Annotated in this window: 114 protein-coding genes and 1 other RNA gene (1 of these 115 running past the window's edge); 52 read left to right on the top strand and 63 right to left on the bottom strand. The window is 64.0% G+C overall.

All coding sequences use genetic code 11. The features are described from left to right. Window positions 1–58 carry the 5' portion of a DUF6894 family protein gene (locus OCW50_RS12585; protein ID WP_262267700.1) on the bottom strand. Its footprint begins 203 nt before the window's first position, so only the first 58 of its 261 coding nucleotides appear in the window; it begins with the start codon at window positions 56–58; its stop codon lies beyond the left edge, outside the window. Between the two features lie 475 nt (window positions 59–533). On the opposite strand from OCW50_RS12585, the gene OCW50_RS12580 reads away from it, so the two are divergent. Continuing rightward, window positions 534–1,247, top strand: coding sequence for a Crp/Fnr family transcriptional regulator (locus OCW50_RS12580; protein WP_262297753.1), 714 nt, complete (start codon window positions 534–536; stop codon window positions 1,245–1,247). A gap of 256 nt (window positions 1,248–1,503) precedes the next feature. Here the strand turns inward: OCW50_RS12580 and OCW50_RS12575 are convergent, their stop codons facing one another. The 5 genes from OCW50_RS12575 to OCW50_RS12555 form a co-directional block, all read right to left on the bottom strand. Continuing rightward, on the bottom strand, window positions 1,504–1,650 hold the full coding sequence (locus OCW50_RS12575) for a hypothetical protein (protein ID WP_262267703.1): 147 nt from the start codon (window positions 1,648–1,650) through the stop codon (window positions 1,504–1,506). Window positions 1,651–1,690: 40 nt separating this feature from the next. Next, on the bottom strand, window positions 1,691–1,996 hold the full coding sequence (locus tag OCW50_RS12570; RefSeq protein ID WP_262267704.1) for a hypothetical protein: 306 nt from the start codon (window positions 1,994–1,996) through the stop codon (window positions 1,691–1,693). A gap of 381 nt (window positions 1,997–2,377) precedes the next feature. Continuing rightward, a complete protein-coding gene (locus OCW50_RS12565; RefSeq protein ID WP_262267705.1) occupies window positions 2,378–2,578 on the bottom strand; it encodes a hypothetical protein in 201 nt (66 codons plus the stop codon). Window positions 2,579–2,734: 156 nt separating this feature from the next. Next, complete coding sequence (locus OCW50_RS12560) at window positions 2,735–2,944, bottom strand: cold-shock protein (protein WP_262297752.1); 210 nt, start codon at window positions 2,942–2,944, stop codon at window positions 2,735–2,737. A 646-nt stretch (window positions 2,945–3,590) separates the two neighbouring features. Further along, window positions 3,591–4,721, bottom strand: a complete 1,131-nt coding sequence (locus tag OCW50_RS12555; RefSeq protein ID WP_262267707.1) for a sensor histidine kinase — start codon at window positions 4,719–4,721, stop codon at window positions 3,591–3,593. A gap of 1,185 nt (window positions 4,722–5,906) precedes the next feature. Between OCW50_RS12555 and OCW50_RS33200 the strand changes: the two genes are divergently transcribed. The 4 genes from OCW50_RS33200 (at window position 5,907) to OCW50_RS12535 (ending at window position 8,937) form a co-directional block, all read left to right on the top strand. Continuing rightward, window positions 5,907–6,029, top strand: coding sequence for a hypothetical protein (locus tag OCW50_RS33200; RefSeq protein WP_315974425.1), 123 nt, complete (start codon window positions 5,907–5,909; stop codon window positions 6,027–6,029). A gap of 709 nt (window positions 6,030–6,738) precedes the next feature. Beyond that, window positions 6,739–7,311, top strand: coding sequence for a CarD family transcriptional regulator (locus OCW50_RS12545; protein ID WP_262267709.1), 573 nt, complete (start codon window positions 6,739–6,741; stop codon window positions 7,309–7,311). 416 nt (window positions 7,312–7,727) lie between these two features. Then, window positions 7,728–8,111: a transfer-messenger RNA gene (gene ssrA, locus OCW50_RS12540) on the top strand. Window positions 8,112–8,187: 76 nt separating this feature from the next. Continuing rightward, complete coding sequence (locus OCW50_RS12535) at window positions 8,188–8,937, top strand: hypothetical protein (RefSeq protein WP_262297751.1); 750 nt, start codon at window positions 8,188–8,190, stop codon at window positions 8,935–8,937. Window positions 8,938–9,021: 84 nt separating this feature from the next. Here OCW50_RS12535 and OCW50_RS12530 read toward each other — a convergent pair whose 3' ends face one another. From OCW50_RS12530 to OCW50_RS12475, 12 genes are all read right to left on the bottom strand, one after another. Beyond that, entirely contained in the window at window positions 9,022–9,741 is a 720-nt protein-coding gene (locus OCW50_RS12530) for a lysophospholipid acyltransferase family protein (RefSeq protein WP_262297750.1), read from the bottom strand. Between the two features lie 11 nt (window positions 9,742–9,752). Further along, a complete protein-coding gene (locus OCW50_RS12525) occupies window positions 9,753–9,992 on the bottom strand; it encodes a hypothetical protein (RefSeq protein ID WP_262297749.1) in 240 nt (79 codons plus the stop codon). 16 nt (window positions 9,993–10,008) lie between these two features. Beyond that, window positions 10,009–10,272: a hypothetical protein gene (locus tag OCW50_RS12520; RefSeq protein ID WP_262267713.1), complete on the bottom strand. Its 264-nt coding sequence runs from the start codon at window positions 10,270–10,272 to the stop codon at window positions 10,009–10,011. A 32-nt stretch (window positions 10,273–10,304) separates the two neighbouring features. Beyond that, window positions 10,305–10,583 carry a translation initiation factor IF-1 gene (gene infA, locus OCW50_RS12515; protein ID WP_262267714.1) on the bottom strand — a complete coding sequence of 93 codons (279 nt, stop codon included), beginning with the start codon at window positions 10,581–10,583 and terminating at the stop codon, window positions 10,305–10,307. A 770-nt stretch (window positions 10,584–11,353) separates the two neighbouring features. Further along, complete coding sequence (gene rpsU, locus OCW50_RS12510) at window positions 11,354–11,656, bottom strand: 30S ribosomal protein S21 (RefSeq protein WP_262267800.1); 303 nt, start codon at window positions 11,654–11,656, stop codon at window positions 11,354–11,356. Window positions 11,657–11,735: 79 nt separating this feature from the next. Further along, window positions 11,736–11,930, bottom strand: coding sequence for a hypothetical protein (locus OCW50_RS12505; protein ID WP_262267716.1), 195 nt, complete (start codon window positions 11,928–11,930; stop codon window positions 11,736–11,738). A 70-nt stretch (window positions 11,931–12,000) separates the two neighbouring features. Then, window positions 12,001–12,369 carry a DUF6481 family protein gene (locus OCW50_RS12500; RefSeq protein ID WP_315974424.1) on the bottom strand — a complete coding sequence of 123 codons (369 nt, stop codon included), beginning with the start codon at window positions 12,367–12,369 and terminating at the stop codon, window positions 12,001–12,003. A gap of 45 nt (window positions 12,370–12,414) precedes the next feature. Beyond that, on the bottom strand, window positions 12,415–12,570 hold the full coding sequence (locus tag OCW50_RS12495; RefSeq protein WP_262297748.1) for a hypothetical protein: 156 nt from the start codon (window positions 12,568–12,570) through the stop codon (window positions 12,415–12,417). Between the two features lie 152 nt (window positions 12,571–12,722). Continuing rightward, window positions 12,723–12,932, bottom strand: coding sequence for a cold-shock protein (locus OCW50_RS12490; protein WP_210805829.1), 210 nt, complete (start codon window positions 12,930–12,932; stop codon window positions 12,723–12,725). A 344-nt stretch (window positions 12,933–13,276) separates the two neighbouring features. Then, window positions 13,277–13,504, bottom strand: a complete 228-nt coding sequence (locus OCW50_RS12485) for a hypothetical protein (protein WP_247654193.1) — start codon at window positions 13,502–13,504, stop codon at window positions 13,277–13,279. Window positions 13,505–13,616: 112 nt separating this feature from the next. Then, window positions 13,617–13,826, bottom strand: coding sequence for a cold-shock protein (locus OCW50_RS12480; protein WP_262267719.1), 210 nt, complete (start codon window positions 13,824–13,826; stop codon window positions 13,617–13,619). Between the two features lie 400 nt (window positions 13,827–14,226). Next, window positions 14,227–14,475: a ParB N-terminal domain-containing protein gene (locus tag OCW50_RS12475; RefSeq protein ID WP_262297747.1), complete on the bottom strand. Its 249-nt coding sequence runs from the start codon at window positions 14,473–14,475 to the stop codon at window positions 14,227–14,229. A 430-nt stretch (window positions 14,476–14,905) separates the two neighbouring features. On the opposite strand from OCW50_RS12475, the gene OCW50_RS12470 reads away from it, so the two are divergent. Then, a complete protein-coding gene (locus tag OCW50_RS12470) occupies window positions 14,906–15,202 on the top strand; it encodes a hypothetical protein (protein ID WP_262297746.1) in 297 nt (98 codons plus the stop codon). Window positions 15,203–15,283: 81 nt separating this feature from the next. Here OCW50_RS12470 and OCW50_RS12465 read toward each other — a convergent pair whose 3' ends face one another. Together OCW50_RS12465 and otsA are read right to left on the bottom strand one after the other, a co-directional pair. After that, window positions 15,284–15,556, bottom strand: coding sequence for an SWIB/MDM2 domain-containing protein (locus tag OCW50_RS12465; protein ID WP_262267722.1), 273 nt, complete (start codon window positions 15,554–15,556; stop codon window positions 15,284–15,286). Window positions 15,557–15,636: 80 nt separating this feature from the next. After that, on the bottom strand, window positions 15,637–17,046 hold the full coding sequence (gene otsA, locus OCW50_RS12460; RefSeq protein ID WP_262297745.1) for an alpha,alpha-trehalose-phosphate synthase (UDP-forming): 1,410 nt from the start codon (window positions 17,044–17,046) through the stop codon (window positions 15,637–15,639). Between the two features lie 547 nt (window positions 17,047–17,593). Between otsA and OCW50_RS12455 the strand changes: the two genes are divergently transcribed. Together OCW50_RS12455 and OCW50_RS12450 are read left to right on the top strand one after the other, a co-directional pair. Next, entirely contained in the window at window positions 17,594–19,006 is a 1,413-nt protein-coding gene (locus tag OCW50_RS12455; protein WP_262297744.1) for a DUF1254 domain-containing protein, read from the top strand. A 17-nt stretch (window positions 19,007–19,023) separates the two neighbouring features. Beyond that, window positions 19,024–20,049: a DUF1254 domain-containing protein gene (locus OCW50_RS12450; protein ID WP_262297743.1), complete on the top strand. Its 1,026-nt coding sequence runs from the start codon at window positions 19,024–19,026 to the stop codon at window positions 20,047–20,049. A 218-nt stretch (window positions 20,050–20,267) separates the two neighbouring features. Here the strand turns inward: OCW50_RS12450 and OCW50_RS12445 are convergent, their stop codons facing one another. Continuing rightward, on the bottom strand, window positions 20,268–20,519 hold the full coding sequence (locus OCW50_RS12445; protein ID WP_262297742.1) for a hypothetical protein: 252 nt from the start codon (window positions 20,517–20,519) through the stop codon (window positions 20,268–20,270). Window positions 20,520–21,207: 688 nt separating this feature from the next. Here OCW50_RS12445 and OCW50_RS12440 point away from each other — a divergent pair. From OCW50_RS12440 to OCW50_RS12410, 7 genes are all read left to right on the top strand, one after another. Then, window positions 21,208–22,263, top strand: a complete 1,056-nt coding sequence (locus OCW50_RS12440; RefSeq protein ID WP_262297741.1) for an HAD family hydrolase — start codon at window positions 21,208–21,210, stop codon at window positions 22,261–22,263. Window positions 22,264–22,335: 72 nt separating this feature from the next. Then, window positions 22,336–23,859, top strand: coding sequence for an arylsulfatase (locus tag OCW50_RS12435; protein ID WP_262297740.1), 1,524 nt, complete (start codon window positions 22,336–22,338; stop codon window positions 23,857–23,859). Window positions 23,860–23,869: 10 nt separating this feature from the next. Beyond that, on the top strand, window positions 23,870–24,901 hold the full coding sequence (locus tag OCW50_RS12430; RefSeq protein WP_262297739.1) for a SphA family protein: 1,032 nt from the start codon (window positions 23,870–23,872) through the stop codon (window positions 24,899–24,901). Window positions 24,902–24,990: 89 nt separating this feature from the next. Next, the gene (locus OCW50_RS12425) at window positions 24,991–25,404 is read left to right on the top strand and encodes a hypothetical protein (protein ID WP_262297738.1); all 414 of its coding nucleotides are present in this window, start codon (window positions 24,991–24,993) and stop codon (window positions 25,402–25,404) included. A gap of 233 nt (window positions 25,405–25,637) precedes the next feature. Beyond that, window positions 25,638–26,498, top strand: a complete 861-nt coding sequence (locus tag OCW50_RS12420; RefSeq protein ID WP_262297737.1) for an NAD-dependent epimerase/dehydratase family protein — start codon at window positions 25,638–25,640, stop codon at window positions 26,496–26,498. Between the two features lie 189 nt (window positions 26,499–26,687). Next, the gene (locus tag OCW50_RS12415) at window positions 26,688–26,933 is read left to right on the top strand and encodes a helix-turn-helix domain-containing protein (RefSeq protein WP_262297736.1); all 246 of its coding nucleotides are present in this window, start codon (window positions 26,688–26,690) and stop codon (window positions 26,931–26,933) included. 55 nt (window positions 26,934–26,988) lie between these two features. After that, the gene (locus OCW50_RS12410) at window positions 26,989–27,351 is read left to right on the top strand and encodes a hypothetical protein (RefSeq protein WP_262267730.1); all 363 of its coding nucleotides are present in this window, start codon (window positions 26,989–26,991) and stop codon (window positions 27,349–27,351) included. 108 nt (window positions 27,352–27,459) lie between these two features. Here the strand turns inward: OCW50_RS12410 and OCW50_RS12405 are convergent, their stop codons facing one another. Then, a complete protein-coding gene (locus OCW50_RS12405; protein WP_262297735.1) occupies window positions 27,460–28,464 on the bottom strand; it encodes an AraC family transcriptional regulator in 1,005 nt (334 codons plus the stop codon). A gap of 260 nt (window positions 28,465–28,724) precedes the next feature. Here OCW50_RS12405 and OCW50_RS12400 point away from each other — a divergent pair, with 260 nt between their 5' ends. Beyond that, complete coding sequence (locus OCW50_RS12400; RefSeq protein WP_262297734.1) at window positions 28,725–29,075, top strand: hypothetical protein; 351 nt, start codon at window positions 28,725–28,727, stop codon at window positions 29,073–29,075. Window positions 29,076–29,179: 104 nt separating this feature from the next. Further along, complete coding sequence (locus OCW50_RS12395) at window positions 29,180–31,603, top strand: PAS domain-containing protein (protein ID WP_262297733.1); 2,424 nt, start codon at window positions 29,180–29,182, stop codon at window positions 31,601–31,603. 67 nt (window positions 31,604–31,670) lie between these two features. Here the strand turns inward: OCW50_RS12395 and OCW50_RS12390 are convergent, their stop codons facing one another. From OCW50_RS12390 to OCW50_RS12380, 3 genes are all read right to left on the bottom strand, one after another. Continuing rightward, window positions 31,671–31,889 carry a hypothetical protein gene (locus tag OCW50_RS12390; protein WP_262297732.1) on the bottom strand — a complete coding sequence of 73 codons (219 nt, stop codon included), beginning with the start codon at window positions 31,887–31,889 and terminating at the stop codon, window positions 31,671–31,673. Window positions 31,890–31,898: 9 nt separating this feature from the next. Continuing rightward, window positions 31,899–32,105, bottom strand: coding sequence for a hypothetical protein (locus OCW50_RS12385; protein WP_262297731.1), 207 nt, complete (start codon window positions 32,103–32,105; stop codon window positions 31,899–31,901). Between the two features lie 406 nt (window positions 32,106–32,511). After that, on the bottom strand, window positions 32,512–32,979 hold the full coding sequence (locus tag OCW50_RS12380; protein ID WP_262297730.1) for a GNAT family N-acetyltransferase: 468 nt from the start codon (window positions 32,977–32,979) through the stop codon (window positions 32,512–32,514). 120 nt (window positions 32,980–33,099) lie between these two features. Between OCW50_RS12380 and OCW50_RS12375 the strand changes: the two genes are divergently transcribed. Beyond that, the gene (locus tag OCW50_RS12375; RefSeq protein WP_262297729.1) at window positions 33,100–33,504 is read left to right on the top strand and encodes a nuclear transport factor 2 family protein; all 405 of its coding nucleotides are present in this window, start codon (window positions 33,100–33,102) and stop codon (window positions 33,502–33,504) included. Between the two features lie 194 nt (window positions 33,505–33,698). Here the strand turns inward: OCW50_RS12375 and OCW50_RS12370 are convergent, their stop codons facing one another. After that, the gene (locus tag OCW50_RS12370) at window positions 33,699–34,361 is read right to left on the bottom strand and encodes a DUF4286 family protein (RefSeq protein WP_262297728.1); all 663 of its coding nucleotides are present in this window, start codon (window positions 34,359–34,361) and stop codon (window positions 33,699–33,701) included. An 85-nt stretch (window positions 34,362–34,446) separates the two neighbouring features. Here OCW50_RS12370 and OCW50_RS12365 point away from each other — a divergent pair, with 85 nt between their 5' ends. After that, window positions 34,447–36,225 (top strand): adenylate/guanylate cyclase domain-containing protein, encoded by a 1,779-nt coding sequence (locus OCW50_RS12365; protein ID WP_262297727.1) that lies wholly within the window; start codon window positions 34,447–34,449, stop codon window positions 36,223–36,225. A gap of 282 nt (window positions 36,226–36,507) precedes the next feature. Here OCW50_RS12365 and OCW50_RS12360 read toward each other — a convergent pair whose 3' ends face one another. From OCW50_RS12360 to OCW50_RS12335, 6 genes are all read right to left on the bottom strand, one after another. Next, the gene (locus OCW50_RS12360; protein WP_262297726.1) at window positions 36,508–37,269 is read right to left on the bottom strand and encodes a DeoR/GlpR family DNA-binding transcription regulator; all 762 of its coding nucleotides are present in this window, start codon (window positions 37,267–37,269) and stop codon (window positions 36,508–36,510) included. A gap of 119 nt (window positions 37,270–37,388) precedes the next feature. Then, on the bottom strand, window positions 37,389–38,393 hold the full coding sequence (gene pdxA, locus OCW50_RS12355; RefSeq protein WP_262297725.1) for a 4-hydroxythreonine-4-phosphate dehydrogenase PdxA: 1,005 nt from the start codon (window positions 38,391–38,393) through the stop codon (window positions 37,389–37,391). Continuing rightward, window positions 38,390–39,652 (bottom strand): four-carbon acid sugar kinase family protein, encoded by a 1,263-nt coding sequence (locus tag OCW50_RS12350; RefSeq protein ID WP_262297724.1) that lies wholly within the window; start codon window positions 39,650–39,652, stop codon window positions 38,390–38,392. The genes pdxA and OCW50_RS12350 overlap by 4 nt, the downstream gene beginning before the upstream one ends. Window position 39,653: 1 nt before the next feature. Next, on the bottom strand, window positions 39,654–40,682 hold the full coding sequence (locus tag OCW50_RS12345; protein ID WP_315974423.1) for a 2-keto-3-deoxygluconate permease: 1,029 nt from the start codon (window positions 40,680–40,682) through the stop codon (window positions 39,654–39,656). Window positions 40,683–41,118: 436 nt separating this feature from the next. Then, window positions 41,119–41,577, bottom strand: a complete 459-nt coding sequence (gloA2, locus tag OCW50_RS12340; RefSeq protein ID WP_315974422.1) for an SMU1112c/YaeR family gloxylase I-like metalloprotein — start codon at window positions 41,575–41,577, stop codon at window positions 41,119–41,121. A 30-nt stretch (window positions 41,578–41,607) separates the two neighbouring features. Continuing rightward, the gene (locus tag OCW50_RS12335; protein WP_262297723.1) at window positions 41,608–42,735 is read right to left on the bottom strand and encodes a LacI family DNA-binding transcriptional regulator; all 1,128 of its coding nucleotides are present in this window, start codon (window positions 42,733–42,735) and stop codon (window positions 41,608–41,610) included. Between the two features lie 361 nt (window positions 42,736–43,096). On the opposite strand from OCW50_RS12335, the gene OCW50_RS12330 reads away from it, so the two are divergent. The 6 genes from OCW50_RS12330 (at window position 43,097) to OCW50_RS12305 (ending at window position 48,741) form a co-directional block, all read left to right on the top strand. Further along, complete coding sequence (locus OCW50_RS12330; protein ID WP_262297722.1) at window positions 43,097–44,104, top strand: Gfo/Idh/MocA family protein; 1,008 nt, start codon at window positions 43,097–43,099, stop codon at window positions 44,102–44,104. 85 nt (window positions 44,105–44,189) lie between these two features. Then, window positions 44,190–45,314 (top strand): NAD(P)/FAD-dependent oxidoreductase, encoded by a 1,125-nt coding sequence (locus OCW50_RS12325; protein ID WP_262297721.1) that lies wholly within the window; start codon window positions 44,190–44,192, stop codon window positions 45,312–45,314. An 88-nt stretch (window positions 45,315–45,402) separates the two neighbouring features. After that, on the top strand, window positions 45,403–46,173 hold the full coding sequence (locus OCW50_RS12320; RefSeq protein WP_262297720.1) for an amino acid ABC transporter ATP-binding protein: 771 nt from the start codon (window positions 45,403–45,405) through the stop codon (window positions 46,171–46,173). Window positions 46,174–46,390: 217 nt separating this feature from the next. Further along, complete coding sequence (locus OCW50_RS12315; protein ID WP_262267744.1) at window positions 46,391–47,245, top strand: transporter substrate-binding domain-containing protein; 855 nt, start codon at window positions 46,391–46,393, stop codon at window positions 47,243–47,245. Window positions 47,246–47,337: 92 nt separating this feature from the next. After that, window positions 47,338–47,997, top strand: coding sequence for an amino acid ABC transporter permease (locus OCW50_RS12310; RefSeq protein ID WP_262297719.1), 660 nt, complete (start codon window positions 47,338–47,340; stop codon window positions 47,995–47,997). 3 nt (window positions 47,998–48,000) lie between these two features. Continuing rightward, window positions 48,001–48,741, top strand: a complete 741-nt coding sequence (locus OCW50_RS12305) for an amino acid ABC transporter permease (protein WP_262297718.1) — start codon at window positions 48,001–48,003, stop codon at window positions 48,739–48,741. Here the strand turns inward: OCW50_RS12305 and OCW50_RS12300 are convergent. After that, entirely contained in the window at window positions 48,731–49,669 is a 939-nt protein-coding gene (locus tag OCW50_RS12300) for a bestrophin family protein (protein WP_444547392.1), read from the bottom strand. The genes OCW50_RS12305 and OCW50_RS12300 overlap by 11 nt on opposite strands. 196 nt (window positions 49,670–49,865) lie before the next feature. After that, window positions 49,866–50,255: a response regulator gene (locus tag OCW50_RS12295; RefSeq protein ID WP_262297717.1), complete on the bottom strand. Its 390-nt coding sequence runs from the start codon at window positions 50,253–50,255 to the stop codon at window positions 49,866–49,868. 133 nt (window positions 50,256–50,388) lie between these two features. Here OCW50_RS12295 and OCW50_RS12290 point away from each other — a divergent pair, with 133 nt between their 5' ends. The 6 genes from OCW50_RS12290 (at window position 50,389) to OCW50_RS12265 (ending at window position 56,677) form a co-directional block, all read left to right on the top strand. Further along, on the top strand, window positions 50,389–51,147 hold the full coding sequence (locus tag OCW50_RS12290; RefSeq protein ID WP_262297716.1) for a Crp/Fnr family transcriptional regulator: 759 nt from the start codon (window positions 50,389–50,391) through the stop codon (window positions 51,145–51,147). 64 nt (window positions 51,148–51,211) lie between these two features. Further along, window positions 51,212–52,489, top strand: coding sequence for a sensor histidine kinase (locus OCW50_RS12285; RefSeq protein ID WP_262297715.1), 1,278 nt, complete (start codon window positions 51,212–51,214; stop codon window positions 52,487–52,489). Window positions 52,490–52,839: 350 nt separating this feature from the next. After that, window positions 52,840–54,168: a DUF1214 domain-containing protein gene (locus tag OCW50_RS12280; RefSeq protein WP_262297714.1), complete on the top strand. Its 1,329-nt coding sequence runs from the start codon at window positions 52,840–52,842 to the stop codon at window positions 54,166–54,168. 66 nt (window positions 54,169–54,234) lie between these two features. Next, on the top strand, window positions 54,235–55,650 hold the full coding sequence (locus OCW50_RS12275) for a DUF1254 domain-containing protein (RefSeq protein ID WP_262297713.1): 1,416 nt from the start codon (window positions 54,235–54,237) through the stop codon (window positions 55,648–55,650). Window positions 55,651–55,833: 183 nt separating this feature from the next. Next, window positions 55,834–56,190: an ArsR/SmtB family transcription factor gene (locus tag OCW50_RS12270; RefSeq protein ID WP_262297712.1), complete on the top strand. Its 357-nt coding sequence runs from the start codon at window positions 55,834–55,836 to the stop codon at window positions 56,188–56,190. Further along, the gene (locus OCW50_RS12265; RefSeq protein WP_262297711.1) at window positions 56,174–56,677 is read left to right on the top strand and encodes an SRPBCC family protein; all 504 of its coding nucleotides are present in this window, start codon (window positions 56,174–56,176) and stop codon (window positions 56,675–56,677) included. The genes OCW50_RS12270 and OCW50_RS12265 overlap by 17 nt, the downstream gene beginning before the upstream one ends. 498 nt (window positions 56,678–57,175) lie before the next feature. Here the strand turns inward: OCW50_RS12265 and OCW50_RS12260 are convergent, their stop codons facing one another. Genes OCW50_RS12260 through OCW50_RS12230 form a run of 7 tightly spaced genes read right to left on the bottom strand, consistent with a single transcriptional unit; the run spans window position 57,176 to window position 65,027 of the window. Further along, a complete protein-coding gene (locus OCW50_RS12260) occupies window positions 57,176–58,594 on the bottom strand; it encodes a M20 family metallopeptidase (RefSeq protein ID WP_262297710.1) in 1,419 nt (472 codons plus the stop codon). Window positions 58,595–58,641: 47 nt separating this feature from the next. Continuing rightward, a complete protein-coding gene (locus OCW50_RS12255; protein WP_262297709.1) occupies window positions 58,642–59,514 on the bottom strand; it encodes an alpha/beta hydrolase family protein in 873 nt (290 codons plus the stop codon). After that, window positions 59,511–60,515, bottom strand: coding sequence for an ABC transporter ATP-binding protein (locus tag OCW50_RS12250; RefSeq protein WP_262267749.1), 1,005 nt, complete (start codon window positions 60,513–60,515; stop codon window positions 59,511–59,513). The genes OCW50_RS12255 and OCW50_RS12250 overlap by 4 nt, the downstream gene beginning before the upstream one ends. Beyond that, window positions 60,512–61,495, bottom strand: a complete 984-nt coding sequence (locus OCW50_RS12245; RefSeq protein WP_262297708.1) for an ABC transporter ATP-binding protein — start codon at window positions 61,493–61,495, stop codon at window positions 60,512–60,514. Before OCW50_RS12245 ends, OCW50_RS12250 begins: the two co-directional genes overlap by 4 nt. Next, window positions 61,492–62,400 (bottom strand): ABC transporter permease, encoded by a 909-nt coding sequence (locus tag OCW50_RS12240; protein ID WP_262267751.1) that lies wholly within the window; start codon window positions 62,398–62,400, stop codon window positions 61,492–61,494. Before OCW50_RS12240 ends, OCW50_RS12245 begins: the two co-directional genes overlap by 4 nt. Next, entirely contained in the window at window positions 62,397–63,374 is a 978-nt protein-coding gene (locus OCW50_RS12235) for an ABC transporter permease (RefSeq protein ID WP_262297707.1), read from the bottom strand. The genes OCW50_RS12240 and OCW50_RS12235 overlap by 4 nt, the downstream gene beginning before the upstream one ends. A gap of 42 nt (window positions 63,375–63,416) precedes the next feature. Further along, window positions 63,417–65,027, bottom strand: a complete 1,611-nt coding sequence (locus OCW50_RS12230) for an ABC transporter substrate-binding protein (protein ID WP_262297706.1) — start codon at window positions 65,025–65,027, stop codon at window positions 63,417–63,419. Window positions 65,028–65,130: 103 nt separating this feature from the next. On the opposite strand from OCW50_RS12230, the gene OCW50_RS12225 reads away from it, so the two are divergent. Beyond that, on the top strand, window positions 65,131–66,003 hold the full coding sequence (locus tag OCW50_RS12225) for a MurR/RpiR family transcriptional regulator (RefSeq protein WP_262267754.1): 873 nt from the start codon (window positions 65,131–65,133) through the stop codon (window positions 66,001–66,003). Between the two features lie 256 nt (window positions 66,004–66,259). Here OCW50_RS12225 and OCW50_RS12220 read toward each other — a convergent pair whose 3' ends face one another. After that, window positions 66,260–66,649: a cupin domain-containing protein gene (locus OCW50_RS12220; protein WP_262297705.1), complete on the bottom strand. Its 390-nt coding sequence runs from the start codon at window positions 66,647–66,649 to the stop codon at window positions 66,260–66,262. Window positions 66,650–66,725: 76 nt separating this feature from the next. After that, on the bottom strand, window positions 66,726–67,094 hold the full coding sequence (locus OCW50_RS12215) for a hypothetical protein (RefSeq protein WP_262297704.1): 369 nt from the start codon (window positions 67,092–67,094) through the stop codon (window positions 66,726–66,728). 411 nt (window positions 67,095–67,505) lie between these two features. On the opposite strand from OCW50_RS12215, the gene OCW50_RS12210 reads away from it, so the two are divergent. Then, window positions 67,506–69,773: a penicillin acylase family protein gene (locus tag OCW50_RS12210; protein WP_262297703.1), complete on the top strand. Its 2,268-nt coding sequence runs from the start codon at window positions 67,506–67,508 to the stop codon at window positions 69,771–69,773. A gap of 167 nt (window positions 69,774–69,940) precedes the next feature. On the opposite strand, the gene OCW50_RS12205 is transcribed toward OCW50_RS12210, so the two are convergent. The 5 genes from OCW50_RS12205 to OCW50_RS12185 all read right to left on the bottom strand — a co-directional run bounded on the left by OCW50_RS12205 (window position 69,941) and on the right by OCW50_RS12185 (window position 74,795). Next, window positions 69,941–70,519: a L,D-transpeptidase gene (locus OCW50_RS12205; RefSeq protein WP_262297702.1), complete on the bottom strand. Its 579-nt coding sequence runs from the start codon at window positions 70,517–70,519 to the stop codon at window positions 69,941–69,943. 201 nt (window positions 70,520–70,720) lie between these two features. Beyond that, complete coding sequence (locus OCW50_RS12200) at window positions 70,721–71,983, bottom strand: patatin-like phospholipase family protein (protein WP_262297701.1); 1,263 nt, start codon at window positions 71,981–71,983, stop codon at window positions 70,721–70,723. A 10-nt stretch (window positions 71,984–71,993) separates the two neighbouring features. Beyond that, the gene (locus OCW50_RS12195) at window positions 71,994–72,818 is read right to left on the bottom strand and encodes a 3-hydroxybutyrate dehydrogenase (RefSeq protein WP_262297700.1); all 825 of its coding nucleotides are present in this window, start codon (window positions 72,816–72,818) and stop codon (window positions 71,994–71,996) included. A 140-nt stretch (window positions 72,819–72,958) separates the two neighbouring features. Further along, the gene (locus OCW50_RS12190) at window positions 72,959–74,221 is read right to left on the bottom strand and encodes an MFS transporter (RefSeq protein ID WP_262297699.1); all 1,263 of its coding nucleotides are present in this window, start codon (window positions 74,219–74,221) and stop codon (window positions 72,959–72,961) included. Window positions 74,222–74,297: 76 nt separating this feature from the next. Then, complete coding sequence (locus OCW50_RS12185) at window positions 74,298–74,795, bottom strand: cupin domain-containing protein (RefSeq protein WP_262297698.1); 498 nt, start codon at window positions 74,793–74,795, stop codon at window positions 74,298–74,300. Between the two features lie 228 nt (window positions 74,796–75,023). Between OCW50_RS12185 and OCW50_RS12180 the strand changes: the two genes are divergently transcribed. Continuing rightward, complete coding sequence (locus tag OCW50_RS12180; RefSeq protein ID WP_262267763.1) at window positions 75,024–75,980, top strand: LysR family transcriptional regulator; 957 nt, start codon at window positions 75,024–75,026, stop codon at window positions 75,978–75,980. A gap of 3 nt (window positions 75,981–75,983) precedes the next feature. Here OCW50_RS12180 and OCW50_RS12175 read toward each other — a convergent pair whose 3' ends face one another. The 3 genes from OCW50_RS12175 to OCW50_RS12165 form a co-directional block, all read right to left on the bottom strand. Then, window positions 75,984–77,306 (bottom strand): NAD(P)/FAD-dependent oxidoreductase, encoded by a 1,323-nt coding sequence (locus OCW50_RS12175; RefSeq protein WP_262297697.1) that lies wholly within the window; start codon window positions 77,304–77,306, stop codon window positions 75,984–75,986. Window positions 77,307–77,350: 44 nt separating this feature from the next. Beyond that, window positions 77,351–77,806 (bottom strand): DoxX family protein, encoded by a 456-nt coding sequence (locus OCW50_RS12170; RefSeq protein WP_262297696.1) that lies wholly within the window; start codon window positions 77,804–77,806, stop codon window positions 77,351–77,353. A gap of 137 nt (window positions 77,807–77,943) precedes the next feature. Continuing rightward, window positions 77,944–78,468 (bottom strand): NADPH-dependent FMN reductase, encoded by a 525-nt coding sequence (locus tag OCW50_RS12165; protein WP_262297836.1) that lies wholly within the window; start codon window positions 78,466–78,468, stop codon window positions 77,944–77,946. A 596-nt stretch (window positions 78,469–79,064) separates the two neighbouring features. On the opposite strand from OCW50_RS12165, the gene OCW50_RS12160 reads away from it, so the two are divergent. Further along, window positions 79,065–79,481 (top strand): response regulator, encoded by a 417-nt coding sequence (locus OCW50_RS12160; protein WP_262297695.1) that lies wholly within the window; start codon window positions 79,065–79,067, stop codon window positions 79,479–79,481. Between the two features lie 145 nt (window positions 79,482–79,626). Here OCW50_RS12160 and OCW50_RS12155 read toward each other — a convergent pair whose 3' ends face one another. From OCW50_RS12155 to OCW50_RS12145, 3 genes are all read right to left on the bottom strand, one after another. After that, window positions 79,627–80,394, bottom strand: coding sequence for an HvfC/BufC N-terminal domain-containing protein (locus tag OCW50_RS12155; RefSeq protein WP_262297835.1), 768 nt, complete (start codon window positions 80,392–80,394; stop codon window positions 79,627–79,629). Window positions 80,395–80,406: 12 nt separating this feature from the next. After that, on the bottom strand, window positions 80,407–81,303 hold the full coding sequence (bufB, locus tag OCW50_RS12150; RefSeq protein ID WP_262297694.1) for an MNIO family bufferin maturase: 897 nt from the start codon (window positions 81,301–81,303) through the stop codon (window positions 80,407–80,409). Window positions 81,304–81,408: 105 nt separating this feature from the next. Continuing rightward, window positions 81,409–81,714: a BufA1 family periplasmic bufferin-type metallophore gene (locus tag OCW50_RS12145; RefSeq protein ID WP_262267770.1), complete on the bottom strand. Its 306-nt coding sequence runs from the start codon at window positions 81,712–81,714 to the stop codon at window positions 81,409–81,411. 295 nt (window positions 81,715–82,009) lie between these two features. Here OCW50_RS12145 and OCW50_RS12140 point away from each other — a divergent pair, with 295 nt between their 5' ends. Next, window positions 82,010–82,504, top strand: coding sequence for a DUF302 domain-containing protein (locus OCW50_RS12140; protein WP_262297693.1), 495 nt, complete (start codon window positions 82,010–82,012; stop codon window positions 82,502–82,504). Between the two features lie 144 nt (window positions 82,505–82,648). Here the strand turns inward: OCW50_RS12140 and OCW50_RS12135 are convergent, their stop codons facing one another. The 3 genes from OCW50_RS12135 to OCW50_RS12125 all read right to left on the bottom strand — a co-directional run bounded on the left by OCW50_RS12135 (window position 82,649) and on the right by OCW50_RS12125 (window position 84,862). Next, window positions 82,649–82,957, bottom strand: a complete 309-nt coding sequence (locus tag OCW50_RS12135) for a hypothetical protein (RefSeq protein ID WP_262297692.1) — start codon at window positions 82,955–82,957, stop codon at window positions 82,649–82,651. A gap of 541 nt (window positions 82,958–83,498) precedes the next feature. Next, window positions 83,499–83,906 carry a response regulator gene (locus OCW50_RS12130; protein ID WP_262297691.1) on the bottom strand — a complete coding sequence of 136 codons (408 nt, stop codon included), beginning with the start codon at window positions 83,904–83,906 and terminating at the stop codon, window positions 83,499–83,501. Then, window positions 83,882–84,862: a sensor histidine kinase gene (locus OCW50_RS12125; protein WP_262297690.1), complete on the bottom strand. Its 981-nt coding sequence runs from the start codon at window positions 84,860–84,862 to the stop codon at window positions 83,882–83,884. The genes OCW50_RS12130 and OCW50_RS12125 overlap by 25 nt, the downstream gene beginning before the upstream one ends. 72 nt (window positions 84,863–84,934) lie before the next feature. Here OCW50_RS12125 and OCW50_RS12120 point away from each other — a divergent pair, with 72 nt between their 5' ends. The 3 genes from OCW50_RS12120 to OCW50_RS12110 all read left to right on the top strand — a co-directional run bounded on the left by OCW50_RS12120 (window position 84,935) and on the right by OCW50_RS12110 (window position 89,099). Further along, window positions 84,935–86,410, top strand: a complete 1,476-nt coding sequence (locus OCW50_RS12120; protein WP_262297689.1) for a sensor histidine kinase — start codon at window positions 84,935–84,937, stop codon at window positions 86,408–86,410. Then, complete coding sequence (locus tag OCW50_RS12115) at window positions 86,407–86,844, top strand: response regulator (RefSeq protein WP_262297688.1); 438 nt, start codon at window positions 86,407–86,409, stop codon at window positions 86,842–86,844. The genes OCW50_RS12120 and OCW50_RS12115 overlap by 4 nt, the downstream gene beginning before the upstream one ends. A 176-nt stretch (window positions 86,845–87,020) precedes the next feature. Then, on the top strand, window positions 87,021–89,099 hold the full coding sequence (locus OCW50_RS12110) for a sensor histidine kinase (RefSeq protein ID WP_262297687.1): 2,079 nt from the start codon (window positions 87,021–87,023) through the stop codon (window positions 89,097–89,099). A gap of 270 nt (window positions 89,100–89,369) precedes the next feature. Here the strand turns inward: OCW50_RS12110 and OCW50_RS12105 are convergent, their stop codons facing one another. Continuing rightward, window positions 89,370–89,585 carry a DUF1059 domain-containing protein gene (locus OCW50_RS12105; protein WP_262297686.1) on the bottom strand — a complete coding sequence of 72 codons (216 nt, stop codon included), beginning with the start codon at window positions 89,583–89,585 and terminating at the stop codon, window positions 89,370–89,372. Between the two features lie 354 nt (window positions 89,586–89,939). Here OCW50_RS12105 and OCW50_RS12100 point away from each other — a divergent pair, with 354 nt between their 5' ends. The 4 genes from OCW50_RS12100 (at window position 89,940) to OCW50_RS12085 (ending at window position 95,149) form a co-directional block, all read left to right on the top strand. After that, entirely contained in the window at window positions 89,940–91,697 is a 1,758-nt protein-coding gene (locus tag OCW50_RS12100; protein WP_262297685.1) for a histidine kinase famiy protein, read from the top strand. Between the two features lie 131 nt (window positions 91,698–91,828). Beyond that, complete coding sequence (locus tag OCW50_RS12095; RefSeq protein WP_262297684.1) at window positions 91,829–93,223, top strand: sensor histidine kinase; 1,395 nt, start codon at window positions 91,829–91,831, stop codon at window positions 93,221–93,223. 736 nt (window positions 93,224–93,959) lie between these two features. Further along, on the top strand, window positions 93,960–94,340 hold the full coding sequence (locus tag OCW50_RS12090) for a MarR family winged helix-turn-helix transcriptional regulator (protein ID WP_262267782.1): 381 nt from the start codon (window positions 93,960–93,962) through the stop codon (window positions 94,338–94,340). Continuing rightward, a complete protein-coding gene (locus OCW50_RS12085; protein WP_262297683.1) occupies window positions 94,337–95,149 on the top strand; it encodes an NAD-dependent epimerase/dehydratase family protein in 813 nt (270 codons plus the stop codon). Before OCW50_RS12090 ends, OCW50_RS12085 begins: the two co-directional genes overlap by 4 nt. A gap of 256 nt (window positions 95,150–95,405) precedes the next feature. Here OCW50_RS12085 and OCW50_RS12080 read toward each other — a convergent pair whose 3' ends face one another. Further along, a complete protein-coding gene (locus OCW50_RS12080) occupies window positions 95,406–96,191 on the bottom strand; it encodes a PhzF family phenazine biosynthesis protein (RefSeq protein WP_262297682.1) in 786 nt (261 codons plus the stop codon). Between the two features lie 493 nt (window positions 96,192–96,684). On the opposite strand from OCW50_RS12080, the gene OCW50_RS12075 reads away from it, so the two are divergent. From OCW50_RS12075 to OCW50_RS12060, 4 genes are all read left to right on the top strand, one after another. Beyond that, window positions 96,685–98,703 carry a sensor histidine kinase gene (locus OCW50_RS12075; RefSeq protein WP_262297681.1) on the top strand — a complete coding sequence of 673 codons (2,019 nt, stop codon included), beginning with the start codon at window positions 96,685–96,687 and terminating at the stop codon, window positions 98,701–98,703. Window positions 98,704–99,048: 345 nt separating this feature from the next. After that, on the top strand, window positions 99,049–99,195 hold the full coding sequence (locus tag OCW50_RS12070; protein ID WP_262297680.1) for a hypothetical protein: 147 nt from the start codon (window positions 99,049–99,051) through the stop codon (window positions 99,193–99,195). A 64-nt stretch (window positions 99,196–99,259) separates the two neighbouring features. Then, on the top strand, window positions 99,260–99,478 hold the full coding sequence (locus tag OCW50_RS12065; protein ID WP_262267787.1) for a hypothetical protein: 219 nt from the start codon (window positions 99,260–99,262) through the stop codon (window positions 99,476–99,478). A 771-nt stretch (window positions 99,479–100,249) separates the two neighbouring features. After that, on the top strand, window positions 100,250–101,398 hold the full coding sequence (locus tag OCW50_RS12060; protein ID WP_315974421.1) for a sensor histidine kinase: 1,149 nt from the start codon (window positions 100,250–100,252) through the stop codon (window positions 101,396–101,398). Between the two features lie 537 nt (window positions 101,399–101,935). Here the strand turns inward: OCW50_RS12060 and OCW50_RS12055 are convergent. Further along, window positions 101,936–102,907, bottom strand: a complete 972-nt coding sequence (locus tag OCW50_RS12055) for an aldo/keto reductase (protein ID WP_315974426.1) — start codon at window positions 102,905–102,907, stop codon at window positions 101,936–101,938. A gap of 131 nt (window positions 102,908–103,038) precedes the next feature. Between OCW50_RS12055 and OCW50_RS12050 the strand changes: the two genes are divergently transcribed. Further along, window positions 103,039–104,223 (top strand): multidrug effflux MFS transporter, encoded by a 1,185-nt coding sequence (locus OCW50_RS12050; protein WP_262297678.1) that lies wholly within the window; start codon window positions 103,039–103,041, stop codon window positions 104,221–104,223. Window positions 104,224–104,340: 117 nt separating this feature from the next. On the opposite strand, the gene OCW50_RS12045 is transcribed toward OCW50_RS12050, so the two are convergent. The 3 genes from OCW50_RS12045 to OCW50_RS12035 are packed head-to-tail and all read right to left on the bottom strand — an operon-like array spanning window position 104,341 to window position 107,366. Next, window positions 104,341–104,982 (bottom strand): ThuA domain-containing protein, encoded by a 642-nt coding sequence (locus OCW50_RS12045; protein WP_262297677.1) that lies wholly within the window; start codon window positions 104,980–104,982, stop codon window positions 104,341–104,343. A gap of 29 nt (window positions 104,983–105,011) precedes the next feature. Continuing rightward, window positions 105,012–106,109, bottom strand: a complete 1,098-nt coding sequence (locus OCW50_RS12040) for a Gfo/Idh/MocA family protein (protein ID WP_262297676.1) — start codon at window positions 106,107–106,109, stop codon at window positions 105,012–105,014. Between the two features lie 30 nt (window positions 106,110–106,139). Beyond that, window positions 106,140–107,366, bottom strand: a complete 1,227-nt coding sequence (locus OCW50_RS12035; protein WP_262267807.1) for an ROK family transcriptional regulator — start codon at window positions 107,364–107,366, stop codon at window positions 106,140–106,142. A 217-nt stretch (window positions 107,367–107,583) separates the two neighbouring features. On the opposite strand from OCW50_RS12035, the gene OCW50_RS12030 reads away from it, so the two are divergent. The 4 genes from OCW50_RS12030 to OCW50_RS12015 all read left to right on the top strand — a co-directional run. Beyond that, the gene (locus OCW50_RS12030) at window positions 107,584–108,855 is read left to right on the top strand and encodes an ABC transporter substrate-binding protein (protein WP_262267792.1); all 1,272 of its coding nucleotides are present in this window, start codon (window positions 107,584–107,586) and stop codon (window positions 108,853–108,855) included. 64 nt (window positions 108,856–108,919) lie between these two features. Continuing rightward, window positions 108,920–109,858, top strand: coding sequence for a carbohydrate ABC transporter permease (locus tag OCW50_RS12025; protein WP_262267793.1), 939 nt, complete (start codon window positions 108,920–108,922; stop codon window positions 109,856–109,858). Beyond that, window positions 109,851–110,702: a carbohydrate ABC transporter permease gene (locus OCW50_RS12020; protein ID WP_262267794.1), complete on the top strand. Its 852-nt coding sequence runs from the start codon at window positions 109,851–109,853 to the stop codon at window positions 110,700–110,702. The genes OCW50_RS12025 and OCW50_RS12020 overlap by 8 nt, the downstream gene beginning before the upstream one ends. A 47-nt stretch (window positions 110,703–110,749) precedes the next feature. Continuing rightward, window positions 110,750–111,101, top strand: a 352-nt coding sequence (locus OCW50_RS12015) for an ABC transporter ATP-binding protein (RefSeq protein ID WP_262297675.1), incomplete at its 3' end; no start/stop codon positions are given.

The following is a 111,101-nucleotide window of genomic DNA, read 5'->3' as shown; positions in this document are numbered from 1 at the left end:
CCACGTCGTCGGGGACGAGGACATCCCCGTCGTACGTGTCGAAGAAATAGCGAGGCACAGGCACTCCAAGGCTTGGGATCGTAGCCGTCAACGCTTGGCTTCGCGCCTTGTTCGCTGTTCCAACGTAGGGACCACGCATGTGGTTGGGGCTCCGGTGGGGAAGCTGCATGCTGGACCTTGCGCTCCTCTTCCTCCGCCAACATTCCGAGATGCTTGGCCTCATTCACATTGATCTGTAGGGCTCTTTATCGGAGATGCGGATCGTCCTTTCCTGGGTTTCGAAATAAAGCTGAAGCGTCGATTTCTGCTGGAAGAACAAAGATGAACTCAGACTTGTCGACTAACACGATATCAACACAATGTTGTTCCGCAAAAAGTAACCTAGATCAGAGGCGGACACTGATTTATGTGCTACAAGACAATCATTATCAGCAAGCGATCCTAGGCGCTGATACCTGAGAGATACGTGTGCTCCCGCCTGCAAACAGGAGGAGCTCCCCATGCACGCTTCTTTCCATCCCGATTACAATCCGATGATCCGCAAGCTGGAGAGCATCTTCACGCTCACGGATGACGAGCGGCAGGCGCTTGAGACCCTGCCGATGCAGCCTGCCACGCTCAAAGACCATCAGGACATCGTGCGCGAAGGCGACCGTCCCTCCCGTTCCTGTCTGATCCTGAGCGGCTTCACCGCTACCTACAAAGTCACCACAGTCGGCAAGCGCCAGATTGTGTCCTTCGGCATTGCCGGTGACATTCCCGATTTGCAGAGCCTGCACCTGAAGGTTCTGGACGTTAGCATCGCCACCCTTACCCAGTGCCGGGTGGGGTTCATCAAACATGAAGACCTGCGGGACATCTGCACCCGCCATCCGCGCATCGCTGCTGCCTTCTGGCGCGAGACCCTGATCGAGGGGGCCATCTTCCGGGAATGGGTGACCAATGTCGGCCGCCGCGAGGCCTACAATCGTCTGGCCCATGTGCTGTGCGAGTTGCTGGTGCGCCTCAGGGCGGTCGGCCTGGTCGAGGGTCATGCCTGTGACCTGCCCATCACTCAGGGTGAGTTCGCGGATGCGCTCGGCATCACTCCGGTCCACGTCAACCGGGTGCTTCAGCAGATGCGGGCCGAGGGTCTGATCGAACTGAAGGGCGACCGGCTGAACATTCCTGACTGGGAGAAGTTGAAGCAGGTGGGCGAGTTTGACCCCAACTACCTGCATCTGGAGAGCGATCGGGCCGCCGCATGACCCCCCTTCAGCCCATCCGCGGGCGACGGGATTTGACGAAGACGGCATGATGGTCCTCGTTGAGGAGCAGCGGCTGTTGGCGGTTTCGGATGGTCGTGATGTCGGTGACCACCATGAGCATGCGGATGCCCTCCACTGCGGCGACGAACGGGCCGCCGTCGCGCCGAAGGCACCCACCCGCTCTTCGGCTCGTTCTTGAAGGATGTCAGCGGGTGTTGGATCAAGCCTCAGTGGCTTCGTTCCCGTCGTGGCCCAGCTACGATGCGCGCTTGCCGCCGGATGGTTTAGGCGGGGTGCTGCCCTTGCCTTGGGTCACGACGGGAGAGACCGGGATTGGGTTCTTGGGTTTGTCCTGCTTCGGCTTCTTTGCCTCGCGGTTGCCGCGCTTTTCGCCTCTGGCCATGGGGTATCTCCATTGTCAGTTGGGTTCTGGAAAATTCGTCTCAGTCGTGGGGTGACTTGTCGAGCAGATGATCGAAGTCGGCCAGAACCCGGTCGATCAGCCTGCGCCGACGCAGGTCGGCGGCGTCCAAGTTCTGCGCGAGCAGACCCAGCAGATAGCGCGCCTTCTCGACAGCCTCCGGCCAGTCGGTGGCGGGTGCGGCCGCAAGCAGATCTTCGAGTTCCGCTTGTCTTGCGTGAAGTGCTGCCTGGTCGGCCTCGACCTCGGAGCGCAGACGTCGAAGGTCGGTGGCTTTCTGGGCTGCCATGCCGCGATGGGCATCAAGATTGGTTGGTTGATCGACCATGGTGAGCCTCCTGGGGGTGAGAGGCAGAAGCGTTGCGAGCGGTGTGTCCTCATCCATGCATTCACCTCTGTATTGATGATCGTCAGGTTCGCTCCGCGAGCAACCGCGCCAGTGTCTTGGCTTGCTGAGCACTCCCGCCGATCGGCTCGGGCGTCACGAGGTGCCACGCGTGTGCTCGAAGAGCCCAACCCACATCCGAGAGACTACCAAGCGGCTCGTGTGGCCACGCAGGCTCACCTGTTGGCGTGAGGATCATGAACTGTCGGGACGCCTTCCGGCCGACCCGAGCAACGTACAAGGCCTCATCGCCCTGTCGAAGCACGGCGATAGGATCGTAGATCTGCGATCCGTGAAAGAAGGCGTCTGCGCTGGTCAAATGATTCACGCCTGCGCCGTAATCTCGCTCTCGCGCACAGCACGCTCGCCGAAGCCGGACGACTTGATGCGATAGGAGACCTCGCCAGTCTGATCGGCCGGCATGAGGCGGGTCACCTCGTAGATGCCGCTTGTCGTTGCGCGCTTGTCGGAGAAATTCGGATGGGTGATGCGGACGAGCTGACGAAGTTTATACTTGTGAGACATTCATTGCTCCTGGAGCCCGACGGCTGTCAGGCAGGGCAGGGATGGGCGGACAACCGCTGCCGGGTGATTGCGAGCGCAAACAATAAAGCCGCCCCACAAGGGAGCGGCTTCAGGACCGAGCGGCACAGGCCTATGTCCTGAGCCGATCATCACCAGTTACGCTGTTTCGATGTTGTTGACGGCAATCTTGCCGGAGCGACGGTCCTCGGCTGTGTCGAAGGAGACCTTCTGACCTTCGACCAGGCTGCGCATGCCAGCGCGCTCAAGGGCGGTGGCATGAACGAAAACGTCCTTGCTGCCATCGTTCGGCTGGATGAAGCCGAAGCCCTTCGTATCGTTGTAGAATTTTACTGTGCCCGTAATCATTGGTGTAACCTTTCGCGATTGCTGTGGATGCACGTGAGGGAAGGCGCGCCAAAGAGCGGCCTCAACTCAGTTCGTCGATGTAATGGTAAGAAAGTCCGAACGTGCGCCTGACAGTGTCAAAAGCGAAACGACCCGATTGTCCGGCCAAAATCCGATAAAAACTATATAGACTCTTTATTAGTTGATAACAAGTGCTGTGTGTCTTCCTACATGATTTAGATGAATCTTGTCTGCTTTCGACCACATTCGAAGACAGAATTGTGCGTAGCAGGGCAGGGGCCGCTTCAGTATTGATCAGGCTCATCCGATGCACATTCACCCGCTGCCGAACGTCTAGAGCATCGGACGGAAAAGTGGACCCGGTTTTCCGTTCTGACCGATGCTCTCATTCAAGAAGGAAGCATCGGATGGATCCCAAAAGTGCAAGTCCACTTTTGGGTCCGATGCTTTAAGAGGCTGGGCGAACGTCAACGGTTTGCGGCGGGTGCTAGCGCATCGTGCGGAAATGTGGACCCGGTTTTCGCTTGCGCGGCCCGCTGGGTCCGCGAAGAACGATGCGCCATTTAAGGAATTGAGCATCGGATCGATCCCAAAAGTGGGTCCACTTTTGGGATCGATCCGATGCTCTAAGGGTGGGCGCGACTGTCTATTGGACTGAGGCAGACATGCGACATGGAAGCGGTACCCTTAGGTGCGCTCGCAGTCCTTCCGGTTCGTAGGAGACCATAGCGTGCGCACCGATCTGATTGCTCAGCACACGTTCCAGGAGCTGGGAGCCAAAGCCCCTCCGGGTCGGCGGGCCGATAGCCGGACCGTTTCGCTCAACCCACTCGATGGTGAGTTCGGGATGGTCCGGCTCGTCCATAAGCGTCCATGAGACCGCCACGGACCCGCCCAGGACAGACAGGGCACCATGTTTGACCGCGTTCGTCGTCAGTTCATGAATGGCCATTCCCAATGGAATGGCGGTGGCCGACGGCAGATCAACGGCAGGACCGTCGAGGAGCACCCGGCCCGGGGAGCCGTCATCGTAGGGCTCGAGCTCATGGCACAGAAGGTTTCGGAGGGAGATGGCCTGCCACTCGTCTTCTGCGAGGCTCGAATGAGTTCGGGCCAATGCCATGATCCTGCCCGTGAACGCCTGCTGGAACTCCTCAATCGTCGTTGAGGCACGCGCGGTCGAGCCCATGATGGCCTGAACGGTCGCCAGCATGTTCTTGACCCGATGATGCAGCTCGCGAACCAGCAGCGCCTGCTGATCCTCCGCGCGCTTTCTGTCGGTAATGTCCACCAGCATGTTCACCGCACCGACCAGCGTGCCTGATGCATCGTGCAGTGGGGTTGGGAACGGGATGAACGGGACCCGGATGCCATCCGGGCGCTCGGCAATGGCTTCGGCACCCCTGATCGCACGGTTCTCCTTGAGGGCAACCGCCATCGGACACTGATCGTGTGGCAGAGGCGTTCCGTCTGGCCAGAACAGCCGCCAGGACCCGCACCACTCGCTCTTGCCGAGTTCGGGCCGACAGCCCCATAACTCAGCGGCAGCTTCGTTGTAGAAGGTGATGCGCCCGGCTGCGTCCGTTGTGTACACCGCCGCCGGCAGGGCATCGAGCAGTTGGCGGAAGCGGCGGTCGCGTGTGCGATCCCGAAGCCGAGCCTCGCCCGGACTGTTGCTCTTACGAGCCGATTCACCACGTGATCCGGTTGAGTGCTCGTCAAGGACCCGGCTGAATTCCGACTCAAGGAGTGTGAGATGGAGATCCTGGTTTGACATGGAAGCCCCTGGCATCAGCCGGGGCCTCACCGGGCTGCTGAACAACTGCTGTTAACAAACTGGCGCTGGGAAAGTTCCGGGTTCCCGACCTGTCACGGTTCTGGAGGCCAGGCAAACCATGAAGCTCATTGGATGAGATCTAGTCCTCGGCACTCGCAGCGCCGGAACTGAATGGGGCATGGGTGTACTCTGGTGATCCAACGCTGTGGTTGATCATCCAAAGGCAAAGTCCAAGACTTATAACGAAGGCACTCCAGTTCAGTGTTCCTGTAAGCCAGCCGGCTGACGTTTCCTGAGTTTCTGGCGCCTTCTTGGGAGTTGGAGGCATATCGACAGGCATGGCAGTCCTTTGCGCAACGATCTCAAGGGCGGTCTGGCGGCCAAGATTAGGACAAAGGTGACTTTGTCGGACCCAGAGGCGGCGTGCAGGAGCCAATCATCCTCTCGTTATGCCAGAGTTGCACGCGGCTCGTGTTGGCAAGACTGCACGCCCACTCACGAGCTTGCATTTCGTTATCCCAAACCAAGGTTTCGATGGTGGCGAGGCCGGTCGACGGGTCTACGATGACAGCTTGATAGGGCTGACTTGATCTCGATGATTTGTTCATAACACACCCCAGAGCCTACGGCACTTCGAGGTGCGGGAGTGCGCCCAAAAGGACAGCGGTCGACTGAGGAGCCGCTGATCTATTCTATATGGTGGGCTACTCGCGCTTTGAAAGGGCCACTGCTGTGAAAGAATCCTAGGTGGCCGCTTGCAAAAAGCGTTCGACCTTAATCGCAAAAGCAGCGGTCACTCTTAAGTGACTGGTTAGCGGCGCAATAACCAAGTCTTGTTTGGCAGGCGTGTGCTACGCTTCAACAATCAAATTCTCTGCGGAGGCGACCGATGCGCGTTCTGATGGCCCTTTTCATGTTGGTTCCTGCTCTTGCCCCTCAGGTTGCTCAGGCGCAGGCAGCTAAGGAAGGGTCGAAGGCAACGACCGAAAGAGTCTATAACTCAGAAGAAAGCGCGGCAATGGCTGCCGCTGTCCGCAAAAAGGCCGAAGCCGCAGAGCGTGCGAGGGATGCCCGGCTGAGAAGAGCTACAAGGGGCATCTGCATTGGCTGCTGAGCGGGCCCCAACTTCTTCGACGAAGAAAGCATGGCAAGCCTAATGATGAGTGTTGTCTACGATAACCTGCCATGATCGCCGATCAGCCCGCACTTGTTGTCGCCGCTGTGTTCTCGGGAGCGGCCCTCTCCATCGACATGGCCGAGCAGCCGGCCCGTCTCGGGCTTGACGATCGATCCCTGCTCGCCGAGTGAAAGTACTCCTAAAAGCGTGGACTGACCATGCAGGCACCGTTGGCCGTTGGAGGACTCCTGCCCGGTCTCGCGGCTTGGTGGCCGACCGGCCACATCGCATGGCTGCTGGGCGCGCTCATCATGATAGCCAACTGGCCTTTGATGTACTTGGCCATCATGCCTGCAAACTACTGGCTCATGGCGACTGATCCGGCAGCGGCTGGTCCCGAGGGCCGAACCATGATACAGCGGTCGGGCTCGCTCCACCCGATGCGAACAGTTGTTGGCCTTGCAGCCTGTATTGCGTTCCTGTGGGCGTCGCTCGTCTGAACAGGACGTCGTAGGGCGAACCTTGATCTCACAGCGGGGCGTTCGATGAACAGCCTTCTGCAAAACTGGTGCATAGAACCGGAATGTCTCTTCCTGGCACATTTTGCGAAGTAGGCCGGATGTCTGCTGACGAAGGGGACAACAGACATTTCCGAGGTGTTCGCAATGTCCTCGGATCACCGAGAGCCGATGATCCGCCCGATTCCGGGGTGTGGCGCGCACTCTATCCAGACGCTGCTGGATCTACCGAATGGAGCGTAGCCGTTCCATGGGAACCGCGTAAGATGCTTCGAGTTCTGCAAACCTGGGGTGCATTGACGCGACGGTCGCGAGCCCGGCATCTACGACACAGGCTCTGTCGACTGAAGCCTCGCCTCTGCCTAACGGAGATCATGTCTGAATGACCAAGAAGAACAATGCCCTTTCCTTCGAGATCGGTGAAACGGTTGTGTACCCGGCCCATGGTGTGGGTGTGATCACTGCGATTGAGGAGCAGGAGATTGCCGGGTTCAAGCTCGAGCTCTTTGTGATCACCTTCGATAAGGATCGCCTCACCCTTCGGGTTCCCCTGGCAAAAGCCAAGAGCAGCGGCCTGAGAAAACTCTCCGACCATGCGGTGGTGAAGCAGGCACTCGACCTCCTGAGCGGAAAGGCAATGGCCAAGCGCGGCGTGTGGAGCCGGCGCTCCAACGAGCTTCAGGAGCGTATCGGGACTGGGCAATTGACAGCTATTGCTGAAGTTCTGCGGGATCTCAACCGCGGCTCAGAGCAGCAGGAGGCTTCCTACAGCGAGCAGCAGATCTTCGAAGGTGCCCTGGACTTCATGATCAGGGAGGTGGCAGCATCCAGCCAGCTGACCCAGACCGAGGCTCGCAAGTTGATCGAACAGAGCTTGGCCAAAGCTCCTCACCTCAACAAGGCTAAGAGCCTGGCCGAAGAACCGGAGGGGCCCGATGATGAAGCGGCTGCATAGGGAACGGCCCCTCCCGTGGAACGAGAGGGCGGTTAACGTTGAGTGCTGCTCCATCTTAGCTCAAGGCATTATTGGTATCATCGTGCTTCTACGGTAGCGTTGCCCCGTCGATCTATTGGTACATCGGAATACTCGGAGCGGGTGCATGGTAGCGCGAACTGCCCGTTTAAAGGATTTCACAACCGACGGGTATCCGGGCTGTGGGCTGCCGGTGCAGGGTCTGGCAGAGGATCACGTCGGCACATACGTCCTTCCATTCCCGTGTGAGCGCATGAACGGGGAGTGGCGGAATGGGACGACCGGGGAGGCAGTCCAGGCCAGCATCATCGCATGGCGTGAGTTTGGGGTGAAGAGCAGAGAGCCACGACGTCGCTAAGCATCCCTTGCTTCTTCGACGGACGCGATTGTAGATCTTGTGCCTAGCAATCAGGTTGGCAAACCCCTATATCGGATATGTCAGGTTCGCCTGACTATGATCGTAGAGGCAGAGTGGAATAGGCGTTTAGGACGCGGGTTCGATTCCCGCCGCCTCCACCACAAGCACACCGGCCGCCCAAGTGCCGCAAGACGGATTTTGGGCGACTGGCCTTCCTTGAGGGCGGGCCGCTGCCCCGGTGTGTTTGTGATGGGGGCGACATGGGTTCGACTGGGCGCAATAAAGGCTAGGTTGCGATTAGGCTGAGCTACGGCCTTGATAGTGCACATTCATAAATGCCAACGACAACGTTGACATGGGTGCAGTGCGCCTCGCGGCGTAACCATCCGGGGCTCGGGACAGCCTAGCAACAGAAACGGCACCTTCGGGTGCCGTTCCCATTTCTAGCCCTTGGATTTCTCGGCCTCCGCTGAGCCCCATAACAGAGAGACGAAGAACAGATGTCGGAGATTCAGGTTGGCGGCTACATCCGCGTTTCCAAGGGAACCATGGTCTTCCCGACCGGCGACGGCGTCGAGGCGCCAGCCACGCGCGATCAGGTCGTGAAGGTCACCGATATCTTCGACGTGGACGTGAAGAGCGACAACTTCTACCTGCTCCTGCCGGACGAGATGCGGTTGCGATACTTCGAGGCCAGTGGTGGCAAACGTCCCATCGACCAGGATATCCTGGAATTCACCGATCGGCTGACGCGTGGCGACTATCGGGCCGTGATGTGGTCAGGCAAATGGGCATTGATCGCCAATGTTCAGCCTGCGGAGGCTCCCGCCAACGCAAAAACGGCCCGGAAACCGGAGAAAACGGTGAAGCCAGGCAAGACGCCGCTCACCAAGCAACAGCAGATGGTGATCGGGTCGGTCTGGCGCTTCATCCAGGACGCAGAGCTTCGCTATAAGGTTCGCAACCCTGCATACGCCGCCATGCGCTCTGACCTCGACAGAGGTCTCCACGAGTTGTCCCAACATGCTCGGAACCAGACCTTGGACGCGAAGCTGAACGAGCTTGGCATCATGGATCACATCGATGAGCCCTGGGGGCAGGTGACCGCCGGCGAGACCTTCACGGTTCGTGGCAAGCTGACCTCCAGCATTGGAGGCGGGGCCGACGTGCCGATGCTGTTCCGGGGCGAGAAGTTCACATTGCCCTATGCCAGCCTGGAGCCCGTCGTCGAGCTGGTGACTGAACGATAAGGCCAGCGCCAGCTCAGTCAGCCGGATTGTCCCGGCGGGTGACATCCTGAATTCGGCGAGACGGTGGATCGCCGGATTTCGGAATCAAGCTGCCTGGGGCCAGGAGGACCGTCTCTCGGCCTCAAGAACTTGCTCTGCCTGGCGCGTGAATTCGCGGGCGGCAAGACCAGGCGGAATCGGATCGAGATAAGTGACCGAGATTGTCCCCGCTCTTTTATACGAGCGGCCGGGTCCCCAGAAATGGCCGGAGTTCAGTGCGACGGGAAGGACCGGTCGCCCAAGCTTTGCATAGAGGAACTCCACCCCACGCTTGAACGTGATGGGCTCGGAAGCTGGCCTTCGGGTCCCCTCCGGGAAGATCAGCACCGAACGGCCCTGGGCCAGCGCCTCCTGGCTTTCCTCCACCATCTTCCGGATTGCTTTCGAGCCGCTCTCCCGGTCAATCAGGATCATTGGTGATTTGCGCAGGAACCAGGAGAAGACAGGGATCGTCAGCAGTTCCTGCTTGGCGACAATGGCCACATCCGGGAACAGGACAAGGAACGCCAGCGTTTCCCACGTCGATTGGTGATTGGCGATGATCAGGCAGGGTTCGTCAGGGATGTTGTGTTGACCCTGCTCGGTATAGGTCAATCCAACGAGCCACCTCAAGTTGACGAGAATGCCGCGGGCCCACAACCGCGACGCCAGCCGAACACCAAGCTCCGGGGAACCGCACAGCCAAAGGATCGCCAAGACGGGCACGAACAGCCCTGTCCAGACGACGAGCAGAAGATCGAACAGAGTTGAGCGGATACGCGGCACGGTCGGTGACCTTAGAATGAATCAGCGGTCCGCGGCTGCGGATGCCTGCGCGACAGATCCCCAGCAGCGGGGCGAATCTGGGACTCGCCTGCAGCGCGCTCGGTCCCACTCGCCGTATTCTTGATTCTATAGCTGAATTCGCCATTGCTCTCGGGCATCAGACGAACGACTTCATAGATGCCGCTGGTGCGGTCGGCAAAGTGCGTCCCAGCAGCATGAACCAACTGGCCAACAGAATACTTGTGGCTCATGAAAGCCTCCTGCACATCAATTGAGAGACATCGACCGGGGAGCCGTATGGGTTCGGATCGGCAGAACATGCTCCACCTCGGCGTCGCACTGCTGATCGATGATTTCAGCCAGAACCATCGTGTCGTCATCACTCATAGAAGTGGCCGGGTAGATCAGGTACTCGCTGTTGCTCTCGACGACGACAGCGTCGCGGTCAAACCACAGCACGCAATTGATTTGACGCATGAGCCAGTCGGGTACGCGGTCGCCAGCCTCAAAAGTCCAAGTCTTTTCAAGCATCGTGATTGTTCCTCGGAGCTCCGTGGCACACCTTACCGGCGGCGGAACTGCGGACGGCGCGGAGCTCCCGGACGGGGAGCGCCAGCTCCAGCATCCTTGTGGCGAAAGATCAGCCGGCCCTTGTCGAGATCGTAAGGCGACATCTCGACGGTCACACGGTCGCCGGCGAGCGTCTTGATACGGTTCTTCTTCATCTTGCCGGCTGTATAGGCGACGATCTCGTGTCCGCTCTCAAGCTTCACCCGAAAGCGGGCATCCGGCAAAATCTCCACGACTTCACCCTCGAAGGTGATCAGTTCCTCTTTTGCCATTCGATAATCCTTTTCTGTAAACCAAAGGCCGTCCCCGAAGGTCGGCGTTACGAGGCGGCGGACAGGAATGTCATGCCGCCGTTCGCTGGCGCAAGCACACGTGACCGGAGGGTGCGAGAGCGCGAACTCACATTCGGTTGGTTGATGTTTGGGAAGAGTGCCTGAACGTGCGCCCGGCGGGGTACCAGGGCAGAACGGACTGTATGTCCGGCCAAAATCGATAGGGTCTATCTAGTGCCGACTTACGGCGAATACAAGGCACACCGCCGTAAAGGAGCTTGTCGCCCTCGCGATGGTTTCGATCTTGCCAAAGACCAAGTTGTTGTCCATCTTGAGCCAATCAACCGCCATGTACGGCCTGCTCTCCCTTGCTTGTGATCGAGCGCCGAGCCTGCTTTCCGTTCCAATCGATTGCTACACTCGAGTCTGCCCAAGCGGACTGACAGGTCGTTTCTTCGCATTCGACAATCTCAAACACGAAAGGCTGCTCGGAACATGATCCGATCAGCGACAGGAATTCCATGTTGACTTCAACACGACCCCAGCTTCCCAAGCACAAGCCGCAACCATCGAAAGACACCCTGCGGATCAAGGAAGCCGCCAAACCACAACCGTCTGCCCTCTCACGCGAGGAGATCCGCCACATCATCGAGATGATCGGCTGACTTCTCCAGGTTCGTCTCTGATGAATGGGATCCCAAGTGGCACAGGAGACTCCGTGCGCCACTTGCAGAGCCTGAGCTCGAGACGAGCCTCTACCTCAAAACAGGCTAAACCTTCGACTCTGCCGTCGGAGGAGGGGATCCGGCGCCGGGAGCAGTCATAGGTCGACGCGGTCCAGAAAAACGGGGTTTGGGTTTGGGAGCAGCGATCAGCCCCTCCCGGATCGCCTGCTTGCGCGCCAGTTTGCGACTCCGCCGCACAGCTTCCGCCTTCTCGCGCGTTTTGCGCTCAGAGGGCTTCTCGTAAGATTTCCGCGCTTTCATTTCGCGGAATATTCCTTCGCGCTGCATCTTCTTCTTGAGCACCCTGAGTGCCTGATCGACATTGTTGTCGCGTACCAAGACCTGCAATGGATATCCTTTCTGCTCGTTGCGTTCGAGCCGTCCCAGCATGTGGCTGCTCGACAATAGGCGATAAGTTCAGGAGACACTACGTGCTGCGAATTTCGCTCTCGCGAACGGCTCTTTCGATCGAACCTGCTTTGATCCGGTACGAAACCTCGCCCGTCTGATCGGCCGGCATCAGCCGCACGACTTCGTAAACAGCCGCGGAGGTCGTCTGGGCGTCAGAAGACCCGGGCTGATTCAGCCGGGCCAGTGGCCGGACTTTGAACTTGTGTGACATCGGTCAATCTCCTCATTCCTGAGCGAACTGGATCGGACGCAACCATCAGGATGTGACTTGAAAGGGGTCGCTACTTCCGAGCTTTGCGGGCCGCGTAGCGGGCATCGCGGGCGGCCTTGCGCTCGGCCTCCAACATGACCTCGTTCGCGGCCTTCTCGGCGGCTGCGCGTTTCTCCTGCTCGGCTTGCTCGGCAGCAAGCGCCTCCCGCTCCGCGGCAAGGCGGGCCTCGTCGGCCGCGCGCCGGGCGTTCTCGGCGTGGCGCTGGGCTTCCCGCTCGGCGAGACGGACATCCCGCGCGGCACTCACGGCGGCACGGGCGGCACGGCGTTCTGCAACCGCTGGGTCATCAGAGCCGGGCCGCTGACGAAACTTGGCGGCCATGGCCTGCTTTGCGTCTCTGGCGGTGCTCAGCCGCTCGCTAAAATCTTTCTGCTTCATTCCACTCATCGATCTCAATTCGTCCCGTCAGCTAACCGGCGCCACCTATCGGACACGTCTGATGCTGGTGATGGTACCTTCCGGCAGGGAGCCTTGCTCCTGCTGGGCTTGGGCAATCACGCCGATAGCCCAGGTATCGTTCGCCTTGGCTGGATCATCGATCCACAGATAGGCCGTGCGACCATCGTCATAGTTCACCATGAACATGACCGACTTGGCAGGAGGGGGTCTTCGAAACGTGTACATCGTTTCCTCACGCGTTGGACCATCGAATGATGGAGGGCTGCAAAGAAAAAGCCGCCCCACCCGGGAGCGGCTTCGGAGAGGCGCTTATGATGTGCGCCCGATCATCCTCAGGCGTTCTGAATGTTGTTGACGGCGATCTTGCCGCTGCGGCGATCCTCGGCGGTGTCGAAGAAGACCTTCTGGCCCTCGACGAGGTTGCGCATGCCGGCACGCTCGAGCGCGGTGGCGTGGACGAACACGTCCTTGCTGCCGTCGTCGGGCTGGATGAAGCCGAAGCCCTTCATGTCGTTGTAGAATTTCACGGTGCCCATGATCATGGGGATAACCTTTCGCGGTTGATGCGGATGCACGTGAGCGAAGGCACACGGAAGTGCGGCCTCAGCTCGGTTCGTCGATGGTTTGGAGAGAGTCTGAACGTGCGCCTGGCAGGGCCAACAGCGAAACGGCCCGATTGTCCGGCCAAAGTCGATAATAGAGATATAGGGGCTAATCAGATTTTGACAAGAGGCCGCTTGGAAACTGTGACAGAATGGGAAGCCTGGCAAGATTTGCTTCCACAACTCACTAAAGAACAATCCTGATGGGAGTTCGAAATATGACGACCTCACCAGAAACGACTATGATCACGGCTATAAAGTTCTATGCGGGAGCCAGGTTCACGCTAGGTGGGTGAACGCGTCATCTTCTTAATCGGGACACGGGGCCGGCCGGCCTTCTCGGCAATGGCGTTGTCCTGCTCCTCGATAGCCCTACGGGCGGGCTCGTCGCCGTCGAGCCCACCCAGAAGAGAGCGCGGAACACGGCGGTTCGAGCTTCGGGAGCCGTCCTCATACAGAACGTCGAAGAGGGCATAACCGCTCTCAACGGGCTTTGACTTCTTGCGTGACAATGTTCGTGTTCCTTTCCTTGGCTCGGCGCACCAGGCGATGTTGCGTGCAAAAAGCAGAGGCCGCCTCATTTGAGGCGGCCTCTGTTCCAAAATCTGGGACCAGAGAGCTTGATCAGGCCGTCTTCAGGTTTGAGGCTGACTCCTTGCCGGTGCGGCGATCCGACTCGACCTCATAGGAGACCTTCTGACCTTCAGCTAAGCCACGCAGGCCAGCACGCTCCAACGCCGATGCATGAACGAAGACGTCCTTGCCACCCGCATCAGGCTGGATGAAGCCATAGCCCTTTGTTTCATTGTACCATTTCACGGTGCCGGTTGCCATGACGAGTTCCTTTCCCTGTTCATGATCAGGTGAGGCCAAGATGCATCAGCGCCTTGGCTTGATGAGTATCGATGCTTGGGGAGGTCGTCCGTGCAGGTGCACGGTCAAGCGCAGCAGCTCCGTCGTCGGCCAATCTCGATGCCGGAAACGATAGGCCGGCATGACACCCGTTACAAGGCTCTACTTCAAGGGATGAGAGGCGGGAGGATAGGATCAGATGAGCAAGCAGCCCATTGCCTGTGAGCGACCCCTCCGCTCCTGTCGCCCCCCAAGCTCTTCAGGGCCGAGCGCCGGGCCAGTCGCAAAGGGCCGCGGCTTCGGTTCGAGCGTTCCGCCCCGACCTTGTCGGCTCCGTCCGGAGGCCCGTGACAGAGCTTTTCCGATCCCGCTCCAGCGCCGATCAATGCTTCCGCGCCTGCACCAAGTAAGCCGGAATGATGGTCTCTCCGAGAGCCTTGCAGGCTTCCAGTCGATGCAGGCCCTCGACCAGAACAAACCGTTGGCCGTCTGGCCGCACGAGAATTGGCACTTCCTGCCCTTTTTCCATCATGCTCTCTGCCAGGGCTAGAACCTTCTGCGGATCCAGGGTTTGCCGCCGCTGTACCGGCACATAGATGTCGTCGATTGCCAAGGTCTGTCTCTTCATCATCGCGGTCGCTCCAGCCCCTGTCATGGTCTCTCGAAGCTTATCCGCACAGGGGGAGTTTGCCTAGGAACACGCCCGATCACGATGCATTCGCTATGGCAGACAGCTTGGCAAGCGGCCTCTCGGGACGATCACCGAAGCCTCTCCGTCGCTGTTCGTCGTTAATGCAACCCGCGCCTCCAGGCTGTCTGGAATGGGAACTGCCAACTCCCCCTCTCTCGATGACGCAATGACGGCGATCGCGCCGCATGAAGGGTGAGTGTCAGCCGTCCAGCGGTGATGCATAGCGCGATACAACGGCTTGGGCCGGGAGGAAGTGCTACCGTGCTGGCAGCGCTTCAGAGGCGTTTTTTGAGGAGCCGAGGGGATGGCGCATCGTTGTCTAGCAAGCGCTCCTGCTGACGGGCTCAGTGCTGGGTTGTCTGTGTCGCCCATGGTCGCGGCCGAGATGATCGCGGCCAACGGCGCAGAGAGATGCGGAGGGCTGCGGAAGCTCTATGCCATTGAGTTCTTGGCCCCGGAAGATGCCGACCTCCAGGCCAATACGAAGAGGATGGTCGACGGGCGCGACGGCATTGACAGCACTCCGCCCGTGTTCTTGCTCGATGGCAAGCTGTGCTCGGACGGGCGCTGTGCGTTTCGAGCCGCCAAGGAGCAACTCTACAAGCTTGCCAGCAAGAACTCGGGCCCGCAGCTGGGCCGGCTTTGCATCTTTGTCACCCAACCATGAGATGATCATAAGGTGCTTGGGTGAGAATCACAGTGCGATCTCAATCACCGCATCTTTCCACGCCTCCTACGACCATGAGTATTACTTCAGGTGCTGGGCCAGGTGCTTGTTCATCTCGAACATGCTCACCTTGTTCTTGCCCCCGAACACTGCCTGAAGCTTCTCGTCGGCCATAATCTCCCGCTTGTTCTGCGGGTTCTGAAGCTTGTGCTTCTTGATGTACTCCCAGACCTTGCTCACCACCTCCGGACGTGGCAGGGGGGCTGCGCCCACGATGGCAGCCAGCTCCTGCGACGGCTGGAGCGGCTTCATCAGAGTTGCATTCGGCTTCCGAGTGTCTTTGGGCTCCGACATCGTGGAACTCCTTTGTTACGCCCGCTTGGCACCGACAAGGGCAATATGGGCCTGCACGTCGATACGCTTCGGCCTTTGTCCTAGACCGGCGCTGGGCTCCGCGCCTTTCTGCTTCTCCTCTGGCCCGCGAGCTCTTTCAGGAAGGCATCGGTCCACCAGGAGATGTCATAGCGCCGGAGCACATCCATCATCCGCCGCCAGCGGGCGATCCGCTCCACCCGGTCCATATGAAGGGCCTGGCTCATGGCCTCGGCCACCTCGACCTTGTCGTTGGGGTTGACGATGAGTGCGCCGCCAAGCTGCTCGGCCGCGCCGGCGAACTTGGACAGCACCAGCACGCCGGGATCCTCCGGATCCTGCGCGGCCACGTACTCCTTGGCCACGAGATTCATGCCGTCGCGCATCGGCGTGACGAGGCCCACCCGTGCGATCCGGTAGAGCCCTGCCAATACATTGCGTGGGTATGCGCTCGTCACGTAGTGGATCGGCACCCAGCCGGGTTCGCCATGCGCCCCGTTGATCCGGCCGAGCGTCTCGCTCACGGTCCGGCTGAGCGAGGCATATTCGGGAACCTCGCTGCGGCTCGTGGGAGCGATCTGGAGATAAGTCACGCGGCCACGCTGACCGGGGTTGCTGATGAGAAAACGCTCGAAGGCCTCCATGCGCTCTGGGATGCCCTTGGAGTAGTCCAGGCGATCAACTCCGATGATGAGGCTGCGTGAGCCGAGGCTGGCAACGGTCTGCTTGAGCAGGCGATGGGTGGCGGGGCGGTGGGCTGCCTGCTCGAAGCCGCCCACGTCAATGGCAATGGGAAACCCCTTCACGCGTGTCTGGCGGCCATCGAGGACGATCACGTCAGCTGTGCGCTGGGTGGCTTCGAACTCCTGGAGGATGCCACGCCGGAGGTTGTCCGCATCCCGCTCGGTCTGCACGCCGATGAGATCGTAGTCCGTGATCGCACGTAGCAAGTCCTGGCTTCCGGGCAACGTTCCGATCACCTCCGGAGCCGGCCAAGGGATATGGTGAAAATAGCCGATCCGGTTGGCCACGCCCAGCGCCCGCAGCTCAGAGGCCAGCGGGATCAGGTGGTAGTCGTGCACCCAGACGAGATCGTCAGGCCGGATCAGCCGGGCCAGCGCTCCCGCGAAAGTTCGATTGACCCGCAGATACCCGGCGTAGTCTGCCCGGGAGAACTCCGACAAGCCAATGCGGTAATGCATCACGGGCCAGAGCGCCCGATTGGCAAACCCACTGTAATATTCCTGGCGGTCGGTGGCGGTCAGGTCCATCAGGGCATAACGTACATTGCCCTTGTCGGTCATCTTGGGCTCGGCGGAGGGATTGGCCGCAACTTTACCGCTCCAGCCGAACCATAAACCGTCCCGGGCCTGAAAGGCCTCGCGCAGGGCAACCGCCAAACCGCCGGCGGACCCCTTGCCAGTGGGATCGGGGATTGCGACCCGATTGGACACGACGACGAGGCGAGGCACAAAGCTCTCCTGATTGTTCCGCGACAGGCACCGGGAAGGTGCTCGATCCCAAATAGGGCAATCCTGCGCGATGACAGTCTCGGCAGCCAGATCGTCTTCCGCAGCGCCGGAGCAGCCGGGCCTGTCGGGGCAAGCGGAGGCCCGTCGCCGCGCCGGTTCGTGCCACAGCGTTCGCACACCGCCGGTTCGAGATCGGAGACCATAAGGAATCGTGGGGCAGCGGTGTCTCACGGCTTACTGAACGGCCTCTGACCGGGCGTACCCACCATTCTGAAGGGCCCTTCCCACTCGCCGCCCCACAGAACCTCATGCTCTCCAGCAGGAGGGGGAGGGCAGGTCAGGAACGGAAAGCGGAGCTTCATACAGCCGCGCTGAAGGGCAGTCCGTGACCCGCAACGGACCTTCCTGCTGCCTGGCGCGGAAGTTTGCCCTGTTTTCAGGGTTTCACCTGATAGGCATCTCGGGCCGTTTGACTAAACTCTGCCGTCACTGGCCCGAGGATGAAGGAGGCGCTCCATCCTTGGCCTATCACTCCTGAGGCCGAGTCATGAAGCGGATCGTTCTTGCAGCCCTCGGGCTCACGGCCTTGGTGACCCCGTCATCGGCACAGGGGTTCTCTCCGCAGGAGCTGGAGCAGCGGGCCATTCATCGGCGCGCAGTCGAGGCCGTGATCTGGGGCATGCCGGCGGTCAACTATGACCTGATGGTCCAAGCCTTCTTCAAGGCCGGCGGCGGGTGGAACCAGGTGGTCTACCGGTCGCACCCGTCCGACTGGAAGAACCAGACACTGACACCCAATCCCGACACGATCTACCTCATGCCGTTCTTCAACACCAAGGATGCCGGGCCGGTCGTCCTGGAGATCCCGCCCGCTGACGAGGGCTCCATCACCGGCAGCGTGGATGACGCATGGCAGACCGCGCTCGGCGACGTGGGACCGGCCGGTGCCGACAAGGGCAAGGGCGGCAAGTATCTCATCCTGCCGCCGGGCTACAAAGACCCTGTTCCGGAAGGCTATGTCCCACTGCTGTCCAGCACCTACCAGAGCTACGCCCTGCTGCGCTCGAACTTCAGCGGCCGCAGCGACGCCGAGATCGCGAGGGCGGTCGCCTATGGCAAGCGGGTCAAGGTGTATCCCCTCTCGCAGGCCGGCGATCCGCCGGCCACCACGTTCGTCGACGTGGCCGACCGCGTCTATGACGCAACGATCCCGACAGACCTGAGCTTCTTCGAGTCCCTCGACCGGATCGTCCAGGCCGAACCATGGCTGGAGCGAGACAGGGTGATGATCGACATGCTCAAGACGGTCGGGATCGAGAAGGGCAAGCCGTTCGCTCCCGACGCAAGCAAGAGACCTGTCCTGAACAATGCCATCGGCGAGGCCCGGGCCTGGATCGATGCCAAGTACGAGTCGATGTTCGTCCCACCGTTCTTCGAAGGTCGGCAATGGGCCGTGCCGGTTGCACCCGACCTGGTCGCAGGCTTACAGAGCAACTACGCGAAGCCTGCGTTCTACCCGGTCGATTCACGGGGCACGATGTATGCGATGGCGTTTTTCAGTGCCAAGCAGCTCGGGGCGGGGCAGTTCTATCTCCTCACGATCAGGGACAAGGACGGTCAGCCGCTCGACGGCGCCAACTCCTACGTGCTGCGCGTGCCAGCGAATGCCCCCGTCGACCTGTATTGGTCAGTCACCGCCTATGACCGGCAGACGCATGCGCTGATCCGGAACATGCCGCGCGCGAGCGTCGCGTCCAATGCCGCCGGCGTGCGCGAGAACCCTGACGGCTCGGTGGACATCTCCTTCGGCCCCAAGGCGCCGGCCAGAGAAGAGGCAAACTGGGTGCCGACCGATCCGCAGCGCGGCTTCGAGCTGATGCTTCGGGTCTACGGACCGCGGAAGGAGTTCTTCGACAAGGCCTGGGTGCTGCCGGACGTGGAACGCGTCGCGGCGCAATGACGGAAGCAGGAGTTGCCATGAAAGTCGCCACTGCATGTGTCTCGACCGTCATTGCGGTCGCGACGGCGAGCGGAGCACTCGCCCAGGGCGCCATCCCGGTCACGGCCGATAACTTCGTCCGGGCGGAGACAGACCTCTACTTCGCCACCCCGGTCGAGCAGGCAGGGGGGACCGGCAAGTTCTTCCATTACCGCGAGCCGATGCAGATCGATCACCAGACCGTCGTGCGGGCCAACCGCGACACGCTGTATTCGGCGGCGCTGATCGATCTCGATGCCGGCCCGGTGACGATCACCCTGCCCGATGCAGGCCAGCGTTTCATGTCCATGATTGTGATCGACCAGGATCATTACGTGGTCGGCGATGTCGCATATCGACCCGGCAGCTACACCTACGACAAGGAGCGGGCCGGCACCCGCTATGTGATGGTCGGCCTGCGCACGCTCGTGGATCCTGAGGATCCGAAGGACGTCGATCAGGTGCATGCCCTGCAGGACTCAGTCAGGATCGGCCAAGCCAACGCCGGCCGCTTTGAGGTCCCGAAGTGGGATCAGGCCAGCCAGAAGAAGGTCCGTGACGCACTGCTGGTGCTTGCCTCGACCTTGCCTGACTTCAAGCGGGCGTTCGGCACCAAGGATCAGGTCGATCCCGTCCGGCACCTGATCGGCACGGCCGCAGCCTGGGGCGGCAACCCTGACAAGGATGCCACGTACCTCAACATCACGCCGGACCGGAACGACGGCACCACCGTCTACCGGCTGACAGCGAAGGACATCCCGGTCGACGCCTTCTGGTCGATCAGCGTCTACAATGCGGACGGCTACTTCCAGCCAAATCCGCAGAAGGCCTATTCGCTCAACAACCTGACTGCAACGAAAGCTGCCGATGGCTCGGTTGCGGTCCAATTCGGCGGTTGCGACGGAAAGGTTCCGAACTGTCTGCCTGTCGTGAAGGGCTGGAACTACACGGTGCGCCTCTACCGCCCGCGGGCGGAGGTTCTGAACGGTTCCTGGAAGTTTCCTGAGGCTCGGCCTGTGGAATGAGTCCCACTCGTCGGTAAACGTCGGCTGTTGGCACACCTGAGACCTAAGCTCGAAGGCAGCAATCCACATCGAACCGGTCGTTCCGACAGGACAGGGAATCTTGGTTCCGGACCCACTCCGGACCTTCCCTGACGAGCCCCCCGCGGGGACCTGCTTTCAATAGCCCCCGTTATCGGATGTTCGGGGTCTGTTGGGGATCCCACATCCGATCTCACAATTTATAGCCGACGAGATTTGAGCTGCGCCCGGAAACCATGTGCGAACTCCACCCAGAACTCGCTCAGCTTGAGAAGAACATCCCCGGTCCGCAAGGTTCTGCACGCCCCTGCGGCCGGATTGTGTGGTCTGTCGGGAAAGGCGTCGAACAGGTACAAACCAACAAGATCGTCCAAGTTCCTCCCGACCGCAGCAAGGTGCGCCGCATTGGCGCCGACGATGTGGAGGTCTGGCGTCGGGACCAGCATGTTCAAGGGTGAACGCTCGAAGAGCAGCCGAGCGGCATCCTGGGCCTGTTGCACCAGTGCCGGGACCGAGCGGAAGTCGGGTTAGTCGATGGCCCTGGTCATTGCTCGCGGTCGTCGATCCGATTGCCTGACCTTTCCTCACGGCTAGCGCATCGTGCGGACCTAGAGGGTCACGTCCGATGCTCTAACGGCGGAACCTGACCGGAGTTGCGGGTGGCACGTCATCTTTCGCGTGCGCACGAAAGTGGCTTGGCCGTATGATTATTCCTGAACATCGCCACAGAGCCGCTCCTCCGCAGGAGGCCGTGTGTGGTCCAAAACGTCTCAAATCGCCACATCCCGGAAGTCCATTGAACTTCGGTACTCACAAGACAGGCCGACGTTCATAAGGCTATGCTCAACAGTTCAGTTTGACCCGGAGCCGACCATCGGGGCGCCGCGCCTCTTTTCCGGTAATCCTGAGGCGCTTTATGGGAAACCCTATGGCAACTCGCGGGAAACACCTGATGGTCCGTGGACCAGCAAGGTGAGAAAGTAGCCCCGATCTGCCGAGCTGGGACCGTTGGCGGGTCCGCCGGGGCGCCCGCCCATGTGGCGCCTTCGATGAGGCGAATGGTGTCCCGACCGTGGCTTCCATGAGGGGCAAGTTGCGCATGCTCGCCTTGGCGCCTAGGGCCCTGCTGAGGAGCTGAAGATGCATCCGAACACGCCTTCCGGCATCACCCGTCGCGTCATGCTCTCGTCGCTGGCGCTGGTTCCGGCCCTGTCGGGGCTCTCCCGCCCGATCCCGGCGACCGCGCAGGCGACCGGGGGCGACCCGCTGCCGTCGTGGAACAACGGCACGGCCAAGCAGGCGATCCTCGACTTTGTGCGCGCCACCACCGATCCATCGAGCCCAAGCCATGTCACTCCCGAGGATCGCATCGCCGCCTTCGACCAGGACGGCACGCTGTGGGTGGAGCATCCGGTGTACACCCAGGTGGTCTACTGCCTGGACCGTGTTCCGGCGGTCGTGGCGAAGCGGCCCGAACTCCGGACGGTCGAGCCGTTCAAGACCGTGCTCTCGGGCAATCGCGAGGCCATGGCGAAGCTCCCGATGAAGGACCTCGAGAAGATCCTCGCCGCGACCCTGACCGGCATGTCGGTCGAGGATTTCCAGGCCGAGGCAAGCAAATGGCTCGCAACGGCCCGGGACCCGCGCTGGAAACGCCCCTATACCGAGCTCGTCTACCAGCCCATGCTCGAAGTGCTGCGCTACCTGCGCGACAGCGGCTACCGGACCTACATCGTCACCGGCGGCGGCCAGGATTTCGTGCGCGTCTATGCGCAACAGGTCTATGGCATCCCGCCCGAGCAGGTGGTCGGCACCGCGGGCGGAACGAAGTTCGGCTACGCCAAGGATGGCAAGCCGTTCCTGACCAAGGAGCCGAAGCTGCTCCTGAACAACAACGACGCCGGCAAGCCGGAAGGGATTCACCTGATGATCGGCCGGAGGCCCAAAGCCGCCTTCGGCAACTCGGTCGGCGACCGGGAGATGCTGGAATGGGTCGGCGCCGGAGATGGGCCAGGGCTGAAGATGCTGGTGCTGCACGACGACGCCACGCGGGAATACGCCTACGGGCCGGCCCAGGGCCTGCCCGACAGCAGGGTCGGTACCTTCACCGCCGCACTCCAAGAGGAGGCGAAGAAAAATGGTTGGCCGGTGATCAGCATGAAGAACGACTGGAAGCGCATCTTCCCGTTCGAGTAGCCGCGACTGGATCGCGGCATCGGGCTGCGGTCAGGCGGGAGGGGATACCTGATCGTCTCAAGGGAGGATACCATGTCCCGATCCATACGCCATGCGCTGGCCGCACTGGCATTCAGCTCCTGCCTGGCGGGCCTGACCGTGTCAGGCACCTCAGTCCTGGCCCAGCCCGCGAAGCCGAATGTCGTGTTCATCCTCGCCGACAACGTCGGCTACGGCGATCTCGGCTGCTATGGCGGCGGCGAGCTGCGCGGAGCACCGACGCCGCGTCTTGACCAGATGGCCCGCGAGGGCCTGCGCCTCACCCAGTTCCTGGTCGAGCCGGCCTGCACCCCATCGCGGGCGGCGCTGATGACGGGCCAGTACTCGATCCGCAACGGCCTGTCGCTCATCGCCATCCCGGGCTCCCCCTACACCCTGTCCGCGCGCGCCTTCACCATGGGCGAGCTGTTCAAGGACGCGGGCTACGCCACGGCGATCTACGGCAAGTGGCATCTCGGCAGCGAACCGCAGAGCCTGCCGACCGCGCACGGCTTCGACGAGTTCTACGGCATCCCGCCGGACATCTCCTGGGATGCGGCCACCTATGTCGACACCATCGAACTGACCCGCTCCATGGCGGCGCCGCACGCCGCGCTCCTGGCCGGCGGGCCGCAAGTCGTCGAGGCGACAGCCGGCGGGCCGTTGCGGAATGTCAAGCCATTCACCCAGGAGATGCGCGCCAGCATCGACAACGAGCTAGTGGACAAGTCGATTGCGTTCATGCGGCAGCAGAAGGCGGCCGGCAAGCCGTTCTTCCTCTACCTGCCGTTCTCGATGGGGCATGCGCCGAACCTGCCCTCAGTGCAATTCAAGGGCCGGTCGCGGGTCGGCAACTACGGCGACAAGGTCATGGAAGGCGATTACCACGTCGGCCAGATCCTCGACACGCTCAAGGAGCTCGGCGTCGACGACAGCACCCTCGTGGTGTTCGCCTCCGACAACGGGCCCTACGGCGAGGCCGCGCGGGAATTCGGCAACCAGGGCACGCCGGACATGGGCAGCTCCGGCCCGTTCCGCGGCGAGCTCGGCGAAGCGACCGAGGGAGCGATCCGCACCGCCGCCATCATCCGCTGGCCCGGCCAGGTCAAGGCCGACACCACGTCCTACGCGATGTTCTCGATCATGGACTTCCTGCCGACCTTCGCGCACATTGTCGGCGGCAAGCTGCCGGAGGACCGGGCGATCGACGGCGTGAACCAGACCGACGTCCTGCTCGGCACCAGCGCGACGGGGCACCGCGAGAGCCTGCTGAGCTTCATCGGCGGCGATCTCGTCGCCGCGCGCTGGAAGCAGTGGCGCATGTACTTCACCGACATCCATCCGACCGGCACGGGGCCGCAGCGGCAGCCCGGGATCTTCTCGGCCAGCGCGCCGATGGCCGGCTATCCCAAGGCGTACAACATCGAGATGGATCCGCACGAGGACCTGGTGGTCGCGGGCCTGTTCGGCTGGGTCAGCGAACCCGCGCTCAAGGTGGTCGAGGAGTACCTGGCGTCGGTCAGGAAGTACCCGAACCCGCCTGCGCCGGACATCACGCGCTTCGGGCGCGGCGGCTGAGAGGGCTTGCATGCGCGAGCCTTCCGACGGAAACATTCATGCTTCCAATGCCCGGAGGGGCGACGTCGTGACGAGATGGTACGGCAGGATCCTTGGCGCGGGGCTTGCGCTCGCCGCCTCTCAGGCTGGCTCCGCGTTCGCGGACGAAGGAGGCAAGAGTTTCTGGTTGCCGGGCCAGTACGGCAGCTTCGCGGCGGTCGCGCCCACGCCCGGCTGGTCGCTGCCGCTGGTGTTCTACGGCTACCAGGGCTCGGTCGGGGCCGGGCGCGTGCTGCCGCGCGGACGATTGCTATCGTCGGGGCTGGATTCGTCGTTCGACGCGCTCTTCGTCACGCCGACCTATACCCCGGACACCATGATCCTCGGCGCGCGCGCCAGCGTCTCGCTGTCCTTCGCGCCAGGCTACGACGCGACGTCGGGAACGGTCGCGGTCGGGCCTCGGTCCGTCTCGCGCTCAGACTCGGTGTTCGGCGGCAGCGATCTCATCCCCACGGCGCAACTGTTCTGGAATGCGGGCCACCACAATGTCATGGCCTATGTCACGGGCAACATCCCGGTCGGCACCTACAGCCCGAACTCGCTTGCCAGCATCGGCATCGGCCACGCGGCGATCGACGTCGGTGGGGCCTACACCTACCTCAACACGAAGACCGGCACAGAGTTCTCGGCGACCCTCGGGCTCACCCGGAACTTCGAGAACCCGTCGACCGACTACACGAACGGGCTCGACCTGCACCTCGACCTGGCCGCGAGCCAGTTCCTCAACCAGCAATTGTTCGTCGGCGTCGTCGGCTATTACTACCAGCAGCTGACGGCCGACCAGGGGCAGCCCGCTTTCCTCGGCCCCAACAAGTCGCGCACGCGCGGGATCGGGCCGCAGATCGGTTACAACTTCAAGGTCGGCGACCAGCAGATCTACACCAACCTGCGGGCCTATTTCGAATTCGATTCCTACCGCCGCCTCCAGGGCACAGCCGTCTACGCAACGATTAACATCCCGCTGTCGGGGCTGCTTCAAGGACATCCGCGGCGGCCGCAATGAAGGCCGGCCCGCGCCCTTCTCAGGGTTTCCCCCAAGTGCCGCGGCCGACCTTGCGCGCTATGAAGGCATGGCGGGAGGAAAGGGGTGTCATGGTGCGCATCCTGGTCGCTGACGACCATGACGTGGTCCGCTCAGGCGTCCGTACCATCCTGGACAAGCATGAGGGCTGGGAAGGCGTCGGCGAGGCTCGGATGGCAAGAAATCCATCGACCGGGTGCTTGTCGCCCCTCAATCTAAATCCAAAGAAGGACGAGGCCGTTTCGCCCGACGTTCCCGGAAGCCTCAAGCTTGATGACACGGAGTTTTCCATCCGCATGGCCGGGGCGGGTGTGGGCCTCTTCTGTTGCCTGCGCGACCGGGTGGGGCGGGAACTGAGCGCGGGAGAGCTCGAGACCGTCCTCGACCGGTGGATTATGCCCAACCCCGGCTTCCACGCGTATGATGCGTCTCACCGTCAGGTCCATTCGACCCTGCGTGCCGTTCTCGATCAGCTCGAGTCGTGACGGCCGCATTGATAGCGATGAGGGCTGTTCATCAATGCGGTGAGCGGATCTGATACAGAGATGTCAGCAGGATCGGCTAGGATCGAACGTGATCAGCCAACGGATGGAGACGGAAGCCGCTTCTGCGGGCCAATCCAAACAGCGACGCTGAAGGCGTCAGCATGGTATCAGCGGAACCTTTGAGCTGATCGTCGGTCGATTGTGTGGTGTCCAGACCATGAGGAGGATCAGGGATGAAGCGGGTTCTTGTGACAGGAGGGAGCGGGAAGGCGGGCCGGGCGTGCGTCCGTGATCTTCTTGAGCATGGCTACGAGGTCATCAACGTGGATGCGATGCATCCGAGTGAGGCGCTCTGCCCCTTCGTGGAGGCTGACTTGACCGACTTCGGCCAAGCCCTGGAGGCTCTATCGGAAGTCGATTCACGACATAAGGGTGTGGATGCTGTTGTGCATCTGGCGGCCATTCCGGCACCGGGACGACATACAAACGCCGTCACCTTCAGGAACAACATTCTCAGCACGTACAATGTCTTCGAGGCGGCGCGGAAGCTTGTCATCCGCAACCTTGTCTGGGCCTCAAGCGAAACGGTCCTCGGCCTTCCGTTCGACGAACCTCCTCCGTACGCTCCTCTCGATGAGGAATATTCTGCGCGCCCGGAGACAGCCTACTCGCTATCAAAGTTCCTTGGCGAGGAAATGGCGCAGCAATTCTGCCGCTGGGATCCCGAGCTGAAGATCATCGGCCTGCGCTTGTCCAACGTGATGGAGCCGGCCGATTACGCGCGCTTTGCCTCGTTTGAAGCCGACCCGCAATCGCGGAGGTGGAACTTGTGGGGCTACATCGACGCGCGGGATGCGGCACAGGCGGTCCGGAGGGCTCTTGAGGCACCGCTCAAAGGCGCCGAGGTGTTCATCATTGCCAATGCTGACACCGTGATGTCGCGGCCGAACGCGAAACTGATGGCGGAGTTCTATCCGGACGTTGCTTTCACCAGGGAGGTCGAGCCGAACGAAACGCTCCTCTCGATTGGAAAGGCGCAACGGCTTCTGGGATACAAGCCGCGTTACGGCTGGCGCGCGGCCCCGTCAAGCTAGGACCTAGAGCCGCGGACGTGAAAAGTGGACACCACTTTTGGGATTCATCCGAGGCTCCTTCTCTTGACCGGCGCATCGGATGAGGCGGACCCAGCGGGCCGCTGACGCGGCCCGCTGGGTCCGTCCGATGCTTTAGCCTCAGGGCGGGACCTCGCTGCCTGACAGGCGGGAGGTTTTGAGGCGAATGCGATGAGCAACCTCAAGCCTGACCCGGATAGACCAGACAAGCTGAAGATCCGCGGGATGGGCTGCCGGGCCGTCGTGAACCAGACGCGCTTCGAGATCGCCCGGCAACGGCTGGAGGATACCGAGGGCCCGCTCGGCGGGACTGCTGCGGCGCTCAGCTCCTCGGAGGCGAGCGCCTTCACCCCGGCCTTCCGGCGCGGGTCGGGCCGGACGCCAACCGCGTGGCGCACGGAGGGCTGCCGCGGGTGACGCGGGATCGTTCCGACCGATTGGGCGTTGGAGTGCCAGGGAGCGGGAGATCTCCATGCATCGACTTTCAGCGGCCATCGGATTGATGGTCATCCTCGCATCGGGTGGGAGCGCTGCCTGGGCGCAGCAGCAGTTCGACGGGCGGTGGAACATCGAGGCGGTCCCCAGCAAGGGGGGATGCGCGCGGGTCTACCGCTATACCGCCGTCATCGAGAATGGCGCCGTTCGCAGCGGCGCCCCAAGGCGAGCCACCATCAGGGGGCGATTGGATCCGAGCGGACGCATCCAGGGGACCGCTGAAAGCAACAGGGCCAAGATCGAGGTGACCGGCAGCTTGTCCGGGCGCTCCGGTTCAGGCCATTGGAGCCTACAGGGACGACGGGAATGCTCCGGGCACTGGCGGGCCGAGAAGCAGTGAGCAGGTTGGGGTGATCGGCGGGACAGCCCCTGTGGTCGGGTGGCGGACCAGGAGCGCCTCGGAAGTCGCGCTGGACGCGGATGCAGGGCGCCTGATGTCTCCGGTTGGTCAATTTGGCCCTGACGCCGAGTCGCGGTAATGGCCCGTGCGCATCTCCATCGGGGTGACGCCGGTCCACCGCCTGAAGGAGTTCGTGAAGGCGCCGGCTTCCTGATAGCCGAGCAGCCAGGCAATGCGCGAGATCGGCAGGCTTGGATCCCTGAGATACTGCTGTGCCATCTGCCGACGCACCCTTTCAAGAATGTCGGTGAAGGTCAGGCTCTCTCCCGCCAAATGCCGCGCCAGCGTCCGCCGGCTCATGCCCAAGCTCCGCGCAACCACGTCGACCCGTGCCCGACCATGCGGCAGCAGCGGCGCAATGGCGTTCTCGACGCGGGCCTGGAGTCGTCCAACAGGATGCACCCGCCGGGCCAGGGCCTCCTCGCAGTGGCGAGCCAGGATCCTGTTCAGATAGGGATCCGCATGCCCCAGCCGCAACCGGAGCGCGTCGGGTGCGAACACGATCTCGTCCGTCGCGTCCTTGAACGCAATCGGGCATCGGAGATAGTCTTCGATGGCTCTCGAGGCAGCGCAACGGGGATGGATCACGGCAATTCGGGACAGTCTGGGATCAGAGCCGGTCAGATGCCGGCAGATCCGCACGAGCGCCGTGATCCAGAACTCCATCTGGTGACGGTCCGCATGCCGCGGAACGCCAACATACTGGAAGCGGATCGCGGCCTCGTTTCCCGGCACGCGGCTCAGCGCAATGCTTTCGTTGGCGATCGTGCTGTAGCGCTCGACCCGGGCCAGAGCGTCGCCAAGCAGGTCGGACGAGGCGAGCACGTAGTAGAGCAGCCCGACCTGCCGGAGGTCGAATTCGCGGGCGAGGTGAAATCCGAGCAGGTCATCCCGGAGCGCATCTGCGGCCAGATTGAGGAGCGTGACCTGCGCGTCGGCCCCGACCTCGTCCTCGACATCGTCGACCTGCGCGGACGCGATCCCCGCCTGCCTGAGAAGGAGAGCCGGATCGATGCCGGCCGCGGTCAGGCGGGCCACCGCAAGCCGGGCCATGACCCCCCCTGCGCTGGGTGGCATCTCCCCCTGGGTTCTCATGGATGATGGCATGGTCCCCCCATGGAATCCGGTGTCCTGATCGTACACCGGCGGCCCGATCCGACAAGCCTTTGTCCCTCGGGAGCAATCCTTTCCGTCGTGGTCTCTGGTATAAGGCCGGCCATCGACATTCCAGGTGGGAAGGGCTGCCGCAGCAGGCAGGCCGTCGTGAGTGCCCGCTTGGGCCGCCGGATGTCATGAACCCCATGGAGAGTGGAATGCTTCGATCGCGTGCCGTCCTCGCGGGTCATGCCGCGTATCCCGAGTTGTGTCCTGACTGGATCGAGCAGCAGATCCTCCGTGCCTACATTCAACTCGCCGTCGGGCCGGACAACCTGGAGACCTATCGGACAGTCACCGTCATCCGGCTCGGCAGTGTCGATGTGAGCCTGACGGAGGATCGTGAGGCTGCCGTTGCTGGCCTGCCGCCGTTTTCGTTGGAACTCCGCTCCCGGACGGGCGGCGCGGACATCAGCAGCATCGGCTGCCGTGAATTCGACGAGGACGAACTGACCGCCGCTGTCGCATTCGTCCTCGAGGCTACGCACCGCTTGCGATCCGTGCACTGAGAGTTGGTCATGACGCGTTGCGGCATCGCCGGCATCCTGCCGCTCGCCGGAATGCGAGGCCGGCCCCTGCGCGGAGGAACCCGTCGGGGCCCGGAGGCTTCGAGATGGCCACGTTGAACGACAGCGTCGCCGAGCGGGCGCTCATTCTCGCGTCGCTGGGCCGGGATGCCGCGATCGCCGCCGCGATCCTGCGCGAAGCCGGTTTTGCCGCGCAGCCCTGCCCGTCGCTCCCGGATCTCATCGTCCCGCTCGATGCCGGGGCCGGCTTCGTCGTCGTCACGGAGGAGGCGCTCGCCACGACCGACCTGAGCGCCTTGATCGCTCGCCTGAAGGACCAGGAGGAATGGTCCGATCTCCCCTTCGTGCTGCTGACCTACAGGGGCGGCGGGCTGGAACGCAACCCGGCGGCGACGCGCTATCTGGACGTGCTCGGCAACGTCACGTTCCTGGAGCGCCCGTTCCACCCGACCACCCTTGTCAGCCTCGCCCGCTCCGCCTTGCGGGCGCGGCGCCGGCAGTACGAGGCGCGGGCGCGGCTCGCAGCCCTGCGGGAGAGCGAGGCGCGCTATCATGCCCTGTTCGAAAATATCGACGAAGGGTTTTGCATCATCGAGTTCCTTGATGGCCCCCACGGGCCGTTGAGCGACTACATCCGGGTCGAGGCCAACCCCGCCTGCGCCATCCACACCGGCCTTCCGGACGCCGTCGGACGGACGGTGCGCGAGCTGGTGCCTGAAGAAGCGGACCACTGGGTCGCGTCCTTCCGGCGCGTTCTGGAGACCGGCGAGGCCATCCGCTTCGAGCGCGAACTCGCCGCCACCCACCGGTATCTGGATCTGGCGGCCTTCAGGGTCGAACCCGCGAGCCGTCGCCAGGTTGCCGTGGTGTTCCGGGACGTCACCGAGCGTCAACATGCCGAGCAGGCCCTGCGCGAGCTCAACGAGACATTGGAACGCCGCGTGGCCGAGGCGTTGGCCGAGCAGAAGCTCCTCGCCGACGTCGTGGAGGGCACCGACGCCGTCGTACAGGTGGCTGATCTCGACTTTCGTTGGCTGGCCATCAACCGGGCAGCCGCAAACGAGTTCGAGCGCATCTATGGCGTTCGCCCCAAGGTCGGCCAATCGATGCTCGACCTGCTCGCCGAGCAACCCGGGCACCAGCGCGATGTTCGAGCCGTCTGGGAGCGCGCGCTTGCCGGTGAGGAATTCACGGAAGTGGCGGCTTTCGGCGATCCCGGACGTGATCGGCGCTTCTACGAGATGAGGTACAACACGCTGCGCGACAAGGCCGGCCGGCGAATCGGCGCCTATCAGTTCGTGTACGACGTGACCGAGCGGCTCGCCGCACAGGACCGGCTCGCGCAGGCCGAGGAGGCGCTTCGCCAGGCGCAGAAGATGGAGGCGGTGGGGCAGCTCACGGGCGGGGTCGCCCACGACTTCAACAACCTGCTCACCATCATCAGGTCGTCCACCGATCTCCTGCGGCGGCCCAACCTCGCCGACGACCGGCGCCGTCGCTACGTGGACGCGATCTCCGACACGGTCGACCGTGCCTCCAAGCTGACGGGACAGTTGCTCGCCTTCGCTCGCCGTCAAGCGCTCAAGCCCGAGGTCTTCGACGCGTGCGCACGCGTTGAATCCATCGCCGACATGCTTCGAACGGTTGTGGGCTCGCGCGTGAAGATCGTCACCGATGTCGACCGGGAGCGCTGCGTCGTGGAGGCGGACATGAGCCAGTTCGAGACTGCGCTCGTCAACATGGTGGTCAACGCGCGAGACGCCATGAACGGCGAGGGCCGGCTCACGATCCGGGTCACGAACGGGACGGCAATGCCCGCGATCCGGGGCCATGCCGACAGCTCCGGCCCCTGCGTGGCCGTGTCGATCGCCGATACAGGCTCGGGCATTCCGCCCGAGAGGCTGCCGCACATCTTTGAGCCGTTCTACACGACGAAGGAGGTGGGCAAGGGGACCGGCCTGGGTTTGTCCCAGGTCTATGGCTTTGCCAAGCAGTCCGGCGGCGACATTGCGGTTGAGAGCGAGGTCGGGCGGGGTACCACCTTCACCCTCTACCTGCCGCGCATCGATGAGGCGATGACGCTGAGCGCAGCGCCGGACATGAAAGGCGGCTTGGACGTCGCGGACGGCCTGGGTCGGCGTGTGCTTGTCGTCGAGGACAACATGGAGGTGGGCGCGTTCTCGACCCAGCTTCTCCAGGATCTCGGATACGAGACCACCTGGGCGACCAACGCCGCCGAGGCCCTCAGGCTTCTCTCCGGGGTGACCGGCTTCGACGTGGTGTTCTCCGACGTTGTCATGCCCGGCATGAGCGGAATCGAACTTGGGCAGGAGATCCGACGCCTCCACCCGAACCTGCCGGTCGTTCTCACCTCCGGCTACAGCCACGTGCTGGCCGAGGAGGGCCGCCACGGCTTCGAGCTCCTGCACAAGCCTTATGCGGCCGAGGACCTGTCGCGTGTGCTGCGCCGCGCGACCCGGGAGCACGACCGGAACCGGATGCCCAATTGAGCGAGAGCCATCGCCGAAAGGTCGTCATGCGCCTCATGCGAATAGACCTTCGGACGTTCACGGACTCTCAGTCATTGTGCCGGGTGAACAGGAACTGGCTCTCACCCGGCCCACAGATCGTGAGACGACATCGATACCATGCGGCCAATCGGGCGATTGCGGCGCGTCTCTGCTCAAGGGTGGAGGCATGGCAGGCGAAAGCCTGCTCCACCTCGGCTGCCGGAAGCAGCAGCGTGTCGCCGGGGATCAGCCGCGCCAGCCTGTCTTGCAGGTCCGTTGCTTTCATGTGCGCCCGCTATTCCGAAAGTGACTGCACCGTGCTCGAGGCCTTCTCCGTATCGAGTTCGGGATGATGGCGGATCAACGCCTCGCGGGTCTCCGCGAGACTGTCCCAGGTTCTCGCCATCTCCAGAAGCTGATGACGCTGCTCCCCTTCGGGCAAGTGTCGGGCCAGCAGCCGGCATTCCTCGGCGTGTCGGTGATACTCTGCTGCGGTCTTCATAGGCTTCCGGAGCGCCTTGTCGTACTGGGCCAGGTCGAGAGCATGTCGATGGTGGAAGCAGCCCGCTGTCTTCCAATCGGCAGTGTGAAACGGTCAGGGAAACGGCATCCCGCCCACTCGCTGGCGCTCTTGGTGGGCCGCCTTGCAAGCGGGCGGGTTCGGCATCGGGATTGCCCCCACGGACCGACGGGACCCGGTTTAGCGGAATTCGCCTTCACCCGCCTTGTTCGCACGGGCCAATGGCTTCTTGGATTGGGCCAGACTTGCTTTGCCGGCGCTACGCTTCGCAAATCGCCTCGTTGAGGTGTGTGGGCCCAACGAAATGTTCAGGACGGCCGCACGGCTTCCGGGCCATTCGGATCGAGTTGGGGACGCCCCAGGCATAAGGGCCTCCCACATTGTGCCCTCAGCAGAGGGGGTAGGCTCCGCCAGGTTGCCGCTGCATGATAAAGTGGATTTCCGTCTCGTCGATGGCGGCGAACCCATGGCGGCGGTAGAGCGACCCGACCGGGTTCCACTTGAGATAGCGAAGCCGGAGCGGCAACCCACGAGCGTCCGCGACGGCAGCACAGTGGGTCAGGATCCTGGTTCCCAAACCCTGCCTCTGATGGGTGGGGAGCAGGTAGAACTCATCGAGGCGCACATAATCAGCAAGAGCTGTGAGGGCGATGGTCCCGGCGGCCTGCCCTTTGTGCACAATCCGGGAGAGTGGCGTGTCCCTGAACCGCTGCTCATGGAAGTCTCGTTGGAATTCCTCATCCCATCCCCATCGCACCACGATGTGTGGGCCTAGGGCCGCCCGTTTGACCTCGAAAGCGAAGTCCCTTGCCTCGGCGGTCTGAGGCAGGAGGTCAAATCTGACGTCGGGCGGCATGTCGGGGATATCCATCGTCAATCGTCCAAATAGCCTGGATGTGGCGCGCCTTCATGAACGTGCCTTCAGCCATTATACTCGCCGCTTCTTCACGCAGGAATGCCATGGCAGGAGAGTCCGATGAGCAACCCCGCCGAGATGCGAGACCATGTGCTCCAGGCCTTGGAGCGGTTTGAGCGCCTGGTGGCCGAACGGGAACCGGCGCTTCTCGCCGAGTTCGCCGAAGAGGCGGACGTCCGTCTGGTCGGCTCCGAAGTCGGCGAGGTGGCAACCGGACCGGCTGAGGTTGAAGCGCTGGTTCGCAGGTTCTTTGGTCTGCCGGTTCAGATCAGGTGGGAGTGGCGGAGCCGCGACGTATCCTTCGTTGGGGACATCGCGTGGCTCTTCGCTCAAGGCGAAGCGGTCCTGAGCGGCGAAGGGACCGAACAGCGCGTGCCCTACCGAATGACAGGTGTGCTGGAACGTCGAGGAGACACGTGGCGCTGGCGCCACTTTCACGGATCAGAGCCTTTGCCGGATCGATAACGGGAAGCCCTGTGTATAACCTTGGTCGGCTACTGCGCCCAGACGATAGCGATTGCTGGCTCGCCGAAACGCCCGCTGTCGGCACGTCTGAGCCGTAAGCTCGAAGGCAACAATCCTCATCGAAGCGGACATTCCCATATTGCGGGGATCTCGGTTCCTGATCCGGAAGAGATCTTCGACTGTCCCCCATCCGTCTATGGAGCCACCCTGACGTAGTCGATGGTGTAGAGATTGGCAGCGAGGTCCGGACCAGCTCCGTTCTGCCGCAGAAGAGCCGTTTGGTCCTGGGCCACCGCCGCTCGGTTATAACCTTCGATCAAGAGCACCCAATCAGCGACCGAGTCATGCCCCCCACGCAGGGCCGCCTCTCGGGTTGGCGTCCTGGCCTTGTCTCTGTCCGAGATCAGGAGATGAGCAGCACACAGACCCGGTTGCATCGCAAGCAAGCGCACCTCACCTGTCAGGGCGTCCCGCAGGCTCGCTTCGCGTCCGGCGTCCGGGGAGAACCGAAGGGTTTGGAGCCAGCATCCAGCACCGAAGCCACTCGATGCCTCGACCCGACACAGGCTCCGGTTCATGTTCCGCAGAGCGGGCATGATCCGCTGGGTCCACTCCGAAGGATGATCCAAGCGCTCCAGGTACGCCTTCGATTCGAAAACCTCAGGGTCCACAACCGCGTACAGGATCAGGAATGCCGGCCCGGGCCCCGCGACGGAGTATCGACGGGCTTCCACGAAGCCGGGGATCGCAAGCCGCTCCGGCATGTGCTCATGGGAGTGCCAGTCGAGGTACTCGGCTTGGCGGCTCTCATCGATATCGTGCCAGGCGACCAGAGCCCCTGATCCAGCCAAGCCCATCGGAACCTCCCTGAATGCTGAGACGCTCGACGCGCCTGCTCGGCGCGGGTACCATCCTACGCGCGATGACAGCTTGGAGGAACACATGCCTCCGCAGGAACCACGCCTCGCACGGCGGTTGGCCGCGATCCTCGCGGCGGACGTGGCAGGTTATGCCCGCCTGACGGGTGCCGACGAGAGCGGCACGCTACGAAGGCTCGCCGCGCATCGCGGGACGATGGATCGGATGATCGGCGAGCATGGTGGCCGCATCGCCAACACCGCAGGAGACAGCGTCCTGGCCGAGTTCCCCAGCGTAGTCGATGCGGTGCAATGCGCCGTGGCCGTTCAGGACCGGTTGACCGCGGCAGACGGCGACACGCCCGAGCACCGTCGCCTGCGCTTCCGCATCGGCGTGCATCTCGGCGACGTTGTCGTCAGCAACGGTGACCTCCTCGGCGACGCGGTGAACGTCAGCGCCCGGCTCCAGGCGCTGGCCGAACCGGGCGGGGTTTGCATCTCGGGCACGGCGTACGACTATGTGCGCAAGGCGCTGGCGCTGACCTATGCTGATCTCGGGCCGCAGGCGGTCAAGAACATCGACGAGCCAGTTCGGGCCTATCTCGTCGGACCCGCACCCTCAGAGGCGGCACACCCGCTTCCATCGTCGCAGTCGTTCCGGCTCCTGCCGCTGCCGGACAAGCCTTCCGTGGCGGTGCTGCCATTCGCGAACCTCGGCGGCGATCCCGAGCAGGAGTACCTGGCGGACGGCATCACCGACGAGATCATCACGGCGTTGGCCAAGGTGCGCTGGTTCTTCGTCATTGCCGGAAGCTCCAGCTTCACCTTCAAGAGCCGTGCCATCGACGTGAAGCAGGTCGGGCGCGAACTTGGGGTGCGCTATGTTCTGGAGGGCAGCGTGCGGAGAGCGGGTCAACGCTTGCGGATCACCGGTCAGCTTCTCGAAGCCGAGACAGGCAGCCACCTCTGGGCCGATCGCTACGAGGGCTCCATGGAAGATGTGTTCGAGTTCCAGGACCGGATCACCGAGAGCGTGGTCGGGGCCATCGAGCCGCGTCTGCGGGTCGCCGAAATGGAACGGGCCCGGAGAAAGCGCCCCGATAGCCTCACCGCCTACGACCGCTTCCTCCGAGCCCTGTCGCAGTTCTACCTTGCCAGCCGTGACGGCACGGCGGCGACGCTGCGCCTGATCGAGGAGACGATCAGGCTCGATCCCGACTACGGGCCACCCTACGCCCTCGGTGCCCAGTGCCACGTCTACTACATCACGCAGGGCTGGACGGATGACCGGGAGCGGGATCGGGACGAAGGCGAGCGCTTGGCCCACGCGGCTCTTGAGCGCGATCGCGACGATCCCACGGTGCTCTGGATGGCGGGCCACGCGCTCGGGTTCCTGACCCATGATTACGAAACGGCCCTGGCGCTGCTCGACCGGTCGCTGACCCTCAATCCGAACTCGGCCTCAGCCTACTGCTTCAGTGCCTGGAGCCGCTGCTGCGCGGGCTTTCCGGAAATCGCGGTCCCGCAGGTCCAGGCGGCTCTGCGGCTCAGTCCCGTCGACCGCAACATCTTCATGTTCCAATCGGCCCTGGCGGTCGCCTACTGCATGAGTGGCCAGCATGAGAAGGCCGTGGGGTGGGGACAGCGAGCCATCCAGGAGCAGCCGCGCTGGACCGGCAGCTATCGTCCACTCGCATCAAGTCTTGCCCACCTGGGCCGGATCGAGGAGGCAACCGCTGCGATGAAGCGACTCCTTGAGATCGATCCGGCATTCAGTCTCGACTTTATCCGACGAGTTTACATGCCCTCGACCGGACGGGACATCTTCATGGCAGGGCTTAAGCTCGCTGGCTCTCCCGGATAGTGTACTGTCGACCTCGTGTGCAGCTTGCCGGGAATGGTTGAAGCCGTTCCAATGCCCCGCTGGGTCCGCCTCATCCGATGCGCCAATCAAGAGAGGGAGACTCGGATGAGCCCGGGCCCTGGCGTCTGTTTTGCTCGCCTGAGGATCGCTGCCGAGATGCCCTTGAGCCAGAATGCACTGTGCTGCCTTACGGTTGTTGCAGGGTTCGAGGTGCCGGGGCGACGGGACCTGAGCTGGGCGGGAAGGGGCAAACATTCCCTCATATGAGCAGGTCGACATCAGTTATTGGGAGGCCCTGATGACCCGAGCCCCGGCGGCGGCAAACAGGTCGCATTGCTCGAGGCTTGCGCTCCAATCGGTAATCAGCGTCCAGCGTGCGGGCAGGGGAGCCCACATCGCTTGGTTCGTGCGGGACAGCTTCGTCGCGTCTGCGAGTACGAAGACCTCTCGTGCCTGATCCATCATGAGTGTTTTCAGGGCGATCTGATCGAGGCTCGCCTCGCACAGGCCGCGTCCTGCCACGACGCCATCTGCCCCCAGGAAGACCTTGTCGGCCGTCATTCTCCGCATGGCCTCCATGGCAAGCGGGCCCACCGTGCTCATGCTGGTTGGGCGAACCGCGCCACCGAGAACCGTCAGTTCGATTTCGGCAGCTTCGGCCAGCGGCGAGACAAGCGCCAGATTGTTGGTGATGACGCGATGGCGCCGGTTCCGCAGGAGGTGCCCAAAGGCTGCGACCGTTGAGCCCCCGTCCAGGATCAGGATGTCATCTTGCGCAAGAAGGCTGCATGCCGCCCGCGCGATGGCCGCCTTCTGGGTCCTGTTGGACGCCTGCCGCTGGCTCAGGCTCGTCTCGCCTGCCGGGTGCACCAGAATGGCGCCTCCATACGTGCGCTTGATCCCCTCGGAGGACGAGAGCTGCTGGAGGTCGCGGCGGATGGTCGAGGCGGAGACTTCGAAACGGGTGGCCAGGTCCTCGACGTCGATCTCCTCCCCGGCGGTCAACGCTTCGAGCAGAAGTGCCCGGCGGTCCTTGCTTCGCATCGTGAGGGTGTCCTCTCCGTCATGTCCTGTCGGCGTCCGAGACGGCACGCTCCCATGGTGAGAGCACGCCGTCCTGCACGAGGGTGGTCTCTACATCATCCGGACAGCGGACAGAAGTCTCAGGCCGCCGCCGTGCGCTGGGGCGCGAGGTCGGCCGCCTGCCGCAGTGCCTCCACGAGGCTGCCCTCGTCGGCGATCCCCTTGCCGGCGATGTCGAACGCGGTGCCGTGATCCACCGAGGTCCGGATCACGGGCAGGCCGACGGTGATGTTCACGCCGGATTCGAGGCCCAGGACCTTGATGGGGCCGTGGCCTTGGTCGTGGTACATCGCGACCACCATGTCATAGTCGCCCCGGGCCGCCAGGAAGAACAGGGTATCGGCCGGGAGCGGCCCCTCCACGCGCCATCCCCTGGCACGGCAGGCGGCCACCGCGGGCGCGATCTTCTGCTCCTCCTCACCATAGCCGAACAGCCCATTCTCACCCGCATGGGGATTGATGCCGCAGACGCCGATCCGCGGCGAGGCGATGCCGGCCTTGACCAGGGTGGTCTGCGCGCGCTCGATGACACGTTCGACCAGCCCGGGCTCGATGCGGGCAATGGCGTCGATCAGACCGATATGCGTCGTCACGTGGATGACGCGCAGCTTCGGTGACACCAGCATCATCGAGACTTCCGGCGTTCCGGTGAGCTCCGCCAGCAGTTCCGTGTGGCCGGGATACTTATGCCCGGCGGCGTGCAGCGCCTCCTTGCTGAGCGGTGCCGTGCAGATCGCGTCGGCCTGTCCGGCTTCGACCAGCCTGACCGCGCGCTCGATGAAGCGGAACGCACCTTCGCCCGAGACGGGAGAGACGCGACCGAAGGGATGATTCCGAGGGATCAGCTTGAGGTCGATGCACTCGACCTCGTCCGGAGCATAGCGTGCGTGCTCAGGCCGCTCGAGGCTGTTGACCGTGAGCGAGGAGCCGACGATCGAGCCGGCAAGCCGAAGCCGTTCGGCATCTCCCACCACCAGCGGACGGCACATCTCCCGCACGTCGGGTCGTGCGAGTGCCTTCATGATGATTTCCGGGCCGATCCCTGAGGCATCGCCCATGGTGATTGCGATCGTCGGAAGGCTCATGCCAGTTTTCCTTCTTGCCTGATCGTGCGCAGGCGCTGCACGACGTGCTTGAGTGTGTTGTCGCTCCCGAACGCACCTGCCTTGGTGACGATGGGAATGGAAAGATCTCCCAGCGTCAGGCCGAGAGACACGCCTGGCTCGACCTCATCCACCAGACGGATGCCGTTCACGCCGAAGCGGGCCAGGAGCGCCGCAGCCGTCTCCCCGCCGGTGGCGGCCAGACCGCTCGCGTACGCGGCGGCAGGCTTCAGCAGATCCGCCAGCCGTTCGGCAAGGCATGGTCCCAGCGCCAGGTCGGGAGTGCCGCCGACGAGGATCTCGACAAGGACGTCCTCGCCGGCCTGGAGGGCCGTGATGACCTGGCCGGCGAGAGCCGCGCGGTCGGCGCCGGCCGTCTCCGAGAGCAGGAGTTCCGGCTCGATGGGAACGGACCGCAGGCCAGGCAACGCCGAGAGGACTTTCGCGGCCGAGCGGGACGCCCGCGCGAGGGATCCAACGACCACCAGGGCGCCCCTGCCGGTCACCGGAGCCGGTATGGGGCCCACGGCTTCGCCTTGCGTCGCCTTCGCCAGCGCATGGGCGAGGCCGGCGCTGCCGATCCAGAACACGTTGCTCCGGACAGGCAGACCTGCCGCGGCGATACAGGCGAGATCGTCCTCGGTCTCCGCGTCGCAGACCGCGACCCGGTCGCCCTTCGAGGCGATCCCGTCCAAGGCGGCCCTGAGGGCCTCCACGCCCGCGCGGATCGTGGCGAGCTGCACCTTCTCGGCCACGACGCCGGCCGTTGCCAGAACCTCGACGAGATCGGCGTTGGGATAGCTGTGCTCGCGCTGCCAGACCTCGGTCTGCTCCAGAGGCTCACCGCTCACGTGAACCCTGCCATCCCGCGTCGTGCGGCCGGTCGCCGGGAAGGCAGGAGACATGACGCCGAGCACGGGTCCGTGTCGAGGCCGCAGGGCCTCGAAGATCGCGACGGTCTCTGCGGCAGGCTGCCCGCGAAGGGTGGAGTCGATCTTCTTGAAGAGGGCCGTGCCCTCCACGTGCAGCTTTCCGAGCACGGCGCGGTGCTTTGTCAGGGCATCCCGTCCCGAGAGGCCCCGGCTGCCGGCGTCATAGGAGAACACGGGAGGGAGCCCTCCCGTGTCCTCGGCGCAGTCTCCCCAGCCGACGGCCGCGGCAACCCCCTCCTTGGCGAAGGCGATGGCGCAATCGGCCGCGCCCGTGAGGTCATCGGCGACGATCAGCCATTTCGTCCCCATGTCAGTGACCTCCAGATGTCCCGGCAGGCACGGCGCCGACCTCGACAGCGGCGGCGTCTTGCGCAGTGTCCTCCTCGGGACGTCCGAAGGTGCGAGCCGTCCAGGCGGTCGCCAGGGGGACGAGGATCGCGGTCACGACCACCGTAGCGGCGACCAGGACGGTCGCCGGGCCGGCTGCATCGGCATAGGCCGGGTTGGCGGCGGCGACGATAGCCGGAACGGCTGCCGCATTGCCGGCCGTCGATGCCGCGGCGACGCCCGCGACGCCGGTGCCGCCGGTCAGGCGATCCGCGAAGAAGAGCGGGATGCCCGTGACGACGACAACCGCCACGCCGAGCGCGAGACCAAGGAGACCCGCCTGCCAGATCTTGGTCAGGTCGAGGCCCGCGCCGAGGGCGAAGGCGAAGAACGGGATCATGACCGGGATGGCGCGGCTCAGGAAGGCGCGCATCTCACGGTCGAGGTTGCCCAGGAGCATGCCCACGGCGAGAGGCAGGATGCTGCCGACCATCGTCTGCCAGGGGAAGGCCGAGAGGCCGGCGACGCCGAGCGTGACCATGGTCAGGAACGGTCCGGATTCCAGGGTCATGATGGTGTAGGCGCCAACGTCGCGCGGGCGTCCGTACTGCCCCATCAGGGCCATGTAGAGGCCCCCGTTCGTGTCGTTCATCGCAGCAACGATGGCCAGGGTGGAAAGTCCGGCGAAGACGCCGGAGGTGACCGGAGCCTCACCGAGAATGCGGCCGAAGACGATGCCGAGCACCATCGCCATGCCGACCTTGACCATGAACAATGTGCCGCCCTTCTTCACGATGTAGGGGGTTGCCTTGAAGTCGATGCTGGCCCCCATGCAGACGTAGAAGACGGCCAGGATGGTCAAAGCGCCCGTGAACAGGGCGCCCGTGAAGGAGCCGAAGAGCTTCGGAGTTCCAGGAAAGAACGTCGTGATCAGCGCACCGAGCAGGAGCGGCACGACCATCATGCCTCCCGGGACCTTCTCGATGGCTCTCTTGATCGGAATCTGGGGCATATTCCCACCCTATATTGCGCGAAATTCGCATTGTTGGCTATGACGAGCCGTCTTATCCGCGCGTTTTGTGCAATTTTCCTCCATAAAGTCAACCTATGCGCATTTTGCGCAAGCTGGGTAGGATTGCCGCATCGGCCCTCCGGGTCACCGGCGCGGCCCTCTGGGTCACGTCCGAGGCTCTAAGGGGCAGCTGAAGAGACGAACACCGGACATTCTCGAAGGGCAGATGATCGGCAGAGAATGACCCGATCCAGAAGTTGGGGCCGTCACGTATTTCCGCCGACACGGCGGTGACGATGTCCGATCCCGACCTCAAGCGGTCGGGATGCTGCTGAACCGGGAGCATCGAACCGGGAAGCGGGCCCACTTTTGGGAGTGATGCTCCCGCAGGTGACGCCGTGCAGCCGAGTCGGGCTGTCTTGTCCAGGGTACGGCGTCAGGATGTTCTTGAACCCTCGGCGCTATCTTCATAAAGTTCCAGGGGCGTTCCGTCAGGGTCGGCGAAGAAGGTGAAACGCTGCCGCGTATGCTCGTCGATGCGGATCGGCTCGACGATGATCCCAAATTCTTCCAGACGAGCAATGATCGGCTCCAGGGATTGCACACGGAAGGCGAGGTGGCGCAGGCCGCAAGCCTCCGGTCGGGACGGGCGGGGCGGCGGGTCTGGAAACGAGAAAAGCTCGATCTGGGCCGAGCCGATCTGAAGATCCGAGCCGATCTGAAGATCGCACTTCCAGGATTGCCGCTCTGCGCGCCAGATCTCGCGAATGACCGGGAGTCTCAGGATCTGGGAATAGAAGTGCTTCGAGCGCTCGTAATCCGAGCAGATGATCGCGACATGGTGAATGGCGTTCAGCATGAATACCTCGGATGCGTGGCTGTCGATCAGCGACATGGATCACGGTCTCGTGCTTGTCGCACGAGCCTATCCCACGACAGCTTTCGCGGCCGGCCGGGACTTTACCTTCTTCTCGTCATCCTGAGGAGCGGGTGGTGCGCCGACCGACTGCCGCTCGATCAGCTCCGTGGCAAGCACCAGTCGCTTCGGCGTCCCGACGGCTCCGGTGATGCGCTCGAGCAGGATCTGCGCGCTCTCGACGCCGAGATTGTAGACCGGCTGTGAGATGACTGTGATCGGCGGACTCGTGACGCTGGTCCAGTCTGCATCGTGGAAGGCGATGAGAGAAAGATCGGCGGGGATTGACATGCCCAGGTTGCGGATGACCTTGAACACCTCGAGCCCGACCACGTTGTCCGATGCCAGGATGGCAGTCGGACGATGGGGCATTGAGAGAAGATCGGCGATGATTCGCCCCGAAGCGCCCTGGCGCGATGCTCCCAGGCGGATATACTGCTCGGGATGTTTGATCCCCGCCGCGGCGGACGCTGCTAGAAAACCGTTGATGCGATCCATCACGGTTGTCAGGCTGATCTGCTGAGGTCCCCTGTAGATCGGATCATCGGAAGCCGTCGCCGTGATGTAGGCGATCCGCCTGTGTCCGGCCTCGATCAGCATGCGCGTGGCCACTGCGGCTGCGGCCTGGTCGTCCGTGATGACGCTGTCGACCTTCAGCTTGGGAATGGCGCGGTCCAGCAGAACCAGCGGCCTGCCAGATCTCTGCACAGCTTCCAGATGCTGGATATCGAACATGGATGCAGGAGTGATGATCAGGCCGTCAACCCGCTTGCCGAGAAGCACCTGGACGGCGGCCTGCTCCCTGCCGACCACTTCCCCGGAATTGGCCAGGATGACGTCGAACCCTGCGGCGCTCGCCACTTCGCTGATGCCACGGACGGCCTGCCCGAAATAGGGGTTCTCGATGTCGCCGACGACAACACCGATTGTTCGCGAGCGGCCCGTCGTCATGCTGCGGGCGAGTTCATTCGGCCGATAGCCCAGAATACGCGCCGCATGAAGAACTTTTTCCTTCACCTCCGGGCTAGCCGTTCCATAGCTGCCCAGCACCCTGGCGGCCGTAGCCTTGGAGACGCCCGCCTCACGGGCGACGTCCTGGAGAGTGACCAACCGCTTCTGGACCGTTCTGTTGTTCATGGCCGACGACCTAAGAGGCAATCTGTTGAATCGTCAAGCAGAGCGCCTGTTGACAAATGAGACCGGTCTCAAATAGCATTGAAACCGGTCTCATACTATCAGTTTGTCTCGTTCATCGGAAATGGAAACCAAGATGAGTGTGGATCGAGGTCGCAGCGTGAGGACAGGACAGAGCGGCCGTGACGCTGGTGCCGGAGCCGGAGCGGCATGGCGGCTTCAGCATGGCCGTGCGTTGTCCCCTCGCACCGGCGTGGCTTGCCGCGCCAATGGGGCTTCCGACCCTCTCCAAACGCCCATTCGCTCAGCGCGACGCAGCAGCCGTGCTGTTTGGCTCCTTCTCCTCTGCAAAGGTGTATGACCCGTGTCGAAAAAAGTCAGGTGGGGTGTGCTGAGCACCGCCCAAATCGCCAGGAAACACGTCATTCCGGCCATGAAGGCAGGAGCCTTCACGGAGGTTGTGGCGATTGCGTCCCGAGATGAAGACCGGGCCCGCGAAGCCGCCGTGGATCTCGGAATTCCAAAGGCCTATGGGTCGTATGAGGCGTTGCTCGCCGATCCGGACATCGACGCGATCTACAATCCGCTTCCGAACCATCTGCATGCGCCTCTGACCATCAAGGCGCTCGAGGCCGGCAAGCATGTCCTGTGCGAAAAACCGATTGCTCTCAATGCCGAGGAGGCGCGGCAGATCGAGGCTGCTCAGAAGAAGAGCGGCTTGCTCGTGGGCGAAGCCTTCATGGTGCGCTTCCATCCGCAATGGCACCGTGTGCGCGAGATCGTTCGCAGCGGACGCCTGGGAGAGGTGCGTGCCATCCAGACAATCTTCTCCTATTTCCTGACGGATCCCAGCAACATCCGCAATCAGGCCGATATCGGCGGCGGAGGGCTCTACGATATCGGCTGCTATGCCATCAACACGGCCCGTTTCGTGTTTGACGCCGAGCCGGAGCGCGTGATCGGCCTGTTCGACAGGGATCCCCAGATGGGAACGGACCGCTTGAGCAGCGGCTTGGCGGAATTCCTCGGCGGCCGGCAGATGACCTTCACCTCCGCGACCCAGCTCGTGCCATGCCAGCGTGTGCAGATCCTCGGTACCCAAGGGCGCATCGAAATCCAGATTCCGTTCAATGCGCCTGCCGGCATGGAAGCCGTTATCGTGGTCGACGACGGGCGGGATCTCTCCGGCGGCGGCAGGGACGTCATCACGATACCCCCCAGTGATCAGTACACTTTGCAGGGTGATGCCTTCTCACAGGCGGTGCTCGGCGAGAAGCCCCTCGAATGGGGAAGCGCCGACGCCGTGTCGAACATGCGTGTGATCGACGCTCTCTTCCGCTCTGCGCAGACCGGGAAATGGGAGCGCCCCTGATTGCCTTCCAACAGATCGGCCTGCCGGTCTCCCGGGCTGACAGATCGAACCAGTCAACGAGCACAACCACAGAAGGAACTATCTGGTGAATTCTCCATCCTCATCTTTGCGGGTTGCTGTCATCGGCGGCGGGATTCTCGGGGCGTCCTCAGCCGTACAGCTTGCGCGCTTGGGCGCTCGCGTGACGTTGGTAACCGAAGGTGGATTGTCGAGCGAAGCCTCGGGCCGCTCGCTCGCCTGGCTGAACTCGGCTCGTTTCCGCTCTGCCGAATATCATAAGCTGCGCATGATCGGCATCGATCGCTACCGCACCCTGGCGGCCCGGTACCCCGCCGCGCCCTGGCTGCGCTTCGACGGAGGTCTGACGTGGGATGCCGATGACAGCTCGAACAGGATCGCCGAGGCGTTCGCGCACGAACAGAGCATCGGCTACGACGCGCGGCTTCTTGCTCCTGAACAGGTCGCCGCCATGACGCCGGGCGTCGATGCGCGTGCGATCACGCGTCAGGGCGCGATCTTCAATCCCGGAGAGGGCTGGGTGGACCTGCCGTCCCTGATCCGCGTGCTGCTCGACGAGTTTGCCACGCTGGGTGGCGAGATCCTCACGCATGCCGGTCGGGCCAGCGTCGATGTCAAGGGCGGGCGAGCAACAGGAGTATCGACGTCGAGCGGCAGGCAGATTGTGGCCGATGCCGTCCTGGTGGCTGCCGGCGCTGCCGTCCCCAAGATGGTTGCAGATGTCGGCGTTGCCATTCCGGACGCAACCCCGATCTCGCTTCTGGTCCGCTCGAAGCCGCTCAAAACTGGTCTGCGGGCTGTTCTCAACACGCCGCGCGTGGCTGTGCGCCCCACGCCGGACGGCGCCATCGTGTTCGACTCCGCCTGGTCGGAGGATGAGGTCGTCCGCCATGCGGATGGGACCTACGAGGTGCGGGAGTCGACGGTCCACAAGCTCGCGGAGGAGGCCTCTGCGGTGCTCGCCGACAATCCGAAGATCGAAATCGACTCTTATGCCGCCGGGCCGAAGCCTGTGCCGAAGGATGGCGAACCGGTTCTCGGCGCCCTCGAGGCGGTTCCGGGTTATTACGTAGCCTTTACTCACAGCGGTGCCACGATGGGTTTGATCACGGGTGAATTGCTGGCCCGGGAAATCGTCACGGGGGAGGCGAGCCCTCTGCTCGCCACGTTCCGGCCCGACCGGTTCGCGTAGCGGCCAGCACCTGGCGGTTCTCCGCGCGAGGCGGAGAGCCAACCTTTGAACAAAGCTGAACCTAGGACAGCAGTCTCGGGAGACGGACATGGGACAGACCAGCAATCATGCGACCGGCGGCAGCCAAGATGTCTGCGTCGAGTTCAGCAACGTCGACAAATGGTTCGGCACGGTGCAGGTGCTGCATGACATCAATCTGACAGTAGGGAAAGGCCAGAAGGTCGTCGTCTGCGGTCCGTCCGGATCGGGGAAATCCACGATGATCCGCTGCATCAACCATCTTGAGAAGCACCAGAAAGGCCGGATCGTCGTCAACGGGATCGAGCTCACGGAGAGCAAGCGCAGCATCGAGCGTGTCCGTCAGGATATCGGCATGGTGTTTCAGAGCTTCAATCTTTATCCGCACCTGACCGTTCTGGAGAACTGCACCCTCGCGCCCCGGTGGGTTAAGGGGGTGCCGCGGAAGGACGCAGACGCCCTGGCGCTGCGCTATCTCGAGCGCGTACGCATTCCGGACAAAGCAAACTTCTATCCGAGCCAGCTGTCTGGTGGGCAGCAGCAGCGAGCTGCCATTGCACGCTCGCTCTGCATGAACCCGAAGATCATGCTGTTCGACGAACCGACCTCGGCACTCGACCCCGAGCTCGTGCGCGAAGTTCTGGACACGATGGCGCAACTTGCCAGCGACGGAATGACCATGGTGTGCGTCACGCACGAAATGGGCTTCGCCCGGCAGGTCGCCGACCGGGTGATCTTCATGGATGCGGGCCGGGTCGTGGAGACGGCACCTCCTGACGAGTTCTTCCGCAACCCTCGGGAACGTCGCACCCGGGCCTTCCTGAGCCAGATCCTGCACTAGCGCGCCGGGCGAAAAAGTGGACCCGGTTTTTCACGTCGAGCCGCGCGCCGCTCAAGAGGTTGAGCATCGGAATCGATCCCAGAAGCGGCTCCATTTTTCACGTCCGATGCTCTGGGAGAACAACGGGCTTCCCGCGGACGGCCGCGTTCCGCAGCAACAAATCGACGAACGATCAACGTTCGCACCTCCAGACCCAGAAATCCAAAGGGAAATATCCATGAACCGACAGATCAGCATGCTTCGCTACGCTATCGCATCATTGGGCTTCATCGCCGCCATCGCGTCTCAGGCGACGGCAGCCTCGGCGCAGGATCTTCCAGCCTTGCCGAAGGCGATCAAGGATGCGGGCGTCATCCGCATCGGAGTCAAGTGCGACTCCCCGCCGTTCGGCTCCTCCGGCCCCGACGGCAAGCCGGTCGGCGTGGAGGTCGAGATGGCGAAGAAGATCGGCACCTATGCCTTCGGCTCTCCGGACAAGGCGGAGCTGAGCTGCGTCGCCACCGACGCACGCATTCCATCCCTGACCGGCGGCAAGATCGACCTCATCCTCGCGACCCTCGGCAAGACCCCGCCGCGCGAGCAGGTGATCGATTATTCCGACATCTATTACTGGGGCGGCAGCAACGTCATCGTGCCGAAGGACAGCCCGGTCCAGAAGCTCGCTGATCTCGAGGGAAAGTCGATCCTGATCGTGAAGGGTGGCAATCAGCTCAAATGGTTGCGCGACCGCATTCCCGGCATTCAATTCGTGCAGCTCAACACCAATGCAGATAACATCCAGGCCCTCCAGCAGGGTCGGGCCGACGGATATGTGGGCGATGCAGTCACGATTGCGACCCTGATCAGCAACTATCCCGCTTTCCGTATTCTCAAGGAGGAAGTCGATCTCGGGTTCAACGGTGTCGGCATTCGCAAGAACGAGCCTGAGCTCAAGGCCTTTGTGAATGCCGCCCTGAAGAAAATGAAAGAGGAGAAATTCTTCTCGCAGGTGGTGCCCAGCCACGTCTCCGACCCGATCGTCGCCAAGGAGATGATCAAGTCCTTCGAGACCGATCCGCCGGCCACGAACTGAGCGGCTGACAGAGGCCGGGTGGAGGCCAAATCCTCCACCCCGCAGCCACCTCGGATGCTCGGTCGACCATCTTCAGCAAAGGTCGGAATGTGATGGATTTCAATTATATTCTCGATGCGCTGCCGGACCTGATGAGGGGGCTGAAAGTGACCCTCACGGTCAGCGGTCTCGCCATCCTGCTTTCATGCATCGTCGGTGCCGTCGGCGCTGCGCTGCGCACGAGCGGCTTCAAGCCGGCTGAATATCTCGTCACCGGCTATGTCGAGTTCATCCGCGGTACGCCGTATCTCGTGCAGATCTTCTTCATTTTCTATGGCCTGCCGAGCCTTGGCCTGCGCCTGTCGGTCTTCTGGTCGGGCGTCGCGGCACTGACCTTATGGGCGAGCGCCTTTCAGATCGAGAACTTCCGCGGAGGGCTTGCCGCCGTCAGCCATGGTGTTCGCGATGCGTCCGCATCCCTCGGCCTGAAACGCTGGCATCATGCTCTTCTGGTTGTTTTCCCGCTGGCCGCCCGGGCGGCGCTGCCGTCCTCGATGAACACAATCGTAGCCACGGTCAAGAACTCCGCCTATCTCCAGGCTATCGGCCTCGTGGAACTGACCTTCGTGGCCGTCGATCGCATTGCCTATGATTTCCGGGCCATCGAGATGTTCTTCTCCATCTGCGTGATCTACCTGCTCTGCGTCTTTGCTCTGTCCGGCCTGGGGCACGCACTGGAGCATCGCCTCAATCGGCCTTTTGCAGGGAGATAGTCAATGCTACTTCTCGAGTTCCGGTCTTTCCTGTTCGACGGCCTCCTGAACACGCTGCTCCTGTCGCTGGTGATGATCCTGGGCGGAACCCTGTTCGCGATCCTCTTTGCGGCTGGCCTGTCGTTGCCGTCCCGCTGGCTCAGCCGCCCCGTTTTCCTCATCGTGGAATGTCTGCGGGACATCCCCCTCATGGTGACGGTGCTGCTCGTCTACTTCATCCTGCCCCATATCGGGATCTCGCTCAATCCGTTCTGGTCGAGCGCGCTCAGCGTATCGGTCTGGGGTGGCGCGAACGGCGCGCATATCATTCGTGCAGGCCTCGCCGCTGTCCCCAGAGGACAATCGGAGACGGTTCAGGCTTTTGGGCTCAGCGGCTGGAAGGGGCTTCTTCTGGTGGTCGTCCCTCAAGCCATGCCCGTTATCCTACCGCCTTACATCAGCCTCGTGACCGGATTGGTGCAGGCGAGCTCGCTTGGCGCAGTCCTCGGTGTCAACGAGCTCCTGCGCTCGGCACAAGTCCTCATCGAACAGACGACGATCGCGCGCGGCGGGAGCCCTGCCTACCTCGTTTACGGCGCCATTCTGGTTGTCTATTTCGTGCTGTGCTGGGCGATCGCGTTTGTTGGACGTCGTCTCGAAGCGCATTTTGCGAAGCCATACCGCCGCGACAGGCCAAGCATCGATCGCGGAAAGGACCCCTCCCAGGTTCTGGTCCCAACAGTTCCGTTGGACGTCAGGACCTGAGCGAGGTCTGTCGGACGCACGCGCATTCCAAGGCAGATTGCATTCTGGCGGGATCAGGATGCTGGCTCAGTCTCGTCGGTGAAGCTTCCTTCTTCGCGAGGAACCGGGCCTGCTTCCTCGCACGACGCTCTCCGGGCCTCAGGAGGGCAACGTCAGATGAACGGGATCGTGGCGTTCTGTGCGTCGAATTTCCTTTGCTGGCGCTTCCCGGAAGTACGATGATGTTCAGCAACGGCCCAATGGCCGGGCCAGCACATGACTTGGCGGGAAGGCTCTCATCGATCCACAGCGGGCCCTGCCTTTCGACCGGATCCGTAGCGTTCCAACGGTACATGGATGGATGAGACGTCCCGCCTGATAGGCCCGGCGGGACGTCCGCTCTGATCGCGGAGAAGTGATGGTTCAGTTGAAGGTGATGGAAGTCGAACCACGATGCGCTCCTCAAAGAGTGGAGCATCGGATGCAGCAGGAGAGTGTAGGCGAAGGGCAGCGGCGTTGCTTTGATCCGCTCGCAGCCCGCCTGGACGGCACTCGGGGCACTCAGACGTTGCTCGAGCACGGAGTACCGGATGTCGCTGATCGTGCCGGTTGAGCTCAGCTGGGCGCATTGCCGCCCGATCTCGCGCAGGACCGCATCGGTCGGGTTCGCGCCGGCGCCCTTGATGTCCTGTCCGATCCAAGGCTTCATTCGGCCGACCTCATCCTGGTCGCGCAGCCGGGCCGCCAATCCATGCGCAAAGCCACACAGGCCGAGCAGAAGCGGCTCGCGCCGAGCCACATCGAGATCCATCGTCTGACGAGCGAACGAGCGCGCTTCGATGATGAGCTGGCCCCAGAGCTTACGAGCCTCCCACCAGCGGTCATAGCAGGCGTTGTTCCGAAAGCTCATGAAGATGGAGAGGGCAATGCCGATCAGCGTGAACGGCATGGCACCGAGTTGGGCGAAGACTACCGGGTGCCAGCGGACTAGCGCATCGGACGGACCCAGAGGGCCACGCCAGTGAAAAGTGGATCCGGTTTTCGCTGGCGCGGCCCGCTGGGTCCGTTCTGACCGATGCTCTCATTCAAGAAGAAAGCATCGGATGGATCCCAAAAGTGCAAGTCCACTTTTCACGTCCGATGCTTTAGGCGTTCGATTTCTGCATGAGGCTTGGGAGCGCTCGTGCCAAGGCCTCTGGCTTGAACGGTTTCTCCCAGAGAGGCACATCCCGGTAGGCCGGCGGCACGGAGCTCTCGGCAAGGCCCGTGGCGAAGACGAACGGCACACCATGCTCCCGGAGCACATCCGCCACGGGATAGACGGTCTGCCTCTTGAGGTTGATGTCGAGCACGGCTGCATCCACAGGCCCGGCTTCCAGCAGCGCGAAAGCCTGATCCCGCGTGGGCACCGGGCCGACGATCTCGGCCCCGAGTCCCTCCAGCGCCTTGGCTATGTCATCGGCCAGGAAATACTCGTCCTCGACCACCATGATCCGGCGGCGGGCCAGCATTCCTTCTTGGGCAGGATCGGTCATGCGCATCCTCGTTCAGCCGCTCCCGGGCTCTGGGTCCTCATACGTTAGTCTGTGCTGTTGGCAGAATAACATAGGTGAGCGACTGGCGTTCCAGATGCTGTATGCCCGGTTCCAAGCAGCGGCAGAACCATCAATGGCGACCCATCTCATCCGCAAGCTGGAGCAGTTCACCACGCTCTCTTCCACGGACAAGGAGGCGCTGGCGAGACTTGCCGCCCTGAGGGTGCGCCGGCTCGATCCACGCGAGGACATCACTCGTGAAGGGGACCGGCCAGGGCAGGTGTACCTGATCCTGGAGGGCTGGACCTGCCGCTACAAGGTGCTCGAAGACGGGCGACGGCAGATCACCGCCTTTCTGGTGCCCGGCGACATCTGCGGCCTGCACATGTTCATCCTGAAGCAGATGGACCATTCCATGGGAGCGGTGACGCCTCTGACCATCGCCGAAATCCCGAGCGATACCGTTCTGGAACTGACGGACGCTTCGCCCCACATCAGCCGCGCCCTGTGGTGGACCTCGCTGGTCGAGGAGGCGACTGCGCGCGAGTGGATCACGAACCTGGGCCAGCGGGAGGCCTTGGAGCGGCTGGCGCATCTATTCTGTGAATTGTTCCTGCGCCTCAGGGTTGTGGGCCTGGCGAACGGCGAAGCCGGCGGCGCTTCCTTCGAGCTGCCGGTGACCCAGGAGCAGCTTGCGGAGGCCACGGGGGTCTCCACGGTCCATGTCAACCGCACGCTCCAGCAGATGCGCGAGCAGGGGCTGATCGTCTGGAAAGGCAAGACCCTGATCATCCCGGATGTGGAGGTCTTGCAGGAGGTCGCCCTGTTCAACCCCAACTACCTCCACCTCAACCACAGCGGGGAGAGCCTTCCTGGGGATGAGATCCCATGACCTCGTACCTTCATCGTGAGTTTGCGCGTTGTTCAGGTCGGCTCAGGCAGAAAGGATGCATCCTGTGACCCAGTACAAGGATCCGTCAGGCAGCGTTGATGACGTCCTGATCACGGCCGAGCTGGCGAGCCGACCCTCCCGCAACCCAGGCTATGAGGCCGAGAGCCGGGCGCTCGGGCGTCTCGCCCAGGAGATGGCCACCAATCCGGGCGGCGTGCTCCAGACATGCGCCGAACTGGTCATGGAGCTGTGCCAAGCGGATTCCGCCGGCATCAGCATCCTGGAGCCCGGCGGAACAAGCGGCATGCTCCGCTGGCGCGCCGCAGCTGGCGGGTTCGCGCCGAACCTTCATGGCACCATGCCTCGGGAGGCGAGCCCCTGTGGGACGGTGATGGAACGCAACCGCGTTCTTCTGTTCCACGAGGCGGAGCGGTTCTTTCCGGACCTCCGGGGTGTCGAGCCACGCATCTACGAGAACCTGCTCGCCCCCTGGCATGTGAACGGCGAGGCGGTCGGCACTCTCTGGGCCATCAAGCACTCACCCGAAGGCAAGTTCGATGCAGAGGATGCTCGCCTTCTGCAAAGCCTCGCCCGCTTCGCCGCGGCCGCATTCCAGATGACCTCGGCCCTCGACGAGGCCAAGGAAAGCCAGGAGGAGCTGCAACGGCGCATCGAGAAGGGCATACAGGCCGAGGCGGCGCTTCGCGCGAGCGAAAGCCGGGCCCGGCTGCTGCTGTCCGAGTTGCAGCACCGGGTGCGCAACACGCTCGCGGTGATCCGCTCCATCGCCCGCCGGACGGCGGTCACCAACGAGACAGTGGAGGACTATGCCATGCACCTGGACGGGCGTATCGACGCCTTCGCCCGGGTGCAGGCGGCCGTCACGCGGGATCCGACCGCCGGTCTCGATTTGGAGCTTCTGGTGGCCGAGGGGCTGCTGGCCTTCGGAGCCCAGGAGGGTGAGCGGGTGGCCGGCATCACGGGGCCGGAGGTGCGCCTGAAGCCCAAGGCGGCCGAAACCATCGCGCTTGTCATCCACGAGCTGGCGACGAATGCCGTGAAGTATGGTGCTCTGTCGACGGACCAAGGACGGATCACGGTGGGGTGGAGCATCGACAGGATGGAGGATGAGCCGCGTCTCGTCGTCCGCTGGATCGAGACGGGGGTGAGGCTGTCGGGTGAGACGCCACGAAGGCGAGGCTTCGGCACCGAGCTGATCGAGCGGACGTTGGCCTATGAACTGAATGGCAAGGCCAGCCTGGAGTTCACGCCGGACGGTCTGCATTGCATCATCAGCCTGCCCGTTGGCGAGATCCTCGCGGAACAGGTGCTTCCGCGGTAGTCGGCCCCTCGACGGAGGCGGCCAGCATGATGGCGCGCCAAGCCGAAAGTTGGTCCTGTTCGCGTCTGGGCGGAAGGGCAGGTATCGGCACGAGGCGGAAGTAGACCGAGTGTCTACACTCGCGAGGAATAGCGAACGTTCCTGGAGGGTAGGGGACCGTCAGTGCGTGGCCCATATCTGCCCTTCGGGAGCTCTCCATAGAGGGATTTCCCATCCAGATCTCAGGGTTTAACCTGATACAAGCCTGAAGCTGACCCGCTAGATTTCCTACGACTTGTCCACGTACGAGAGCGACATGCGCCATTGCCGCGTTTCCCGTGGATTGAGCTCTGAAAGCAAGGAAGTTCGCGATGAAGCGCATGTCCGGAGCCGCCGTCGGAGTCCTTGCTTTACTTGCCCTCGGCGATCTCCCGGCGCCTGCGCAGGCTCAGCCTGCCGCGGTCTCCGACCAGGAGATCAGCGACGCCTACCTCTATCTGCTCGGCCGCCTGCTGGTGACCCGCCAGCAGCAGCTCGACTTCCAGGAGGGCTTCCAGTGGAATGATCTCCGGCACCGCAAGCCGGGAGCCGTCGACTGGCCCAACCCGAACCTCGACGTCGCCTATTCCGAGGCCTGGGTCGCCGTCGACGAGACCAGTTGCACGATCGTCACCGTGCCGAGGATCGACGACCGCTATTACACGGTGCAGTTTCTCAACGGCTGGGGCGAGACGCTGGCCAACATCAACGAGCGGCTCTTCCCCAAGCGGCCATCCGGTGACTTCGCCATCTGCCTTCAGGGGGCGCAAGTTGCGCTGCCGGCCGATGTCCAGCGCATCGACCTGCCGGTGAAATACTCGCGCGTGCTCGCCCGCATCGCACTGGGCGACGACTGGGCTCGGGCGGTCGCCTTGCAGCACCAGATCACGTTCCGGGTAACCGGAACCCCCAAGCTGCCGGACATCCCGAAGACGCCGGTCTTCGCGCTCGAGAACCTGCCTGGCGTCGAGGCCTTCGACGCAGCGGAGACGGCCCTCGACGGCGAGCCCGACCTCAATCCGGGTCTGGAGCCGTTGCAGGAGAAGGTTCGCGCCATCGCGAAGGCGATCCGGGATCCCGAGCAGCGGGCGCGGGTCGATCGGGCGATCCGCACGGTGGCCTTCGCCGACTTCGCCAGGGCCGGGCCGTCCATCGGGCACGGCACCATCCGCAACGGCTGGGCACGCCCCGCGGTAGTCGGTGCCTATAACATCGACTACCTGGCCCGCATCCTGATCAACTACGGGGGCATCTGGGCCAACATCGCCCCGGAGGTGATGTACTACCGGGCCAGCACCGATGGCGCCGGGTCGCCCCTGTCCGGCGACCATGCCTACACGATGACCTTCGCCAAGGAGCAGTTGCCGGCCAGTTTTGCGACCTATTTCTGGTCGGTGATCGCAGTCGACACCAGGCACTTCCGTGTCCTGCCCAACCCGCTCAACCGCTTCCTGATCAATGAGCAATCCAAGCCCGAGTATGGTCCGGACGGATCGTTGAAGCTCTACTTTGCGGCTGAGAAGCCCGCGGACGCGCCCGACGGCAACTGGCTGCCGACGCCGAAGGGATCGGTCTACCGCCTGACCTTTCGCTTCTACGGCCCGATCGGCGGCGTGGCGAACGGCACCTATTACCCACCGCCGATCCGGCGGGCGAACTAGGCAGGCGCAAGGAGCCCGCGAGGGTGCCGGCCACGAGGAACGGCGGCAGGGATGGGAGGGCGGCCAATGATCGATACGCGCGGCAAGGACACATCCCCGAACCGAGCGCGGGCCATGCCGTCCGGACCTGACGTCAGCGTCAGGATCACCGAGCCTTATGCCAGGATGGTCGCCCGCGACGCCTATTTCTGGGCATGGCCGCTGATCAACATCTACAACCGCCGCCTTGCCTTCCAGCAGGCCCCACGGGCTGGCCTCATGAACGGCGTGCTGCCCTTCGCGCCGCTCAACACCCTGTCGATGCTGCACGACTACATCGAGCCGGAGCAGCGCTGGGTCGCCTGCCCGAACCAGGACGTGGTCTACGGCGCCGCCATCGCGGCCCTCGACGAGACCCCTGTGGTGGTGCAGGCGCCGGATTTCGGCGAGCGGTTCTGGGTCTGCCAGGTGGTGGACCTGCGCACGGACGGGTTTGCCGAGCTTGGATCGATGTACGGCACGCAACCCGGCTTCTACCTGCTGGCACGAGCCGACTGGCAGGGCGAGGTGCCCAAGGGCATCGCCAAGGTGTTCCGGACCCAGACCGGAACGGCGTTCATCGTGCCGCGCGTGTTCCAGGACGACACGGCCGAGGACCGGCAGGCGGTGCAGGCCCTCATCGGCGGCATCGACCTCTACCCGCTGGCACAATTCGACGGGACGATGAAGCAGCGCGACTGGCGCCAGCTCCCGCGGCTCGGCTCGCCCACGGGCGACAGCGGGCAGGGTGAGACACGCTGGGTGTTCCCGGAGACCTTCTTCGACCAGCTGCCACTGGTCTTGAGGGATGCGCCGCCGCTGCCGGGCGAGGAGGCGCGCTATGCCCAGGTCATGGCCGTCATCGCTGCGGGCCAGAAGGATCCGGCCCTCAAGCAGGCGATGACCGACGAGGCGAAGAGGGCGGACATGGAGCTTGTCGGCCCACTGCTCCAGTTCCGCAACTGGGGCCAGCCACTGCCCCATCACTGGAGCTCGATCTCGAACAGCGCCGCCTTCGGCACCGACTACTTCACACGGACGGCGGTCGCGAAGTCGAACATTCTGGTCAACGCACCCCGCGAGACGAAGTACTACTACCAGGATCTCGACGCTTCCGGCGCTCGTCTCAACGGGGCCCGCCGCTACCTGGTGACGTTCGCCAAGGACCAGACGCCGCCGGTGGACGGGTTCTGGTCCTTGACCCTGTACGACGAACACCACTTCTTTGTGCCGAACGAGATCCGGCGGTACTCGCTGGGCACCAAGAACAAGTCACTGCAATCCAATCCGGACGGATCACTCACGATCGACGTACAGGCCGACCCGCCACCGGAATCCCGGCGCGGCAACTGGCTGCCCGCCCCGAAGGGATCCGACTTCACCCTGTACCTGCGGGCCTACTGGCCGAAGACCGCAATCCTCGACGGCTCATGGACACCGCCGGCGGTGCAGCGGGCTGGTTGAAAGTCGGTCCTGATGGGGGAAGGTCTGGACCTGGCACCACTCGGATGTAGACCCGAAGGTTGACCCGCAGCAGACGATCTTCTTTGCCGCCGTCGCGGTGCATGACCTCAAATGACTGGTCTATGGCAGGGAGAGTTCGGGACGCTTGCGCTTTCTGCGCGAGCAGGTTAGAAACTGAACGATATGGTTCAGTATGTAGATAATCATCTCGATCTCTCGTTTGCGGCGCTGTCCGATGCGACCCGCCGCGGGATCATCGATCAGCTTGGGCGAGCGGACGCGTCGATCACCAGTCTGGCGGAAACGTTCCAGATGACGCTGACCGGCATGAAGAAGCACGTCCAGGTTCTCGAGCGGGCGGGGCTCGTTGTCACGCAGAAGGTCGGACGGGTAAGAACTTGCAAGCTCGATCCACTCGGCCTCAAGGCGGAGGCCGAGTGGATCGAGGCACACCGCAAGCTCTTTGAGGCCCGCTTCGACGCATTGGACGAAATCATCAGCGAACTGAAACAGGAGGGAAGCGATGAACCGGCAAGCTAGCAGCGTAGGTGGTGCCCAAGACCGCACGTCAGTCGAGCGCCGAGGGGATCGCGAACTCGTCGTCACGCGGATATTCGATGCTCCGCCGATCACGGTTTACAGGGCGTGGAGCCAGCCGGAGCTGTTCCAGCGCTGGTGGATGCCAAAGTCGGTATCCGGCGTTTCGCTTCTGTCATGCACGATGGACGTTCGTACCGGCGGCCAGTATCGGCTGGAATTCGGCGCCGGCGGTTCGGACACCATGGCCTTCTATGGCAGGTATCTCGAGGTGGTCCCGAACGAGCGCATCGTCTGGACCAACGACGAGGACGAAGAGGGCGCGGTCACGACCGTGACCTTCGAGGACCACGGCGGGAAGACGTTGCTGACTTTCCACGAACTCTATCCATCCAAGGAGGCGCTCGAGGAAGCACTACAGGGCTCGGCGGCGGCAATGCCGGAGCAGCTGGAGCAGCTCGACGAGTTGCTTTCCGGCATGAGTGAGTAGCGCAGGCGGGAAAGCCGCCTCGGGGGAACTCTGCTCGTGGCACTCCTACGACGCAAGACCTTGGTCAGCTTTGGCCGGTCAGAGCTGACGTTCATTGAGCGCCCGGAATGTGAATGTCTGACCCAGAGCCGACTTCCAGAAAGCCCGGTTCCGAGCCGGTGAACGCACCCTCTGGCGGGCGGATCAAAAGCCCGGACAGCCCGGGTTCCGGTCGGTCATTTCGGCCCATGTTCCCGGGTTCGACAATCGGGCGAGGCGGTCGTCGAATCGGCGATCAGACGGAAGGGCATTGCGATCTCTCCTGAACGCTCTTCTGCAGGGCGTCGGGAGCAGTGCTCAGCTTTTCCCCGGTCCGATCCGACGAAACACAGCCTGCCCGCCGTCCGCGTTCGTGAGACCGTACGAATCCCGCACGCGAGGCCTCGGCTTCAATCCGTGCGGGATTCCCGATGATAGGGAGAGGGCAAGATTCGCCGCTCATGCGGCATCCGCGCCCAATCAGACCCGCGACATGTCCAAGGGGGGCTCGACCCCCTCACGAAGCGGGCTCACATATGGCGTTTCCCGTGTCCTCTGGGCGAGATCGGCCTTGGCGGCGTCTATCAAAGAGGGATCGGTGATCGCGGCCATCCCGGTGGCTGCCATGGCCTTGGCGACATGCACCATCGCCTTGTGTGCCGTCGGCATCTTGCCCTGGGCGACGACCTGCCATGTGTGAAACGGTGTGCCGATGGCGACCGTCGGCGCGTGCGCCTGGACGGTCGGCACCACCCAGCTCACGTCTCCGATATCGGTCGAACCGATCATCGGCTTGCGCGGCGAGTCGAGAGGCGTCAGGAAATCAGCCAGAGGGGCATCGGTCTTCGGCTGGCCGATGGCTCGGTAGACCGACGCAATCTCCTGGTCCGACAGGGTTGCGCGGATCTTGCGGGCAAAGTCACGGTCGGCCTCGTCGAAGGGCGGAGGCCCGAGTTCCTCCATGGCATCGTGCAGGGCATGTTCGAGCGGCGTGTTCCCGAGCGTGTTCGAGACGGCGCTGACGATGCGCATCTCGACGCTGGTTTCCGTCATGAGGGCGGCACCCTGGGCGATCCTGTGCACGCGCTCGACGAGGTCGAGCATACCCTGAAGGTCCATGGCACGGATCGAATAGCGCACGCGGGCATAGGCCTGCACCACGTTCGGCGCGATGCTACCCGTGTCGAGCAGGGCGTAATGCACGCGGGCGTCGGACGGCATGTGCTCGCGCATGTAGTTCACGCCGACATTCATCAACTCGACCGCATCGAGCGCGCTTCGCCCCAGATGGGGCGAAGCGGCCGCGTGAGCGGCTCGGCCCGTGAAGGCGAAGTCGGCGCGCGTGTTGGCGAGCGACAGCGCGGGCGCGACCTCCCAGAAACTGTAGGGATGCCATGATATCGCGATATCGGCGTCCTCGAAGGCGCCGGCGCGAACCATGAAGGCCTTGGCCGCGCCACCTTCCTCGGCCGGGCAGCCGTAATACCGGACGCGGCCCGGAATGCCCTTCTCCGCAAGCCAGTTCTTCAAGGCGATCGCGGCCAGCATGGCGCCCGAGCCAAGAAGGTTGTGACCGCATCCATGTCCATGGCCGCCGGGCTCGATGGGGCGATGCTCCGCAACGCCCGATTCCTGGCTGAGCCCCGGAAGCGCATCGTACTCACCGAGGAATGCGATGACCGGGCCGCCTTCGCCGGCTTCGCCGATGATTGCGGTCGGGATGCCCGCGACGCCCTCGGTGACACGAAAGCCCTGGTGGCGCAGTTCCGCGGCATGTTCGGCGGCCGAGCACACCTCGGTGTAGCAGACCTCCGGCATCCCCCAGATGCGGTCGCTCAAGGCAACGAGGCGGCTCTTCGCGGCATCCACGTGCTGCCAGATCTCATTTCGGACGTTCATGTCTTGCTCCAGAATCGGTCGTGGACGGTCGGCGAGGCGACGTTGCTCTACAAGGCGCCCACGTCAGCCGTGATCAGCTCTTCGGCGGGTGGAATGCGCCCTTCGAACCAGTAAGCGGCGGCCGCGCGGGACATGGCGGCACCGTCGTGGCCCACGCCTTCGACGCGGATCAGCTTCCATCGGAAGGGAAGCCCGAGGCGCTCGGCCTCGCGGCGGGCGAAATCGTAGACGAACTGTGCGCGCTCGTAGCGATGCGCCCCCTGCCTCAGGGCCTCCGCCTGCGCCGGCAGGTTCGGGTCGTCGGTGCTGATGTCCTGATCGCCCGCGAAGATGTGCATCGGATAGGCGAACCAGCGCGCCATGCCGGTTTCATCGAGGCCGAGGCCGCCGAGTCCTTCAGGGAAGCTGCGCTCCAGGGTCGGCAAGGTGTACCAGCCCGGATTGCCCGCGATGACGGCCTCGAAGGAGCCGTGGTCCTGCGTTGCGAGCATCCGGTGCGCGAACTGTCCTCCGGCCGAATGGCCGAAGAGCCGCGCCTTCGCGCGTCGCGTCACGCCGCCTTCCTGCAGGGCGGCCAGGACGCGGGCCGGAATGCCGTAGAGCCACTTCTCGACAGGACGCACGCTTCCGCCGTCCTGGATCACCAAGCCGTTGTTGTAGGATTCCGGTCCTGGAAAATGCGCGTCGGAGAAGGTGGGTGCGGCAATCAGGATGCGATGCTTCTCCGCGGCGGGAATCCAGAAATCCCGATACTCGTCGCCGTTGCGAAGCATGCCGTGCTGGACGATGACGACCGGATCGTCGGGGCCGTGGCCGGCCGGACGATAGACGTTCACCTCGATTGGCCTGTCAGGGTGATGCGGATCGACGAAGGGAAGCGAGCTGCGGCCGATGTCAGGGAGGAGCGTCGTTGTCGTCATGTGTTGTCCGAAGTGTGGAGATGGCAGGCTGCGCTGCGTCCGGGGGCGATCTCTTTCAGGGCCGGGCGAACGTCACGGCATAGTGCCATCGCGTGCTCGCAGCGAGGGTGGAACGGGCATCCGCCGGGCGGCGCCAGAGGGGAGGGCAGCTCGCCTTTGAGCGGCTGGAAAGCGCGCTTGCGCCGCGCCGTGGAGGGGCTCGCCGCAATGAGCGCGGCGCTGTAGGGATGGGCCGGTTCCGCGAAGATGGCCGAGGCCGGCCCGATCTCGACGATGCGCCCGAGATACATGACCGCGACGCGGTCGCTGATATGCCGGACGACCCCGAGATCGTGGCTGACGAACAGATAGGTCAGGCCATGCTTCTCGCGAATGTCCATGAACAGGTTGATGACCTGGGCCTGAATCGAGACGTCCAGCGCGGAAACCGGCTCGTCGCAGACCAGGAACCCGGGCTTCACGGCGAGCGCGCGGGCGATGCCGATACGCTGGCGCTGTCCGCCGGAGAACTGATGCGGATAACGGTTGCGATAAGCGGCATCGAGGCCGACTTCGGTCAAAGCCTTGTCGACGGCGGCGTCGATATCCCTCTTCGGCAGCAGGCCGTGAACCCGCAAGGCCTCTCCGACAATGGTGCGCACCTGCATTCGCGGATTGAGCGATGCATAGGGGTCCTGAAACACCATCTGGACCTTGAGCAGATAATCCAGCCGGTCCTTGCCGCGCAGGTCCGCGACGCGCCGTCCTTCGTAAATGATGTCTCCGGCGGTGGGTTTCGTGATTCCGGTCGCGGCCCGCGCCAGCGTGGACTTTCCGCAGCCGGACTCGCCGACGAGGCCGAGCACCTCGCCCCGCTCGACGCTGAGATCGACCCCATCGACCGCTTTGAGCACGGGAGGCAGCGGGGCGCTTCCGGTTGCCGCCAGAATGCGCTGGGCGATGGTTGCCTTGCCGCGAAAATACTTTGTGACGCCGCGCAGCTCGAAGAAGGGTTGAGTCATGGAGCATGGCCTTCGGGCACGGGATTGTGGCAGCGATAGCTCCGCCCGCTGCTCATGACCTGCGGCGGGGGATCGATCTGCGTGCAGGCCGGCATGGCGCGCTCGCACCGCGGACGGAACGGGCATCCACTCGGGCGCGCGTCGATGCTGGGCGCGGCACCGTTGATCTGCCTCAGTCGCTCGCCGGGAGCGACCATCGCGGCCGAGGAGCCGAGCAGGCCGAGCGTGTAGGGATGGCGAGGACGATCAAGTACGTCGTCGACGGTTCCCGTCTCGACGATCCGCCCGGCATACATGACGGCGACCCGGTCGGCGAGCTCGGCGACGACGGCGAGATCGTGCGTGATCCACAGGACCGCCGTGCCGGTCTCCCGGCTGAGCTTCTGAACTTCGAACAGGATCTGGCTCTGAATCGTGACGTCCAGCGCCGTCGTCGGCTCATCGGCGATGATCAGGTCGGGCCTGTTCAGAAGGGCGGTGGCAATCGCCACGCGCTGGCGCATGCCGCCTGAAAACTCGTGCGGATACTGCTTCAAACGCGTCCCGGGAGAGGAAATGCCGACCCGGGACAAGGCTCGGGACGCCTCTTCGAGGGCCTCCTGCATGCTGCACGGGCGGTGCTCCTGGATCGCCTCGCACATCTGCTCGCCGATGGTGAGGACCGGGTTGAGGGTCATCAGCGGATCCTGGAAGATCATCGCGATGCGGTCGCCCCGCAGACCGCGCAGGCGTTCCTCGGTCGCCTGGCGCAAATCCTCTCCCTTGAACAGGATGTCGCCGGAAACGATCTCGCCGGGGGCGTCGATCAGTTGGACCAGGGAGAACCCGGTCACCGACTTCCCGGAGCCAGACTCGCCCACGAGTCCGACGATCTCGCCGGGCTGCACCACGAGATCGACGCCGTCGACGGCCGGCCATGCCCCGGCAAGATCGTGAAAGACGGTTCTCAGTCCACGCACTTCGAGCAGCGGGGAGGTCATTGGCCCCTCACATTGAAGCTGCGGCGCAGGCGCTCGCCCACGAGGTTGAGCGACATGATCAAGAGCACGAGAGCGATGCCCGGGAAGGCCGCGATCCAGTATTCACCCGAGAGCAGGAACTCGAATCCGTTGGCGATCAGAAGGCCGAGGGACGGCTGCGTCACCGGAACGCCGACTCCCAGAAAGGACAGGGTGGCTTCCAGCGTGATCGCGCCCGCGATGCTGATCGTCGAGACGACGAGGACGGCGCTGATGGAGTTCGGCAGGAGATGAGTCAGCATGATGTGGCGGGTCGGCAGGCCGAAATTGACTGCGGCTTCGATATATTCCTTGCGCCGCTCGACGAGGGCCGCCGCGCGCATAAGGCGGGCATATTGCGCCCATTGCACCAGAATGATGGCGATGATCACCTTGTCGACGCCGCGCCCGATCGAGGCGAGGAGCACGAGGGCGATCAGGATCGACGGGAAGCCGAGCATGAAGTCGACGACTCGCATGATCGCCGCATCGATGGCTCCGCCGAATTGGGCCGCGACGAGCCCCGCGAGAATGCCGATGGCGAGCGCGCCGGCGGTCGATGTGAGGCCGACCAGAAGGCTGGTCCGCAGACCGTAGAGAATGGCGCTGAGCATGTCGCGGCCCTGCGCGTCGGTGCCGAGCCAGTAGGTGATGCCGCTCATCCCCTGCGCTCCAGGCTCGAGGCGGTTGTCCATCACGCTCAGCGACGCGAGGTCGTGCGGGTTCTGCGGTGCGATGAAGGGAGCCAGCAGCGCGAGCAGCAGGAGGATCCCCAGAAGGATGACCGCGCCTCGCGTCGTCGGGCGGCTCTTGATCCGGCGCAGGACCTTGTGGCGCAGCGCCGTGTCGGCGCCGGCCGTCACGGCCGCCGTCTTTGAAGCGGTCATGCCATTTCTCCCGTCAGCTTCACGCGGGGATCGAGTGCCGCGTAGAGAATGTCGACGAGGAAGTTCACGGCGACGAAGAGGAACGTTGCGAGCATCACATAGGCGACGACCAAGGGGCGGTCGAGCTGGTAGATGCTGTCGATGAGGAGCTTGCCCATGCCCGGCCAGGCGAACACGGTCTCGGTGATGGTCGAGAAGGCCACGAGGCTCCCGAATTCCATGCCGGCCACCGTCACGACCGGAATGAGGATGTTGCGCAGCACGTGCCGCCCGACGATGCGCTTGCGGCGCACGCCCTTGGCGCGGGCATATTTCACGTAATCCTGCGTCATCGCTTCCGTGGTGCCCGCCGCCACGAGGCGGATCATCAAGGCCATGTTCGGAATGGCGAGGTTCAGGGCAGGCAGGGCGAGATGCTTCAGGCCATCGAGGGTCAGCAGGCTCGTCGGGATGCCGAGAACGGAAACCGTCTCGCCGCGTCCCGCCGTCGGCAGCCAGCCGAGGAAGACGCTGAAGAGCAGGATGAGCATCATGCCCTTCCAGAAGCTCGGAAGGGAGAAGCCGAGGATCGTTCCGGCCATGATGGCGCGGCTCGGACGGCTCTCGGGATTGAGCCCGGCCAAGAGACCGAGCGGAATGCCGATGACTGCGGCAAGGCTCATGGCCAGGAGGACGAGCTCGAAGGTGGCCGGCAGCCGCGCCAGGATCAGGTCGACCGCCGGGACCCCATGGACGAAGGAGAAGCCGAGATCGCCTTTCAGGGCCTTGCCCAGGAAGCCGAGATATTGCTGCCAGACCGGCAGATCGAGCCCGAGGCGCTGGATCATGGCCGTGCGCTCGGCGGCGCTGACCTGTGGCGGAACCAGGAGCTCGATCGGGTCTCCGATGCCATAGACGGCGAGGAAGACCACGATGGAAACCGCGAGCAGAACCAGGGCGCTCTGGATCAGACGTTGCAGGATGTAGGCCGTCATGGGAGGCGTTCCGATCTGCTCGCGGCTTCGTTCACGGCTTGCTCACTTGGCGGGCTTGACCTGCATGGCCATCGTGAACTGGTCCGCGCGGCCGACGTAGTTCAGGTTCGCCTTGTAGGCCCAAATGGTGCTCTCGAAATGCAGCGGGATGAATGCGCCGCCTTCGATGGCTTTCGTTCCGGCCTGCTTGAGAAGCTCGGACCGCTTGGCATCGTCCAGGGTGGTGATCGCCGTGCGGATCAGCTTGTCGAATTCCGGATCGGCATAGCCGCCGTAATTCGAGCCGCCGATGGTCTTCGATTCATCCGGGGTCGCGGCCCACTGCTTCAGGAAGGACGAAGCCTCGCCGCTCGTGGAGCCCCAGCCGCCGAGCGCCACGCTGAATTCCTTCTTGGCGCGACGCGGGAAGTAGATGGCGCGGGCCATGGCGTCCACTTCGGAGCGGATGCCGACCTGCGTGAGGTACTGGGCAACGGCCTGCGTGATCTGGCTGTCGTTGATGTAGCGGTCGTTGGTCGTCGAGAGCGTGACCTGGAAGCCGTTCGGATAGCCGGCCTCCGCCAGGAGCTTCTTGGCCGCGGCCGGATCGTAGGCGAGCTTCGGCGGGTTCTCCAGCGCGCCGAACATGCCGTTGGGCAGGAACTGATAGGCCGGCTCGGCGGCCCCGTCCATGATGCGCTTGATGATGGCGTCGCGGTCGATGGCGAGCGACATCGCCTTGCGCACGCGCGCATCCTTCAGCGGGTTCTTGCCGTTCTCCGCCTTCACGAACGGGCTCGGCTCGCGCTCCACGTCGAGCTGGAAGTAGATGACGCGGGTCGAGGGCGTGATCACATGGCCGAAGCGCTTGTCGTCCTTGATGCGGGACACGTCGCGCGCAGCCGGGTTCTCGATCACGTCGTAGTCGCCGGCGAGCAGACCCGCCAGGCGCGGGCCGGCATTGGGAACCGGGACGAAGGTCACGCTGGCCCAAGGCTCCGCCGGGCCCCGGTACTTTTCGTTGCGTTCGAGCTCGACGCTCGTCCCCTTGGTGTAGCTCTTGAACTTGTAGGGGCCGGTGCCAATGGCGAGCTTGCCATCGTTGAAGTCGCCGACGACGGGCCATGCTCCGGTTACGCCGCAGTTCTTCGCGACATCGAAGGTCAGCTTGTCATGCGGAAGAATGGACGAGCTCAGGATGGCGAGGCCGGACAGGAAGTTCGGCAGCAGGGGATCCGGTGCCTTGGTGGTGATGACGATGGTGTGCGGATCGGGCGCCTCGACGGCCGTGAAGTTGCCCGTGATGTCGGCGAACGAGCCCGCGATCGCCGTCTCGTTCTTCAGGGTGCGGCAGAAGCTGAAGATCACGTCGTCGGCGGTGAAGGGCTGGCCGTTGGAGAACGTTACGCCTTGGCGGAGCTTGAAGGTCCAACGATTCTGTCCGTCGTTCTCCCAGGACGTCGCAAGGTTGGGCAGAACTTTCTGCTTCTCGTCCTGCTTGGTCAATCCGTCGAAGATATGAGCCGCCAGGGCATTGTTCGGCGTCAGATCATGATAGTGTGGATCGATGGCGGTCGGCTCCGAGCTGAGCGCGATCTTGAGGGACTGCGCCCATGCGGGAGCACTGAGCAGGCAGGTGCTGGCGACGAAGGCAAATAACAGTTGACGGCGCATGGAATGTCTCTCCGGTTCCCTTGGTGGCTGCTTTTTTGACAGATTTATTTTCTCAGATTAAAGATCATGAAAATATCCTGACGTCAATCAGTCTGGAGTGCCCGTGTCTCACGTCCTGAAGCCGACGACGGATCTGGCTCACCGCATTGCGCTCGTGTACGCCGCGCTCAGCGACGCGCATCGGCGCGCGGCGGACTTCGTGCTGCAGAACCCTTTAGAGACGGCCACAATGACGATCGAGGGTTTCGCGGAGCGCAGCGGCGCCTCGACGGCGACGGTGACACGCTTCGTCCGCTCTCTGGGTTACGCGGGCTACGGCGAGTTCCGGGCGGCGCTCTCCGAGGCGCTGCGACTGGCGATGGCCCCCGTCGACAGTTTCGCCGATGCCCACAGCACGAAAGGCTCCGCCTTCGCGACCTTCGTGACATCTCTCAAGGATCAGGCTGCCAACCTGGACGAGACCCTCGCGGCCGTCGACGAGGAAACCTGCTCCCGGGCCATGGACGTCCTGTTGTGCGCCCGTCGTATCTTCATCGTCGGATCCGGGGCAAGCCACCATGTGGCGGCGCATCTGGATGAAGGATTGACACTCTATCTCGATGCGAACGTCATCTTCGCATCGTCCCGCGGAGGCGCTGAGAAAGCGGTCCGGCACCTGATGAATGTGGGGCCGGATGATCTCGTTCTGGCCATCTCTCTTCCGCGTTATTCACGGGGAACCGTCGATCTGGCGAAACTCGCCAAGAACCGTGGGGCGAGGATCATGGCCCTGACGGACGGGCCGAGTTCGCCGCTTGTCCCCATCGCCGACATCACCCTCTTCGCTCCGGCGAGGAACCGGCTGCTGCCGAATTCGCCGACCGCCGCCTTCGCGCTTGCCGATGCCATCGTTGCCGCGGTGGCCCGGGAGCGGCCCGACGCCGTCGAGGCCTTGAAGGAACTCAGTGAAAGTCTTCTCTGGACGTTCTATCAGTGACAATCTGGCGTGGAGCCGCTCGGATGCATCGTTTCGCCGCGACAAAGGACTGCTCCTGGCACGAGGCAGACGAAGACTGAACATCCGTGATGATAGGGTCAGCTGACCGTCATAGGGCCACGCTCAACGGCTCGGTTTGACCCGAATCGCTGTGAAATCGCTGTGTTGGCAGTGTATTGTCGGGATCTGATACGCGAGTCCGACCCTGCCGTTCGCCGTCCGGCGCTGATGCGACAGCCGGGTTATCTCGGAGCCGTCAAACGGTGGGAGCCCAAATTCCCTCGACAGCAAAAGCCTCGCTTTCGCCTGGCCACGGCGGCATCGTTGTCCCAACCGCGGTCAGGGGCTCGGGTGAAACCGAGCGAAACTGAAAGCAGGTTTCTGGCGGGATCGTGATGGCAAGGCCCGGCTCCAGGTCCACGATCTCTTCGTGCTGATGCGAGCGGCGCCACATTTGCCCGCGGCCCGACACAAAGTACCAAACCTCCTCCACGGTATGATGCGCCATTGCCCTTGAGACCGCATGCGGCGGCAGCGTAAAATGCGCCAGGCTGCCTCGGCTGGTGCTGCACAGGACCCGCACCTCGGAACCGTCAGGCGCAATAGCGTCAGGGAAGGTGCCGAGCTGTTTGGTGGCAAAGGACATCGAGTGTGCTCCTGCAGCCGAGTGGCGGGCGGTTACCATACCCGATGGGGCCCTGCGTTGCATGCTTCAGCGCCGGTCAAGGAATAGGATTACGGGGGCCTTCGGCAACCACCATCAGGATGGCGGAGAGCACGCTCGCCAGGGCCAGGGTGCCCAGCGCGAGCGTGCGCAAAGGGATGTGGCGGCTGGTCCAGGATAAACGGACCGCTTCGCGATGCTGCTGCCGCGCGGTCAGCTGATCGGCTGCCCTCGCGTTGAGGAGAGTGTCCACATCGTCAAGCAAGTCGATCAGGTCCTGGGAGAGGGCTGTTTTCCGCCAGTGCTGCCGCTGATCCTTGCTTGTCTTCAGCTTGATGGACTGCGCTCGAAGAAGGGCCTCCGCATGGATCTCCCGGCGGATCACAAGAACGCCCAGGAGCATCAGAACAGGGATCAGAGCCAGCAATCCGAAAGCGATCCAATCGGCGAGTGTGAAGCTTGACTGAGGGACATCCATGGCGGTTCCTCCGCAGAGCTGTCCGTAAAAAGCGCTTCCTGAGCACACTGACGCTCGTTCGGACCAATCCTTTGCTGCTTCTATGGTTTGGGACCCGCTGACCACCATCTCATCTAGAGTCTTTTAGACAAAGCATGAGAACCAAAACGGTTCAGGCGCGTGTCTCAGTTACGCCGCCCGGGTCGTCAGGTTGTGGCAGGAGATCGGATGCGGTTGCTCGGAAACCTTTCTCAGGCGCGCTTTTGGATCCGCGGGTCACTCGCCTTGGCGGGCGCTCTTATGATTTCGGTCCTGACATTGGCCGCATCCGTGTATTGGCAGTTGCGCGCCAGCCTGCCCGCCCTGGAGGGCAGAGTTGCGGTGAGCGAGCTTTCAGCGCCCGTCACGGTGACACGGGATGCTCGAGGGGTGCCGACCCTGAGTGGTCGCTCCCGGGTCGATCTTGCCTGGGTGCTCGGCTTCCTGCATGCGCAGGAGCGCTTTTTCCAGATGGATGGTCAGCGCCGCCTCGCGGCCGGCGAACTCTCCGAACTGGTCGGAACCGTTGCCTTGAACCTGGACCGTCAGCACCGCGTGCATCGCTTCCGGGCCCGGGCCGCCACAGTTCTGGCCGCCATGACGCCGGACGAGCGCGCGACGATCGATGCGTATGTCGGTGGGGTCAATCGAGGCTTGCGAGAGTTGGGCGCTGCTCCCTTCGAGTACATGATTCTGCGTTCCACGCCCGTGCCTTGGACAGCCGAGGACACCATCCTGGCCGTCTATGCGATCTATTTGGACCTGCAGGAAGACGACGGGGCAGCCGAGAGACAGCGCGCTGATGCGGAGGCGACCCTCGGAGGCCCACTGGCAGCCTTCCTGTTTCCTGAGGGCACAACGTGGGATGCACCCCTCGATGGGTCGAACCTGCCGGTGCCGGAGATGCCAGACGGCGGTGCCAGGACCAAGGCCGGTCTTCCGTTGCTGCTCAAGGGGGGCGGGGAGGAGGCCGTCAGCCGCGGGAGCAACGCTTGGGCCGTGAGGGGCAGTCTGAGTGCCCGCGGGACGGCTCTCGTGGCCAACGACATGCATCTCGCCCTGAGGGTTCCAAACACCTGGTACAGAGCACGCCTCGTGCTGAGTGACGAGAGCGGCGGCACCACGCTCGACATCACAGGCGTTACGCTGCCCGGAACTCCGAGCGTCGTCGCCGGCAGCAATGGCAAGATCGCCTGGGGCTTCACCAACAGCTATATCGATACGGGCGATGTCGTCATCCTCGAACCGGTCGCGGCAACCCCTGATCTCTATCGCACACCCACGGGTCCTCGGCGCCTCGACCATGTGGAGGAGCGCCTCTGCCCGAAGGGCACGGCATGCGAGATCCTGTCTATCGATCAGAGCATCTGGGGGCCTGTGATCGCCACCGACCGACAGGGCCGCAAGCTGGCTTATCGCTGGATCGCGCACGATCCGGCAGCGGTGAACCTGCGCGGCATGTTGGACCTTGAACGAGCCGTGACGGCGGGCGCGGCGCTGGACATCGCTCACCGGTTGGGCATTCCGCATCAGAACCTTGTCGTCGGCGATGCTCAAGGCAACATCGGCTGGACCGTGACCTCGGCGATACCGGATCGCTTTGGGTTCGATGGACGATTACCGACCTCTTGGGCAGACGGCACCAAGGGCTGGAACGGATACCTGGCGCCGGAGGACGTGCCGGTGGTTTATAATCCCGAGAACCGGCGCATCTGGACGGCAAACAGTCGCGTGGTCGGCGGGGAAGCCTTGGCGAAAATCGGTTCTGGCGCTTACGCCCATGGATCGCGTGCGCGCCAGATCAGGGACAGGCTATTCGCCAAGGACCTCTTCGACGAACAGGATATGCTGGCGATCCAATTGGATGATCGTGGAGTGTTGCTGGAACGATGGCAGGCCCTGATGCTTGAAAGACTTCGGGCCAGTAAGGGAAACTCTCGCTACGCGGCTCTTATCCCAACAGTGGAGAACTGGGGCGGTCGGGCCGTCCCGGACTCCGTTGGCTATCGACTTGTCCGCACCTTTCGGATGGAAGCTATCAATGCTGTCTATGCTGCCTATAGGGCGCCGATGCGAACAGGCGAGCCCACGCCGGCGAGCGGGCATGCCACTCAGCCTTTCGTCCCAAAGCAGGCCGACGAGCCGGTGTGGCGGCTGTTGACGGCGCGTCCGGCGCATCTTGTCCCTCCCGGGTACCGGGACTGGGATGCCGTTGCGGACGCCGCGATCGAGAAAGTTCTGTCCGCCGTTGCCGGACAGGCACACGGCCGGCTTGAAGCCTTCACCTGGGGCGCTGCCAACCGGGTCGAGATCAGGCATCCCCTTGCGGGAGCCATCCCTGGGCTGGCGATCCTCCTGAACCCGCCAAGCGTCGCTCAGGCGGGGGATCTCTACCAGCCCCGGGTCGCGAGCCCGAGAACGGGAGCATCGGAGCGGTTCGTGGTCGCGCCGGGGCATGAAGGAACAGGAATCTTTCACATGCCGACCGGTCAGACCGGTCATCCTCTGGCGCCGTACTACAATGTCGGCCATGAGGATTGGCTGAGCGGTCGCGCGACCCCATTCCTGCCGGGTGAACCGAAGTGGCACATTGCCTTCGAGCCACAATGAGCGCGCCTTTGATCGAAAGCGCGAGGTCCGGAGTCGGCACTCCGCCCTTGGGAGATGCAAAAGCTCTTCGGTTCCTTGAGCAGGACGACTCCATTTCCTAAAGCAACGGACGTGAAAAGTGGACTTGCACTCTTGGGATCCATCCGATGCGCTCGCTTTGGCGCTCGTCAGCGCAACACCACGACCCTGGTGCCGACCCGGGTTCGGCTGTACAGGTCGATGACATCGGCATTGGTCATCCGAATGCACCCGGACGAGACCGCAAACCCGATGGTCTGCGGCTCATTGGAGCCGTGGATCCGGTACATGGAGGAGCCGAGGTACAGCGCCCGGGCACCTAACGGGTTGTCCAGTCCGCCGGGCATGTAGCGCGGCAGATCAGGACGTCGCCGCAGCATCGCGGCCGGAGGGCTCCAGGCGGGCCATTCCCGTTTCATGCTGACCGTCTTGGTCCCCGTCCAAGTGAAGCCCGGACGTCCGACACCGATGCCGTACTGGATGGCCTGCCAATTGCCGAGCACAAAATAGAGCCGGCGTTCACTGGTTGAGATGACGATCGTGCCGGGCCGCTGGGTGCCGGGCCAGGTGACCAGCCGCCGCGCGGTCGGGGAGACCGGCCCACCAAACACGCGCTCGAAGAAGCTGGCTTGCTCTCCGTTGAGGGAGGCGACAGGCTGGGCCCCGGCGGAGCCGGCGAACGCCACACTGCACGCAAAAGCCATGACAGTGAACACGGAGCGGATCATGCGGACCTCCCCCACGTGGAATGGCATAGCTTCAACGCCTGACGTCCGAGCTTCGGTTCCCTGCGAAATGGGAGTGCCTCAGAGGGGATACGCGATGCTTTAGCCCGGCGCTGCAATCAATCCCTTGGCAATGTGATCAGTCGGGTGGCGTGAGGTCCGATTCAGCCGCGAGCTGGAGATCCCGTGATCTCTGGCCTGTCCTTATCCTGCCGTCATCATCACGCCTGGCCTGGCCTCGTGCAGGATGAACCCCTCGACCGGATCGAAGTCACCCGACCACGGTTCCAGTTCCAGAACCCGGCTCGTGTCGGCGTAGCCCGCCTCCCAACGGCGGCGGATGCCCCGCGGGCTGAAATCGATGTCTTTGGTGTGGTCCTCCCCGTCGAAAGGCGGCGCCAGCAACCGGACAACGTGCATGCGGGTCAGGCAGCCATAATCGGCCAGCTCCCGCACCGCCTCGGTCATCCGCTCCTTTTCCGGCAGTCGGCGCACGAGCTCGGCAATCACGTGGCGCAACCGATGGATCTGCTTCTGCCGTGCGATGTGGCTGACCGCGCGGCTGGAATACTGGATGTCCTTCTGCCGGCCCATGACCTGCCAGATGGTATCCGGTTCGGGTCCCTGCGGATTCCAGATGTGGACCGCGAAGATGACCGAGTTTTTCCGGGGGTTGTCGTCGAACACCGCCTCGACCGGCGTGTTCGACAGGATGCCGCCATCCCAGTAGAGATCGCCGTCGATCCGCACGGCCGGAAAGGCCGGGGGCAGGGCGCCGGAGGCCATGACATGACGGATATCGAGCTCCATATCGCGGTTGTCGAAGTAACGCATCTCGCTGGTGCGCACATTGGCGGCTCCCACCGTCAGGCGGGTCTTTCGACCGTTGATCTGGTCGAAGTCGGCGAGCTCGGACAGGGTCCGCGCCAGAGGCGAGGTATCGTAATAGCCGGCGGATTCCGATCCGAGGGGCAGCTGGAGGCCGAGGAAAGCGGGCAGGTTCGGCCGGAAGAAGGCCGGGATGCCCTGAGTCATGGTCGCTAGGTTCATGGCCAGCGGTCCCACCAGGGGCCACGCGCCCAGGAGCTCCACCCACGGCTCGTGCTGCATGCGGCTCCAGAACTCCCGGAGCCGCTCCAGGCGGTGCTCCGGCGCGTTGCCGGCGATCAGGCTGGCGTTGATGGCGCCGATCGACGTGCCGATGACCCAGTCGGGTTCGATCCCGGCCTCGTGCAGGGCCTGATAGGCGCCAACCTGATAGGCTCCGAGCGCACCGCCGCCCTGGAGAACGAGAACGACCTGTCCGAGCTCCTCCGGGATGCGGCGGCGGCGTGCCGGTATGGTGTCCGGGAGCCGTTGTTCCGTGATTGCCTCCGGGGGCGTTCCCGTTCGCTCGAGTTCGCTGATCACCGCTTCGTCGGAGCCCTTGTCCGTCCTGAACCGATCACGTGTGACATGTTTGAGCATGGCGTCCTCCTCAATGGGCGGTCCAGCCGCCGTCGACCGGCAGGGCGGCGCCCGTGATGGACGCGGCGCCATCGCCGGCCAGGAACGTGGCGAAGGCGCCGATCTCGTCGACGGTGGCGAACCGCTTGTTGGGCTGCTGCGCCAGCAGCACGTCCCGAATGACCTGCTCGCGGGGGATCCCGTGCGACCTGGCCTGATCATCGATCTGTGCCTCGACCAGCGGGGTTGAAACGTAGCCTGGGCAGATGGCGTTGCAGGTGATGTTCTGCTCCGCCGTTTCGAGAGCGACCACCTTGGTCAAGCCGACGATCCCGTGTTTCGCGGCAACGTAGGCGGCCTTGAACGGGGAGGCGACGAGCGCATGCGCCGAGGCGATGTTGATGATGCGCCCCCAGCCCTGCCGCCGCATGGCCGGCAGGGCGAGGCGGATGGTGTGGAAGGCAGAGGAGAGATTGATCGCCAGCACTGCGTCCCACGTCTCGACCGGGAACCGGTCGATGGGGCTGACATGCTGGATCCCGGCATTGTTGACGAGGATGTCCAGGCGGCCGAACGTCTCCAGAGCACGATCGACCATGCCGGCGATCTCGCCCGGTTTGGTCATGTCGGCCGCCGCGTAGATCGCCTTGCCGCCCGTCTCGCGCCGAAGGGATTCGAGGGTGTCGTTGATCTCCTCCGGCTTGCCGAAGCCGTTGATGACGACGGACGCTCCGGCGGATGCGAAGGCGCGGGCGATCCCGAGCCCGATGCCGCTGGTCGAGCCGGTGACGATGGCGACATTGCCGTCCAGAGCTTTTGCGGTGCCGGTCGCTGGCTGGGTGAAGGCGACGTTCATGGTGATCCTCCTGGGAGTGGTGCGCTGTTCGGGCGGAGCGTCATCCGACCCGATCGACGATGACAGCGGGAGGCTCCGATCGGAAATGCCGGCTCGCTGCCGTATCGATAGAGGGCCGCTATCGAGCTGCCTGGATACGCCTAGGGGACCGCGGCCGGGGCTGGCGCCGGGACGTCGCGCCCTGTTTCGGGCAAAGGCTTCTCGGCCATGGGCCGCAACCGGACGGCCAGAAGCGCGGCGACCAGGAGCGAGATCCCGACGCCCGTGACGCACGCTCCCCAGCCGAAGCGATCGAAGACCTGCCCCAGGACCGCGCTGCCCACCAGCCCGCCCGAGAAATAGGAGGCGAGATAGAGCCCGCTCGCCGAACCCCGGTCCGTCGTGGCCGCATGGCTGACGAAGCCTGTCGCGGTCGCCTGGGCGAAGAAGGTCCCGACCCCGATGAGCATCAGGCCGATCAGGACGGCCGGCAAGCTCGGCGCGACCAGAAGGGGCAGGCCGAGGCCTGCCACGGCGAGCGAGCCCCAGAGGGTCGGCCGGGTCCCAAACCGCTGCACCACACGGCCGGCCAACAGGGTCGTGACGATGGACGGCGCGAAGACGAGGTACACGAGCCCGAGGCTCATCTGGCCGAGCGCGATCGGCTCGCGCACCAGCACGAAATTCACGAACGTGAAGGTGCCTATGAAGGCAAACAGGATGCAGAATCCGATGGCGAAGCTGGGGCGCAGGAGCGGGTTGCGCAGGTGCTCGGCCCAGATCGAGAGAGGCGGTGCGCCAGGTTCGTCCCGAGCCGTCGCCATCGCGGATTGGGTGAGCCAGACATAAACGATCACCGCGCCGAGAAGATTGAGGCCTGCCAGGGACAGGAAGGTCACCGGCAGGCCGAGATGTTCGGCGAGCCCCGCCGCCAGAAGCCGGCCGAACAGGTTGCTGGCGACGTTGCCCGTGATGTAGGCCGCAAAGGCCCCGCCGGCATCCGTGGCGCTGCAATGCTCGCCGAGATAGGCGAGGGTCAATGTGAAAGCGCAGGCCATGCACAGTCCCTGGGCGACCCGCAGGAAAGTGAAGGTCGCCAGGTCAGGCGCAATGGCCAGCAGGGCCGTCGGGATCGCCAGCACCGTGAGGCTGATCAGGATGCCGCGCCGGCGATTGATGCGATGGCTGAAGTAGGCGACGCCCAAGCAGGCGACTGCCATGCCCATCGTGGTGGCATTCACGGCAAAGCCGATGGCGGCGGGTGTCTCGCCATAGCTGCGGGCCAGGGCCGGCAGGATGGCCTGTGTCCCAAAGAGGTCGACCACCGTCAGAAAGGCGATCAGGCCGATCAGGATCGTACGCTCGAGCGCGCCCGCATGATGGCCCCGAAGCGGCGGAGCTTGGTGGCGGCTGTATGCGGTCATGGTCGTCTCCTGTCGCAGCAGGGTCGCCGGATGCTCGTTCCGGCAGGCCCAGCACCGGGCAATGCAGCCGCCCCGGTCACATCATGTGAGGGTCTGCCTTGGGCATGTCGTGGAACACGTCGGAGGACAGCAGCACGACCGGTGCCTTGCTGGTGTTCTTCCACCAGTGCTGAACCCCGCTCTTCTCGACCGAGACCTCGCCGGCCTTATGCACGATCGGCACGGAGCAGTTGCTGGCATATTCCTCGATGGTGCCCGAGACCACGGAGATCAGGGCCGGACGGTCCTCGTGGCTGTGCCAAGGGACCACGCCGCCGGGCTGGATCACCAGCTTGCGGGTCCGGAGCTGATGGTCCGACAGGGAGACCTTCTCCTTCGACAGGTCGATCGAGGCGAGCACGGTATCCGTGACGCCCTTGGGCTGGGTTTCGCCCTGCGTGCGGACGCCGGGGCTGAGCTTGTCCGCCGGGCACTCCCCAGCCTGGGCCGGGAGGGAAAGGACGGCACCTGCCGCTAGGGTAGCCGCGCAGAGCCCGGTCCGGATCATATGAGCGCCTTGAATTCGGTTCAGCATGTCGATGTCTCCTCTGTTCCGCCGCGCCCGGATGGAGGCACCTTCGGGAGCCAGCGCGATGCGGTGATCGGATGGTCGGGCAGGCGGGGGCGGAAGTGAAATGCCGAGCAGACCTCGACTCGATAGCCAAAAGCTATCGCGGCTCCGGAGCCGCAGGTGCTATTTTACGGGTGCGGGCTTGTCGGCGTGGACACCGATCCCTGGAGAATCCCTTCGAAGGAGGATCCCATGGAAATGCACCAGATCCGGTACTTCCTGGCCGTATGCGAGGAACTCAACTTCACACGAGCGGCAGAACGCTGCAACGTGGCCCAGCCCTCCCTGACGCGAGCGATCAAGCTCCTCGAGGAAGAGCTGGGCGGCCAGCTCTTTCACCGGGAGCGCGCCAATACCCACCTGTCGGAGCTCGGCCGGATGGTGAAGCCGCATCTGGAGGAGGTGTACACGCGCTCGCTGGAGGCCAAACGGCAGGCCCTCGATTTCACGAAACTCAAGAAGACGACGTTGAGGCTCGGGGTGATGTGCACGATCCAGCCGGACGAGCTCATCGATCTGGTCAGTGGGCTTCAATCCAGGCACCCCGGAATCGAGCTCGAAGTGGTCGATGCCAGCGCGGCCCAGTTGGAGGACCGGCTTCTCAATGGGGATCTCGAGGTGGCCATCTACTGCATCCCGGGCCAGGAGCCGGATGAGCGCCTGCACTACATGCCCCTGTTCCGGGAGCAGTTCATGATCGTGGTGTCGCCCAACCACCCGTTGGCGCAGCGCAACACGATCCGCCCGAGCGACCTCACGGGCGACCGCTACCTGAATCGGGTGAATTGCGAGTTCTTCTGCTATGCCGGAGCGCTCTGGCGCGAGCATGGCTTCGAAGGATGCGCGACCGTCTACCGGAGCGAACGCGATGACTGGATCCTCGCCATGATCGCCGCCGGGCTTGGCTTCGGCTTCATGACGCAAAGCTGCGCCAAGCATCCCATGGTGGTCTGCCGCCCCATGGTCGATCCCGAGTTCTGGCGCGAGGTGAACCTGGTGACCGTCCGCGGGCGGCCGCACTCGCCCGCGGTCGGCGCCCTGGTCAAGGAGGCGATGCGGGCGCGCTGGCTCGGCCAGCCCGCGATCGCCGCAAGAGCCGAGAAAGACCGAGTGGCTCTCGAGCCCCCACGCCTTGAGCCGGCCCAATGAGAGCTATGCCACCCCCTTCAGGTGTGGCTTGGTGATCGCCGTTCTCAGGACGTCCTGGTCGAGACCAGGATCGGGACCTGTGATGAGGCGCGTCCCGCGCTGGAAGCTGACATAGGTCCAGGCCCAGTTCATCGTCACGGCCAGCCGGTTGCGGAAGCCGATCAGGAAGTAGATGTGCGCCACGCTCCAGAACCACCATGCCGGATAGCCGCTGAGGCGGAGCCGGCGGAACTGCGCCACGGCCTTCTTCCGACCAATCGTCGCCAGTGAACCTGGATTGCGGTAGCGAAAGGACGGGAGGTCCCCACCGGCGACTCGTGCTTCGATCAGCCTGGCGACATACTTGCCCTCCTGCTTCGCCACGGGGGCAACACCCGGGAGGGGCGTTCCGTCCATGTCGAGCACGTGGGCCGTGTCGCCGATGACGAAGACATTGGGGTATCCCGGCACGCTGAGGTCCGGCGCGACCCTGACGCGCCCCACCCGGTCGGTCTCGGCCCCCAGCCATTGGCCGGCCAGCGACGCCTGCATGCCTGCGGCCCAGACAACGGTGCGGGCCTCGATCCGCCGATCCCCGAGAGAGACCCCATTCTCATCGCAGGCTGTCACGGACGTCGAAACCTGAACGTCGACCCCGAGTTCCTCCAGCGAGCGCTGCGCCGCCTCCGAGAGATGTTCCTCGAAGACCGGCAGAAGGCGCGGGCCCGCTTCAACCAGGACGACGCGGGCCTGGGTCGGGTCGATCGAGCGGAAGTCGGTCGCCAGGGCCTTCCCGGCCAGTTCGGCGATGGCTCCTGCCATCTCGACGCCCGTCGCGCCGCCCCCGACGACCGCGAACGTGAGCAGGCGACGGCGCTCCTCCGGGTCCGTTTCGAACTCGGCCCTCTCGAAGGCCAGCAGGATCCTGCGGCGCAGGCCCGTGGCATCGTCGATCGTCTTGATCCCTTTCGCGAACGCCTCCCAGTCGTCATGACCGAAGTAGGCATGCCGGGCCCCGGTCGCGAGCACGAGATAGTCGAACGGGATGCGGCGATCATCCGCCATCACCGCGCCGGACGCTGGATCGACTCCGGTGGCTTTCGCCAGCATCACGGACGTGTTCCGCTGGCCTCTGAGGATCGTGCGGATAGGCGAGGCGATATCGGCCGGCGAGAGCGCGGCCGTCGCAACCTGGTACAGCAGAGGCTGGAACAGATGGTAGTTGCGTTGATCGATCACCGTGAGCTCGACCGGCGCTTTCGCGAGGGCCTTTGCGACCGTCAGTCCGCCGAAGCCGGCGCCGACGATCACGACGCGGGGGCGCCCGGTGTGAGGCTTGTCATTCATGTCAGGCTCCTTTCGTCGGGTTCCGAGGGATTCCCGTGAAGGGTTCATCGGGCGAATGCGGCGACCTGCGGCCTGCGGAACACGAGATGATCGAGGGAGAGGATGCCGGGGCCGCGGCTGATGACGACCAGGAGGGCCGTGGCCCAGAGAATGTGGTCCGGCCAGCCGCTCGGATAGACGAAGACCTGGATCACGGCCGTCATGGCGAGCAGCCAGGCCGCCGACAGGCGCGACGCGAGACCGACGACCAGCAGGACCGAGACGACATTCTCGGAGAACGTCGTCAGGTACGCCGCGAAATCGGGCGGGAGCAGCGGAACCATGTACTCCTCGCGGAACAGGAAGAACGTGGAATCCTTGATGTGGAATCCCTCGATCTTGGTCTGGCCCGAGCGCCAGAAGACCCCGCCGGCGGCGAGGCGGGCGATCAGCGAGACGAGACTGTCGGGTACGGCGTCAGCGAGAGCAATGCCCCGATCGGCCAGAGCTTTGACGGACATCGTGGAGCCTCCTTTGGTTCAGGACCGGAGGATGCCGGTCCTGTCCCGACATCACAACACCCGCCGGTCCGCGCCGGAAATACCATGGAGCAATCGATCCCATAGACGACCGCTATTTTGCCCCGACGGCCCGACCGTCAATAAGGCGTTCCCTCCGCACGCCGGCGCCGCAAGGCCTCGGCATACCAGGCGAGTTCACTGACGAAGCGGACGGCGGCTTTGTCGAGCCAGGGCACTTGCGCATGTCCGTCGGAGGTGAGGGCCGTGCCGATCTCGGGAATGGGCAGGAGGGAAGGAATGCTTGGGGTTCCGATCTCGCCCAGCATGGCGCGAAGCTGCATGGCGGCCCGGACGCCGCCGAAGCGTCCGCCCGAGTAGCAGACGATGGCGGACGGACGCCAGAAATACTCCTCCAGGAAGTGATCCAGCGTGTTCGACAGGGCCGGCGGGATGCTGTGATTGTACTCCCCCGACACGACCACGAAGGCATCGGCCTTTCGAAGGAGTTCCGCGAGACGCTCGAGGATCGCGGGAGCCTCTCCCTTGGGATACTCTTTGTACATGCGATCGAGCAGGGGGAGGTTCAGCTCGAGGGGATCCACAAGGGGCGCGTCATACCCACCGTTCTCGAGGTGACGGATGATGAAGCGGGCGGCCCGCAGCCCCTACCTGTCGGAGCGGACCGAGCCCAGGATGACCGGTACGAGGAGCGGCATCTCGTCCTCCTGTCGCTCGATGTTCGGGCGCAGGGCATGGATCCGCCCTGACGCCCCTCCATCAAGCCACCGGGCGGTCCGGATCTGAAATGCCCGAAAGCCATCGAACCCATAGCGCATCGGACGGAAAAGTGGACCCGGTTTTCCGCCTGATCCGATGCGCCGGTCAAGAGAAGGAGCCTCGGATGAATCCCAAAAGTGGTGTCCACTTTTGGGTCCGAGGCCCTTGCATCCTTCTATGGGACTTTCTGCGACCGTGGGTGTCTCGTGAAGCGGGGGAGATCCCACCTGATGGATGCCACGCACTGCCGCTCATCGCTGACCGGAATGACAGCGCGCGTCGGGTCCCGCTCCCGAGCCTTCCTCATGCGGCTTGAGGCGTGGATCGGCACGATTGAGCGCGCCATCAATGCCGCGGTCCATAGAGCCTTTCTATGATCGCGGAAGCCGGCCGATATTTCCGCTCGTGCTCGCCGAATGCCATCCTCTGAACGTCAAATAGCCGAAGCCCCTTGGGTCCGGCTCGGCACAAGGAGGTTATGATGAGCACGAGCGAAGCCGAACATGTCCTTGTCGTGGACGACAATCACATCTTCCGCGAGACCCTCGCACAGAGGCTGCGGGATGCAGGACACCGGGTCACCGCGGCAGAGAGCGCGGAGAAAGCCTTTTTCGCCTTGCGCGACTGGAGCAGGCCGGTCGGTTGGCTTTACACGCGTGCCTGCCTGCCGGGTCTCATTGACGGCTGGATCCTCGCCGACGAATACCACGACCACCAGAGGAGGCGCGCGGTCATCATCGCCGCGTCGGAGGCGCGCGAGTCGCGACAGGGGGATATCGTCCTGAATCACCCGTCAGTCACGACCGTTCTGGAGATGCTCCGACACGCGATCGAGGCAGCGCGCGCCAGGACGGCCGTGGCACCTGCCGAAACGGGCTATCAGCGGCGTGCCGCCTGACTGCCACGGATTCCTGGATCGTCATCGCGGGGCTTACCGCCGCGGACTTCGGAAACCGACATCCAGGGCATCGGTTCCGGAGGGCCGATAGGATCGATCGAGGACGTCGGCATCGGCTCTGCATCCTCCTCTGCCGCGCGATACGCTACTCCCGTGAGCTGCGGATGCCGACGATGATCCGAACGGCGAGGACTCCCGACAGCGTGGTGATGAGATCGAAGCGCGGATCAGTCATCGCCACGTCAGCGGCCGTCCTCAAACTGGCGCCCTTCAGCAGCGCCGTCAGGAACGTGGCCGCGCCCGGCGGCAGGCGGTGGACCTCCACCTCGAGATCCGGCCGGACCACCAGCGCGTCCTCCGCTCTCGAGCTGTCGATGACGGGATGATCATCCGTGCGGACATGCGCCTCCCAGATCGACACGATCGGATACACAGATGTCGCGACCTGCACGGAGGGATGCAGCTCAACGTGAATCTGCTCCCATCGGCATGGAGCAAGGGATGCAAGCTCGTCCACTGTCAGGGGAGCGGCATCCGCGGCGTGATAGGCGCGGGTGAGCGCACTTTCGAGCCGGGCCACATCGCCCAGGTAGGGCACCGGGTGCGCCGGTGGAAAGGTATCGACGAAGTTCGCGAAGTCGTCCCCATAGGTCATGAGGACGGGCGAACGGGGAGGCGACAGCTCGATGAACACCCGCGCCATCGCACGGAAGAACTCGTCACCGACCAGCGCATGGCAGACGGGGAACCGGGTCACGAGGGCTTCGGTCAGCCCGACGAAGACGTTGTTGCGGTACACGTCGAAGCGGCGGTCGATCCGGTCGAGCCCAGCGGTTCGAATCCCCGACGGCACCTCGCGCGTTCGGTCGAGCAGGGCCATGGAGAATCTCTTCTGAAGCGTTCGGAGCGCCATCATGACAGGCCCTCATGCGGTCGCGAACATGGCTTGGCGGCGGCATCGCTCGTTAGACAGGGCGCGATCCGCCTTCCGGGCTTCCTTCATCAGAACCGGAAATGCGGGAACGTCGTTGTCCCATTCGATCAGCGTCGGCACCGGTCCGGTTCGCTTGAGAGCCTGCTCGAACAGCGTCCAAACAATGTCCGCCACCGGCGTGCCATGAGCGTCGATCAGGAGCCGGCCCCCGGCATCATCCTGGTCCTCGGCAAAACCCGCGAGATGGATCTCGCCGACGTGCTCGACCGGAAAGGCGTCGAGATAGGCTCCGGCGTCATAGGCGTGGTTGGTGGCCGAGACGAAGACGTTGTTGACGTCGAGCAGCAGCCCGCAGCCGGTCCGCCCGGCGACCTCCGACAGGAAATCGACTTCAGCCATGTCGCTTTGCTCGAATGCGATGTAGGTCGATGGATTCTCCAGCAGCAGACGCTGCCCCAACGTCTCCTGGACCTCGTCGATGTGCTCGCAGACCCGCCGTAGGGTCGGGCCATCGTACGGTACCGGCAGCAGGTCGTTGAGGTACAGGTTGTCGTGCGTGGACCAGGCGAGATGCTCGGAGAAGGACTCGGGCTCGTAGCGCTCGATCAGGCGCCGCAGGCGCGCGAGATGCGTCTTGTCGAGCGGCTGGTCCCCGCCGATGGACAAGCCCACTCCATGCACCGACAGCGGATAATGGGCCCGGATCCGCTCCAGGTACCGGTGCGGTGGTCCCCCGTCGCCCATGTAGTTCTCCGCATGAACCTCGAAGAAGCCCACCGGGGGCGAGGTTTCGAGGATGTCCCGATAATGCCGGGGCTTCAGGCCCAATCCGGATCGTGCCGGAAGCACCCCGAGGCCGAAGGCCGCGACGGACGCTGATGAAGTCATGATCGCCTCCTGTCCTTTGCTCAGGGATGGCCCGGGGCAGGCAATCGGTCCCCGGGGTTGACACATGTCGGCCGGTGGTGGTCCGGCCCTTGTCCGCAGCCCGGCTCAGGACCGGGGAAGGTCCCGGTTCAAGGCTTGCAGGCTGCCCATGCGGTTGCCCGGTGCCATCACGGTGGTGCAGGTGCCCTTCGGGACGATCTTCCACGCGTTGCCCTGGTAGTCGACCTTGGACGTGCCGGCACACGTCGTGCCGGGGCCGGCCGCGCAGTCGTTCTGCCCCTTGAGGGCAACCCCGAAGCACTTTTCCTGGTCGGCCGTCGGCGGGGGCTTGGGCTCGGCATGGGCTACCGCGACATACCCGAGGGCGGCCGCCATGGCACCTGCAATGCTGATCGTGGTTCGACTGGTCATGGAATGTTTCCTCCGTTCGTGACGCGGCGCTCCAACGGCGTCCGCACGAGCCATGCTCATGGAAACGGAAGGGCAGGTGAAATACCGGCCTGCGATGGAGCCGATAGCCGCCGTCTATGATGGGCTGAACCGGGTGGCTCGACCCATGGCTTTCCTCGGCCCTGTCCTCGGGATGTCGATAGCCCGACGGCATGGACTCGAAAGCCATTCGGAATTTCAGTCAAAGAGCGCGCGGCCTCATGCTCGCGGCATGGCTCACGAACAGCAGGTGGGCGGCAACCAGGAGGACCCATCCATGACATCCCGCATCGCAACTCTCGCCGCAGCGACCCTCATCCCGTTCACCTTCGCCCTAGTGTCTGCCGGCGCGAAGGCGGAGGAGTCGACCCGGCAAGTGCTCGAGAACGGGCTCGTCCGCGTCAGGAGCGCTTACCCGTTCAAAGAGACCATCGACCGGATCGAGCAGGACATCGCGGCAAAGGGCATCCAGTTCTTCCTCGCGGTCGATCAATCGAAGCTCGCTTCCGAGGCCGGAATCAAGCTGAGGCCGTCAACGCTACTGGTGTTCGGCAATCCAGCACTCGGCTCGCAGTTCATCACGTCCAACCCGGATGCAGGGATCGACTGGCCGGTCCGGCTGCTGGTTTCGGAGGACGAGACCGGTGCCGTATGGACCGTTTACAACGACTTCCAGTTCATCGCTCGCCGCCACGGCATCACGGACCGAGGTGCCGCTTTCGACAAAGCGTCTGATGTGATCGAGTCCATCACATCGAGCGCTTCACGATAAGATCCGGTGAGGCGACGAGAGCATCGGACGTGAGGTCGACGACAAGTCCGATGCTTGAGGCAATTGCCTTGAACATTCGAGATCCCATGTGCGGTGGACGTGCGGACAGCCTTTGCAGGCCTGTCTTCCACGGCTCGGCCGCCGTCACTCCTTCCGTGACGCGTCGCGGATCATGGTGTCCGCGATCGCCTGGCGCTCCTGCGTGAGGGACCCGGTCGCGACGGGTTGGCCCGCCCGCCTGTACCAGTACCCCGCATTCGAGAGATCGCCTTCCTTGCGATGCAGATAGGCGTGGACCCAGGCGCATTGACGGTCGGCCTCGTCCATCTGGACAAGGCCGTGCGCCCTGTCCCAGTCATCCCGGGCATCCCACCAGAGGGCCTGCAACGCTCGGCTCCAGCCTTCAGGGGGACTGGAATGAGACAAGGTCGCCTCGAACGTGACGAAACTCATGATCCACCTTGCAAAGCCATTGACGCAGGAAGCCGCGTCCGTGTCAGCGATATAGTTCGGTTCGGGACGACGGAAAGCTGCAGGACCGCTTATCGGGTTCCGATGCACTCACCGTGCGACAGGTCTCATCCGGTGCATCGGCCGAATGACCGTCGCGGTCGTAGGCGGTCGCATCATCTGTCAGGATCCCGGCCAGCCCATCGAGTTCCTGCACGGATCCGGAATCACCCCCGGCGACCACCGGATGCCGCGTTCATCCTGATCCCCGACACTGCGCTCATGGGCCGATGGCCACGCCGGGATCGCTGCGGAACGGCCGGGCCAGAGGCCGCATCGAAGCTCTGGGGCCGCCAGGAACAGGACGAGGACTTCATCGCCGACGACATCGCACAGGTCCTGGAGCAAGCCGGAGCGGCGGTGACCGGGGGCTCGAGCAGCGGATGGGTCGGCGACCTCACGCCCGATGCTTCAAGCTTTTGTTTCAAAACATCTTTTCACGCAGAACCGATTCCCAATTTTGCGCCCGATGCCATGAGGATCGTCAGTTCCCGTGCGCCTTCTCCTGCCGCATGGATCCTGCGAGGATCGCCATCAGCCCCTCCCGGCTGAACGGCTTCTGGAGGAAGCCGAGCGGTCCGGTGGCCTCGGCCGCCGTCCGGGTGGCCGGATCGCCCGATCCCGTGATGAACACGTGCGGAATGCCCTGGGCCCGCGCCGCCCGCGCTACATCGATCCCGCTCAGGGTTCCCTTCAGCTTGATGTCGAGGAGGGCCACGTCGATCCCGGTCCGTTCCAGAGACTCGAGGGCCTTTTCGCCTGTTGCCACGGTCGCGACCACCTCGTGCCCGGCCTCCTCGAGGACGTCCACGATGTAGTCGGCGACGAGCCACTCGTCCTCTACGACGAGCACGCGCAATCCACCGTTCACATTGGAATTTTGATCCGGCATGTGGTTCCCGTTCCGTTCGCCTCGAACGACACCTCGGCCCCAATCTGGTCAGCCAGACGCCGGACGAGGCGCATGCCCAGCCCGGAGCCTTCCGCCGGCACGCTCCCTGTGTAACCCGAGCCGTTGTCGCCAATGGTCAGGTCCAGCCGTCCCTCCGTCCGCGCGAGCCGGACGGACAGGTGGCCCGTGCGTCCGCCCGGGAAGGCGTGCTTGAGGGCGTTGGTCATGATCTCGTTCGCCATCAACCCGAACGGCACTGCTACGTCAACCGGCATCTCCGTTTCTTCCAGGTCGCACGACAGCGTCACGCGTCCTCCCGCCAGCCCCACGAGGTTCCGGGCCAGGCGGTCGAGGAAGCCGGCGACGTTCACCCTGCGGAAGTCCTCGGATTGGTAGAACTCGGCCTGAAGGGCACTGAGAGCCTGGATGCGGCGCCCCAGGTCGGCGAGCTGATCCCGGTCGCGCGGGCTCTCGAGGGTCTTCTCGGTCATGCGCAGGAGGCTGATCACCATCTGGAGGTTGTTGTGCAGCCGATGGTACAGCTCCTTCAGCACGAGCTCCCGGTTCTCGCTCTGTTGGCGGAGTTCCTGGTTGCGGTCGTGGGCCGCGCGAACGGCCGTGGCGAGGCGGCGGAGCTGGTGGGTCCCTTTGACCACGTAATCGTCGAAGCCGTGCCGGATCGCCCGGACGGCGAGTTCCTCGTTGCCCGTGCCGGTGAACATGACGGCGCAGCATTGCGGGTTGGCCGCCTTGACCCGGTCGAACACCGCGAAGCCGTCCGTCCAGCGCAGGTCGAGGTCGGTGACGAGAATATCCGGCGCGTGTTGGTGCAAGACCCTCTCGAGGGAGACGAGATCACTGGCCTGATTGACCTCCCCATCGGGGAACTCCTGGAGGACGGCCCGAATTGCCAGCGTACGGATGTCGGGGTCGTCGTCGACGAAAAGGATGTGCATGGGATCGAACTCACCGAGAACAGGACCGGACGGGGTGCATCCGGCACCGGAGCCAACGCGGAGGCAGGGCCATTGATCCTGTCTGGAGCCAGGCATGTGGCCGGGTCGGTCCCCGGCGGTCGAGACCAGGGCACCCATCCCCGGGAGCCGTCCCGCCGCGGGCCCGCCCCCGGCACGCTCGCGTTCCTGATCGCCGCCCTGCTGCTGCTGACGAGCGCGGTCAGCCTGAACCTCTTCCTCGGGCGCGTCGCGGAGAACCGCGCCTTCGTCCTGCGCACCAGCTCCATCCTGCGCAACATGGCCGAGTTGAACGTCGTCGTGCGGGCCGCCGAGACGGGCCAGCGGGGCTTCATCCTGACGGGTGAGCGCCGCTACCTCGTTCCGTACGAGACCGCGATCGAGCGCCTCTGGGCCGAGTTCCGCGACCTGGAAAGCGCCGTCCGCGATCCTGCCCAGATCGCCCGCCTGCATCGGCTGCGGCCGCTGCTCGAGGGCAAGTTGGCGGAGCTGGCCAATACCGTCGCGTTGCGCGAGCAAGGCTTCGAGGCGGCCCTGGCGGTTGTGCGCACGGATGTCGGGCAGACGCTGATGGAAGACATCCAGGCCGTTGTCGACGAGTTCGAGCAGGCCGAGCAGGAGATCATGGTCTCCCGCTCCCAGCTCCTGGAGGACCAGGCGCGATGGGCTGCCCGGATCTCAGGGCTGACAGCGCTGCTGGCCGTGGCCGTCATCGTCGTTGGGGTGCTCTGGCTCGCCCGGCAGCGGGCCGATGCCAGACTGCTCGCGGCCGAGCGGGGCTTCCGGCAGGATCTCGAGCGGCAGGTCGAGAACCGCACCGAGGAGCTGACCCAGGTCAACCGCGAACTCGATGCCTTTGCCTACACGATCTCCCATGATCTGCGGGCACCGCTGCGGGCCATGCATGGTTATGCCGACGCCCTCGCGGAGGATTACGCCCCGAAGCTGCCGGAGGAAGGACGGCGGTTCACCTCGAGGATCATGGCGGCGGCCGAGCGGATGGAGGCGCTGATCCAGGACATCCTGACCTACAGCCGGATGAGCCGCGAGGAGGTGAGGGTCCGCCCGGTCAGCCTGGAGGAGGCCGTTGCCCGGGTGCTCGCCCATGCCCGGCCGCGGATCGAGGAGACGGGCGCCGTGATCGAGGTCGGGCACCCGTTGGGCACCGTGGCGGCGCATCCCGCGGCGCTGGAGCTGGTTCTCGACAACCTGGTCGCGAACGCGGTCAAGTTCATGGCGCCCGGAGAGACGCCCCATATCCGCATTCGGTCGGAGAACCGAGGAGAATGGGTGCGACTCTGGGTCGAGGACAACGGCATCGGCATCGACCCTTCGCATCGGGAGCGCATCTTCGAGCCGTTTCACCGCCTGCACGGGGTCGAGACGTACCCGGGCACCGGGATCGGGCTGGCCATCGTGCGCCGCAGCCTGGAGCGCATGGGCGGGCGCTGCGGGGTCGATGCCGAAGCAGGACGGGGCAGCCGGTTCTGGATCGAACTGCGGGGCGCGGTCGGGGAGGTGGATCAATGACGGATGGTGGTACGACGATCCTGGTCGTGGAGGACAATCCCGATGACCGGGACCTTCTCGCACGGGCCTTCCGGAAAGCCGGGATCGCGATGCCGCTCCGCTTCGCCGTGAATGGCGAGGAGGCCGTGGCGTCCCTCGAGGGCGCTCATGGCGGGGCTCTGGGGGCCAGCCCGGCGGTCATCCTGCTCGACCTCAAGCTGCCTGGCCGCTCCGGCTTCGAGGTGCTGGAATGGATCAAGGCCCATCCGGTCCTCCGCCGGGTTCCCGTGATCATCCTGACCTCCTCCCGGGAGAGCATAGACCTGAAGCGGGCCTATGATCTCGGAGCGAACTCCTATCTGGTGAAGCCGGCCCGTTCGGATGACCTGCTGCGGATGGTCGAGCAGATCCACGCCTACTGGCTCGGCCTCAACCAAGCCGCCACTCTGTCGTAAGCGCAAAAGGCAATGCGGGCCGAACCGGGAAACGCGCCGTCGACCCGGGGTCGAGCCTCCTGATTTACGGGGGGCTGTCCGATATCCGAATCCCTTCTTGCAAATCGCCATGGCCAAGGTCATGGATGGCTCCATCTATGTCAGGTCTCCATGTCCGAGGCAGGAGTGATCATCCCGTGGGCAACTCCATCGCTGTTCCGGAGAGTGGATCGCGGAAGGTCACGCGTCCGCATCTCTCGACCATGCGCTCGCGCCTGCTCCTCCTCACACTCGTCCTGCTGATCCCGGCGCTCGCCGCGGCCGGCCTGTTGGTCTATGCCGGGTATCGTCATGATCGACGGGAGGTCGAGAAGCATCTTCAGGAAACCGCCCGCGCGCTGTCGCTCGTGGTCGATCGCCAGTTCGGACAGGCCGAGGCGCTGCTCTGGGCGCTGTCGACGTCGCCGCAGCTTCTCGGCAAGGATTACGCCGCGTTCGATGCCCGTGCCCGGGCGGCGATCCGGATCCCAGGGGCCTGGGTCAGCGTCTCCGATAATCGGGCACAGGTCGTCAACACGTGGCTCCCGCCCGGTAGTCCGCTGCCTCTCATCGGGAACATGGACTATCGAAAGGGCTCGGCCGTCGGGACATTGCGGATCAGCAACCTTTTCAGAGGCTTCGTGGCCAAGCAGCCGGTGGTCGGCGTCGATACCCTCGTGACCGCCAATGATGGCTCCGAGCTTTTCATCAGCGTCAACATGCTCACCGATACCGTGAGCCGGATCCTGGCCGATCAAGGGCTTCCCCCAACCTGGATCGGGACCATCGTGGACCGCAACGGGACGGTTGCGGCCCGGAGCCGGGATGCCGAGCAATTCGTGGGGAGGTCGGCGACGCCCAACGACATGACGCGCACCCTGGCCGAGGAGCGGCAAGGCGTCGCCGAGAGTACTTCCCTGGATGGCATCCCGACCCTGCTCGCCTTCGCGCGTTCGCCCGGTTCGGGATGGTCGACCATCGTCGCGGTCCCCCGGTCGGAGATCACAGGTGCCGCATGGCGGTCCGTCCTCTATCTCGCCGTGGCCGGAGGGTTGCTGCTGGCCCTTGCGGCCGCCATGGCGTGGTTGGTCGCCCGCAGCATCGCCAGACCGGTGAACGGCCTGGTATCACTGGCGCAGGGGGTCGGACGGGGCGAGCTGATCGCGGCACCCGCGAGCGGCCTGGCCGAGGTCGACCAGGCCGGCGATGCGCTGGCCCTGGCCTCGCGGCACCTCCGGGAGCGGGATGCGGCCTTGCGGGCGGGCGAGGCTCGCCTGCGGGCCACGCACGAGAATGCCGCGGTCGGCATCGCCGAGGTGGATCGGGAGGGGCGCTTCGTCTCGGTCAACGAGGCGCGCTGCCAGCTCACCGGGCACACCCGCGAGGAGCTGATCGGACAGCACTTCGCCCATGTCACCCAGGCTGCCACCCGGGACGCCGACATCGAGCTGTTCGCCCGTCAGGTTGCGGGGGAACTCGACACCTACACCACGGAAAGCCTGTTCACCCGCCGGGACGGCAGCTTCGGCTGGGTCCGCGTAACCAGCACGGCCCTGCGGGATGAAACCGGCACCTTCCTCTACGCCGTGAGGGTGGTCGAGGATATCACGGAACGGCGCGAGGCCGATCGCCGGCAGAAGCTGCTGATCGACGAATTGAACCACCGGGTGAAGAACACGCTTGCGACGGTGCAGTCCCTGGCCCGGCAGGTGACCCGGCCAGGCGTGCTGCCGGAGGTGGCGCAGGACCGCTTTCAGCAGCGCCTGCTGGCGCTCTCGCGCACGCACAACCTCCTGAACGAGACCCTGTGGGAGGGAGCCTCGCTCAGGACGATCCTGGAGGCCGAGTTCACGCCCTACGCGGGGGATTCCTCCCAAGTCCGTCTCGAGGGGCCGGAGGTCGATCTTCCGGCGCGGTTGGCCGTGGTGCTGGGCATGGCCTTCCACGAGCTTGTGACCAATGCTGTCAAGTACGGGGCCCTGTCGACGGCCTCGGGCCGGGTGCAGGTGGACTGGAAGGTCGAGGATCGCGGCGAACGGGTGCTCTTGACCATTGACTGGTGCGAGCTGGACGGACCCGTGCTGGAGACCGAGCCGCGCCCCGGCTTTGGCTCGCGGCTGCTGCGGCAGACCATTACCCGGGAACTCGCAGGCCAGCTCGATCTGGGCTACGAGCGGGAGGGGGTGTGCTGCACGATCGCGGTCCCGATCGAGCCGGTCCGCCAGCACGCCGCATGAGGCCGCACGGAGGGTGAGGGGCGGTCTCGAGCGCAGGCCGCCAGGGCCCCAATGCGCCGCTTCAAGGACTGCGCATCGGATCCGATCCCAAAGCTGGGTCCGCTTTTCGCTGGCGCGGCCCTTCGGGTCACTGGCGTGGCCCTTCGGGTCGCTGACGCGGCCCTCTGGGTCACGTCCGATGCTCCAAGCCGCCACGCGGGAAGGGGCGCAAGGCGGCGCAACCTCCCTCGAAGGGGGAGGCGCCGGATGGGTCGCCGAAGGTGCGGCCTCTCAGGCGGCGCGGCTTGGGGCCGCCTCGGCGGGCATGCCGTCCCGGATCGCGCCCCGGAGCTGCTCACGCAGCTCGGGCGTGTCCTGGTGGCCGTGCACGCCCACCGCATGCTGCGCGGCTGCGTCCAGCAGCTCGGCCTCAGTGTCGGCGATGATAGTGATCGAGCAGTTCATCTCGCTGGGAAAGGCACGGCAGTCGATGAATTTGCGCCCCATGGCGTCCTCCCGGATCAGGTCGGCAACCAGCCACAAATGCTGCGTCCACGCGTCACTTTACCCCCGGCGGATCAGTGCCGCAATCGACCTGGCGCGCCAGTCGGAGTTCCTCGCCCATGCCGAAAGCCTCGAGCGCTGGGTCATGGCGCGGGACCGCGGGGCCGGCCGACCGGGGCGTTCCGGAACTGGCGGTGCGCCTGGGGGCCAGCCGCACGCGGCTGCGGCCGGGGAGCTGCGATCCATCGCGGTTGAAACCGACCAGGTCCGCCATAGCTATGGCGGTTCGCGGACGGGCGAGTACAAGCCCCAGCCCGTTCGTGGTTCCAAAGTTCGTTTAGAGGCGATGTGCCATCCATGAGCCAGAGTGACGAGTCCCGGCCCGACGACAACCCGCCGGCCCTCGATGTCCAGGGTGGGGGTCAAAGCATCGGCCTGCCCGCGGCGGGCGAGCACGAGAATGTGTCCTACAACCCCACCGGTGGCCCCGGCATCCACCACTGGCAGCAGGCGACGATCTCCGAGCCCGGTCTCGGCGAACGTGGCAGCGTGTTCTTCGCGGCCATCGAGATGACGCGCATGCCGATGATCCTCACGGATCCCAACCTGCCGGACAACCCCATCGTCTTTGCCAACCGCGCCTTCCAGGACCTCACCGGCTACACCGAGGAGGAGGTGCTTGGACGCAACTGCCGCTTCCTGCAAGGGGCCCACACGGACCGCGAGGCCGTCGCAGAGCTCCGTGACGCCGTCCAGGAACACCGGGCCGTCTCGGTCGAGTTGCTGAACTACAAGCGCGACGGAACCCCGTTCTGGAACGCCTGCTTCATCGCGCCCGTCCTCGACAAGGACGACAAGCTTCTCTATTTCTTTGCCTCCCAGCTCGACGTCACGCGGCGGCGGACTTCGGAGCAGGCTTTCCGTCAGGCGCAGAAGATGGAGAGCATCGGCCAGCTCACGGCCGGGTTGGCGCACGACTTCAACAATCTTCTCCAAGTGGTCTCCGGCAACCTGGAGCTGGCGCTCTCGCGCACGGACGACGAGTCCTTGCGCCGGCCGCTCGAGAACGCCAGCCGGGCGGCCGAGCGCGGCTCCAAGCTGACCAAGCAGCTCCTGGCCTTTGCCCGTAAGACTCGTCTTGAGCCCAGGCCGACGAACCTCAACAACCTGATCGTCGATTTCGGTGAGATGCTGGAGAACTCGGTCGGCCCGCAGATCGAGGTGCAGCTCAATCTGCGTCCCCGGGTGCCACAGGTGATGGTCGATCCCGTTCATCTGGAGATGGCGGTGCTCAACGTGTTGATCAACGCCCGCGACGCCATGCCCAAGGGCGGCGTCGTGACGATCGGCACGTCGAACATGCATCTGAATGGAAATGCTCCCGCTCACCACCTGCCACCGGGCGACTACGTTGCGCTCACCATCAGCGATGAGGGAGAGGGAATGCCGCCGCACGTCCTGGAGCGGGCGACTGAGCCCTTCTTCACGACCAAAAGTCAGGGCAAGGGAACCGGGCTCGGGCTCGCGATGGTCCATGGCTTCGTGCAGCAGTCCCTTGGGCGTCTGGAAATCGACAGCGAACGGGGCAAGGGGACGACCATCCGTATGCTCTTTCCGGCTGCGGACACACCGGTGGCGACAACCCGACAGCCGGATCGGCATCCTGTGCCTGCGGAACCGAGAGGAAAGGCCGAGACGATCCTCGTGGTCGAGGACAGCAATGACGTCCTGGACCTGGCCCGGGAACACCTCACGGCCCTTGGATACAACGTCCTGCTGGCGCGCGACGCGGATGAGGCTTTGGCCGTCTTCGACAAGGCGGGCGGCAGGATCGACCTGCTGTTCACCGATCTCGTCATGCCGGGCAGCATGAACGGGCTGGCGCTGGCCGATGCGGTTCGCGAGCGGAAACCCGATGTGGGAATCCTCCTGACGACCGGCTACAACGATGATCTGCTGACAGAAGAGAATGCTTCGGCCGGAGCCGACGTTCTCGGCAAGCCGTACCGGCGCACCGAATTGGCCGACCGGGTCAGGGTGGCCCTGAACGGTCGCGGACGCGAGCGGCAGGTGCCCCTGATCGACGCATCGCGGGGCCCGCGGCACGAGGGTTGACCCGGTACGGGAGCCAAAAGGCCGCAAGAGGCAAGATGACGGCGCCGGGATGCCAAACCGGTGGCGACAGCGGCCCGCAGCCTGTAGAAAGTGGCTGAGGATCGCAGCTTCAGGGATGAGACCGCCACGCCATGACATCGCTTGCCTCGGCCGGGAACCTGGATCCAAGCCGTCAGGTCCATTTCCAGGCGCAGCTCCTCAATGCCGTTGAGCAGGCGGTCATCGCGACCGATCTCGATGGCATTGTCACCTACTGGAACCGCTGCGCGGAACGGGTGTACGGGTGGAGCGCCGAGGAGGCACTTGGGCGCGACATCCTGGAACTCAATATCCCTGCGGAGGGGCTGCCCCAGGCCGAGGAGATCATGGACCGCCTCAGGGCCGGCCAAGTCTGGTCGGGAGACATTGTCCTGCGGCACAGGGACGGGCACACCTTTCCGGTCCATGTCACCGACTCGCCGGTGCTGGACGACAGCGGTCAGATGATCGGCGTCGTCGGCATCTCGATGGAGATCAGCGACCGCATCCGCACCCTGGCCGCTCTCACCGGCAGCGAGGAGCGGCTCCGGATCGCCCAGCATGCCGGAGGCATCGGCACGTTCGAGTGGAACATCCGCTCGGGCGAGGTGATGGTGACGGAGGAGTTCTGCCGAATCTGGGGAATAGGGTCGCACACCTCGGTCCGGATCGGTGCTTTCGCGGAGTTCGTTCATCCAGACGACCGTCACCTGATCGCAACGTCGCTGGCCAGCTCGCTCGAGGATCTGGTCGCCTACACGGAGTACCGGATCATTCGGCAGGATGATCGGCAGGTTCGATGGCTGGCTCGGCGCGGGGAGATCGTGCGTGACGACGCGGGCCAACCGGCGCGGTTGGTCGGTGCTGTCTACGATATCACGGACCGCAAACGCCTGGAGGAGCAGCGCCAGCTTCTGATGCAGGAACTGACGCATCGGGTCAAAAATACGCTCGCCATGGTTCAGGCGATCTCCACCCAGACGCTGCGAACTGCTCCTTCCCTGGAGGCGGCGGGCGCCATCTTCAGTGAGCGGCTGGCGACCCTTGCGCGGGCGAACGACACCCTGCTGCAAGAGAAGTGGTCAAGCGCCAGCATCAGGGTGATCGTCGAAGGCGCCATCCGGCCGCACAACGACCACGGCCGGATCCATGTCAGTGGACCCGATGTGCCTCTCGGACCCAAGGTCGCGCTCGCCCTCTCGTTGACGTTGCACGAGCTCTGCACCAACGCGGCCAAATATGGGGCGCTCTCGGTGGACGCAGGGCGGGTCGAGATCACATGGCATGTGTCAGGAGAGGGGGCGGGCGCTCGATTCCGGTTCCGGTGGCAGGAAAGCGGCGGGCCGCTGGTGAAGCCGCCTCAGCGCAAGGGGTTCGGTTCACGGCTGATTGAGCGAAGCCTGGCCAGCAGCTTTGGCAATCAGGCCGGGATCACCTACGAGCCGACCGGCGTCGTCTGGAGCATTGAGGCCTCCCTGACGGCCCTTCAGGAGCAGGCGCCGGACTAGCGCATCGTCCGGGACCTTGTCTTGACCGCTCGGCCGGATGGGCACCCTCTCACGTCATCACCGGGCTTGTCCCACTCTCCACGTCATCACCGGGCTTGTCCCGGTGATCCCGCTTGTTTGAGGTACGGCGCTTCAAGCAATCGGGATGGCCGGCACAAGGCCGGCCATGACGTGCCGAGGTGGGAGGAAGGGCTGAGGGTGCCAGGACGTTGAGGGTGTTATCACCGACCCGTTTCACCTCTCCACGTCATCACCGGGCTTGTCCCGGTGATCCCGATCGTTGGGAACGCCGCACCCTTCCGATCGGGATGGCCGGCGAGAGTCGGGTGATGACCGGCCGGCCATGACGTGAGAGCGTTTCGGTCCCATCCGGGAGTGGCGCTAGGGCAGTTCACCAGACTGACCCGAGATGTTCACTCTGCTCACCGGGTCGAGAGGGACGCGGTCGGACGCTCTGCCGAGTGGTTGTCGAGAATATTGAAGAACGCGCCGGCGCACTGCGATGGAGCCCGCGGGAGCCTTGAACTGGCACGACCGCATATTCGATCCGGTCCGAAACCGATGGGCGCGGCGAAGGTCGATCAGCCGCCTGGGGAGAGCTGCCTGGAGGACTTCGGTTGACAAAATGTTAGGTAGCTGACAAAATTGTCAGGTGCCTAACAAAACAACCCTTGCCGAGCAGAATGCGCTCCTCGCCGCGTGGACGAAGCGGTGCTATCTCGCTGGTCGCATCGCCATGGAAGCCGCGCTTCGCCCCTATGACCTGGGCGCTACGCAGTGGTATGTCCTGCACCATTTGTCCCGGCACGGTTCGATCAAGCAGCGCGAACTGCCGAAGATTCTTGAAGTCGAGCGAGCCACCTTGAGCGCGATCGTCGCGGCGATGGTGCGCAAGGGACTGATCGAGCAGGTCGCCGACAAGGATGATCAGCGTCAGAAGCACCTTCGGATGACGACACACGGGAAAAGACTGTGGGCCGAGGTCCCTGATCTCTCGTTCATTCACCAAGCGGCGTTCGAAGGGCTCGATGCCTCGGCGATCACAACCACCATTAGCGTCCTGGAGCGTGCTGTGGAGCGGCTCGAGCGATTATCCGGCAAAGGAGCAGACACATGACAATCCTCGTCACCGGAACCACCGGATTGGTAGGAGCGCGCCTCCTGCCACGGCTCGTGGAGGCCGGTATCGACTGCCGAGCGCTCGTGCGCCCCGGGAAAGCTTCGCCGACGGGGACGACGGTCGAGGGCGACATTCTCGATTCCGCTTCGCTCGTCGATGCCGTCACGGGCGTCTCGGCAATCGTCCATCTCGCTGCGGTGTTTCGTACGCCCGACTCCGACCTGATCTGGCGTTCCAACCTCGAGGGAACGCGCAACCTCATCGCGACAGCCAAGGCCCGTGCCCCGAAGGCGCGCTTTATCATGTCGAGCACCAGCAACGTCTACGACGCGCATGGTTCACGCCCTGGTCGAGAGGACGATGCCGCTGAACCACAACATGCCTATCCCGCGAGCAAGCTGGCGGCGGAGAGGGAACTGCGTGGCAGTGGCCTGAACTGGTCGATCCTTCGTTTTCCTTTCGTCTACGGAGACAGGGACGGACATCTGGAATCCCTGCCGGCTCACGCGATCGACGCGAAGTGGCATCCCGCCCACAAGCTGAGCACGATTCATCACCGTGACATCTTCAGCGCGGTGAAGTTGGCTCTGGACGGCGCGCTGGATGGGCGGGTCGTCAACATTGCCGATGAGGCGCCGACCTCGATTTACGAGCTCGCGGAATTGGTCGGCCAAGTGATCGAGCCGTCTGCCGACCCTCTGAGCAATCCGTGGCATCTGCATATCGATGCCACTCTGGCTCGCCGCTTGGGTTTTCGACCGACGGTCCGCACCGTTCACCAGGCAGCCCAGGAAGACCTTTTGTGAAGCCATGGCGAGTGGCGGCCTCTACGCCGCGTCGATGCCTGAGCTGTCCGAGGGAACGTCCACCCGCGTCATGCAGCCTGTATGAGGCAAGCCTTTCCTAGAATGCGCGAAGGTCCGGCGCAGGCAGGCGATCAAGTTCTTGGCCAGCCTGTCTGACAGCCTACGCTAAGGTTGGCCAGCCATCCCGATTATGAAAGGCGCCGCACTTTTCCGATCCTGATCACCGACACAGGGCCGCTCTCGACCTTATGCCGACTCAGATCGCGGCCGTTACCTCGAGATAGAACACGCAGCTTCCCTCGAGCTCGACGCGATCACCGACCAGGCGGCACACGAGTTCACCTCCACGCCGCGAAGCCTGGAAGGCCCGGAACGTGGTCTTGTGCAAACGCTGGGCCCAGTACGGGGTGAGGGCACAATGGGCGCCGCCGGTCACAGGGTCTTCGGGGATTCCCTTGGCCGGGGCGAAGTATCGACTGGTGAAGTCGTAGCCACCGTCGCCTGGGGCTGTGACGATCAAGCCGCTGCGATCCAGCGCGGCCACCGCCGCAAGGGCCGGCCTCAGGCTGCGCACCTGATCCGCCGTCTCCAGCAAGGCGAGGTAGTTGAACGCGTCGGCCATCACCTCGACAGGGTCTTGTCCCAGAGCTTCTGCCAGGAGAGGCGGCGGCTCGACAGGCCTCGATACACGCGTCGGAAAGTTCATGATGTAGCCGGTCCCTCTGCGCTCCACGCTCAGGGGACCACTGGCAGAGTGGAACACCACGCTTCGGCGATGCGGCGCCAGGCGCTCCATCACGACCGCCGCGCTGGCGAGCGTCGCGTGTCCGCACAGGGGCACCTCGACTGTCGGCGTGAACCAACGCAGGTGATAATCCTCGCCATCCGGCACGAGAAAGGCGGTCTCAGCCAGATTATTCTCGGCAGCGATCGCCTGAAGGGTCGCATCGTCGGCAAAGCGCTCGAGCAGCATGACGGCAGCCGGATTCCCGGAGAAGCGGCGGCTTGCGAAGGCATCGATCTGATAAATGGGGACGAGCAAGGTTCGATCTCCGACAGAGGCGACGAAGACAAGCGACGATCGCCGACGGAGTCAAATCCTATGTTGCGCCACGCACGGCCGAGGAACCCTTGTGACCCCCTCAGGGCGAAGGCCCGGCCATGGCACGAGGCAGACGAAACCCTAATTTCCGCCGTCACAGGGGAGCAATCTTTCGTCAGGCCACGCCCAACGGCGCAGTTTGACCCGTGGCCGACCTTTGACGCAAGCCGGATCCGGATCCGCCATTCCCCCGTTCGAGCCCTTCCTCAAAGGCTCTCAGTCCTTCCGAAAAGGCAGAGTTGATCGGTCCCAACCGGGCAGATCCGTGCCGCGGAAAAACTGGGCCCGGGCACAGTGCTGTCGGGTGCCGTTTTCGCTCCTCAAGACAGGCTTCGCTTCATCGCGACCGAAAGTGATCTCTCGACTTGAGCCGGGGCAGCGATATCTAGGCCGCATGATGTTCTTGCGTCGTTACACAATCCGGCAGTGCTTGATGGCCTTCGGTGCCGCCCTCGTGCTGCCGGGCCTCGTCTTTGCGGCCATCCTGCTGTGGCGCTATGCCGATGCGGAGCGTCACCATTACGAGGAAGAAGCGCTCGGCACCGCTCAGCGCATCATGGCCGCGGTTGATCGCGAACTCGTAGGCATCCAGTCGGCGGCGCAGGCGCTCGCCACCTCTTCGTCGCTGCTCGAGGGCAACTTCGAGGCGTTCCAGAGCCAGGCGGAGATGACCCTGCGGTCCTGGGCGCGGCAGGGAACCGACAACTATGCCGTCGTGGTCCGAGACACCATGGGCCAACAGGTGGCGAACACCCGCTTGCCCTGGGGCTCATCCCTGCCGAAGGGCGCCAACCTGCCGATCGACCAGCAGGTGATCGCCACAAAGCAGCCAGTGATCCAGGACCTCTTCACCGGAGCCACCGCGGGCCGGCCGATCATCAGCATCCGGGTTCCGGTCCTCAAGGACGGCACCGTCACGCACGTGCTGTCCATGGCCGTCGAGCCGAGGCGCATCGCCGAGATCCTGCTCGCCCAGAACCTGCCCGCCTCATGGGTGGCGACCGTGATCGACCGGGCTGACCGGGTCGTGGCTCGCTCCCGCCAACATGAGACCTTCGTCGGCAAGGCTGCTCCTGACGAGTTCCTGAAGGCTTCCCGGGAGGCGGACGGCATCTGGGAGGGGCGCAACCTCGAAGGGACGGAGGTGCTCGGCGCTTATGCCCCTTCTGGAGTCTCGGGCTGGACGACGTTCGTCGGCGTGCCGGCCGAGATCGTCCAGGCCCCGCTGCGCCGCTCCCTCTGGACGCTGTTCGGCCTCGGAACGGGCCTGATCGGGCTGTCCCTGCTCCTGGCCCGCAGCTTTGGGCGGCGCATCGCCGTTCCGGTGCGGGGATTGGCCGATCAGGCTCAGCGGCTCGGTCGCGGCGAGCCCGTGGTGTCGCCCCCGAGCGGGTTGGCAGAGGTCGATCAGGTGACAGGCGCACTCGCATCGGCCTCCACGGAGCTGCACGTGCGGGAGGCTGCCCTAAGGGCAAGCGAGGCGCGCCTATGGGCGACCCAGAACAATGCCGCCGTGGGGATCGCCGAGGTCGACAGGGATGGGCGCTTCATGTCGGTGAACGAGGCTCGTTGCAAGCTCACCGGACACACCCGCGAGGAGCTGATCGGCCAGCACTTCGGCCATGTGACCGATCCCGAGATCCTTGTTCACGATCTGGCCTTGTTCGCTCAGCAGGTTGCGGGTGGGCTGGACGCCTACACGACCGACAGCGAGTTCCGGCGCAAGGACGGCAGCAGTGGCTGGGCGCGCGTAACCAGCACAGCTGTGCGGGATGCCGGTGGTACTTTCCTGTATGCAGTGCGGGTGGTGGAGGACATCACCGAACGTCGGCAGGCGGACCGGCGCCAGAAGCTGCTGATCGACGAGCTGAACCACCGGGTGAAAAACACGCTCGCCACAGTGCAGTCGCTGGCATGGCAGACGGCCCGTCCCGATGTGCCGCCGCAAGTCGCCCAGGAGCGCTTCCAGGAGCGGCTGCTCGCCCTCTCGCGCACGCACAATCTTCTGAACGAGACGCACTGGGAGGGGGCCTCTCTCAGGGCGATCCTCGAGACGGTGCTCGGGCCCTACATGACCTCTTCATCCCGCGTCCGGATCGACGGACCGGAGGTCGACCTCGCGGCGCGGGCGGCGGTGGTGCTGGGCATGGCCTTCCACGAGCTTGCCACCAATGCCGTCAAGTACGGAGCCCTGTCCTCTCCATCGGGCCACGTGCAGGTCGACTGGACGGTCCAGGAGCAGGGAGATGAAGCGAAGCTGGCAATCAACTGGTGTGAGTCGCGTGGGCCCACCCTTGAGGGCCGACCGAACCCGGGCTTTGGCTCGCGCCTGCTCCGGCAGGCGATCACACAGGAACTGGCTGGGCAGCTCGACCTCCGGTTCGAGCGGGCGGGCGTCTGCTGCGCCATTGCGATTTCGCTCGGATCGTCCGCCAGGCAAAATGCAGCCTGAGGAAGCTCATGAGCCGAGGATGTCAGGCGGTCCAGCCATGGGAGCATGGCGGATGACCCCTGAACCGCTGAAACACGCTGTTCAACTATCAGGAGTGCGATGCATTTTCTCTGCTACGTCAAGCTCGACATTGCCGTTCGTCTTATGGAGGGCTCCTCCAAAGCGTGACAGGCGGTTCCAGCATCGGCCTGGTATGAACGCTTAGCTCCAACTGCAGCCGCCGTGTGAAGGCAGGCGCTGTCTTGCGACGGACTCGAAACACTTTGATAGAATTCGTGAGGGAATAGAGCGCCACCTGCCTCCGTTTTGCGACCATGCCACATCATCCGAAGTCAGGATAAGCTCATGTCTCACAATGAATCTTCACACGACAACTCATCTGAACCCGAGAATGGCACAGATGCCGCCCCGTCGTTTCAGCGTGCGTCGATCCTGTTTGCCGCCTCTCTTGGCTCCTTCATCGGAGCAAGCCTTCTGCTGGCGAGCCTCTGACACGTGGGCTAGCCTTGGCATTCCCCTTGGAGCGGCTGCGCGAGGTGAAATCATGGATAGGGAAATGACCGACCACCGGGTCGAGTTGGTTGCTCAGGCCATTTATGAGTCTCAGCCGCAGGCATGCTCATGGGACACTGAGCCCACGATCTGCAGAGAACACTTCCGGCAGTGTGCCCGCAATGCGATCACGCTGCTGGATGAAGACATTGGCGTCCTTCTTGTCGCGTTGAGGGAGGCCACGGCCGAACGGCGGGTCGGCACCACGGGCGCACTGGTCTGATCAAATCAGCCGACCAGGGTACCCTGTTGTCGATCACGAGCTGACGTCACCCGGGTCGCGTACGGCCTCGCTCGCTGAAACCTGGGTGGCTGCCTTCGTCCTCCAGCTTGCAGGCAGCGATGGCACCTGCGAGCGGGCCACGGGCGCTGCATGGAGATATCCCTGTGCATGGCGGCAGCCCAGCGCCGCGCAGGCACTGCGCTTGGCCCGGGGTCTCCACGCCCTCGGCCGTCACCTCCATGCCGAGCTTCCGACGCCAGAGCCGTATCCTTCGTCGGCACGGGCCCCGCGGCCTCGGCTCCGAGGTTCCGGAGCGCCGAGGCCATCTCATCGGCAATGTGGAACCCGTCATCCACGACCGGCACCCGGCGACTGCCGAGGGTTCCTGCTGCTGGGCGTGTCATGCTCGTCCGCCGCATCTCTCCCGCGGCGGGAGCGGAATCTGGCGTAGGCGAAACGGCTTGGCGAAACGGCTTGGACCGAGGATAACCTGCGTTGACGGGGGCGTTCCGGAAAAACGACTTAGAGCTGCTTCCACTCACGTGGAATCACCTCTCTTCTTTGCCGAGCCGCATTTTCTGACGGTGAACCGGATCCACTTCACCGAAAAATGCTCGAGAGGCTCGGCGGACGAAACCACGAGGGTGTCGACCGATCCCAGCCGCGGGCGGGAGCCGTTTACCAAGCTCCCGGTGCCAATGAGAGCGGACGGGAAAGCCCTGCGAGCCTTAACGGCCGCTCGCGCGTTGTAGAGGTCATATGAGCGCGGCGATGAACACTACGACATCTCAATCCCGGACGGTCTGGCCCGCAGGCGGGGGCGAGATGGGCGAGCGCATCCGCCAGCACGACTGGGCCGCCACAGCGCTCGGGCCCGTTGGAACCTGGCCGCAGAGCCTGAAGACCGCCGTCGACATCATGCTCGCCTCGCCGGGACCGGTGGCAATCCTCTGGGGGGCTGATCGGATCCAGCTCTACAATGACGGCTACATCGCCGTTGCGGCCGCCCGCCACCCGTCCATTCTGGGGCGACCTGCCGCAGATAGCTGGTCGGAGGCCTACGAGTCCTTCCTTGGTCCGGTCTTCGAGCGGGTGTTCGACGGGGAGGCGGTGGCCATCGAGGACCACGTGGTCCTGCTGCGCCGAGCCGAGGGCGACGGGTTCGAGGAGCGTCATTTTGCAGGCTCGTTCTCGCCGATCCGGGACGAGACGGGTGCGGTGGGCGGTGTCTTCCACCCTCTCACCGAGACAACCGCCCGCATTCGGGCCGATGCCGCGTTGCGCGAGAGCGAGCGCCAGGCCCGGCTTCTGCTGGCCGAGTTGCAGCACCGGGTGCGCAACACGCTCGCGGTGATCCGCTCCATCGCCCGCCGGACGGCAGTCACCAGCGAGACAGCGGAGGACTATGCCATGCACCTGGACGGGCGTATCGACGCCTTCGCCCGGGTGCAGGCGGCCGTCACGCGGGATCCGACCGCCGGTTTGGATTTGGAGCTTCTGGTGGCCGAGGGGCTGCTGGCCTTCGGGGCCCAGGAGGGTGAGCGGGTGGCCGGCATCACGGGGCCGGAAGTGCGCCTGAAGCCCAAGGCGGCCGAAACCATCGCGCTTGTCATCCACGAGCTGGCGACGAACGCCGTGAAGTATGGTGCCCTGTCGACGGACCAGGGGCGGATCACGGTGGAGTGGACGATCACCAGGGAAGAGGGCGGGCCCCGTCTCGTGTTCCGCTGGATCGAGACGGGGGTGAGGCTGTCGGGTGAGACGCCACGAAGGCGAGGCTTCGGCACCGAGCTGATCGAGCGGACGCTGGCCTATGAACTGGACGGCAAGGCCAGCCTGGAGTTCACGCCGGACGGTCTGCATTGCATCATCAGCCTGCCCACCGGCGGGGTCCTCGCGGAACAGGTGCTTCCGCGGTAGTCGGCCCCTCGACGGAGGCGGCCAGCATGGCTCGCCAAGCCGCAAGTCGATCATGTTCGCGTCTGGGCGGAACGGCAGGTCTTGGCGCTCCTGAGACGGAGAGCATCGGACGTGAACAGTGGATCCAGGTTTGGGATCGGATCCGATGCTCCCCTCTTGCCTGGCGCATCGTTGAGCGTGGCTCGCTTTCGTCCGCAGGATGCGCTCGGCGGTCCACCGATCGCGTTCAGCGGGACACACCCGGCGATGACGTGGAGGGTGAACACCCGGTCCGGCCCTGACACCCTCCTCACGTCATGGCCGGCCTTGTGCCGGCCATCCCGATCCGGTGAAGCGCGGCGCCCTACAGAAGCGGGATCACCGGGACAAGCCCGGTGATGACGTGGAGGGTGGTGTGAGCGGGTGATGACGCAGGAGAGTGGCGAGTCCGGTGATGATACCCTCCGCACGTCATGGCCGGGCCTCGTGCCGGTCATCCCGATTGTCCGATGCTCCCATCGTGAGGCGGTGAACCGGATCCGCTTCACCGAAAAATGCTCAGCGGTACACCGTTGCCATGTCAGGATAGCGTTGGCCCGAGGCTGCGCCGGCCGGCACGGTATCGGAAATGCGGGTCACGTCCTCCGCAGACAGATGCACCTGCAACGCCCCGAGGTTGTCGTCCAGCCGTTCGCGCCGCTTCGTGCCGGGGATGGGCACGACATCCGGTCCTTGCGCCAGAAGCCAGGCCAGCACGAGCTGCGCCGGCGTGCATCCCTTGTCCCGTGCGAGCACTTCCACCCGGCCGACCAAGGCCCGGTTATGCGCGAAATGCTCCGCCTGAAAGCGGGGATGCTGAGCCCGGCGATCCCCTTTGACCTGGTCCCGATCATGGATTCCCCCTGCGAGGAATCCACGGCCGAGCGGCGAATAGGCCACAAAGCCGATGCCCAGTTCCCGGGTGGTCCGCAAGGTCTCCTCCGCCTCTTGACGGTAGAGCAGGGAAAACTCCGTCTGGACGGCACTGATCGGATGAACGCTGTGGGCCCGGCGGATGGTTTCCGGTCGAGCTTCCGATAGTCCGAGATAGCGGACCTTGCCCTGCCGCACGAGGTCCGCCATGGCCCCGACCGTCTCTTCGATCGGCACGTGAGGGTCGACACGGTGCTGGTAGTAAAGGTCGATGACATCGACCTTGAGACGCCTCAGGCTGGCCTCACAGGCTTGGCGCACATATTCGGGCCGGCCGTTCACGCCTTGGCCCGTCTCGGACCGCACCTGACCGAACTTGGTGGCAAGGACAACCTCATCGCGGCGCCCGGCGATGGCCCGTCCGACCAACTCTTCGTTCTGCCCCCAGCCATACATGTCGGCGGAATCGAGCAGGGTCACGCCCTGGTCGAGCCCATGGCGTATGAGAGAGACAGCCTCCTCGTCATTGCTCTCCCCGTAGACGCCGGAGAGGGACATGCAACCGAGGCCGAGGGCCGACACGACAGGGCCGGATCGTCCAAGCTGCCGGGTCTCCATCCGTTGTGGCTGTGTCATGGTAGGGTTCCTTGTCTCCGGGACCGTCGGGATGGGATAGGTATGGCAGGTGCCTCCCGATCGGCTAAGGTTATGTTGATCACCCACTGGCGATTTCCACTCACAGAGGCGACATGATCCGAAAACTCGATCCCCATTCATTCGGTTTCCTGGCCTTGGTCGCGCTCTTCAGTGGATTGGCCGCCCTCGGCACGGATATGGCCCTCTCCGGCGTGCCGCACATCGCAGCGGCATTCTCCGTATCGCCGGGCACGGTCGGGCTGACCCTCAGCGCCTTCATGGCAGGCTTCGCCGGTTCGCCCCTCGTGTACGGGCCGCTGAGCGATCGGTTCGGGCGCAAACCGGTCATTCTGGTCTCGACGGCGATCTACACCCTGGCGGGGCTAGGCTGTGCGTTGTCACCGAGCTTCGAGAGCTTGGTCGTGTGGCGCTTCCTTCAAGGTTGCGGAGCCGGCGCGAGCCGCTCGCTGTCGGCTGCGATCATTCGGGACCTTTTTACCGGTTCGACGGGGCGCTCGAAACAGTCCTACGTGCAGGTGATGCAGCTGCTGGCTCCTCTGTCGGCCCCGACCATCGGGTCGGTTCTCCTGCTGCTGTTTCACGATTGGCGCAGCATCTACTTCTTTTTGTCTGCGACCGGAGCTTTCACCTTCGCCCTCATGCTGTTGTGCTATGCGGAGTCCTATCGGCCTGGCGCTCAGAACCGCCTGTCGGTCCGGCAGCTTGCCGGCAATTATCTGCGCGTGTTCACCACACGGCAGAGCATCAAGTTCCTTTTGATCCAGACGCTCATGTTCGGCTGTCTGTTCTCCTACGTGACGGGTTCGCCGCTCGTCATGATGGGCGTCTATGGACTGTCGCCGACGCTCTATGGAGCGACCTTTGCCTTGACGGCGTCGGGGATCGTGACCGGCAGCTTCCTCAATGGACGACTGAATGCCAGGGGCATCGAGCCACAATACCCGCTCACGGCGGGTCTGGTCATGGGGGCGGCCTGCAGCATCGCTCTGCTCGTGCTGATCTCGATCGGACCCTTGCCCCTTGCGCTCCTGTTGCCCCTGGTTGTCCTGGTGTGTCTGTCATTCGGTCTCGTCGGCGGCAATGCCGTTCAACTGGCCCTGGAGCCCATGGGCGATATCGCAGGGCTGGCATCCTCCATGCTGTCGGCGAGTTCGCTTGGGTTCGGGGCCGCAATGGGTGTGGCCGTGTCGCTGTTCCACAACGGCACGCCCCTGTCCACGGTTGCCGCCATGGCGGCCTGTTCCATCCTGGCCCTGGCCGTCTACCGGATCCTGTAAGGGCAAGGCCAGGGCATGGCCCGCGCGGGACCAGGGACGAGAGCACCGGACGTGAAAAGCGGGCCCAGTCTCGGGTCCGATGCTCTAAGCGTTATCCCATTTCTATGAGCCTGGCATTCAACGCGCCGCCCAGAGCATGCCGCGCTTGAAGATGGTGCGCATCTCCGGCACGTCGAACTCCTTCGCCACATGGCCGAGGGAGCTGTAGAAGACCCGGCCCTGGCCGTGACGGCGCTTCCAGACCACCGGCATGACGACGCCGTTGATCCAGGGGGCGTGCTCGCCCGAGAAGGTGGTGGTGGCGAGCACCTCGTTCGACGGGTCCACATGCATGTAGTACTGCTCGGAATGGTAGTCGAAGTCCCGGATGCCCTGCATGACCGGATCGTCGGGGCGCGTGACGTTCACGCGGTAGTCGATGATGTTGCCGGGATGGGCCACCCATTGTCCGCCGCACATGAACTGGTACTCGACCGCCTCACGGAAGGCATCGCCCATGCCGCCGTGATAGCCGGCAAGGCCGACGCCGCCACGGACCGCCGCCGTGAGATTGCTCAGCTCCTCCTTCTCGATCTTCGACATGGTATAGATAGGAACCACCAGACTCATGTCGGACAGACCGGGATCGGCGAAGGCTTCCGTCGAATTCTCGACGTAGACTTTGAAACCTTCCTCCTCCAGCATGCCGGCGATGATGGAGGCGCATTGCTCCGGCTCGTGCCCGCTCCAGCCGCCCCACACAATCAGTGCCTCGCGCATTCTCTTACCTCCCGGTTTCGCGATGTATTCTAGTCGAGCGAGCCGAACGGAAGCGTCGTCGGCAGCATGGCCGGTCGTTCCGGTCGCGACTCGATGGTGACGTGGGTTCCCCGCTCGGAGGACAGCTGGAAGGCTTCCATGACTTCGAGCGCATGGAAGGCGAGCTCACCCGATGCGCGGTGAGGGCGTCCGGATCGGATCGCGTGTGCCATGTCGGCGACGCCGATAATCCGGTAGTTCCCGCTCGCATAGGGATGCTCGGTGGGCTGCTCCGTCCAATCCTTCGCCGCCGTGGCGAGCTCGATGGCGCCGAAGAAGCGGTTGGGATCCGGAACGCTCAGGCTGCCCGCCGTGCCGTACAGCTCGATCGGCCTGTGGCGGTGCCGGGGCACATCGAAGCTCATGGCGATCGAGACGACCGCGCCGGAGACGAACTCGAGCGTCCCTGCGACGTGCGTTGCCACCTCCACGGGGATCATGGTGCCCTTCAACGGCTCGCTCGTGATCTCGCGTTCGGTCCTGGCTCGGGATGTTATGCCAGCCACCCTGGCAACGGGCCCGATGAGGTTCACGAGAGCCGTGATGTAGTAGGGACCCATGTCCAGCATCGGCCCGCCGCCTTTGGCGTAGTAGAAGGCGGGATTGGGGTGCCAGCGCTCGTGGCCGGGGCACATGAAGAAGGCGCTGCCCGCCAGGGGACGGCCGATCACTCCCTCGTCGATAAGCTTGCGGCAGGTCTGGTGCGAGCCGCCAAGGAACGTATCGGGCGCGCAGCCGACGCGCAGCCCTCGCTCCTTGGCCATGTGCAGGAGAGGGCGGGTCTCGGCGGTCGTGAGACCAAGAGGCTTTTCCGAGTGAACGTGCTTGCCGGCGGCCAGGGCCCTTAAACCCACCTCCACGTGGGCGGCAGGGATCGTGAGATTGACCACGATCTGGATCGACGGATCCGCAAGCATGTCGTCGACCGACATCGCCCGCAGCCCGAACTGGGATGCACGGGCCTCGGCCGCCTCCGGTCGGATGTCGGCGATTCCCTTGATGTCGAGGATTGGAAAGTTTGTCGCGGCCTTGAGATAGGCTTCGCTGATATTCCCGCATCCGATGATGCCGATACCCAGGCGTTCCATGTTCACTCCCTTGCATGATTGAGATTGGCGTTAGCGCTTCTTGGCCGGTCCGGTCGTCCCCCAGGGGGCGCCGTAGAGATCGCGCAGGGTGAGGGCCGCGGCGCCACGGGCCCAGGTGTCGTCGCTGGACTCATGGACCACGATCTCGGTCACTCCGGAGATGGTTTCGGGCGTTGCGGCCTGGACCGCATCGCGCAAGGGCGCGAGGAGCAGTTCACCCGCCTGGAGGGCCGATCCGGCGAGAATGACCTTCGGTGGGGCGAAAAGGGTGATCAGGTTCGCGATGGCGATCCCCAGGGCCCGGCCGGCCTCTTCGAAAATCCCCGCGATCCGCCGGTCGCCGCCCTGAGCGAGCGACACGGCGTGGTCCATGCCGCGCGTCCCGCGCAGGAGCTTCTCCTGCGGCGTTCCACGGGCAAGATCGGCCGCCGTGGACAGGATCGCGGTCGTCGAAGCGATCCCGGAGAGGCGCCCCGGGAGGGAGCCGTTTCCGATGCTGCCGTTGGGCGACACGATCAGGTCGCCCAGATCCGGGCTGAGACCGTTCGCCCCGCGGAAGAGTTCTCCGCCATGAATGATGCCGAGCCCGATCGTGTGCTCGATGGAGACGACCAGGAAGTCGCTGAGGTCCCGGCCATGCCCGAACCATTGCTCGGCAAGGGTGATCAGGTTGACGTCGCTGTCGACCGTCGTCGGCACCTTCAGGCGATCCTGGAGATCGAGGCCGAGCTTGAGATCGCGCTCCGAGAAGATCGGGCTGTAACGGCAGATGCCGGAGGCGCGCTCGACAATTCCCGGCACGCCGAGGCAGAGACTGTTGATGTCCTCGACCTGTAACCCCGTCGCCTCGATGCAGGAACGAACGCCGTCCTCCACGAGGTCGAGGATGACCGAGGCGGGTTGGCGGTCGACCCTGATCGGGATCGACACCGTGCCGAGGACGTCCGCCTGGAAGTTGGTGACCGCGATGGTGATCTTGTTGGGAGCAAGCTTCGCACCGCAGACCGAAGCGGCAGCCGGGTTGAGCTCGAGCATGATGCGCGGCCGTCCACGGACCTGATCGGGCGTGGGGGCGACTTGGCGTGGGACGATCAGGCCGTCTTCGAGGAGGGCCGCCGTGATGGCCGAGACGGTGGTGGGGCTCAGTTCCGTCCGCTCCGAGATCTCGACGCGGGAGATCGTGCCGGAGCGGCGGATGGCATCCATGACGAGGAAACGGTTGATCGCCCGCATCAGTTCGGGATCGGCAGTCTTCATTGCGGCACCGTCCGCCGGCATGGGCCAACCTCTTTAATGCGGATACCGTATTTATTATGGAGGGATCACGGCCTGTCAATGATCGCCGCTGCACCAGATGTCCGTAATAAATGGGATAAACCGCTTGACAGCCCCCCATCTGGCGTCCACGTTTTAATGCGCTATCCAAATAAAAGGGCGAAAAGCCCTGGCAGAGGAAACACCGAGGAGAACGGCAATGAGCTACAAAAAGCTGATGCTTGCGGCTGCCTGCGCGATCGCCGCCTCATGCAGCGGAATGACCGCGGCACTCGCCGACGTGACGGTCCGGATGCTGCATGTCGAGCAGAACCCGCAGGTTACAGGATTCTGGAACGACATCGCCCGACGCTACGAGGCCTCCCATCCGGGCGTGAAGGTGGACGTTCAATATCTGGAAAACGAGGCTTACAAGAAGAAGCTGACGACGCTCCTGCAATCGTCGGACAGGCCGAACATCATCTACAGTTGGGCAGGAGGCGTCCTGCGCGATCAGGTCAAGGCGGGGGTCATCGAGGACCTGACGCCGGTCATGGATGCTCCCTGGAAGGCGCGCTTCGTTCCGGCCGCGGTGCAAGCCTACACCGTCAACGACAAGATCTATGGTGTGCCGATGCACACGGCACAGGTGGGCTTCTTCTACAACAAGGATCTTTTCGCGAAGGCGGGCGTCGACGCATCCTCGATCAAGACCTGGGATGACCTGCTCGGTGCAGTGAAGAAGCTGCAGGCTGCCGGGATCACGCCGCTCATCACGGGCGGAGCCGACAAGTGGCCGGTCCATTTCTATTGGTCGCATCTGGCGATCAGGATCGGCGGCAAGGACGCTTTCGAGGCCGCCCTGCGCGGCGAGGGCAAGGGCTTTGCCGACACGACCTTCGTCAAGGCCGGCGAAGTGTTCAAGCAACTGGTGGACCTCAAGCCGTTCCAGGCCGGCTTCCTCGGGGCGACCTATCCTCAATCGGCAGGACAGTTCGGCGACGGCAAGGGCGCGATGATGCTCATGCTGAACGGGCTCCTCAATACCATGAAAGCCAACTCGGCCGACAAGGTCGGCATTCCGGACGACAAGCTGGGCTGGTTTCCTTTCCCGACGGTTGCAGGCGGCAAAGGCGATCCGAGCGATACCCTCGGCGGTTTGAACGGCTGGCTGGTGACGAAAGGATCGCCGAAGGAGGCCGCAGACTTCCTGAAGTTCTTCTCGGAAGCGGAAAACCAGCGCCAAGCGGCCGAGCGCGGTTTCTACATCCCCGTCGTCATCGGCACCCAGGATGCGATCAAGAACCCGATCCTGCGTCAGATTGCGGAGAATGTTTCCAAGTCCAAGTATCACCAGCTCTATTATGATCAGATGCTTGGACCGTCGGTCGGCGCGGTGGTCAATGACATCTCGGCCGATCTCGCCGCCGGACGCATGAAACCGACGGAAGCGGCCGAGGCCGTCCAACAAGCCTGGGAACTCGCCCAGTAAACTGGCCAAATCCCGGAAGAGCGGCCCGGCCGCTCTTCCCTGCCGCGCGTTCAGGGAGGGAATGATGGCGACGAGTGTCACGGGTGGGACGGCGAAGGCGGTCTTCCAGGCACCCTCATGGTTGCGGGCGTCCTCGACCAGCATCGGCGGATCAACGGCCATCGTGCTGCTGTTCCTGCCTCCGGCGCTGCTTCTCTTCACTCTCTTCGTCGCGCTGCCGATGGGCGAAGCCGCCTGGTACAGTTTCTATAACTGGAACGGGTATGGAGCGCCGACCGATTTCGTCGGATGGCGGAACTTCGAGCTCCTGTTCGCGAACCGTGCGTTTCGCATCGCGCTGACGAACAATCTGCTGATCATCGTGGTGTCGCTGGCGATCCAGCTCCCGCTCGCCTTGGGAATGGCCATCCTCCTGGCCGACCGCGTGCGGGGGACGGCAACCTTCCGGCTCATCTTCTTCCTGCCCTACATCCTTGCGGAAATCGCCGCAGGTCTCATCTGGCGCTTCGTCTACGACGGCGAGTACGGCCTTCTCGCGAAGCTGCTGGAGCTGTTCGGCGCCGATCCGATCCACATTCTCGCGGAACCGGACATCGCCATCTATGCCATCATGGTGGTCGTGATCTGGAAATATTTCGGCTTCCACATGATGCTGTACATCGCCGGCCTCCAGCAGATCGACCGCAGCCTGTACGAGGCCGCGCATATCGACGGCGCGACAGGCTGGCAGATCTTCCGGCGGATCACGGTGCCGCTCCTCGGGTCGACGATCCGGCTCTCCGTCTTCTTTGCCATCCTCGGGTCGATCCAGCTCTTCGACCTCATCATGCCGCTGACGAAGGGCGGTCCCTCGGACAGCACCCAGACCATGGTGACCTATCTCTACACCTACGGTGTCACCAGGACGAGGATCGGCTTCGGCAGTGCGGTCGGGGTGGTTCTGTTCCTGATCTGCGTCGTGTTCGCCTTCGGCTACAAACGGGTCCTCATGCGCCATGACTAGCACCGCTGCCCGCTACGATACGCCGGTCACCATCGCCCCGGTCCTTCGCTATGCCATTCTCTTCGTCGTCGCCGGAGGCGTGTTGATCCCCTTGCTGACCACGGCCCTGGGCGGGTTCAAGTCGCTCGGCGACCTGAGAGTCAATCCGTTCGGCGTGCCCAGCCAGTGGGAATGGATGAACTACTGGGAGATTCTTGCCAGCGGTCGTTACTGGCAGCTGATGGGGAACTCCCTGGTCATCGCGGTCCTGACGGTCATCCTGACCGTCGCCACGTCCGCGATGGCCGCCTTCGTGTTCGTGCATGTCCGCTTCTTCGGCGCGACCTTCCTCCTGAACTATCTGCTTCTCGGGTTGATGTTTCCGGCCGCCACCGCGATCCTGCCGCTCTTCATCAAGATCCGTGATCTCGGTCTTCTCGACACCTACTGGGGCGTGGTGCTGCCCCAGGTCGCCTTCGGCCTGGCCATGAGCATCCTCCTGTTCCGCAACTCCTTCCGGCAGATGCCGAAGGACCTCTTCGAGGCGGCCGTGATCGACGGCTGCGGCTATTTCCGGTTCTTCTGGCATGTGATCCTGCCGTTGTCGCGCCCGATCCTCGCGACGGTGTCGGTCATCGTCTTCGTGCACAGTTGGAACAACTACCTTCTCCCTCTCGTGGTGCTGAACCGCGATACCCTCTATCCGTGGCCTCTCGGGATCATGGTCTATCAGGGCGAGTTCTCCACGGACTGGAACCTCATCCTGGCGTTCATCACGCTGACGATCCTGCCGGCGATCATCATGTTCTTCGCGGCACAAAAGCACATCGTCGCGGGATTGATGGCGGGGTCGGTCAAAGGGTGAGGACATGACGTGTCACATCGGCGGACATCATCAGGGAAGACTTTGACATGGCCTCAGTAGAGATCCGCAACATCCGCAAGAATTTCGGAACGGTCCCGGTCATCCACGGGGTGTCGATCGACATCCAGGACGGGGAGTTCGTGATCCTGGTCGGGCCGTCGGGCTGCGGCAAGTCGACCCTGCTGCGCATGATCGCCGGGCTGGAGAACATCTCCGGCGGCGAGCTGCGCATCGGCCCGAAGGTGGTCAACGACGTGCCGCCCAAAGAGCGCGACATCGCCATGGTGTTCCAGAACTACGCGCTCTACCCGCACATGACGGTGGCCGACAACATGGCCTTCTCGCTCAAGCTCAAGCGGGCGCCCAAGAGCGAGATCAAGTCGCGGGTCGACCGCGCGG

The sequence above is a fragment of the Microvirga sesbaniae genome, assembly GCF_025460805.1.
GTDB lineage: Bacteria > Pseudomonadota > Alphaproteobacteria > Rhizobiales > Beijerinckiaceae > Microvirga > Microvirga sesbaniae.
Note: the sequence above shows the minus strand (reverse complement) of the source record. Positions and strands in the feature narration are given on the sequence as shown.

Excerpts from the sequence above, each read along its gene's own strand:
- OCW50_RS12250 (WP_262267749.1), bottom strand. The coding sequence starts at position 60,515 with ATGACTCAACCCTTCTTCGAGCTGCGCGGCGTCACAAAGTATTTTCGC.
- pdxA (WP_262297725.1), bottom strand. The coding sequence starts at position 38,393 with ATGAGCCTTCCGACGATCGCAATCACCATGGGCGATGCCTCAGGGATC.
- OCW50_RS12260 (WP_262297710.1), bottom strand. The coding sequence starts at position 58,594 with ATGAACGTCCGAAATGAGATCTGGCAGCACGTGGATGCCGCGAAGAGC.
- OCW50_RS12395 (WP_262297733.1), top strand. The coding sequence starts at position 29,180 with ATGGCCACGTTGAACGACAGCGTCGCCGAGCGGGCGCTCATTCTCGCG.
- OCW50_RS12565 (WP_262267705.1), bottom strand. The coding sequence starts at position 2,578 with ATGTCTCACAAGTATAAACTTCGTCAGCTCGTCCGCATCACCCATCCG.
- OCW50_RS12235 (WP_262297707.1), bottom strand. The coding sequence starts at position 63,374 with ATGACGGCCTACATCCTGCAACGTCTGATCCAGAGCGCCCTGGTTCTG.
- OCW50_RS12240 (WP_262267751.1), bottom strand. The coding sequence starts at position 62,400 with ATGACCGCTTCAAAGACGGCGGCCGTGACGGCCGGCGCCGACACGGCG.
- OCW50_RS12435 (WP_262297740.1), top strand. The coding sequence starts at position 22,336 with ATGTCCCGATCCATACGCCATGCGCTGGCCGCACTGGCATTCAGCTCC.
- OCW50_RS12075 (WP_262297681.1), top strand. The coding sequence starts at position 96,685 with ATGGCCTTCGGTGCCGCCCTCGTGCTGCCGGGCCTCGTCTTTGCGGCC.
- OCW50_RS12155 (WP_262297835.1), bottom strand. The coding sequence starts at position 80,394 with ATGGCGCTCCGAACGCTTCAGAAGAGATTCTCCATGGCCCTGCTCGAC.
- OCW50_RS12500 (WP_315974424.1), bottom strand. The coding sequence starts at position 12,369 with ATGAAGCAGAAAGATTTTAGCGAGCGGCTGAGCACCGCCAGAGACGCA.
- OCW50_RS12230 (WP_262297706.1), bottom strand. The coding sequence starts at position 65,027 with ATGCGCCGTCAACTGTTATTTGCCTTCGTCGCCAGCACCTGCCTGCTC.
- OCW50_RS12415 (WP_262297736.1), top strand. The coding sequence starts at position 26,688 with ATGAGCAACCTCAAGCCTGACCCGGATAGACCAGACAAGCTGAAGATC.
- OCW50_RS12520 (WP_262267713.1), bottom strand. The coding sequence starts at position 10,272 with ATGCTTGAAAAGACTTGGACTTTTGAGGCTGGCGACCGCGTACCCGAC.
- OCW50_RS12205 (WP_262297702.1), bottom strand. The coding sequence starts at position 70,519 with ATGATCCGCTCCGTGTTCACTGTCATGGCTTTTGCGTGCAGTGTGGCG.
- OCW50_RS12115 (WP_262297688.1), top strand. The coding sequence starts at position 86,407 with ATGACGGATGGTGGTACGACGATCCTGGTCGTGGAGGACAATCCCGAT.
- OCW50_RS12135 (WP_262297692.1), bottom strand. The coding sequence starts at position 82,957 with ATGAGTTTCGTCACGTTCGAGGCGACCTTGTCTCATTCCAGTCCCCCT.
- OCW50_RS12050 (WP_262297678.1), top strand. The coding sequence starts at position 103,039 with ATGATCCGAAAACTCGATCCCCATTCATTCGGTTTCCTGGCCTTGGTC.
- OCW50_RS12535 (WP_262297751.1), top strand. The coding sequence starts at position 8,188 with ATGTCGGAGATTCAGGTTGGCGGCTACATCCGCGTTTCCAAGGGAACC.
- OCW50_RS33200 (WP_315974425.1), top strand. The coding sequence starts at position 5,907 with ATGATCGCCGATCAGCCCGCACTTGTTGTCGCCGCTGTGTTCTCGGGA.
- OCW50_RS12545 (WP_262267709.1), top strand. The coding sequence starts at position 6,739 with ATGACCAAGAAGAACAATGCCCTTTCCTTCGAGATCGGTGAAACGGTT.
- OCW50_RS12450 (WP_262297743.1), top strand. The coding sequence starts at position 19,024 with ATGAAAGTCGCCACTGCATGTGTCTCGACCGTCATTGCGGTCGCGACG.
- OCW50_RS12060 (WP_315974421.1), top strand. The coding sequence starts at position 100,250 with ATGAACACTACGACATCTCAATCCCGGACGGTCTGGCCCGCAGGCGGG.
- bufB (WP_262297694.1), bottom strand. The coding sequence starts at position 81,303 with ATGACTTCATCAGCGTCCGTCGCGGCCTTCGGCCTCGGGGTGCTTCCG.
- OCW50_RS12255 (WP_262297709.1), bottom strand. The coding sequence starts at position 59,514 with ATGACGACAACGACGCTCCTCCCTGACATCGGCCGCAGCTCGCTTCCC.
- OCW50_RS12125 (WP_262297690.1), bottom strand. The coding sequence starts at position 84,862 with ATGCACATCCTTTTCGTCGACGACGACCCCGACATCCGTACGCTGGCA.
- OCW50_RS12070 (WP_262297680.1), top strand. The coding sequence starts at position 99,049 with ATGTCTCACAATGAATCTTCACACGACAACTCATCTGAACCCGAGAAT.
- OCW50_RS12245 (WP_262297708.1), bottom strand. The coding sequence starts at position 61,495 with ATGACCTCCCCGCTGCTCGAAGTGCGTGGACTGAGAACCGTCTTTCAC.
- OCW50_RS12560 (WP_262297752.1), bottom strand. The coding sequence starts at position 2,944 with ATGATTACGGGCACAGTAAAATTCTACAACGATACGAAGGGCTTCGGC.
- OCW50_RS12390 (WP_262297732.1), bottom strand. The coding sequence starts at position 31,889 with ATGAAAGCAACGGACCTGCAAGACAGGCTGGCGCGGCTGATCCCCGGC.
- OCW50_RS12160 (WP_262297695.1), top strand. The coding sequence starts at position 79,065 with ATGAGCACGAGCGAAGCCGAACATGTCCTTGTCGTGGACGACAATCAC.
- OCW50_RS12065 (WP_262267787.1), top strand. The coding sequence starts at position 99,260 with ATGACCGACCACCGGGTCGAGTTGGTTGCTCAGGCCATTTATGAGTCT.
- OCW50_RS12130 (WP_262297691.1), bottom strand. The coding sequence starts at position 83,906 with ATGCCGGATCAAAATTCCAATGTGAACGGTGGATTGCGCGTGCTCGTC.
- OCW50_RS12025 (WP_262267793.1), top strand. The coding sequence starts at position 108,920 with ATGGCGACGAGTGTCACGGGTGGGACGGCGAAGGCGGTCTTCCAGGCA.
- OCW50_RS12190 (WP_262297699.1), bottom strand. The coding sequence starts at position 74,221 with ATGACCGCATACAGCCGCCACCAAGCTCCGCCGCTTCGGGGCCATCAT.
- OCW50_RS12430 (WP_262297739.1), top strand. The coding sequence starts at position 23,870 with ATGCGCGAGCCTTCCGACGGAAACATTCATGCTTCCAATGCCCGGAGG.
- OCW50_RS12300 (WP_444547392.1), bottom strand. The coding sequence starts at position 49,669 with ATGCCGTTCACGCTGATCGGCATTGCCCTCTCCATCTTCATGAGCTTT.
- OCW50_RS12320 (WP_262297720.1), top strand. The coding sequence starts at position 45,403 with ATGGGACAGACCAGCAATCATGCGACCGGCGGCAGCCAAGATGTCTGC.
- OCW50_RS12290 (WP_262297716.1), top strand. The coding sequence starts at position 50,389 with ATGGCGACCCATCTCATCCGCAAGCTGGAGCAGTTCACCACGCTCTCT.
- OCW50_RS12020 (WP_262267794.1), top strand. The coding sequence starts at position 109,851 with ATGACTAGCACCGCTGCCCGCTACGATACGCCGGTCACCATCGCCCCG.
- OCW50_RS12360 (WP_262297726.1), bottom strand. The coding sequence starts at position 37,269 with ATGCGAAGCAAGGACCGCCGGGCACTTCTGCTCGAAGCGTTGACCGCC.
- OCW50_RS12465 (WP_262267722.1), bottom strand. The coding sequence starts at position 15,556 with ATGTCGGAGCCCAAAGACACTCGGAAGCCGAATGCAACTCTGATGAAG.
- OCW50_RS12440 (WP_262297741.1), top strand. The coding sequence starts at position 21,208 with ATGCATCCGAACACGCCTTCCGGCATCACCCGTCGCGTCATGCTCTCG.
- OCW50_RS12105 (WP_262297686.1), bottom strand. The coding sequence starts at position 89,585 with ATGGGGCGCAAATTCATCGACTGCCGTGCCTTTCCCAGCGAGATGAAC.
- OCW50_RS12275 (WP_262297713.1), top strand. The coding sequence starts at position 54,235 with ATGATCGATACGCGCGGCAAGGACACATCCCCGAACCGAGCGCGGGCC.
- OCW50_RS12425 (WP_262297738.1), top strand. The coding sequence starts at position 24,991 with ATGGTGCGCATCCTGGTCGCTGACGACCATGACGTGGTCCGCTCAGGC.
- OCW50_RS12280 (WP_262297714.1), top strand. The coding sequence starts at position 52,840 with ATGAAGCGCATGTCCGGAGCCGCCGTCGGAGTCCTTGCTTTACTTGCC.
- OCW50_RS12420 (WP_262297737.1), top strand. The coding sequence starts at position 25,638 with ATGAAGCGGGTTCTTGTGACAGGAGGGAGCGGGAAGGCGGGCCGGGCG.
- OCW50_RS12470 (WP_262297746.1), top strand. The coding sequence starts at position 14,906 with ATGGTCGCGGCCGAGATGATCGCGGCCAACGGCGCAGAGAGATGCGGA.
- OCW50_RS12570 (WP_262267704.1), bottom strand. The coding sequence starts at position 1,996 with ATGGTCGATCAACCAACCAATCTTGATGCCCATCGCGGCATGGCAGCC.
- infA (WP_262267714.1), bottom strand. The coding sequence starts at position 10,583 with ATGGCAAAAGAGGAACTGATCACCTTCGAGGGTGAAGTCGTGGAGATT.
- OCW50_RS12475 (WP_262297747.1), bottom strand. The coding sequence starts at position 14,475 with ATGATGAAGAGACAGACCTTGGCAATCGACGACATCTATGTGCCGGTA.
- OCW50_RS12175 (WP_262297697.1), bottom strand. The coding sequence starts at position 77,306 with ATGAATGACAAGCCTCACACCGGGCGCCCCCGCGTCGTGATCGTCGGC.
- OCW50_RS12525 (WP_262297749.1), bottom strand. The coding sequence starts at position 9,992 with ATGAGCCACAAGTATTCTGTTGGCCAGTTGGTTCATGCTGCTGGGACG.
- OCW50_RS12090 (WP_262267782.1), top strand. The coding sequence starts at position 93,960 with ATGGAAGCCGCGCTTCGCCCCTATGACCTGGGCGCTACGCAGTGGTAT.
- OCW50_RS12490 (WP_210805829.1), bottom strand. The coding sequence starts at position 12,932 with ATGATCATGGGCACCGTGAAATTCTACAACGACATGAAGGGCTTCGGC.
- OCW50_RS12195 (WP_262297700.1), bottom strand. The coding sequence starts at position 72,818 with ATGAACGTCGCCTTCACCCAGCCAGCGACCGGCACCGCAAAAGCTCTG.
- OCW50_RS12100 (WP_262297685.1), top strand. The coding sequence starts at position 89,940 with ATGAGCCAGAGTGACGAGTCCCGGCCCGACGACAACCCGCCGGCCCTC.
- OCW50_RS12575 (WP_262267703.1), bottom strand. The coding sequence starts at position 1,650 with ATGGCCAGAGGCGAAAAGCGCGGCAACCGCGAGGCAAAGAAGCCGAAG.
- OCW50_RS12040 (WP_262297676.1), bottom strand. The coding sequence starts at position 106,109 with ATGGAACGCCTGGGTATCGGCATCATCGGATGCGGGAATATCAGCGAA.
- OCW50_RS12085 (WP_262297683.1), top strand. The coding sequence starts at position 94,337 with ATGACAATCCTCGTCACCGGAACCACCGGATTGGTAGGAGCGCGCCTC.
- OCW50_RS12045 (WP_262297677.1), bottom strand. The coding sequence starts at position 104,982 with ATGCGCGAGGCACTGATTGTGTGGGGCGGCTGGAGCGGGCACGAGCCG.
- OCW50_RS12365 (WP_262297727.1), top strand. The coding sequence starts at position 34,447 with ATGCCTCCGCAGGAACCACGCCTCGCACGGCGGTTGGCCGCGATCCTC.
- OCW50_RS12370 (WP_262297728.1), bottom strand. The coding sequence starts at position 34,361 with ATGGGCTTGGCTGGATCAGGGGCTCTGGTCGCCTGGCACGATATCGAT.
- OCW50_RS12145 (WP_262267770.1), bottom strand. The coding sequence starts at position 81,714 with ATGACCAGTCGAACCACGATCAGCATTGCAGGTGCCATGGCGGCCGCC.
- OCW50_RS12350 (WP_262297724.1), bottom strand. The coding sequence starts at position 39,652 with ATGGGGACGAAATGGCTGATCGTCGCCGATGACCTCACGGGCGCGGCC.
- OCW50_RS12305 (WP_262297718.1), top strand. The coding sequence starts at position 48,001 with ATGCTACTTCTCGAGTTCCGGTCTTTCCTGTTCGACGGCCTCCTGAAC.
- OCW50_RS12410 (WP_262267730.1), top strand. The coding sequence starts at position 26,989 with ATGCATCGACTTTCAGCGGCCATCGGATTGATGGTCATCCTCGCATCG.
- OCW50_RS12375 (WP_262297729.1), top strand. The coding sequence starts at position 33,100 with ATGAGCAACCCCGCCGAGATGCGAGACCATGTGCTCCAGGCCTTGGAG.
- OCW50_RS12030 (WP_262267792.1), top strand. The coding sequence starts at position 107,584 with ATGAGCTACAAAAAGCTGATGCTTGCGGCTGCCTGCGCGATCGCCGCC.
- OCW50_RS12200 (WP_262297701.1), bottom strand. The coding sequence starts at position 71,983 with ATGCTCAAACATGTCACACGTGATCGGTTCAGGACGGACAAGGGCTCC.
- OCW50_RS12095 (WP_262297684.1), top strand. The coding sequence starts at position 91,829 with ATGACATCGCTTGCCTCGGCCGGGAACCTGGATCCAAGCCGTCAGGTC.
- OCW50_RS12140 (WP_262297693.1), top strand. The coding sequence starts at position 82,010 with ATGACATCCCGCATCGCAACTCTCGCCGCAGCGACCCTCATCCCGTTC.
- OCW50_RS12220 (WP_262297705.1), bottom strand. The coding sequence starts at position 66,649 with ATGTCCTTTGCCACCAAACAGCTCGGCACCTTCCCTGACGCTATTGCG.
- OCW50_RS12480 (WP_262267719.1), bottom strand. The coding sequence starts at position 13,826 with ATGGCAACCGGCACCGTGAAATGGTACAATGAAACAAAGGGCTATGGC.
- OCW50_RS12315 (WP_262267744.1), top strand. The coding sequence starts at position 46,391 with ATGAACCGACAGATCAGCATGCTTCGCTACGCTATCGCATCATTGGGC.
- OCW50_RS12555 (WP_262267707.1), bottom strand. The coding sequence starts at position 4,721 with ATGTCAAACCAGGATCTCCATCTCACACTCCTTGAGTCGGAATTCAGC.
- OCW50_RS12335 (WP_262297723.1), bottom strand. The coding sequence starts at position 42,735 with ATGAACAACAGAACGGTCCAGAAGCGGTTGGTCACTCTCCAGGACGTC.
- OCW50_RS12495 (WP_262297748.1), bottom strand. The coding sequence starts at position 12,570 with ATGGTGAACTATGACGATGGTCGCACGGCCTATCTGTGGATCGATGAT.
- OCW50_RS12380 (WP_262297730.1), bottom strand. The coding sequence starts at position 32,979 with ATGCCGCCCGACGTCAGATTTGACCTCCTGCCTCAGACCGCCGAGGCA.
- OCW50_RS12035 (WP_262267807.1), bottom strand. The coding sequence starts at position 107,366 with ATGAAGACTGCCGATCCCGAACTGATGCGGGCGATCAACCGTTTCCTC.
- gloA2 (WP_315974422.1), bottom strand. The coding sequence starts at position 41,577 with ATGTCGCTGATCGACAGCCACGCATCCGAGGTATTCATGCTGAACGCC.
- OCW50_RS12385 (WP_262297731.1), bottom strand. The coding sequence starts at position 32,105 with ATGAAGACCGCAGCAGAGTATCACCGACACGCCGAGGAATGCCGGCTG.
- OCW50_RS12055 (WP_315974426.1), bottom strand. The coding sequence starts at position 102,907 with ATGGAGACCCGGCAGCTTGGACGATCCGGCCCTGTCGTGTCGGCCCTC.
- OCW50_RS12170 (WP_262297696.1), bottom strand. The coding sequence starts at position 77,806 with ATGTCCGTCAAAGCTCTGGCCGATCGGGGCATTGCTCTCGCTGACGCC.
- OCW50_RS12185 (WP_262297698.1), bottom strand. The coding sequence starts at position 74,795 with ATGCTGAACCGAATTCAAGGCGCTCATATGATCCGGACCGGGCTCTGC.
- OCW50_RS12345 (WP_315974423.1), bottom strand. The coding sequence starts at position 40,682 with ATGCCCCAGATTCCGATCAAGAGAGCCATCGAGAAGGTCCCGGGAGGC.
- OCW50_RS12180 (WP_262267763.1), top strand. The coding sequence starts at position 75,024 with ATGGAAATGCACCAGATCCGGTACTTCCTGGCCGTATGCGAGGAACTC.
- OCW50_RS12265 (WP_262297711.1), top strand. The coding sequence starts at position 56,174 with ATGAACCGGCAAGCTAGCAGCGTAGGTGGTGCCCAAGACCGCACGTCA.
- OCW50_RS12400 (WP_262297734.1), top strand. The coding sequence starts at position 28,725 with ATGCTTCGATCGCGTGCCGTCCTCGCGGGTCATGCCGCGTATCCCGAG.
- OCW50_RS12580 (WP_262297753.1), top strand. The coding sequence starts at position 534 with ATGATCCGCAAGCTGGAGAGCATCTTCACGCTCACGGATGACGAGCGG.
- OCW50_RS12505 (WP_262267716.1), bottom strand. The coding sequence starts at position 11,930 with ATGTCACACAAGTTCAAAGTCCGGCCACTGGCCCGGCTGAATCAGCCC.
- OCW50_RS12405 (WP_262297735.1), bottom strand. The coding sequence starts at position 28,464 with ATGGCCCGGCTTGCGGTGGCCCGCCTGACCGCGGCCGGCATCGATCCG.
- OCW50_RS12310 (WP_262297719.1), top strand. The coding sequence starts at position 47,338 with ATGGATTTCAATTATATTCTCGATGCGCTGCCGGACCTGATGAGGGGG.
- OCW50_RS12455 (WP_262297744.1), top strand. The coding sequence starts at position 17,594 with ATGAAGCGGATCGTTCTTGCAGCCCTCGGGCTCACGGCCTTGGTGACC.
- OCW50_RS12295 (WP_262297717.1), bottom strand. The coding sequence starts at position 50,255 with ATGACCGATCCTGCCCAAGAAGGAATGCTGGCCCGCCGCCGGATCATG.
- OCW50_RS12270 (WP_262297712.1), top strand. The coding sequence starts at position 55,834 with ATGGTTCAGTATGTAGATAATCATCTCGATCTCTCGTTTGCGGCGCTG.